Annotated in this window: 113 protein-coding genes and 1 tRNA gene (2 of these 114 running past the window's edge); 75 read left to right on the plus strand and 39 right to left on the minus strand. The window is 42.5% G+C overall.

What is annotated here, in order from left to right; translation table 11 throughout:
• Together ACTUJY_RS09310 and mfd are read right to left on the minus strand one after the other, a co-directional pair.
• On the minus strand, positions 1-882 hold the 5' portion of the coding sequence (locus ACTUJY_RS09310; protein WP_463615808.1) for a CsiV family protein. It extends 144 nt beyond the left edge of the window; the window shows 882 of its 1,026 coding nt (coding positions 1-882); the start codon lies at positions 880-882; its stop codon lies off the left edge, out of view.
• A gap of 38 nt (positions 883-920) precedes the next feature.
• Positions 921-4,358: a transcription-repair coupling factor gene (mfd, locus tag ACTUJY_RS09315; RefSeq protein WP_463615809.1), complete on the minus strand. Its 3,438-nt coding sequence runs from the start codon at positions 4,356-4,358 to the stop codon at positions 921-923.
• Positions 4,359-4,647: 289 nt separating this feature from the next.
• Here mfd and ACTUJY_RS09320 point away from each other — a divergent pair, with 289 nt between their 5' ends.
• From ACTUJY_RS09320 to ACTUJY_RS09335, 4 genes are all read left to right on the plus strand, one after another.
• On the plus strand, positions 4,648-5,967 hold the full coding sequence (locus ACTUJY_RS09320) for a hypothetical protein (RefSeq protein ID WP_463615810.1): 1,320 nt from the start codon (positions 4,648-4,650) through the stop codon (positions 5,965-5,967).
• 216 nt (positions 5,968-6,183) lie between these two features.
• Positions 6,184-6,471 carry a DUF1315 family protein gene (locus tag ACTUJY_RS09325; RefSeq protein WP_463615811.1) on the plus strand — a complete coding sequence of 96 codons (288 nt, stop codon included), beginning with the start codon at positions 6,184-6,186 and terminating at the stop codon, positions 6,469-6,471.
• Positions 6,472-6,553: 82 nt separating this feature from the next.
• A complete protein-coding gene (locus tag ACTUJY_RS09330; protein ID WP_463615812.1) occupies positions 6,554-7,807 on the plus strand; it encodes a Rossmann-fold NAD(P)-binding domain-containing protein in 1,254 nt (417 codons plus the stop codon).
• A gap of 278 nt (positions 7,808-8,085) precedes the next feature.
• On the plus strand, positions 8,086-8,442 hold the full coding sequence (locus ACTUJY_RS09335) for a hypothetical protein (protein WP_463615813.1): 357 nt from the start codon (positions 8,086-8,088) through the stop codon (positions 8,440-8,442).
• A 2-nt stretch (positions 8,443-8,444) separates the two neighbouring features.
• Here the strand turns inward: ACTUJY_RS09335 and ACTUJY_RS09340 are convergent, their stop codons facing one another.
• Positions 8,445-9,152 (minus strand): SDR family NAD(P)-dependent oxidoreductase, encoded by a 708-nt coding sequence (locus ACTUJY_RS09340; RefSeq protein WP_463615814.1) that lies wholly within the window; start codon positions 9,150-9,152, stop codon positions 8,445-8,447.
• 153 nt (positions 9,153-9,305) lie between these two features.
• Between ACTUJY_RS09340 and ACTUJY_RS09345 the strand changes: the two genes are divergently transcribed.
• The 3 genes from ACTUJY_RS09345 (at position 9,306) to ACTUJY_RS09355 (ending at position 11,772) form a co-directional block, all read left to right on the plus strand.
• Positions 9,306-9,566, plus strand: coding sequence for a DUF5062 family protein (locus tag ACTUJY_RS09345; protein ID WP_463615815.1), 261 nt, complete (start codon positions 9,306-9,308; stop codon positions 9,564-9,566).
• Positions 9,567-9,600: 34 nt separating this feature from the next.
• Positions 9,601-9,987 carry a DUF488 domain-containing protein gene (locus tag ACTUJY_RS09350; protein ID WP_463615816.1) on the plus strand — a complete coding sequence of 129 codons (387 nt, stop codon included), beginning with the start codon at positions 9,601-9,603 and terminating at the stop codon, positions 9,985-9,987.
• Between the two features lie 375 nt (positions 9,988-10,362).
• Complete coding sequence (locus ACTUJY_RS09355; RefSeq protein WP_463615817.1) at positions 10,363-11,772, plus strand: PKD domain-containing protein; 1,410 nt, start codon at positions 10,363-10,365, stop codon at positions 11,770-11,772.
• Between the two features lie 67 nt (positions 11,773-11,839).
• Here ACTUJY_RS09355 and ACTUJY_RS09360 read toward each other — a convergent pair whose 3' ends face one another.
• Together ACTUJY_RS09360 and ACTUJY_RS09365 are read right to left on the minus strand one after the other, a co-directional pair.
• On the minus strand, positions 11,840-13,330 hold the full coding sequence (locus ACTUJY_RS09360; RefSeq protein ID WP_463615818.1) for a carbohydrate-binding protein: 1,491 nt from the start codon (positions 13,328-13,330) through the stop codon (positions 11,840-11,842).
• 275 nt (positions 13,331-13,605) lie between these two features.
• On the minus strand, positions 13,606-14,280 hold the full coding sequence (locus ACTUJY_RS09365; RefSeq protein WP_463615819.1) for a CatA-like O-acetyltransferase: 675 nt from the start codon (positions 14,278-14,280) through the stop codon (positions 13,606-13,608).
• Positions 14,281-14,654: 374 nt separating this feature from the next.
• Here ACTUJY_RS09365 and ACTUJY_RS09370 point away from each other — a divergent pair, with 374 nt between their 5' ends.
• Positions 14,655-14,921 (plus strand): YdeI/OmpD-associated family protein, encoded by a 267-nt coding sequence (locus ACTUJY_RS09370; protein ID WP_463615820.1) that lies wholly within the window; start codon positions 14,655-14,657, stop codon positions 14,919-14,921.
• A 230-nt stretch (positions 14,922-15,151) separates the two neighbouring features.
• The gene (locus ACTUJY_RS09375; RefSeq protein ID WP_463615821.1) at positions 15,152-16,540 is read left to right on the plus strand and encodes a hypothetical protein; all 1,389 of its coding nucleotides are present in this window, start codon (positions 15,152-15,154) and stop codon (positions 16,538-16,540) included.
• A gap of 136 nt (positions 16,541-16,676) precedes the next feature.
• On the opposite strand, the gene ACTUJY_RS09380 is transcribed toward ACTUJY_RS09375, so the two are convergent.
• The 4 genes from ACTUJY_RS09380 to ACTUJY_RS09395 form a co-directional block, all read right to left on the minus strand.
• Positions 16,677-17,345 carry a DNA polymerase beta superfamily protein gene (locus ACTUJY_RS09380; protein ID WP_463615822.1) on the minus strand — a complete coding sequence of 223 codons (669 nt, stop codon included), beginning with the start codon at positions 17,343-17,345 and terminating at the stop codon, positions 16,677-16,679.
• 114 nt (positions 17,346-17,459) lie between these two features.
• Entirely contained in the window at positions 17,460-18,362 is a 903-nt protein-coding gene (locus tag ACTUJY_RS09385; protein WP_463615823.1) for a nucleotidyltransferase domain-containing protein, read from the minus strand.
• Positions 18,363-18,402: 40 nt separating this feature from the next.
• Positions 18,403-18,567 (minus strand): hypothetical protein, encoded by a 165-nt coding sequence (locus ACTUJY_RS09390; RefSeq protein ID WP_463615824.1) that lies wholly within the window; start codon positions 18,565-18,567, stop codon positions 18,403-18,405.
• Positions 18,568-18,758: 191 nt separating this feature from the next.
• The gene (locus ACTUJY_RS09395) at positions 18,759-18,977 is read right to left on the minus strand and encodes a hypothetical protein (protein ID WP_463615825.1); all 219 of its coding nucleotides are present in this window, start codon (positions 18,975-18,977) and stop codon (positions 18,759-18,761) included.
• 189 nt (positions 18,978-19,166) lie between these two features.
• Between ACTUJY_RS09395 and ACTUJY_RS09400 the strand changes: the two genes are divergently transcribed.
• The 4 genes from ACTUJY_RS09400 (at position 19,167) to ACTUJY_RS09415 (ending at position 24,824) form a co-directional block, all read left to right on the plus strand.
• The gene (locus tag ACTUJY_RS09400) at positions 19,167-19,823 is read left to right on the plus strand and encodes a GntR family transcriptional regulator (RefSeq protein ID WP_463615826.1); all 657 of its coding nucleotides are present in this window, start codon (positions 19,167-19,169) and stop codon (positions 19,821-19,823) included.
• Positions 19,824-19,935: 112 nt separating this feature from the next.
• Positions 19,936-22,548, plus strand: a complete 2,613-nt coding sequence (acnD, locus tag ACTUJY_RS09405; protein ID WP_463615944.1) for a Fe/S-dependent 2-methylisocitrate dehydratase AcnD — start codon at positions 19,936-19,938, stop codon at positions 22,546-22,548.
• A 109-nt stretch (positions 22,549-22,657) separates the two neighbouring features.
• A complete protein-coding gene (gene prpF / locus ACTUJY_RS09410) occupies positions 22,658-23,836 on the plus strand; it encodes a 2-methylaconitate cis-trans isomerase PrpF (RefSeq protein WP_463615827.1) in 1,179 nt (392 codons plus the stop codon).
• A gap of 88 nt (positions 23,837-23,924) precedes the next feature.
• Positions 23,925-24,824, plus strand: coding sequence for a bile acid:sodium symporter family protein (locus ACTUJY_RS09415; protein ID WP_463615828.1), 900 nt, complete (start codon positions 23,925-23,927; stop codon positions 24,822-24,824).
• 18 nt (positions 24,825-24,842) lie between these two features.
• Here the strand turns inward: ACTUJY_RS09415 and ACTUJY_RS09420 are convergent, their stop codons facing one another.
• Complete coding sequence (locus ACTUJY_RS09420; protein WP_463615829.1) at positions 24,843-25,439, minus strand: Maf family protein; 597 nt, start codon at positions 25,437-25,439, stop codon at positions 24,843-24,845.
• A 159-nt stretch (positions 25,440-25,598) separates the two neighbouring features.
• Here ACTUJY_RS09420 and ACTUJY_RS09425 point away from each other — a divergent pair, with 159 nt between their 5' ends.
• The 20 genes from ACTUJY_RS09425 (at position 25,599) to ACTUJY_RS09520 (ending at position 44,023) form a co-directional block, all read left to right on the plus strand.
• Entirely contained in the window at positions 25,599-26,126 is a 528-nt protein-coding gene (locus tag ACTUJY_RS09425; protein WP_463615830.1) for a YceD family protein, read from the plus strand.
• A 20-nt stretch (positions 26,127-26,146) separates the two neighbouring features.
• The gene (gene rpmF, locus ACTUJY_RS09430) at positions 26,147-26,311 is read left to right on the plus strand and encodes a 50S ribosomal protein L32 (protein WP_463615831.1); all 165 of its coding nucleotides are present in this window, start codon (positions 26,147-26,149) and stop codon (positions 26,309-26,311) included.
• A 39-nt stretch (positions 26,312-26,350) separates the two neighbouring features.
• On the plus strand, positions 26,351-27,385 hold the full coding sequence (plsX, locus tag ACTUJY_RS09435) for a phosphate acyltransferase PlsX (protein WP_463615832.1): 1,035 nt from the start codon (positions 26,351-26,353) through the stop codon (positions 27,383-27,385).
• Positions 27,378-28,337 (plus strand): beta-ketoacyl-ACP synthase III, encoded by a 960-nt coding sequence (locus ACTUJY_RS09440; RefSeq protein ID WP_463615833.1) that lies wholly within the window; start codon positions 27,378-27,380, stop codon positions 28,335-28,337. Before plsX ends, ACTUJY_RS09440 begins: the two co-directional genes overlap by 8 nt.
• Before the next feature lie 19 nt (positions 28,338-28,356).
• Positions 28,357-29,283, plus strand: a complete 927-nt coding sequence (gene fabD, locus ACTUJY_RS09445) for an ACP S-malonyltransferase (RefSeq protein ID WP_463615834.1) — start codon at positions 28,357-28,359, stop codon at positions 29,281-29,283.
• Positions 29,284-29,316: 33 nt separating this feature from the next.
• The gene (fabG, locus tag ACTUJY_RS09450) at positions 29,317-30,063 is read left to right on the plus strand and encodes a 3-oxoacyl-ACP reductase FabG (RefSeq protein ID WP_463615835.1); all 747 of its coding nucleotides are present in this window, start codon (positions 29,317-29,319) and stop codon (positions 30,061-30,063) included.
• A 204-nt stretch (positions 30,064-30,267) separates the two neighbouring features.
• Positions 30,268-30,510 (plus strand): acyl carrier protein, encoded by a 243-nt coding sequence (gene acpP, locus ACTUJY_RS09455; RefSeq protein WP_463615836.1) that lies wholly within the window; start codon positions 30,268-30,270, stop codon positions 30,508-30,510.
• A 182-nt stretch (positions 30,511-30,692) separates the two neighbouring features.
• Positions 30,693-31,931 carry a beta-ketoacyl-ACP synthase II gene (gene fabF / locus ACTUJY_RS09460; RefSeq protein ID WP_463615837.1) on the plus strand — a complete coding sequence of 413 codons (1,239 nt, stop codon included), beginning with the start codon at positions 30,693-30,695 and terminating at the stop codon, positions 31,929-31,931.
• On the plus strand, positions 31,931-32,734 hold the full coding sequence (gene pabC, locus ACTUJY_RS09465; protein WP_463615838.1) for an aminodeoxychorismate lyase: 804 nt from the start codon (positions 31,931-31,933) through the stop codon (positions 32,732-32,734). Before fabF ends, pabC begins: the two co-directional genes overlap by 1 nt.
• Complete coding sequence (gene mltG / locus ACTUJY_RS09470; protein ID WP_463615839.1) at positions 32,731-33,729, plus strand: endolytic transglycosylase MltG; 999 nt, start codon at positions 32,731-32,733, stop codon at positions 33,727-33,729. Before pabC ends, mltG begins: the two co-directional genes overlap by 4 nt.
• 6 nt (positions 33,730-33,735) lie before the next feature.
• The gene (gene tmk / locus ACTUJY_RS09475) at positions 33,736-34,371 is read left to right on the plus strand and encodes a dTMP kinase (protein ID WP_463615840.1); all 636 of its coding nucleotides are present in this window, start codon (positions 33,736-33,738) and stop codon (positions 34,369-34,371) included.
• Positions 34,364-35,344, plus strand: coding sequence for a hypothetical protein (locus ACTUJY_RS09480; RefSeq protein WP_463615841.1), 981 nt, complete (start codon positions 34,364-34,366; stop codon positions 35,342-35,344). The genes tmk and ACTUJY_RS09480 overlap by 8 nt, the downstream gene beginning before the upstream one ends.
• A 62-nt stretch (positions 35,345-35,406) precedes the next feature.
• Positions 35,407-35,766, plus strand: coding sequence for a PilZ domain-containing protein (locus tag ACTUJY_RS09485; protein WP_463615842.1), 360 nt, complete (start codon positions 35,407-35,409; stop codon positions 35,764-35,766).
• A gap of 32 nt (positions 35,767-35,798) precedes the next feature.
• Positions 35,799-36,578 (plus strand): TatD family hydrolase, encoded by a 780-nt coding sequence (locus ACTUJY_RS09490; RefSeq protein ID WP_463615843.1) that lies wholly within the window; start codon positions 35,799-35,801, stop codon positions 36,576-36,578.
• Positions 36,575-38,116 (plus strand): sigma 54-interacting transcriptional regulator, encoded by a 1,542-nt coding sequence (locus ACTUJY_RS09495; RefSeq protein ID WP_463615844.1) that lies wholly within the window; start codon positions 36,575-36,577, stop codon positions 38,114-38,116. Before ACTUJY_RS09490 ends, ACTUJY_RS09495 begins: the two co-directional genes overlap by 4 nt.
• Before the next feature lie 358 nt (positions 38,117-38,474).
• Entirely contained in the window at positions 38,475-39,554 is a 1,080-nt protein-coding gene (gene hppD / locus ACTUJY_RS09500) for a 4-hydroxyphenylpyruvate dioxygenase (protein WP_463615845.1), read from the plus strand.
• A 25-nt stretch (positions 39,555-39,579) separates the two neighbouring features.
• Complete coding sequence (locus tag ACTUJY_RS09505; protein WP_463615846.1) at positions 39,580-40,710, plus strand: homogentisate 1,2-dioxygenase; 1,131 nt, start codon at positions 39,580-39,582, stop codon at positions 40,708-40,710.
• Positions 40,711-40,737: 27 nt separating this feature from the next.
• Positions 40,738-41,724 (plus strand): fumarylacetoacetate hydrolase family protein, encoded by a 987-nt coding sequence (locus ACTUJY_RS09510; protein ID WP_463615847.1) that lies wholly within the window; start codon positions 40,738-40,740, stop codon positions 41,722-41,724.
• A 65-nt stretch (positions 41,725-41,789) separates the two neighbouring features.
• Positions 41,790-42,434, plus strand: coding sequence for a maleylacetoacetate isomerase (gene maiA, locus ACTUJY_RS09515; protein WP_463615848.1), 645 nt, complete (start codon positions 41,790-41,792; stop codon positions 42,432-42,434).
• Between the two features lie 101 nt (positions 42,435-42,535).
• Positions 42,536-44,023 carry a DUF3466 family protein gene (locus tag ACTUJY_RS09520; RefSeq protein ID WP_463615849.1) on the plus strand — a complete coding sequence of 496 codons (1,488 nt, stop codon included), beginning with the start codon at positions 42,536-42,538 and terminating at the stop codon, positions 44,021-44,023.
• An 85-nt stretch (positions 44,024-44,108) separates the two neighbouring features.
• Here ACTUJY_RS09520 and ACTUJY_RS09525 read toward each other — a convergent pair whose 3' ends face one another.
• From ACTUJY_RS09525 to ACTUJY_RS09535, 3 genes are all read right to left on the minus strand, one after another.
• Positions 44,109-44,288: a hypothetical protein gene (locus tag ACTUJY_RS09525; RefSeq protein WP_463615850.1), complete on the minus strand. Its 180-nt coding sequence runs from the start codon at positions 44,286-44,288 to the stop codon at positions 44,109-44,111.
• A 71-nt stretch (positions 44,289-44,359) separates the two neighbouring features.
• Entirely contained in the window at positions 44,360-44,599 is a 240-nt protein-coding gene (locus tag ACTUJY_RS09530) for a hypothetical protein (protein WP_463615851.1), read from the minus strand.
• A gap of 226 nt (positions 44,600-44,825) precedes the next feature.
• The gene (locus tag ACTUJY_RS09535) at positions 44,826-46,484 is read right to left on the minus strand and encodes an electron transfer flavoprotein-ubiquinone oxidoreductase (RefSeq protein ID WP_463615852.1); all 1,659 of its coding nucleotides are present in this window, start codon (positions 46,482-46,484) and stop codon (positions 44,826-44,828) included.
• 210 nt (positions 46,485-46,694) lie between these two features.
• Between ACTUJY_RS09535 and ACTUJY_RS09540 the strand changes: the two genes are divergently transcribed.
• The 3 genes from ACTUJY_RS09540 to ACTUJY_RS09550 all read left to right on the plus strand — a co-directional run bounded on the left by ACTUJY_RS09540 (position 46,695) and on the right by ACTUJY_RS09550 (position 49,763).
• Entirely contained in the window at positions 46,695-47,444 is a 750-nt protein-coding gene (locus ACTUJY_RS09540) for an electron transfer flavoprotein subunit beta/FixA family protein (protein ID WP_463615853.1), read from the plus strand.
• Entirely contained in the window at positions 47,444-48,376 is a 933-nt protein-coding gene (locus tag ACTUJY_RS09545; RefSeq protein ID WP_463615854.1) for an electron transfer flavoprotein subunit alpha/FixB family protein, read from the plus strand. Before ACTUJY_RS09540 ends, ACTUJY_RS09545 begins: the two co-directional genes overlap by 1 nt.
• A gap of 340 nt (positions 48,377-48,716) precedes the next feature.
• Positions 48,717-49,763, plus strand: a complete 1,047-nt coding sequence (locus ACTUJY_RS09550) for a hypothetical protein (protein WP_463615855.1) — start codon at positions 48,717-48,719, stop codon at positions 49,761-49,763.
• Between the two features lie 53 nt (positions 49,764-49,816).
• Here the strand turns inward: ACTUJY_RS09550 and ACTUJY_RS09555 are convergent, their stop codons facing one another.
• Positions 49,817-50,281 (minus strand): DUF2141 domain-containing protein, encoded by a 465-nt coding sequence (locus ACTUJY_RS09555; protein ID WP_463615856.1) that lies wholly within the window; start codon positions 50,279-50,281, stop codon positions 49,817-49,819.
• A gap of 58 nt (positions 50,282-50,339) precedes the next feature.
• Here ACTUJY_RS09555 and ACTUJY_RS09560 point away from each other — a divergent pair, with 58 nt between their 5' ends.
• The 4 genes from ACTUJY_RS09560 to darH are packed head-to-tail and all read left to right on the plus strand — an operon-like array spanning position 50,340 to position 53,837.
• Positions 50,340-51,260 carry a dialkylrecorsinol condensing enzyme gene (locus tag ACTUJY_RS09560; protein WP_463615857.1) on the plus strand — a complete coding sequence of 307 codons (921 nt, stop codon included), beginning with the start codon at positions 50,340-50,342 and terminating at the stop codon, positions 51,258-51,260.
• A gap of 16 nt (positions 51,261-51,276) precedes the next feature.
• The gene (locus ACTUJY_RS09565; RefSeq protein WP_463615858.1) at positions 51,277-52,425 is read left to right on the plus strand and encodes a beta-ketoacyl-ACP synthase III; all 1,149 of its coding nucleotides are present in this window, start codon (positions 51,277-51,279) and stop codon (positions 52,423-52,425) included.
• Between the two features lies 1 nt (position 52,426).
• The gene (locus ACTUJY_RS09570; protein ID WP_463615859.1) at positions 52,427-52,840 is read left to right on the plus strand and encodes a DarG family dialkylresorcinol biosynthesis protein; all 414 of its coding nucleotides are present in this window, start codon (positions 52,427-52,429) and stop codon (positions 52,838-52,840) included.
• Positions 52,830-53,837: a BtrH-related acyltransferase DarH gene (gene darH, locus ACTUJY_RS09575; protein WP_463615860.1), complete on the plus strand. Its 1,008-nt coding sequence runs from the start codon at positions 52,830-52,832 to the stop codon at positions 53,835-53,837. Before ACTUJY_RS09570 ends, darH begins: the two co-directional genes overlap by 11 nt.
• Here darH and ACTUJY_RS09580 read toward each other — a convergent pair.
• From ACTUJY_RS09580 to ACTUJY_RS09615, 8 genes are read right to left on the minus strand one after another with little or no spacing between them, the layout of a single operon-like run.
• Positions 53,803-54,384, minus strand: a complete 582-nt coding sequence (locus ACTUJY_RS09580) for a hypothetical protein (RefSeq protein WP_463615861.1) — start codon at positions 54,382-54,384, stop codon at positions 53,803-53,805. The genes darH and ACTUJY_RS09580 overlap by 35 nt on opposite strands.
• Before the next feature lies 1 nt (position 54,385).
• Positions 54,386-55,498, minus strand: a complete 1,113-nt coding sequence (locus ACTUJY_RS09585) for a beta-ketoacyl synthase N-terminal-like domain-containing protein (RefSeq protein WP_463615862.1) — start codon at positions 55,496-55,498, stop codon at positions 54,386-54,388.
• A complete protein-coding gene (locus ACTUJY_RS09590; protein ID WP_463615863.1) occupies positions 55,498-55,764 on the minus strand; it encodes an acyl carrier protein in 267 nt (88 codons plus the stop codon). The genes ACTUJY_RS09585 and ACTUJY_RS09590 overlap by 1 nt, the downstream gene beginning before the upstream one ends.
• Positions 55,755-56,945, minus strand: a complete 1,191-nt coding sequence (locus ACTUJY_RS09595; protein WP_463615864.1) for an ABC transporter permease — start codon at positions 56,943-56,945, stop codon at positions 55,755-55,757. Before ACTUJY_RS09595 ends, ACTUJY_RS09590 begins: the two co-directional genes overlap by 10 nt.
• Positions 56,945-57,865 (minus strand): ABC transporter ATP-binding protein, encoded by a 921-nt coding sequence (locus tag ACTUJY_RS09600; protein ID WP_463615865.1) that lies wholly within the window; start codon positions 57,863-57,865, stop codon positions 56,945-56,947. Before ACTUJY_RS09600 ends, ACTUJY_RS09595 begins: the two co-directional genes overlap by 1 nt.
• 8 nt (positions 57,866-57,873) lie before the next feature.
• Positions 57,874-58,695, minus strand: a complete 822-nt coding sequence (locus ACTUJY_RS09605) for an SDR family oxidoreductase (RefSeq protein ID WP_463615866.1) — start codon at positions 58,693-58,695, stop codon at positions 57,874-57,876.
• A gap of 14 nt (positions 58,696-58,709) precedes the next feature.
• On the minus strand, positions 58,710-58,919 hold the full coding sequence (locus tag ACTUJY_RS09610) for a SlyX family protein (RefSeq protein ID WP_463615867.1): 210 nt from the start codon (positions 58,917-58,919) through the stop codon (positions 58,710-58,712).
• 11 nt (positions 58,920-58,930) lie between these two features.
• Positions 58,931-59,413 (minus strand): glutathione peroxidase, encoded by a 483-nt coding sequence (locus ACTUJY_RS09615; protein ID WP_463615868.1) that lies wholly within the window; start codon positions 59,411-59,413, stop codon positions 58,931-58,933.
• 89 nt (positions 59,414-59,502) lie between these two features.
• Between ACTUJY_RS09615 and ACTUJY_RS09620 the strand changes: the two genes are divergently transcribed.
• Positions 59,503-60,891, plus strand: a complete 1,389-nt coding sequence (locus ACTUJY_RS09620; RefSeq protein ID WP_463615869.1) for a M20/M25/M40 family metallo-hydrolase — start codon at positions 59,503-59,505, stop codon at positions 60,889-60,891.
• An 8-nt stretch (positions 60,892-60,899) separates the two neighbouring features.
• Positions 60,900-61,649 carry an enoyl-CoA hydratase gene (locus tag ACTUJY_RS09625; protein ID WP_463615870.1) on the plus strand — a complete coding sequence of 250 codons (750 nt, stop codon included), beginning with the start codon at positions 60,900-60,902 and terminating at the stop codon, positions 61,647-61,649.
• Positions 61,650-62,073: 424 nt separating this feature from the next.
• On the opposite strand, the gene ACTUJY_RS09630 is transcribed toward ACTUJY_RS09625, so the two are convergent.
• Positions 62,074-63,507, minus strand: coding sequence for an SLC13 family permease (locus ACTUJY_RS09630; protein ID WP_463615871.1), 1,434 nt, complete (start codon positions 63,505-63,507; stop codon positions 62,074-62,076).
• A gap of 243 nt (positions 63,508-63,750) precedes the next feature.
• Between ACTUJY_RS09630 and ACTUJY_RS09635 the strand changes: the two genes are divergently transcribed.
• The 3 genes from ACTUJY_RS09635 (at position 63,751) to ACTUJY_RS09645 (ending at position 65,390) form a co-directional block, all read left to right on the plus strand.
• Positions 63,751-64,461 carry an AAA family ATPase gene (locus ACTUJY_RS09635; RefSeq protein ID WP_463615872.1) on the plus strand — a complete coding sequence of 237 codons (711 nt, stop codon included), beginning with the start codon at positions 63,751-63,753 and terminating at the stop codon, positions 64,459-64,461.
• Between the two features lie 124 nt (positions 64,462-64,585).
• On the plus strand, positions 64,586-64,774 hold the full coding sequence (locus ACTUJY_RS09640; protein WP_463615873.1) for a hypothetical protein: 189 nt from the start codon (positions 64,586-64,588) through the stop codon (positions 64,772-64,774).
• 289 nt (positions 64,775-65,063) lie between these two features.
• Complete coding sequence (locus ACTUJY_RS09645; protein WP_463615874.1) at positions 65,064-65,390, plus strand: YqcC family protein; 327 nt, start codon at positions 65,064-65,066, stop codon at positions 65,388-65,390.
• Here ACTUJY_RS09645 and ACTUJY_RS09650 read toward each other — a convergent pair.
• Positions 65,387-66,088 (minus strand): Dph6-related ATP pyrophosphatase, encoded by a 702-nt coding sequence (locus ACTUJY_RS09650; protein WP_463615875.1) that lies wholly within the window; start codon positions 66,086-66,088, stop codon positions 65,387-65,389. The two genes, ACTUJY_RS09645 and ACTUJY_RS09650, sit on opposite strands and share 4 nt — an antisense overlap.
• Positions 66,085-66,996, minus strand: coding sequence for an ATP-grasp domain-containing protein (locus ACTUJY_RS09655; RefSeq protein ID WP_463615876.1), 912 nt, complete (start codon positions 66,994-66,996; stop codon positions 66,085-66,087). Before ACTUJY_RS09655 ends, ACTUJY_RS09650 begins: the two co-directional genes overlap by 4 nt.
• 125 nt (positions 66,997-67,121) lie before the next feature.
• On the opposite strand from ACTUJY_RS09655, the gene ACTUJY_RS09660 reads away from it, so the two are divergent.
• On the plus strand, positions 67,122-67,316 hold the full coding sequence (locus tag ACTUJY_RS09660) for a hypothetical protein (protein ID WP_463615877.1): 195 nt from the start codon (positions 67,122-67,124) through the stop codon (positions 67,314-67,316).
• A gap of 18 nt (positions 67,317-67,334) precedes the next feature.
• Here the strand turns inward: ACTUJY_RS09660 and nudC are convergent, their stop codons facing one another.
• Complete coding sequence (gene nudC, locus ACTUJY_RS09665) at positions 67,335-68,237, minus strand: NAD(+) diphosphatase (protein ID WP_463615878.1); 903 nt, start codon at positions 68,235-68,237, stop codon at positions 67,335-67,337.
• Between the two features lie 315 nt (positions 68,238-68,552).
• On the opposite strand from nudC, the gene ACTUJY_RS09670 reads away from it, so the two are divergent.
• The 4 genes from ACTUJY_RS09670 to ACTUJY_RS09685 all read left to right on the plus strand — a co-directional run bounded on the left by ACTUJY_RS09670 (position 68,553) and on the right by ACTUJY_RS09685 (position 70,905).
• Entirely contained in the window at positions 68,553-68,930 is a 378-nt protein-coding gene (locus ACTUJY_RS09670; RefSeq protein WP_463615879.1) for a GntR family transcriptional regulator, read from the plus strand.
• The gene (locus ACTUJY_RS09675; protein ID WP_463615880.1) at positions 68,927-69,784 is read left to right on the plus strand and encodes an ABC transporter ATP-binding protein; all 858 of its coding nucleotides are present in this window, start codon (positions 68,927-68,929) and stop codon (positions 69,782-69,784) included. The genes ACTUJY_RS09670 and ACTUJY_RS09675 overlap by 4 nt, the downstream gene beginning before the upstream one ends.
• On the plus strand, positions 69,781-70,662 hold the full coding sequence (locus ACTUJY_RS09680) for a hypothetical protein (RefSeq protein WP_463615881.1): 882 nt from the start codon (positions 69,781-69,783) through the stop codon (positions 70,660-70,662). The genes ACTUJY_RS09675 and ACTUJY_RS09680 overlap by 4 nt, the downstream gene beginning before the upstream one ends.
• A gap of 81 nt (positions 70,663-70,743) precedes the next feature.
• Positions 70,744-70,905 carry a hypothetical protein gene (locus ACTUJY_RS09685; RefSeq protein WP_463615882.1) on the plus strand — a complete coding sequence of 54 codons (162 nt, stop codon included), beginning with the start codon at positions 70,744-70,746 and terminating at the stop codon, positions 70,903-70,905.
• Here the strand turns inward: ACTUJY_RS09685 and ACTUJY_RS09690 are convergent.
• Together ACTUJY_RS09690 and ACTUJY_RS09695 are read right to left on the minus strand one after the other, a co-directional pair.
• Entirely contained in the window at positions 70,902-71,519 is a 618-nt protein-coding gene (locus ACTUJY_RS09690) for an arylesterase (protein ID WP_463615883.1), read from the minus strand. The genes ACTUJY_RS09685 and ACTUJY_RS09690 overlap by 4 nt on opposite strands.
• A complete protein-coding gene (locus ACTUJY_RS09695; protein WP_463615884.1) occupies positions 71,520-71,858 on the minus strand; it encodes a DUF2288 family protein in 339 nt (112 codons plus the stop codon). It lies immediately after the preceding gene.
• A 478-nt stretch (positions 71,859-72,336) separates the two neighbouring features.
• Here ACTUJY_RS09695 and ACTUJY_RS09700 point away from each other — a divergent pair, with 478 nt between their 5' ends.
• The 9 genes from ACTUJY_RS09700 to ACTUJY_RS09740 all read left to right on the plus strand — a co-directional run bounded on the left by ACTUJY_RS09700 (position 72,337) and on the right by ACTUJY_RS09740 (position 81,225).
• Positions 72,337-72,864, plus strand: coding sequence for a DUF3016 domain-containing protein (locus ACTUJY_RS09700; RefSeq protein ID WP_463615885.1), 528 nt, complete (start codon positions 72,337-72,339; stop codon positions 72,862-72,864).
• Between the two features lie 129 nt (positions 72,865-72,993).
• Entirely contained in the window at positions 72,994-73,263 is a 270-nt protein-coding gene (locus ACTUJY_RS09705; RefSeq protein WP_463615886.1) for a DUF4404 family protein, read from the plus strand.
• A 243-nt stretch (positions 73,264-73,506) separates the two neighbouring features.
• Entirely contained in the window at positions 73,507-74,613 is a 1,107-nt protein-coding gene (gene proB, locus ACTUJY_RS09710; protein ID WP_463615887.1) for a glutamate 5-kinase, read from the plus strand.
• Entirely contained in the window at positions 74,606-75,856 is a 1,251-nt protein-coding gene (locus ACTUJY_RS09715) for a glutamate-5-semialdehyde dehydrogenase (RefSeq protein ID WP_463615888.1), read from the plus strand. Before proB ends, ACTUJY_RS09715 begins: the two co-directional genes overlap by 8 nt.
• Positions 75,857-76,190: 334 nt before the next feature.
• Complete coding sequence (locus ACTUJY_RS09720; protein ID WP_463615889.1) at positions 76,191-77,573, plus strand: sodium-dependent transporter; 1,383 nt, start codon at positions 76,191-76,193, stop codon at positions 77,571-77,573.
• Positions 77,574-77,647: 74 nt separating this feature from the next.
• Positions 77,648-79,117: a Na+/H+ antiporter NhaC gene (gene nhaC / locus ACTUJY_RS09725; RefSeq protein WP_463615890.1), complete on the plus strand. Its 1,470-nt coding sequence runs from the start codon at positions 77,648-77,650 to the stop codon at positions 79,115-79,117.
• A gap of 10 nt (positions 79,118-79,127) precedes the next feature.
• A complete protein-coding gene (locus ACTUJY_RS09730) occupies positions 79,128-79,988 on the plus strand; it encodes an MBL fold metallo-hydrolase (RefSeq protein ID WP_463615891.1) in 861 nt (286 codons plus the stop codon).
• 86 nt (positions 79,989-80,074) lie between these two features.
• Positions 80,075-80,371 (plus strand): late competence development ComFB family protein, encoded by a 297-nt coding sequence (locus tag ACTUJY_RS09735; RefSeq protein ID WP_463615892.1) that lies wholly within the window; start codon positions 80,075-80,077, stop codon positions 80,369-80,371.
• A gap of 11 nt (positions 80,372-80,382) precedes the next feature.
• Entirely contained in the window at positions 80,383-81,225 is an 843-nt protein-coding gene (locus ACTUJY_RS09740; protein WP_463615893.1) for an alpha/beta fold hydrolase, read from the plus strand.
• Positions 81,226-81,251: 26 nt separating this feature from the next.
• On the opposite strand, the gene ACTUJY_RS09745 is transcribed toward ACTUJY_RS09740, so the two are convergent.
• Complete coding sequence (locus tag ACTUJY_RS09745; RefSeq protein ID WP_463615894.1) at positions 81,252-82,049, minus strand: response regulator; 798 nt, start codon at positions 82,047-82,049, stop codon at positions 81,252-81,254.
• 216 nt (positions 82,050-82,265) lie between these two features.
• On the opposite strand from ACTUJY_RS09745, the gene fadD reads away from it, so the two are divergent.
• The 11 genes from fadD to ACTUJY_RS09800 all read left to right on the plus strand — a co-directional run bounded on the left by fadD (position 82,266) and on the right by ACTUJY_RS09800 (position 95,654).
• Positions 82,266-83,957 (plus strand): long-chain-fatty-acid--CoA ligase FadD, encoded by a 1,692-nt coding sequence (gene fadD, locus ACTUJY_RS09750; protein WP_463615895.1) that lies wholly within the window; start codon positions 82,266-82,268, stop codon positions 83,955-83,957.
• A complete protein-coding gene (locus tag ACTUJY_RS09755; RefSeq protein WP_463615896.1) occupies positions 83,954-85,093 on the plus strand; it encodes a ribonuclease D in 1,140 nt (379 codons plus the stop codon). Before fadD ends, ACTUJY_RS09755 begins: the two co-directional genes overlap by 4 nt.
• 12 nt (positions 85,094-85,105) lie before the next feature.
• Complete coding sequence (locus tag ACTUJY_RS09760; RefSeq protein ID WP_463615897.1) at positions 85,106-85,372, plus strand: YcgL domain-containing protein; 267 nt, start codon at positions 85,106-85,108, stop codon at positions 85,370-85,372.
• The gene (locus ACTUJY_RS09765; protein ID WP_463615898.1) at positions 85,369-86,037 is read left to right on the plus strand and encodes a fumarylacetoacetate hydrolase family protein; all 669 of its coding nucleotides are present in this window, start codon (positions 85,369-85,371) and stop codon (positions 86,035-86,037) included. The genes ACTUJY_RS09760 and ACTUJY_RS09765 overlap by 4 nt, the downstream gene beginning before the upstream one ends.
• A complete protein-coding gene (locus tag ACTUJY_RS09770) occupies positions 86,030-86,509 on the plus strand; it encodes a YcgN family cysteine cluster protein (RefSeq protein ID WP_463615899.1) in 480 nt (159 codons plus the stop codon). Before ACTUJY_RS09765 ends, ACTUJY_RS09770 begins: the two co-directional genes overlap by 8 nt.
• A 143-nt stretch (positions 86,510-86,652) precedes the next feature.
• A complete protein-coding gene (locus tag ACTUJY_RS09775) occupies positions 86,653-88,539 on the plus strand; it encodes a VWA domain-containing protein (RefSeq protein ID WP_463615900.1) in 1,887 nt (628 codons plus the stop codon).
• Positions 88,539-89,396 carry a hypothetical protein gene (locus ACTUJY_RS09780; RefSeq protein ID WP_463615901.1) on the plus strand — a complete coding sequence of 286 codons (858 nt, stop codon included), beginning with the start codon at positions 88,539-88,541 and terminating at the stop codon, positions 89,394-89,396. Before ACTUJY_RS09775 ends, ACTUJY_RS09780 begins: the two co-directional genes overlap by 1 nt.
• A 407-nt stretch (positions 89,397-89,803) precedes the next feature.
• Positions 89,804-89,880, plus strand: a tRNA-Asp gene (locus ACTUJY_RS09785).
• Positions 89,881-90,052: 172 nt separating this feature from the next.
• Positions 90,053-90,874 carry a serine aminopeptidase domain-containing protein gene (locus ACTUJY_RS09790; protein WP_463615902.1) on the plus strand — a complete coding sequence of 274 codons (822 nt, stop codon included), beginning with the start codon at positions 90,053-90,055 and terminating at the stop codon, positions 90,872-90,874.
• Positions 90,875-91,091: 217 nt separating this feature from the next.
• Entirely contained in the window at positions 91,092-94,997 is a 3,906-nt protein-coding gene (gene hrpA, locus ACTUJY_RS09795) for an ATP-dependent RNA helicase HrpA (RefSeq protein WP_463615903.1), read from the plus strand.
• 198 nt (positions 94,998-95,195) lie between these two features.
• Positions 95,196-95,654, plus strand: a complete 459-nt coding sequence (locus ACTUJY_RS09800) for a hypothetical protein (RefSeq protein WP_463615904.1) — start codon at positions 95,196-95,198, stop codon at positions 95,652-95,654.
• Here the strand turns inward: ACTUJY_RS09800 and ACTUJY_RS09805 are convergent.
• Positions 95,651-97,645, minus strand: a complete 1,995-nt coding sequence (locus tag ACTUJY_RS09805; protein ID WP_463615905.1) for a TonB-dependent receptor plug domain-containing protein — start codon at positions 97,643-97,645, stop codon at positions 95,651-95,653. The genes ACTUJY_RS09800 and ACTUJY_RS09805 overlap by 4 nt on opposite strands.
• A 298-nt stretch (positions 97,646-97,943) precedes the next feature.
• On the opposite strand from ACTUJY_RS09805, the gene ACTUJY_RS09810 reads away from it, so the two are divergent.
• Positions 97,944-98,447 (plus strand): GNAT family N-acetyltransferase, encoded by a 504-nt coding sequence (locus ACTUJY_RS09810; RefSeq protein ID WP_463615906.1) that lies wholly within the window; start codon positions 97,944-97,946, stop codon positions 98,445-98,447.
• On the opposite strand, the gene ACTUJY_RS09815 is transcribed toward ACTUJY_RS09810, so the two are convergent.
• Entirely contained in the window at positions 98,444-99,529 is a 1,086-nt protein-coding gene (locus ACTUJY_RS09815; RefSeq protein ID WP_463615907.1) for a M24 family metallopeptidase, read from the minus strand. The two genes, ACTUJY_RS09810 and ACTUJY_RS09815, sit on opposite strands and share 4 nt — an antisense overlap.
• 78 nt (positions 99,530-99,607) lie before the next feature.
• Positions 99,608-100,354 carry a sulfate transporter CysZ gene (gene cysZ, locus ACTUJY_RS09820; RefSeq protein ID WP_463615908.1) on the minus strand — a complete coding sequence of 249 codons (747 nt, stop codon included), beginning with the start codon at positions 100,352-100,354 and terminating at the stop codon, positions 99,608-99,610.
• Between the two features lie 217 nt (positions 100,355-100,571).
• Here cysZ and smc point away from each other — a divergent pair, with 217 nt between their 5' ends.
• From smc to ACTUJY_RS09840, 4 genes are all read left to right on the plus strand, one after another.
• Complete coding sequence (gene smc, locus ACTUJY_RS09825) at positions 100,572-104,066, plus strand: chromosome segregation protein SMC (RefSeq protein WP_463615909.1); 3,495 nt, start codon at positions 100,572-100,574, stop codon at positions 104,064-104,066.
• 15 nt (positions 104,067-104,081) lie between these two features.
• Positions 104,082-104,852, plus strand: coding sequence for a cell division protein ZipA (gene zipA / locus ACTUJY_RS09830; RefSeq protein WP_463615910.1), 771 nt, complete (start codon positions 104,082-104,084; stop codon positions 104,850-104,852).
• Positions 104,853-104,858: 6 nt separating this feature from the next.
• A complete protein-coding gene (gene ligA, locus ACTUJY_RS09835; protein ID WP_463615911.1) occupies positions 104,859-106,865 on the plus strand; it encodes an NAD-dependent DNA ligase LigA in 2,007 nt (668 codons plus the stop codon).
• 173 nt (positions 106,866-107,038) lie between these two features.
• Positions 107,039-107,518, plus strand: coding sequence for a MarR family winged helix-turn-helix transcriptional regulator (locus ACTUJY_RS09840; RefSeq protein WP_463615912.1), 480 nt, complete (start codon positions 107,039-107,041; stop codon positions 107,516-107,518).
• A 57-nt stretch (positions 107,519-107,575) separates the two neighbouring features.
• Here ACTUJY_RS09840 and ACTUJY_RS09845 read toward each other — a convergent pair whose 3' ends face one another.
• The 7 genes from ACTUJY_RS09845 to ACTUJY_RS09875 all read right to left on the minus strand — a co-directional run.
• Positions 107,576-108,823, minus strand: a complete 1,248-nt coding sequence (locus tag ACTUJY_RS09845; protein ID WP_463615913.1) for an allantoate amidohydrolase — start codon at positions 108,821-108,823, stop codon at positions 107,576-107,578.
• Between the two features lie 55 nt (positions 108,824-108,878).
• Complete coding sequence (locus tag ACTUJY_RS09850; RefSeq protein ID WP_463615914.1) at positions 108,879-109,115, minus strand: cold-shock protein; 237 nt, start codon at positions 109,113-109,115, stop codon at positions 108,879-108,881.
• A gap of 9 nt (positions 109,116-109,124) precedes the next feature.
• The gene (locus ACTUJY_RS09855) at positions 109,125-109,595 is read right to left on the minus strand and encodes a chemotaxis protein CheW (RefSeq protein ID WP_463615945.1); all 471 of its coding nucleotides are present in this window, start codon (positions 109,593-109,595) and stop codon (positions 109,125-109,127) included.
• A gap of 37 nt (positions 109,596-109,632) precedes the next feature.
• Positions 109,633-109,878, minus strand: coding sequence for a hypothetical protein (locus ACTUJY_RS09860; RefSeq protein ID WP_463615915.1), 246 nt, complete (start codon positions 109,876-109,878; stop codon positions 109,633-109,635).
• 339 nt (positions 109,879-110,217) lie between these two features.
• On the minus strand, positions 110,218-112,227 hold the full coding sequence (gene asnB, locus ACTUJY_RS09865; protein ID WP_463615916.1) for an asparagine synthase (glutamine-hydrolyzing): 2,010 nt from the start codon (positions 112,225-112,227) through the stop codon (positions 110,218-110,220).
• 47 nt (positions 112,228-112,274) lie between these two features.
• Positions 112,275-113,342: an aspartate/ornithine carbamoyltransferase family protein gene (locus tag ACTUJY_RS09870; RefSeq protein ID WP_463615917.1), complete on the minus strand. Its 1,068-nt coding sequence runs from the start codon at positions 113,340-113,342 to the stop codon at positions 112,275-112,277.
• 129 nt (positions 113,343-113,471) lie between these two features.
• Positions 113,472-114,723, minus strand: the 3' portion of a protein-coding gene (locus ACTUJY_RS09875) for a sodium:solute symporter family protein (protein WP_463615918.1). Its footprint extends 170 nt past the window's final position; the window shows 1,252 of its 1,422 coding nt (coding positions 171-1,422); its start codon lies beyond the right edge, outside the window; it ends in the stop codon at positions 113,472-113,474.

Here is a 114,723-nt window from a genome sequence, read left to right on the forward strand (position 1 = left end):
CGTTGTCGTTTGTTTTTGTTGCGCAAATACATCGTCGGTTTGATAGCTCCAGCTAAAGCTGGACTCATAGTCGGTCTTCATTTTTTCATTCTCAGTGAGTCCGAGTAATGAAGAAGATAAGTTGGAACTGATGGCTGAAATATCCAGTTCTTCTTGCCCAGGAATTCGAAGTATCAACTGAGTATTAATGTGCAGATACCGGCTCAGGTAAACCTGAATGGAACCATCCACTTCAGGAACCGGCAGATAAGGCGAAGGTAACTGTTCTGAAGGGTAGGAGGACGTTTCGGCTCCTGAATGAATCGTTTCGGTACTTTCTAATTGGGGTGGTGCGCTTTCCATCGCTCTAGTGTTAATACCCATTTGCTGTAGCATTGCATCTTCTGCGCGAGATTTTCCGCTCACTTCAAATTGCTCTGAGTAGTCTTTGCCACCAACAATACGTACCCAATGCGCATGATTTTTGTCTTTTACAGGTTGTCGCCAACCAATGTGAGTCAATGGTTGATATTGTGAGCTCTTGGCCAAAGATTGAAACACTTGGGTCAGTTGAAGCTGCTCGTTGTTTAATAATTGAAAAGATAAGGATTCACTTTTGGTCAGTAAATCGTCAGTTTTTGGGTGTGGCTGATTTTCATCGACTTTCAGTGGATCGATTGGTGCTGGATATAGCTTTTCAGTCACGAAGTCGTGCAGAGCTTCGGGAAAGGTAAGCTCTACTTTGGTGGGCCAAAGTTCTTCATCGAGCCTGGCGTATTTGTTTTTGAAGACGATGACTTCAATATCAAACCAGCGGTCACCGTTTTGTGTAGCTCCCAAAGAGGGATAGAAACAACCGGTAATCAATACAACGATCAAAAATTTGAATAATTTATATGCCATAATGTTGCACTGCTTAAAACAATTGCCTAAGCCTACCGTTAGCTGCTGATGGTTTCAATCAAAGTTTCGATTTCATGCCATCGTTTTGCTGCATCTTCAAGAGGTCGGTTAACTTTTAAGCGGGTCCCTTTTTCGAGCCGGTAACGAGAAGGGTTGCGCTGGATCATCTGAATAATCACGCTGGGGTTCACAATGGTGTCTGGGTTAAACTCCAGAGTCAGTCCATTGTCATTTGCGGTGAGCTTATGGATTCCGAGTGGGGTAATTCTCAGTTTTAATTCGGTAAGCTTAATTAGATTTTTCAGGGCATCGGGCAATAGTCCAAATCGATCGATCATTTCTACCTGAATATCACGTAATGCTTGTTGGTTTTTACAGCTGGCAATGCGTTTGTACAGTGTTAAACGGGTGTGTACGTCCGGAATGTAGTCATCCGGTATCAAGGCTGCCAGCCCAATTTCAATTTCGGCTTGTTGTGAAAGACTTTCATTTAAGCTTGGTTCTTTGCCTTCTTTTAATGCGGTAACGGCATTTTCCAACATATCCATATACAAACTGAAACCAATAGATTCCATTTGACCACTTTGATCGTCACCAAGAATTTCGCCCGCACCACGAATTTCCATATCGTGTGTGGCAAGTGAAAACCCGGCTCCAAGATCTTCCAGCGATGAAATGGCATCCAATCGTTTTTTTGCATCGCGGGTTATGGTTTTTATGGAAGGCACCAACAGGTACGCATAAGCCTGATGATGTGAACGACCAACACGGCCTCGTAGTTGATGCAACTGAGCCAACCCGAGTTTATCGGCACGATCCATAATGATGGTATTGGCATTGGGTACATCGATACCGGTTTCGATGATGGTTGTGCATAACAAAACGTGAAAGCGATGATGGTAAAACTGCTGCATTACTTGTTCCAACTCTCGTTCACGCATTTGCCCATGCGCTACGCCGATATTTAAATCCGGCATCATTTCACGCAATTCTTCTGCACGACGCTCAATCGAGTCAACACTGTTGTGTAGAAAGTAGACCTGGCCGCCACGCAAAGTTTCCCGCTGAATCGCTTCTTTAATTAAGGGTTTATTGTTTTCGCGCACAAAGGTTTTGATGGCCAGCCGCCGTGCTGGTGGTGTTGCGATAATGGAAAGGTCGCGCATGCCGGAAAGTGACATGTTAAGAGTACGCGGGATTGGTGTCGCTGTTAAGGTCAGTACATCCACTTCCGAGCGTAAGGCCTTTAACTGTTCTTTTTGCCTAACACCGAATCGATGCTCCTCGTCGATGACAACCAAGCCTAAATCTTTAAACTTTATGTTGCCTTGAATGAGTTTGTGAGTTCCGATCACAATGTCGACTTTACCTTCTTCCAGTTGTTGTATGACCCCTTCCGTTTCCTTACCGGTACGAAAACGCGATAAAACCTCCACTTTAATTGGCCAATCGGCAAAGCGATCTTTAAAGTTTTCAAAATGTTGTTGCGCTAACAAGGTTGTGGGAACCAATACTGCAACCTGGCGATTATTTTGAACGGCCACAAAGGCTGCGCGCATGGCGACTTCGGTCTTTCCGAAACCAACGTCGCCGCACACCAATCGGTCCATAGGCGTTTCGGCGGACATGTCTTTTAAAATAGCCTCGACGGTATCTTCCTGATCGGTCGTAAGCTCAAATGGAAAGGCGTCGGCAAACTGCCAATAATCTTGGTTTTGGGTTTGGTATTTAAATCCGGGACGCGACGCACGCTTCGCATACAGGTCGAGCAGTTCTGCAGCGACATCGCGTACTTTTTCGGCCGCTTTTTTCCGTTCTTTCGCCCACTGTTCTGTTCCCAATTTATGCAACGGAGCGGACGTATCCGATGCTCCAGAGTAGCGGTGGATCAAATGCAGAGACTGTACAGGAACGTAAAGCTTATCGTTACCCGAATATTCGAGCATCAAATATTCAGCAGGTTGTCGGTTGGCTTCAATGCATTGCAGTCCCAAATAACGACCGACACCGTGTTCAACATGAACCACAGGATCGCCAGGGTTCAGCTCCGCCAAAGAGTGAATTAGCGCATCGGGACTGACGCCTCGATGGGTATCGCGACGGCGGCGCTGCAAAACGTGTTGACCAAAAAGTTCTGCTTCAGCAATAAGAATCACTTCAGTATGAACGAAGCTCTTATCGATGGGAGCAATACAGATTGAAAGAGCTGGTCGTTCCACAAAGACATCTTGCCAAGACTCGAGAGTGACCGCTGATAAATGATAGCGTTGCAGTAATTCAATCAAAGCTTCGCGTCGACCGGCACTTTCGGCACAAAGTACTACCGGCTGCTGGTGTTCATTACAAAAAGCTCGCAGTTCAGCAAGGGGATCTTTGGCTTTATGGTTAACGGTTAACGAGCTAACACTGTTAAATGCAAATCGATTCGCGTCTTTGGCTTTTTCATTATTCAACTCAATACGTGAAAACTTTTTCAACGCGGAATTAAACGCTTCTTCTGGCAGGGCAATTTGCTCGGGTGCTAATATTGGGCGTGTACGATCCCAGCGACGCTCTTCAAACCTTTCGGTCAGATCCTGCCACCAATGTTGTTTACTCTCGTTTATTCCAACCTGGCTTACGATCAGAGCTTTTTCTGGCAGATAATCGAACAAGGAGGCGGTTGTGCTATTAAACAGCGGTAAGTAATACTCGATACCCGCAGGTAATAAGCCGTTAGAAACATCTTGATAGAGGTGACAGTCTTTTAATTCAACATCGAACAAGCGACGAAAACTTTGTCGAAATTGGGTGATGCCTTGTTCGCCGGTGGGAAATTCGTGCGCTGGCAGCAGTTCGAATCGATCGATTTGTTCGCTGGAAAGCTGCGTTTCCGGATCGAATTGGCGAATGCTTTCTATTTCGTCATCGAAAAAGTCGAGCCGGATGGGTTGATTGCTACCCATTGGATATAAATCCAGTATCGAGCCACGCACCGCAAACTCACCATGTTCCATAACTTTATCGACGCAGCGATATCCGGCCGCTTCAAACTTGCTGCGCATGGCCGTGATGTCCATACGTTCACCAGTCCGGAAAGCAAACACATTACCACTGATAAACTCAGGTGGTGACAAACGAATGGCTGCGGAAGTGAGCGCCGATATTACCACACCACGCTGTAGTGAAGGTAAACGGTATAGGGCATTTAGGCGCTCAGATACGATGTTTTCGTGGGCCGAAAAATAGTCGTAGGGTAGGGTTTCCCAGTCTGGGAAGGTCATGATAGGTAAGTCGGGATCAGGGCTTAAAAGGCGAATTTCCCGCTCTAACTGAGTAATTTCGCTGGATTGATTGCACAAAATTAAAAGTGGTGCTTCATGCTCACAAGCCAGTTGGGCCAAAACCAGTGAGCGACTGGCGCCCGGTAGGTTACCCCAGTAGTTGATATACCCCGGTGAAAGCTCCAGTTTCGGCAAGTTGAGATTGAAAGCCATGACCACTCTGAATACGCGTAAAACGGCTCATTATAAGCAATTCATCACATGATTGCGCGAAGTTTTTGTGTCTTTTCATTGGCTTACGGGTATTTCGCAATGTCTTGCAATGAAGTGGTAATTATTGCAAGCAGAACGAATCCCGATTATGGTTAATTGGTAAGCTCATTGCGTGGTTTGCGATGAGAACAGCGAACGAATACAGTCTTCGACCAAACAAAATCAACGACTTAGTCTAAGATTAGATAGGTTTAACTGAGCAGCAAACTAGAACTGAGGAAACTCAACTATGCACATGACCTTCTTCAATGCCGGTAATTTCCAAGTGCCACGTGCCTTGTTTATTGCTGCCTGGAAAGTCTGGTTTAAACGCTTCAGCGACAATCACTATGCTTGGCGAGAGGGCAAAATGCCTTTGCGTAACCTAGAACTACCAATGCATCAGTTATTGGCTCAGGAGTTTCGTTTTTCAGTGGAGGTATTGTCTCGATTGATGGTGCCTTGGTCCTATCGAGACTGCAGGCAAGTGACGGAAGACTTAATTCGACTTAACCCTGCGGTGCTGCGTCCAGTTGAATGTGTTTGTGAACAAACGGGCGACGCCATCGAAGGTGTGCGCTTAACCGATCAGGCTCTGGATTATTGGGACTCGCTGACTTATAGCGAGCAAGATCTTTACCTTAATTTTGCTGAAGCACGTATTCAGGCCGATATTGAAACGCCGTCTGATGAACCTTGTATTCTCGACGATGCCGGTGTTGAAATCATTGGGGAAGATATTTATCCGCCCTTCGTGCCCGATAAAAATGCTGCCGATGATGAGTTTATCCGCGCGATGGTGGCCTGGATTGATGAGGATCCATTTCAACCCATGTATCAGCGCAAACCGGTCGGTGATGCAGTCAGTGGCTGGCACGATCGATTATTGGCGTTTTTTTGGCCTAAGCCTCGTACGGGCTATTTGGAGTACAGCTTTAGTGCAAGCCCATTGGTGTATCGAGCGGGTCTGCTTGCCGAATTAGTGGAGTCTAAAGTCGACTGGAGCTATGACGACAAACAGTTGGCTATTAAAACCGCCAATGAAATTTTTATGCTAGCCGGCGTGCCGCAAAGAGACGTTACCTGGCAAAACGTGAAAGCGGTGATTGAAACGGCACTGGATGGAGATGAAAATTCGAACGCAAAAATGAACAGTGGCTGGACGTATCTCGCGAGTCTCGCAACGGCTAATTTTGAACATAAAGAAGGGCATTTACCCTTGGTTAGCTGGAACAGTCGGTGTTCCAGTTCAGTCATTTCTCGGTTGGACTTTTTAATGGTCGAGGCTGGGGTAGAGTCGCTGGGTGATCGATTTCGTAATATTGGGACCATTCCAGGCTGGGGTGGAACCAGACCACGCGAATATACATTAAACTGGCCATCCGCTTATCGCAGTTGGCCTTCCATCTTTGCAGCAGGGCGGCTCGTTCGAAAAATGGTTCATTATTTGAATACGGAAACTCATACAGATGGTCGACTTAAATACCGTCAAATGCCGATAGCGGGGGGCAAAACAGGACCTTGGACATCGCGCGGTGTGCAATTGGTGTTGTTTTTTGATGGGTATTAATCTGACATGGTCAGATTCGTTTCGAGAGACGAGTAGCGAGTTTCGAGTAAAAAACTCCAAGATTCATTTGACTAAAAGAGTCGGGGTTTCAGAATGACCCTCGTAACTCGTAACTCGTAACTCGTAACTCGTAACTCGTAACTCAAAGGTCAGCGTTGCGACTTATAACCGACTTTCATATAATCCGCCCACCCTTTGTCCTAAGCAGAAACTCCTATGGATCTTGAACAGCTGGTTGGTGCCATGACACCGGAAATCTACCAGAATATGAAAACCGCGGTAGAAATTGGCAAGTGGCCAGACGGCACAGTGTTAACCAATGAGCAGAAAGAAGCCGCCATACGAGCGGTAATGCTATACGATGCACAGAAACACGGTGAGCATGATGAACCTTTTCGGGTGAAATCTGACGGCAGTGTACAGCTCGGTAAGGAGCAGGCAACACGTGCCATGGTTGGTGCAGCGAGTGTGATTTTGCAAACACGATTGGACGAAGAAGAATAATCCATTCTTGAATTCATTTTTCCGAATTCAGGATAGTTAATCGATATCTAACTTTTACGACTACCCAATACAGGAACAGGCAATGCTTAAAACCATCGTCAGGAAGGAACATAAAAACCAGTGGGAAAGACGCACACCACTGACGCCTGCAGCCATCGAAGAACTCAAACAAAACGGTTGCACCATTGATGTTGAACATTCCGATATTCGTATTTTCAGCGATTCCGATTACCAGTCAGCCGGCGCTACTCTAGTCAATTCTCCGGAAGACTATGAATTGGTGGTCGGCATCAAAGAGCCACCGGTGAGCGCCATCAAACCAGGGCAGGTGCATATTGCGTTTTCGCACACCATTAAAGGTCAGGAATACAATATGCCATTGCTACAAAAGTTTATTGATAGTCGTGCTACCTTGTTTGATTACGAAACCATTGTGAATGAGCGCGGCGCTCGTACAATTGCCTTTGGGCGGTTTGCCGGAATTGCCGGCGCGATTGATACCTTTGCCATTGCCGGCGAAAAACTGGCGTTGATCAATAAACAAAGCGACTTGGCGTTAGTTAAGCAAACGGTAAAATATCAGGGCATTGAAGACATTAAACAAAGTTTTGCTCAACTTGATTTACAAAAGGGCGAAGCATTACGCATTCTTATTGTGGGTACCGGAAATGTCGGCAAAGGTGCTGAAGAAGTGTGCCGCTGGTTAAAACTACCCAAAGTGGACATTCATTCGATTGAAATGGGGCATTTGCCAGAAGGCAGTTGGTATACCGTGGCCAGCAGTCGTCATATTAATGCAAGAAAAGACGGCAAAGATTTTGAGTTTGATGATTTTGTTGCTAAAGGAAACGATGAATACATAAGCACTTTCGACAAGTTGTTGGGTAAGTTCAACATTTTAATCCAAACACCTTACTGGACAGAAAAGTACCCCAAGCATTTGGATCGTGCGCGCATGCAGGAGCACAAAGCCAAATTACCTTGGGTGATTGGCGATATCAGTTGCGACATTAATGGCTCATTAGAGTGCACAAAAATAGCCAGCACGATTGATGAGCCTGCATTTACCTATAATCCAGAAAACGATGATTATAAAAACGGAATTTCTTGGGATGGCCCAACGGTAATGTCCATTGATAACTTGCCGTGCGAACTGTCACTGGATGCTTCAGAACACTTCAGTTCTATTTTGAAAAATTACATGCCGCACTTGATGAACCTGGACTTGTCTCTCGATTTCGATGATTTGGAGTTGCACCCGGAACTCTATCGCTCTCTTATTGTTTACAAAGGCAAACTGACGCCAAACTATAAGTATCTAAAGCAATATTTATAAGTCGATTAATGGATGATTTTGAAGGCCGGAGTGAATGCTCCGGCCTTTTTGTTTAAATTCATTAACTCGAATTTGGAAAAGGTAAAACCGCGGTATAAAGCAGAAAGCAGCTTTTTTGACTATCTGGGCTTTATCCTTTTTTGGGGTTAGATTAATAGAATCGCTGAGGTGGCGAGTCGACAATGTCTCAAGCTAATTGCAGTTCTGTGGTCATTAAGTTGCCTTATACACTATGGTATAAATAGCACCCTCAAAAACTTCTGACACAGGTGACAAACATGGATGTTAAACGAACGCTTAATGCGGGTGACAAAGGTACACGAAAATACCTGGATAAGTTTGGCCAAAACTTACTCAATGTTCGCTACCGCGAAGACAAAGAACAAAAAGTGCGTTACACCACTGTTGAGATCATTGTCGACGCCAAACCGATTGAGTCCGATAATCCTCAAATTTACGCCAACACTCGACTGATGCAAGAAAATGTTTTTCTGCAGCTTGATCATCGCGACAATGAGTTACGCGAAAAAATTAAAACATTCGGTGGCAAGTGGAACAGCGATAAAAACCTTTGGCAGTTACCCTTACATTACGTTATGCGTTTGGGGTTGGCAAAGCAGATTGTTCGTTGTTAAGGTTAAAACGGCACTATTTTTCGATTCCGAATCAATTTTCCATTAATGTCAGGCTCTTGGTTAATAATCCACTTTATGCTGTCAATGCCTTCATGTGGACTGAGTGGTGCGTTGGGTCCCCCGAGATCCGTTCGCACCCATCCAGGGCAAACGCTGTTCACGTGAATACTCGTATTTTTATACCAAGCTGCAAGATAAACTGTCATCGCATTAACCGCTGCTTTTGAAATTCGGTAAGCGGGCGCTCCGGGTTCCATTTCATTGAATGCACCCATCCCAGAAGTCAGATTAATAATGTCTGCACGAAGTGTTTGGTCTAACAAAGGCGATAGATAGTGAATCACACTATAAATGCCTGCGACGTTTAAATTCATTGTTTTTTTAAACGTATCCACGTCCGAGTAAAAAGGGTTGATTTCATTGTCTTTATGCCATCGATCGTATACCGCTCCAGCGTTGTTGATCACAACGTTGAGCTTCAACTGCTTTATTTTAAGTTCTTGCGCGACGTTTTCGACACTTTGCTCATCAGTAACATCGAGTTGATAAACATCAATGTCGTCACCAAGCTTTTGTGCTGCGATAATACCTTTCTGATAATCTCGAGCGGTTAATATTATTCGATGACCATCACTGGCCAGTTCTTTTGCGGCTTGAAAACCCAATCCCCGATTGGCTCCTGTGATCAGAATGGTTTTGCGTTGGTACATAATTAAGAACTGAACAGTATCGTAGCTTTAGTGTAGACCAGAGTGATGACTTTCATAAAAGAGATGTGAAATGGGGTATAAAGTTTTCGGTTGAGACTTCTAGTATAAACAGGTAGCTTAATGGCTATTGGATAGTCACTCAGAGGAAAGCCAATGAAAAAACTGAAAAATGAAAAGGAATTATTGAAAAAAGCACTGGAAGTTGGCGAGCGCTATGCAAAAAATCGGGGCTATAAAGGGTTTTCACCAACCATGTCGGCCAATCAAAAAGTGGAGAGCCTTTACCGACTGTTGGTTCTCGATAATCTCATACAACCCATGGCTGAGGAGCAAGAAAATACATTATCCATGAAGCACCGCTTGGCAGTCTGGATTTCTCATCAATTGCCAAAGGATCATCCATTGGTAAATTAATAAAATTCGTTTTTATGGTTAACGAGAATAGTATATGTGTATTCGAATCGTACAGTTGGGAACTCCAAGAATCATGGAAGAGGGTATTCGCATTGGTACCGTGCGACGCCCTCCCAGAGGTGTGCCTAAAGCAGAATACGCGAGTCGGAATTTCTACGATGTTTGGCAACCTTTGTTATCGCCATCACCCGAACTTATGGCAATAGGAAAAAGTGCAAAAACAGAAGCGGACTGGTCAGGTTTTTATAGAAAGTTTCGGAAGGAAATGCAGTCGCCCGACGCGAGTCGTTTACTTGATTTACTCGCTGCGCTTTCTCATACTACGGATTTTTCTGTCGGCTGCTATTGTGAAAGTGAAAGTCACTGCCACCGCATTGTGCTGCGTGAATTGTTGAATGAGCGTGGCGCGGATGTTGTTTGAGTTTTTCTCTTATTGCTATTTTTCCTGCTGACTACAATGGATTTTACTGTTCGTCAACTTTCTAGAAGCCATCTCAAAAATCTCTTTCGCTGCTTATACCGCGTTGCGGAGGTTTGTCTGGCACTAATCTATTGGATGTAAATTCTGATTTTCCGAACGTCTGCGCCTTGTTTAAACGACAAAACTCAATTTTTGAGATGGCTTCTAGTGTTGTTAAGAGTGCAACAGTAAGAGTATCGAATTTATATCTATGCTAGTTCACTTCTCATAATTTGAACTGCTTATCACCGTTAAAACCCTCGCCCACTTTCTTCTTTGAGTAAGCACAGCCGAATGCAGATTGTCAATGTGTCTTTAGGTGTATAGGAATATGAGATGTCGCTGCTTTATTATTCCGGCATCACCGGTGAACATAAATTAAAAGTTCAGTTTAAACATGAGGAAAGACGAATGTCTGTTTTAAAAATAAAAAGTAAGGTATGTCTTTTATTAGGCTTTATGACTTCTGGTGCTGCGATTAATGAAGTTTCAGCCGCTCCGGAGCAAGTGTTAGTAGAAAAAGTGAGATACTGTCGGCACGCCATTACCTGTAATGGGAAAACACCTTTCGAGTTTAGACACTGGGAGCAAAATAAAGTAGCGAAAGATAAGCAGAAAAACACCTACCTAGCGCGTTACGTGGAGCCAGCTAAAGATCAAGTGGAGCATTTGGTTTTTATTTCGGGTGGGCAGCGTTTTGGAAATGGGCTATCAAATTTGCTAACCGGTCAGGTGGAAGATTTTGCAAAGGAATACAGCAAAACACAAGCTTCACATGTATTTAATATGAACCAAGATTCTTTAGCCTTTCGAATTTTTGATGAGTTTATCCGCTTAGAAGATAACACGTTCGCTGGATTGGCTTGGGATGCGCGATTTAATTGGGGATTCACAACGGATAATAAAACTGAAATTGTCAATGCCTATTATGATTGGTTAAAAACAAAGTTTCACTCTGAAAATCTTCGCTCGGTATATTTAGTTGGCCATAGTCGAGGAGGTGCGCTAGTCACACATTTGGCCCAACGATTTAAGCGAGATTATCCGAATGTTCCATTAATAGTGCAAATGTTTGATCCAGTCGCGAATGTAAACCAAAGTGAATTAGCCGTGACCGAAAACACCGTGCTTAATCCTAATGCAAATGATGCGGATTTTTTCGGATACCAAACTGATTTTAATAGAGTGTTTACGAGCAGAAACAATTTAGAAGTATTCAATATGGTTTCTGGAGCTCAATTTTTAGATGAGTGGATTGATAACTCGGCCAATCAAGTTCGGTCTTATGTAAGTGATGCAAATCAGTCCGACACAGTTTTTGATAATGGCTGGTACAGACAACGTTGGATTTTTATGGGGCACACGCAAATTGCACAAGAACCGATAACGATTCAACTTGCGATGAATCATTTAGTAAATGAAGGGCAACCAATGATTGATGGATATGTTTCACCTGCTGACGTTATTCGCGCGGTTTGCAATGTGTCGCGTACTTATGGTGAAGCGCCTCTTACCGTTAGTTTTAATGCAAGTGGCTCGCAACCCTCTGAAGGCGCTAACATGAGTTCTTATCGATGGTTAATTGATAGAAACTTAATGAACACTCGTGATGGCTATGGACCTCATACGGTAACTTTTAATAATGAAGGCACCCATACGATTTCATTGTCTGTCACTGATTCCAGTGGTCAGTATCACTCTGACACTTGTGAAGTTCGTGTAGGAAATACTGGCGATCCGCTGTAGTCGGGGCGCTTAAATTATACGTCTTACGCTTTCATTAGCGTAAGACGTTTGCACTCGAATATAAAATTTATTCGTAAAAACGAACGTAGTCGACATACATACGTTGCGGAAACATGCTGGATGAGTCTGGGCTTCCTGGCCAATTACCTCCTACTGCGAAATTTAATAATAGAAAAAATGGATTGTGAAACTCGCTGGTTCCATTGACACCATTAGAAATACTCGCAACATGATAAAGTTCATCATTGAAGTACCAGCGAATTTCATTCGCATCTCGTTCAATTGCATAAATTTGATATTTAGAAGTATCTGCACTTGTCGATCCACCGTAACTGGCGTATTGATTTCTATGGTCTTGCCAATGAATGGTTCCGTGAATTTGAGACGCGTTATTAACGTGTTCCATTACATCTATTTCACCGCAGGCGGGCCAACCGACATTGCCAAAGTTACTGCCTAGCATCCAGAATGCAGGCCAACCACCTTGCGTTTGAGTGAGTTTAATGCGTGCTTCAATTCGGCCGTATCCAAACTCTCTTTTATCGCGAGTGATCATTCGAGTCGATGTATATTGACATGGCCCGTACCAACATTGGTGTCCACCTTCCCGTCGTGCTTCAATCACCAATACATTGCTTCCTGCGTCGTTATCAAACTGAATAAAAGCATTGTCACCATTGGTGTAATATTGCAGTTCATTGTTGCCCCAACCTTGACCTCCGGTTTCAAAAGTCCAATTCGATAAATTAATCGAATCAAACTCATCACTCCAAGTAACCTCATGGTTAGTACGACGTACAATGATCGATGATATATTGTCATTAAAGCCGTCGTTAACTAAACAAGTATCCGAAGCGTTTTTAACGATTGATGTGCCTTGGAAATTGTCTTGTTGAAAAAGTACCGCTTCGTAACCTGAAGAAACTTGGATAGAAGATGCATCGTTATTGACAAAACCAAGAGCTGTTAACGTACTAAGGTTATAATCACCTTCATTGAGATGCACAGACCAACCTTCATAATTGCAATGCTGATAAATGATCGTAGCGGTTTCTCCGGAAGGGCTTGGAATAACCTCTACCCAATTGAGGTTCCATCCGCCTGTTGAAGCGTAAACCCCTAAATCGTAGTTACCGGCAGAAACCTGAGCTTGAAATTCAACGGTTTGCCACGATTGCCAACTTCCTGTGTTTGGGATATTAACCGAGCCCAAAACAATGCTGCCGCCGTTTAAATCAATCGAAGCGGATGTGCCGTTGTAGGGGCTGGCCACTCGAAGTTTTATAATGTAATTACCCGATGTTGGAAAGTGAACATTGTTAAATGCCAACCATTCGCTTTTTTCAATCCAACCGACATTAAAACCTCCGTCGACATCACTTGTTGCTTCAATATCGACATCGGTTGAGCGATAGACTCCGCCGTAATTTCCAGGCGTTGTGTCAAAGGCATTATTAAAATCTTCGGCTTGTAATACGGTGGCAAAAGAGTTTGAACAAGCGAGTTGAAGAATGATTAATAATAGAATAAATGGTGATAAGGCGCGCGAGCTGTTCATATTGTTCCCCTTATTGTATTAACCCGGACTTAGTGGTTTCCGTAAAGGGACAACGTTTATTAAAACTCAAAAACGGATATGCACTGCCAGGCAGTTTTGTTTGTATCGCTTTATTCGATAATTTAACGCGTGGATTTATCAAAGTTTTTTGAAAGCGCTTACATGGTTATTTCTAACGTGTTGGTTGGTTTAAGTCAAGTTGTTGTCAAACTATTTTTATGAAGTTAGAAGTGATTCTCTTTATCACTAAAAGCAATATTTTGAGGTTGGCGGATTTATTTGTTGATTGAAAATTGAGCCTGGAAATCCTGAATAAGCAAATCAATAATGTAAGGATCGACACAAGAATGATGAAACTTAATACACAAGCTGATGAACAGTTTTTGATCTTGCCAATAGCGCTTTCCAAAATAGAAAAATGGTTGAGCGCTTTGGCTGTTATTAACGTGAAGGGTTAAACCGGTAAATTGAAGGTTGGGTAAATTTCCAATAAACAGAGAATAGGCAAATAAATCGTTCCCCGTTTTCATAGAGTCGTTTTTACTTTTTTCGATTTCTGTTTGATAGGCTTTGGCAAATTCTGACCAGCTCATTTTGAACGTATTGGGAATAAATGCTTCATAGAAACGATTGCGCTTATTACCACGCGCAATAGGAAAAAGCAAAGGTGGGTTTCTTACTTCAATCCACTGATTATCGATATATCGATAGCAAAATTCTGAGTGGTTTTTTAAAGCTTGAATCAGATGAAAATACAAAAATGAAGTAAAGGTTCCTTCTTCTTGAGCTTCATAGCCCGCTCTTGCGTTGGTGATATCCAACTGTAATGTAATGTCCAGATACGGATTTTGAATGAATTTTGGGTTGGTAAAAAAATCTTGCGCCCACAGCTCATAATTACACAGGGTACTGCGGTCAATTGGGCGTATGTCTAGAGTATTATTTATCATGGCGTTATTTCATTCAATTCGTAAAAAAAAGTACACTTTTTATTGCTGGAGCTATTTTTGTTGAGCATTGGCACTTAATTATTTCAATTCTTTAAACTTTAATTTGTTGGCTCATAATTTTAGCAAAGAAAGTATTTTAAAGAAATGTGTTCGTGTATTAACCAATATTCGTAATTTTCTTTGCAATGACGAAAAATTGAAAGTGTTTGTCGAAAAATTTAAAGGCATTCAGTTTTTTTTTAATATATTTCACATCGAGTTTTAATTGTTTGTTTTTAATTAAACCGATAGGAGCCAGGATAGGTATCAAACTGGCCATTTATGGAAGTTTATGTAAACTAATTCGATAGACCAGAAAGGAGTGTAGGTTTCGTATGGCCAACATTGAAATTTCATCAGGTGTAGTGCATGAGCCTTCAGACGATTTGTGCAACATTCTTATGGCCGATCAGCAAGCTCTTGAAGCCTGGGAAAGTATTACACCTCTTGCTCGTAATGAATGGATCTGCTGGGTTGAAGATGCTAAAAAAATAGAAACACGGAATCGACGATTAGATCGTTTAAGAAATGATCTTAAAAATGGCAAGCGCCGACCTTGTTGTTGGCCAGGATGCCCTCATCGTGAAAATTCGCATAAATAAAATAAGTTTTTGAGTGGGTTGGTTGAGGCTGCTTGACACAAAAACAGTCAAGCTTAAATCTTGCTTTAAGTCATTACCCTTCGGCTTGAAGTTTTGCATATTCTTATAGACAGGAATCTCTATAATCAATATTATTGCTCGTTTTTCAGGCGAACTCTGAAATACTTAGGTCACTTTGTAATATCGAGTTTCCTTTCATGGAAATACCTTTTAGCGAGCGTAGGTCGTTTATGAATAAATTATTTGGTCGAATAATAATCATCTTTTGTGCTGGAATTTCTCTTCAATCCATCGCGACGAGTACTGAAATTGTCACCTCTTTAGACGCTTTCACACCCGTTGTGCCTTTGAACGACAAGTATCTTTTTTCGGCTCGTTCGGCTCAATACGGTGAGGAAATCTGGGTTTCAGATGGCACAACAGCAGGAACGTCACTTTTAGTCGATTCCAATACGGGGCAAGCATCATCGGGGCTATGGAATACTTACTTTGATCGGCCAATTTTCGAACAATTGGGTGATAAATTAATTTTCACATCCGTAGAATGGCCAATGAAAGAGTCGGTATGGATAACCGATGGTACGTCGCAAGGAACCGAAAAGTTGGCTGAAATCGTTTATTGCGAGAATGAGGCTGACGCTTTCTGTGGCGACGGCAGTATGTATTACTACGACTCTCGCATCTCTCAAATGGTTGCGGTTGGACAATACCTTTATTTCTCAGTTGAACTTTCGGATGGGTTCCACATATACAAAACTGATGGAACGCAAGCGGGAACCTATAGAATATCAAACTCGTCGGTGGGGCCAGTTTTAGATATGGTGAGTCATAATGGCGACCTGATCATTCTTTCATATTCTAACTACGGTACTTTGTTTACCGCTCAGCAGGATGTTGTTTACGAAATAATGCGTACGCCAGGAGCTCGAAACATAGCGAGCTTTGGTGGAAACCTTTATTACGTTGACGGAAATAACGATTTAGCGATTACTAAAGTAGCAAGCGACTATTCAGGACTGGAAGTACTTCGAGAGACTAAGCCTGGCACTATCGGCTTTTCAGGTTTTAATTGGGTTACGGTGAATAATTCGCTATTAATAGAACAAGACGAGACGCTTTGGGTTACCGACGGGACTGCAGAGGGCACACATACGCTTGTTGAGCGATCGTCTTACTTTGGGTTTATAAAACGATTTACAAAAGTTGGAAATAAAGTCTATTTCAATAAATCTGGTCAATTGTGGGTAACCGATGGAACGCATTCAGGAACACAGTTACTTACAGAGCATACTGAAACAATTATCCTTCCTCACAGTTTTCATGGAAGCAATTTTTATTTTCTAAAATATTCCAGTGAATCTTCGATTGAACTATGGCATGCCTCTAATAATCAAGAGTTGAGTAAAGTTTCTCAATACCCAATTACAGAAGGTTTCCGGTATTTTAGCGTAACAAACCAAGCTGCGTTTGCTTCATTTGATAATAGCAGTGACACAGGATCGTTATTTACAACACAGCTTACCTCCGACGGTACAGCGGCGACAGGAAGTTCTTCAAGTGGTGGAGCTATCGGTTATTTCGCATTAATATTACTCCTTCGTAGATTTAAGCGATCTTAATTGCTGCATAGAAAAACAAGGTATTGTTGTCTCTGGTAAAGTTAAGCCACTACGAATAAAGAGTAGTGGCTTAATGATTAAGGTTGAGTAGTGATTTATATAGGCGTTTATCGGTTCTGTCTTTCACTCGATAAAGTCAGTTTGTTTTAAGTAATTGCCGAAAAAGTCGGTTGAAATCTTCTTTTGGAGGGCGGGAAACCTTATCCGGCCGATGCAACTTTAACTGGCTGAGCGTTGTATTGGCGAAATGAATCAATTCTTCGTCAACATAAATACTTTGTTGTTCATTTTGGTTTTCTTTGATCGCGATTATTTGCATTAATCGATTAAAAATTTTAGGCTCATTTGTGAGTAAACAGTTCATTAATTCTTGAAACTCTAAGGGTGGGGCAGAGCGGTTTTCTTTTACCCAAACGGCGCAAAGTAAGGTTCGATAAGCGTAAAGTAACCTTTTGGCTGTGAAGGCTTCCTCTTTCGCAACATTGAACTTTTTTAGTGACATTGCGCAATAATGATGGAATGCCTTTACAGGGTTAAATGCCTTTCTTGCAAATTCACTAAGTTGACAAGTTTGTAATTTATTTTGCTGATATATTATGGGAGAGTTTAGCCACTCATGAATAACTGCATTGCCGGAGTACATCAAAGCTAGCGCTTTGGAAAGATCCCATCCGGCAATATCCAACTCGTCAGTAATAGGCTCTTCCAGAGTGTCTTTGCGATCAAACACGGATAAATAGTCGTTGATTGCGTGTGCGTAAATAATTCGTACATCATAGTCACTGTCTTTCGAAGGGAAACCCAAGCTCGGCTACCACTTTCAACGGCAGTGATAATTTTAATGTTTCGTACTTGCTCTAGTTGATTGAGGGAGTCATTAATTTTTTGATGTATGGAGGATTCAATCATGTTGTTTAACTTAATCATCTTCGAGTGATTTTATGATTGCAGATATCTGCTTGAGTGCATTGACTGCTTTATCTTCTTGAATAATAACTGAGTCGATATTACCGTAGTGCTGCTCTAGGCAACTCAACAATAAGGTCTTTATTACCGTTTTATTGGGTTGACTTGGAAGTTTACTCTTTTGATAAATGCTTTCAAGGTGAGCTTCTTTTTTCGCAAAATATTGTTCCAATTGAGCCAAGGTCCATTCTCCACGGCGAATGGATTTTAGCTGTTCCTTATTTCGTTGTAGATCCATTGATTGGTGTTCCAAGAGCTGTTCCACTTCGTCGAGCAATCGAACCACGTGGTAGGCAAACTTCACATCATACCCAAACTCTTCGACAATCGCTTTTCGCTTTCCTTCAGGCTGTTTCGTTCTTATTTTGTGCAACTGCAAATAGGCGTATCCTTTAAACTTCTGCCAACAGCCTTTGTGTAAAAATACAGTTCGTTGTCCTCGTACCATTGTTCCAATGGTTGTGCTGTGAAGTATGCAGTTTTTAGGCACGAATAGGCTGTCGATGATATTGGGGTTATTATCCATTAACAGTCGGAAATATTTAGTGATCGAGTACAGGGTTAAGTCGTACTCACGACCTTTTCCACCTAAAGCCGTTTTATCCCGTATATGATGTTGCTGGAACTGTTCAAACATTTCGTCTTTGTCGTCAAACCCTGGAATTTCTCCTCGTAGATGCGGGAAGAGGACTTCTTTTGGTGGAATTACAAATCCGTAGGTATCCATATCGGAAGTGTTATTGGATACACCGTATGCAACAGAACCCATAATAACCAGGTATTGAGTAGAGTCGGCCAGGAACGAAGGCGGATTAATTAATAGTCTTTTGCTATTGAGCTCTTTGATTAAGTTCATTGTGAGTTATCACGTTGAAAATTTGAAGTTAACTTTCCGTTTAAAGCATCAATGAAACTTCAAATAAAAGCTGTTGAATACTTTGTCGGCTGTCCATTACGGCCAATAAAACAACCTGTTTTTCATTTTCATCTATGGAATAGAAAACGAGGTTGTGTTCATCAACTCGGAACGGACGATACTCACTGATGCCAATAGATAACAACCGATCGCTAACAGGGGATATATAGGGATTTTCACCCAGTGCCTGAGTTACTTTTTCTTTTATAATGCGTTTAGTATCTGATGCCAGTATTTGTGAGTTAAAAAATAAATTAAGCGCTGAAGGGTAATCTTGAATACTGGCGTTGCAGTAATAGTGTACATTGAATCGAATTCCTGACGATTAGTGGCGATTTACTTAAAAGCATCGTCAAGCGAAAGTCGTTCTTTTGCGCCGGAATGTTCAGAGAGTTTCATTAATTTCAATAGGGCCAGAGTTTCCTGCTGGTACTGATAGTTTTCGACACTTTGTACGACATAGCAAGCTTTCCCTTTTTTGGTTACCAGCAGTGGGCTGGAAAGCTCGAGTTTATTTGCATGTTCTTTAAGGTAAGTTACGGTTTCGGTACGCATAATCGCCTTACTTCAGACTAAATTCAGTCTGATTATAGTCTGTTGGTTGCTGATTGACTAGATGAAGAATGTTGTTGATAAGCACGGATAAGGCTTGGGTGTTTTGTCGACAATTCTGCTATCAAAGTTTGACTAATGATCAGTATATGCCTATATTGTCGACAATATTAGCTAAAACCATCCAAATTCATGGCTCAAGTTGCCGAAAAACCCATCACCAACGCCGATAAAACGTTTTTCCAGATGCGAAAAGACATCGTAGAAGGTTTGATTGAGGCGGGTTCCAAGCTCAGCGAAACCGAATTGTCGACAAAATATTCAGTGAGTCGTGCAGTGGTACGCGAGGCAATTAACCGTTTGGAGTCTTGCCACCTGGTTGAGCGTAAAGCCAACGTTGGGGCTCGAGTGGTGGCATTGACGCCAGAAGGGCTTGTGCAGTTATACCAGGTGCGTGAAGCGCTCGAAGGTATGGCGGCCCGATTGGCTGCTACTCATATGACTGATGAAGAAGTTGATGATCTCAATGCTTTGCTAAACTCTTATGCGGAATCGGTGCAAAAGGGTGAAAACTATTACCAAGAAGCAGGAGACGTGGATTTTCATTACTGCATTATTCTCGGCAGCAAGAACAGTCATTTAATCTCGATGTTGTTTGATGGGCTTTATCATTTGGTTCGAATGTACCGCGTTCAGTTGGCTATGGTTGGCCCTAGAGTGACCACTGCCTACGATGAACATAAAAATATTGTCAAAGCAATTTCGAATCGTGATGCGGAGCTCGCTGAAATATTAATGCGCCGACATATTTCGTATACGAAAAACAGTTTAGAAAAGAAATTACTGTAATGCGACTGCATATATCGCGCTAGAGCGAAAAAAATAGTGAAAATTAATTGCTTTAGACGCACTAGAAAAAAGAATTGAAATTAAAACTTAAAACAAGGCTTTTGAAAATATGATGAATACAACTTATCGAAAAAATTTAGAAGGAACATCGTTGGATTTCTTCGATACACGCGAAGCGGTGGAAGCCATTCAATCTGGTGCATATGAAAAACTGCCTTATACGTCGCGTGTTTTGGCGGAAAATTTGGTACGACGATGTGAGCCAAATAAATTAACCGACTCGTTAAAGCAAATTATTGAGCGCAAACGAGAGCTGGACTTTCCATGGTTTCCTGCTCGAGTAGTTTGTCACGATATTTTAGGTCAAACTGCGTTGGTTGACTTAGCCGGATTGCGTGATGCGATCGCGAAAAAGGGCGGCGATCCATCTAAAGTAAACCCGGTGGTACCTACGCAATTAATTGTGGATCACTCGCTAGCGGTAGAGCACGCGGGTTTTGAAAAAGATGCCTTTGAGAAAAATCGTGCGATTGAAGATCGACGCAACGAAGATCGTTTCCACTTTATTAACTGGACCAAAAAAGCGTTTAAAAACGTCGATGTGATCCAGCCTGGTAACGGTATTATGCATCAAATCAATTTAGAAAAAATGTCGCCTGTGATTCACGCGCGCGATGGCGTAGCCTTTCCGGATACGTTAGTGGGAACCGATAGCCATACGCCGCATGTGGATGCATTGGGTGTGATTGCTGTGGGGGTTGGTGGTTTAGAAGCTGAAAGTGTGATGTTGGGGCGGGCGTCTTATATGCGCTTACCGGACATTGTGGGTGTTGAATTGGTGGGTAAGCGACAACCCGGAATTACGGCAACGGACATAGTATTAGCCATTACCGAGTTTTTACGTAAAGAACGTGTGGTGGGTGCTTATCTGGAATTCTATGGAGAAGGTGCGAGTGACTTAACATTGGGTGATCGCGCGACCATTTCCAATATGACACCGGAGTTTGGCGCTACGGCTGCCATGTTTTATATCGATGAAAAAACCATCGACTATTTAAAGTTGACGGGCCGAGATGATGAGCAAGTCAAGCTTGTTGAATACTATGCGAAAACTGCAGGGCTTTGGGCGGATAGTTTGGAAAAGGCTGAGTACGAGCGCGTGTTAAGGTTTGATCTTTCTTCGGTCGGTCGTAATATTGCAGGGCCTTCCAATCCACACCGTCGCGTATCGACATCTGACTTGGCCAAACATGGCATTACTGGAAAAGTAGAGTTGCCAAATGATCAAAACTGGAAGGGTAATATGCCCGATGGCGCTTGTATTATTGCCGCAATTACCAGTTGTACCAATACCAGTAATCCGCGCAATGTTATTGCGGCGGGCTTGTTAGCTCGCAATGCGAATGCGAAAGGGTTATCACGTCGGCCCTGGGTAAAAACTTCGTTAGCGCCAGGATCTAAAGCGGTTCAACTTTACTTGGAAGAGTCTAACCTGTTACCTGAATTAGAGCAGTTGGGTTTCGGTATCGTAGGTTTCGCTTGTACGACTTGTAACGGAATGAGTGGCGCATTGGATCCGGATATTCAAAAAGAAGTGATCGATCGCGATCTCTACGCGACCGCTGTGTTATCTGGAAATCGAAATTTCGATGGTCGTATTCACCCCTACGCAAAACAAGCGTTTTTAGCTTCACCACCGTTGGTGGTTGCTTATGCCATTGCAGGAACGACTCGATTTGATATTGAAAAAGATGTGTTGGGTCACGATCAGAAAGGCAATCCAGTTACCTTAAAAGATTTATGGCCAACCGATGAAGAAATTGATGCAGTGATTCGTGAACATGTAAAGCCAGAACAATTTCGAAAAGTGTACGATCCCATGTTTAATCTGTCTGTTGAGTATGGTGAAGAAACCAGTCCGTTGTATGAGTGGCGCCCTAAAAGCACTTACATTCGTCGTCCTCCTTATTGGGAAGGCGCATTAGCGAGTGAACGAACCATGAAAGGCATGCGACCTTTGGCGGTACTTGGCGATAACATCACTACCGATCACTTATCGCCATCGAATGCGATTTTATCAAGCAGCGCCGCCGGAGAATATTTGGCTAAAATGGGCTTACCCGAAGAAGACTTTAACTCTTACGCAACGCATCGCGGTGATCACTTAACGGCGCAACGAGCCACTTTTGCCAACCCCAAACTGTTTAATGAAATGGTGCGTGATGAAAATGGCGAGATTAAGCAAGGCTCTTTAGCGCGTATTGAGCCGGAAGGTAAAGTCACTCGTATGTGGGAAGCGATTGAAACCTATATGGATCGCAAACAACCCTTAATCATTATTGCCGGTGCGGATTACGGTCAGGGTTCTTCGCGTGACTGGGCTGCAAAAGGTGTGAGACTAGCAGGGGTTGAAGTGATTGTGGCCGAAGGTTTCGAACGCATTCATCGCACCAACTTAATTGGTATGGGTGTGCTTCCTGTTGAATTTACTAACGGTGATACTCGCAATACATACACCATTGATGGAACGGAAACCTTTGATATCGATGGTGATATCGCGCCTGGTGCTGAACTGACTTTAATCATTCACCGTAGTAATGGTGAAACGGTTGAAGTTCCCGTTAAGTGTCGATTAGACACTGCAGAAGAGGTTTCCATTTATTCTGCAGGTGGTGTTTTGCAACGATTTGCACAGGACTTTTTAGAGTCCTCTGCCGTTAACTAAGCCGTAAAATAGGTTTGTTGAGCTTCGCTGAGCAAAGCTCAACAGATCACTTAGTTCAAAACGACCACCTTTCACAGCATTCTACTTAACTTACAATAGGATTTGATTGATGAAGCACAAGCCACAAATAAAAATACCAGCCGTTTATATGCGAGGCGGTACAAGCAAAGGTGTGTTTTTTAATCTGAATGACTTACCCAAAAAAGCGCAAGTTCCAGGAAAAATTCGAGACCATTTATTGCTTCGGGTGATTGGTAGTCCCGATCCTTATGGTAAACACACCGATGGCATGGGCGGAGCGACCTCCAGTACCAGCAAAACCGTGATTCTTTCCAAAAGCAGTAAACCGGAACACGATGTGGATTATTTATTTGGTCAAGTTTCGATTGATAAACCCTTTATTGATTGGAGTGGAAACTGTGGTAATTTGACCGCAGCGGTGGGTTCCTTTGCTATCAGTTGCGGATTGGTAGAAGCCGAGCGCATCCCAGAAAATGGAATTTGTGTTGTACGAATTTGGCAAGCGAACATCGAAAAAACAATTGTAGCCCACGTTCCTATCACCAATGGACAAGTTCAGGAAACCGGCGATTTTAAACTGGATGGTGTTACGTTTCCGGCTGCCGAAGTGCAAGTGGAATTTATGGATCCTGCCGATGGCGAAGGGGTGATGTTCCCCACAGGTAACCTTGTCGATGATTTGGAAATACCCGGTGTTGGAACTTTTAAAGCCACTTTAATTAATGCTGGAATTCCTACCCTCTTTTTAAATGCTGAAGACATTGGTTACAACGGAACCGAATTGCAAGAAGCCATTAACAATGATGTGGATGCACTCAGTCGATTTGAAACCATTCGAGCGCACGGTGCGATAAAAATGGGATTGATAAAGAATGTCGAAGAAGCGGCATCACGTCAGCATACACCGAAAATTGCTTTTGTTGCGAAACCCGCCGACTATGTTTCCTCAAGTGGTAAAAAAGTATCTGCTTCTGACATTGATTTAAATGTGCGTGCGTTGTCTATGGGCAAGTTGCATCACGCCATGATGGGCACTGCTGCTGTGGCAATAGCAACAGCGGCCACCATTCCGGGTACTTTGGTCAATTCAGCAGCTGGTGGTGGTAAGCGTAATTCGGTCACCTTTGGTCATCCTTCTGGCACTTTACGCGTTGGTGCTGAAACCATCGAAGACAATGATGAGTGGATTGCGAAAAAAGTGGTAATGAGCCGAAGTGCACGGGTATTAATGGAAGGTTGGGTGCGTGTGCCTGGTGATGTGATTTAGTTGAGCGTGTAACACCCATCTTTAAAAAATAATGAGAAGCTATTTCAAAAAGGTAGATATGGTATAGCTTTAAAATAAGCGAGGTATTATGGAAGCAACTTTTCTCACCCAGGTTATTTTGCCAGCCTCGCTTTTTATCATTATGTGGGGAATGGGGCTTTCATTAGCATTAGAAGATTTTGGTCGCGTCTTTTTACAACCCAAAGCTGCTATTATTGGCATTTTTTGTCAAATGGTTATGCTTCCACTGGTGGGTTTGCTTATCGTTTATTTGTTTGATCTTTCTGCGGAGCTTGCTGTTGGCTTGATGATTTTAAGCTTTTGTCCTGGCGGTGTAACGTCAAATATGTACAGCTACTTGTCGCGAGGAGATACGGCATTATCGATTAGTCTTACTGCAATAGTCAGTATCGTCACTCCTTTTACCATACCGTTATTAACCGCTGCGACAATGAATGTGTTAATGACAGAGTCTCAAGAGTTTTCCATTCCCATTGTTAAAACAATCGTACAGTTGCTGCTCATAACCATTGTACCCGTCGCAATCGGAATGTTGATGCATCATAAGTTTCCTTTATTTTCAGCTAAGGCAGAAAAGCCTGTGAAAGTGTTATCCATCGTATTTTTATTTATGATCATTGCCGGGATTGTTGTCAATGATTGGGACAACATGGCAGGATATTTTGTTAAAGCGGGTTTTGCGACATTCGCGTTAAATGTCGTGACGTTAACGTTAGGCTATATTGTTGGAAATGTTGCGGGATTAACAAAACCTCAAGCGATCAGTATTGGTATCGAGGTAGGTATTCAAAATGGTACTTTGGCGCTGTTAGTGGCAGGCACTCTGCTTGGAAGCACATTGATGACGATTCCGGCAGTGACCTACAGTTTAATCATGTTTGCAACGGGGGGCGTTTTTGGCTGGTTGGTCAATAGCCGGTGGCTAGGCGTTGTTAGGTCTCCATCCGATGACTTGAAAGGTTCTTAAAGGCCATAAGGTTTTTGCTTAAGTGTTATCCAATGTATTGATCCCAAACTTAAGTAAACCCAGATTCAAAGCAATGAGCGGCAAGCCTATTAATGCAGTGGGATCTTGCGACTCAATTGACTTGAACAAACTGATCCCCAAGCCTTCACACATAAAACTACCAGCACAATTTAACGGTTGCTCTCGTTGAATGTAATTGACGATTTCATTGCGAGTCAATTCCCGAAAAGTAACTGCGGTCATATCCTGGTGTTGAAAGCAGTCTCCAGACTCGGTGGAATAGAGGTAAAGCGCGGTATAAAAATTGACGATGTTGCCTGACATCAGTGTCAATTGCTTAATCGCTTTTTCTTCAGTAATGGGTTTTCCTAAAATCTGTTTGTTGAAACACGCAACTTGATCGGAACCAATGACCAGTGCAGGTTTGTTAACTGTCCCCAACTTTTGAGCGACAGCTTCAGCTTTCATTTTTGCTAACCGTACGGATAATTGCTCAGCTGACTCTTCACTTTGAGAGGATTCATCAATATTTGGAGAGATTAACTGAGCTTTAATTTGCAACTGACTCAGTAATTTCGCACGGTATTGGCTGGACGAAGCCAGAATAATATTCATAATGCACTTTAAATATAGTTATTAACCATTTGATTTTAATGTATAAAAGGCACTTTATAAATGATTTTAAATCGCTGCCACTGCTACTACTCAATTGACACCGTGAATTTGGTAAATTTTTTTGACCTTTCAAGTGTTTATCTATAGAATTGCGCGCCTATGCAAAAAGCCGAAGCTGTGTGGTCCATTAATCCTTTTAAGTTAGCTGAAAACTCTGCGATGACTGAACGTACATTAGCAGTTGCTCAGCTTCCTCGATTATTGGATAGTCTTGCCGAGAAACAGGGTGAAATTCATGCTGTTGTAACCGGTTTGATAGACGAAGATAAGCGTAAGCTATTAAAGTGCACATTAAAAGGCACTGTTACGATGGCCTGCCAAACCAGCTTTGAGTCGTTACCGGTCACAATTGAACGAGAAGTCGTGTTTTATCCGGTACTCTCAGAAGAGGCAATAGCTGCAGCGCCAGACGAATATGAGGCTTTTCTGTTTGACAGTGAAGAGCTTGATTTGGTGAATTTAATTGAAGATGAGCTAATCTTGTCTTTACCAATAGCGGTAAATTCACCAGGAAGCCCACAGCATATGCGCTTTGGGCCGGAAATCGAAGAACAGAAGAGTGATAAGCCAAATCCATTCGCAAAGTTGGCTGAATTGAAATTGGCTAAACAGAATACTGAAGATTAAGCAATTTAGGAGATACGGTAATGGCTGTACAACAAAATCGCAAAACTCGCTCTAAGCGAGGCATGCGTCGCTCACATGACGCTTTGACTGGACCAACGTTATCAGAAGATAACACAACAGGTGAAATTCACCGTCGTCATCACATTACAGAAGACGGTTATTACAAAGGTCGTAAAGTTTTATAAATGATTGAAGCTACCTTTTTGAGGTAGTTTTTATAAAACGTGAATACGATTACATTAGCAGTAGATTGTATGGGGGGGGACTTTGGTCCCCCCGTTTCTGTTGCGGCCTCAATCATTGCATTAAAAAAGCACTCTCATTTGCGCTTGAAGTTATATGGCGACTCCACCGCCATTAACAAAGAAATCAAGTCGCTTTCCGATCCTCTCAAGCAACGTATCGATGTTATTCCGACCACTGAAGTCGTAATGATGGACGACAAGCCTTCAGTTGCTCTTCGAAATAAAAAAGATTCATCCATGCGTAAAGCATTAGAAGCGGTACGTGATGGCGATGCGCAGGCTTGTATTAGTGCGGGTAATACCGGTGCGCTGATGGCCTTGGCACGTTTTGTGGTTAAAATGATACCGGGTATTGACCGTCCAGCAATCATTACTGCCATCCCGACAGAAACCGGGCATACCTTAATGCTCGATTTAGGAGCCAATGTGGACTGCGATTCGGAAACATTATTCCAATTCGGAATTATGGGTTCGGTACTGTCTGCAGCTATAGACAACATCGAGTCGCCTCGGGTAGGGTTGTTGAATGTCGGTGAGGAAGAGATCAAAGGGAACGATCAAGTAAAACAAGCCTCTCAGTTAATGCAGCAATGTGACCATATTAACTATGTTGGCTTTGTCGAAGGCAACGATATTTTTGCTGGTACATGTGATGTGGTAGTAACCGATGGCTTTACTGGTAATAATGTGTTGAAAGCGAGTGAAGGCATTGTCCGTTTACTCGCATTAAAACTACGCTCGGTATTTGAGCGCAACTGGCTGAATAAGTTGGTTGGCGTGTTGATTCGACCGATTTTGAAATCATTCAAAGAAGAAATCGACCCTGACAAATACAATGGTGCGACTTTGGTAGGCTTAAAAGGTATCGTGATTAAAAGTCACGGTGGAGCGTCGGTTAAAGCGACTGTATACGCCATTGAAGAGGCGATTACCGAGGTCGAAAAAGATGTACCACAGCAAATTGCTCACGAAGTAGAACAGCTGGTCAATTACAGGACTATTGAAAATGTATAGCAGAATCACGGGTACAGGCAGTTACCTACCTGAACAAATCCGCACCAATCACGACTTGGAAAAAATGGTCGAAACAAGTGACCAGTGGATTGTGGAGCGTACCGGCATCAGTCAACGCCATATAGCATCCGAGTCGGATACCGCTTCTTCCATTGCTGCAAAAGCCGGATTGAAAGCAATTGAGGCTGCGGGCCTTGATAAGCACGATATTGATATGGTGATTTGCGCAACCGCAACGCCGGATCGTTTATTCCCAAGCACTGCGTGTTTCGTGACTCGTCATTTAGGTTTGGAAGGTGTGGCTGCATTTGATGTTACTGCCGCTTGTGCAGGTTTCGTATACGGTATGAGTATTGCCGATCAGTACATCAAGACGGGCCATAAAAAAAATGTATTGGTTATCGGTACAGAAGTATTGTCTCGAATTGTCGATTGGAGTGATCGTACCACCTGTGTACTGTTTGGTGATGGTGCGGGTGCAGTGGTACTTTCCGCCAGCGAAGAACAAGGTCTGTTATCGACCCATGTTCATGCCGATGGTCAGTATGTCGATCTGCTTTACTCACCCAATGTTATTCGTGGGCAAGAAGAAGGCTGTACACAGCCAAAAGTCTTTATGAGTGGTAATGAAGTTTTTAAGGTTGCTGTAAAAACGCTAAGCAGCATTGTCGATGAAACGCTTGAAGCCAACAGTATGGAAAAGTCCGATGTTGACTGGCTGGTTCCGCATCAAGCGAACATTCGGATCATCCAAGCCACTGCAAAAAAACTGCAAATGCCAATGGAGCAAGTGGTTGTTACCGTCAACAAGCACGGTAATACTTCGAGTGCATCGATTCCATTAGCATTTGATGAAGCGGTAAGAGACGGCCGAATTAGACGCGGGCAAACCGTACTCTTTGAAACTTTTGGTGGTGGATTTGCCTGGGCATCGGCATTACTGAAATATTAATCATTCAGGAGTTTTCTTAATGTCTTTAGCTTTTATCTTTCCCGGTCAGGGGTCGCAAAGTGTTGGTATGCTTTCGAGTTTTGCTGAAAACGAGATTGTCCAATCTACCTTTAAAACGGCATCTGAGGCTTTGGGTTATGATCTCTGGGCTTTATGCCAGCAAGGGCCTGCCGAAGAACTGAATAAAACAGAAAAAACACAACCCGCTTTATTAACCGCCAGCGTTGCATTATGGCGTGTTTGGCGAGATAAAAATGGACAACAACCAACAGTATTGGCTGGACACAGTTTGGGTGAATACAGTGCTTTGGTTTGTGCGGGCGTCTTATCTTTAACGGATGCTGTGAAGCTGGTAGAAGCACGTGGCCAATTTATGCAACAGGCGGTTCCTTCTGGAACGGGGAAAATGGCCGCGATTATAGGGTTGGATGACGAAGCCATAATCGAAGCTTGTAAGCAGGCTGAGCAGGGAGACGTTGTTTCTGCAGTAAACTTTAATTCGCCTGGCCAGGTGGTGATTGCCGGAAATATTGAAGCCGTAGAAAGAGCTATGGAGCTGTGCAAAGAGAAAGGAGCAAAACGAGCCTTGCCATTACCCGTGAGCGTACCTTCGCACTGTGCCTTAATGAAGCCAGCGGCTGATCAATTAGCAACCTTATTAACTCAAACTACTTTTCATTCGCCGGAAATTCCTGTTATCAATAATGTTGATGTCAGTAAAGAATCCAAAACAGATGCCATGAAAGATGCGCTGGTTCGTCAACTGTACAAGCCAGTTCGATGGACAGAAACCATACAATCAATAAAAGAGCAGGGCGTTTCAACTTTTGTAGAATGTGGCGCTGGAAATGTATTATCTGGATTGAACAAGCGTATCTCGCGAGAGCTGACCAGTCACGCGATCCATGAAGCCGATAAACTGATAGAATTAGCCGCAAATTTATAAACGCTAAAAACAACAAACTCAGGAATCCGAAATATGTCTGATAACAGCAAGTTAGCTTTGGTGACGGGCGCAAGCCGAGGTATCGGTAAAGCCATTGCCGAAGCTTTGGGCAAGCAAGGCTTAACGGTCGTAGGCACCGCGACATCAGAAGCTGGTGCAGAAAAAATCACGAAAGCGCTAAAAGATGCAGGCATCGCCGGTAAAGGAATGGTTGTTAATGTTTCTGATGCCAATTCAATTGAGTTGTTATTAAATAACATCAAAGAAGAGTTCGGAACCACTCCAGACATTTTGGTGAATAATGCCGGCATCACGCGCGATAACCTTCTGATGCGAATGAAAGATGAGGAATGGGAAGACATTCTGCAAACCAATCTGACTTCCATTTATCGACTGTCTAAAGCTTGCCTACGTCATATGACGAAGTCACGCTGGGGGCGAATAATCAGTGTCGGTTCTGTCGTTGGTACTACTGGAAATCCCGGACAAACCAATTATTCTGCGGCAAAAGCTGCGGTTATTGGGTTTTCAAAATCCTTAGCCAAAGAAGTGGGTACACGTGGGATCACGGTCAACGTGGTTGCTCCTGGATTTATCGATACTGACATGACACAAGCGCTTTCTGAAGAGCAGCGCAGTGGCCTGCAAAAGCAAATAGCCTTGGGTCGATTAGGCTCTCCGGAAGACATTGCAAATGCGGTTGCGTTCCTAGCTTCTGACGCTGCAGGTTACATTACCGGTGAAACTTTACACGTAAACGGTGGAATGAATATGGCTTAATCTCAAAATGAGAGATTGAGCCATAATTTATTACAAACAGAGGTCAGTAAATAACTGCTTGATTTTATAAAGGTATTAAACCGATAATACCTATCCTGTGTGGTCTGACCAAGAATATTTTGCCACTTGTAGCTTGCAAGTTGCTTACGAATCAATAAACTAGCAGCGCATTATTGCCTGTGAATTTGGAGGAAAAACTTAGTCATGAGTACTATTGAAGAGCGCGTTAAGAAAATTGTTGTAGAACAATTGGGCGTAAAAGAAGAAGAAGTAACTGCAGAATCGTCATTCGTTGATGACTTGGGCGCAGATTCTTTAGACACTGTTGAATTAGTAATGGCTCTCGAAGAAGAATTTGACACTGAAATTCCAGACGAAGAAGCTGAGAAAATCAGTACCGTTCAAGCTGCAATCGACTACATCAAGGCAAATGTAGAAGGCGCATAAGTTTGAACTGAGCGGTTTAACCGCGCATGTTATAAAAAACCGCATTGAAAGTTGTCTTTCGTTGCGGTTTTTTTATGAGTTTATGATTTGCCAGTTGTCACTTTTTAACTGCTCCTTTGCGATAATTGCTAATTTAGATTTAAAACAGTCATTGATATAAATAATGACAGGAGATGCTTAACGTGAATGGTCGACGTGTTGTTGTTACCGGTTTAGGAATGTTGTCACCACTGGGTTTGAATGTAGAAGACACTTGGAAAAGTTTATTGGCTTCGCAAAGTGGTGTTGCGCCCATCGAGTCTTTTGATGCCAATCAGTTTAATACACGCTTCAGTGCATCTGTTAAAGGGTTCGATGCTACCGAGTATATGTCCGCTAAAGACGCACGCAAATTCGATCCTTTCATTCAATTCGGTATAGCCGCGAGTGTGCAAGCGCTAAAGGACTCTGGTCTGGAAATTAACGATACCAATGCTGATCGTGTGGGTGTTTGTGTGGGCTCAGGTATAGGTGGGTTAAGCGCAACCGAAGACAATATATTAAAGCTCCATAAGTCTGGCCCTCGCAAAGTATCTCCTTTCTATGTTCCCGGCTCAATCATTAATATGATTTCGGGACAATTATCCATCATGTATGGGTTAAAAGGTCCCAATATTTCCATCGTTACCGCATGCACAACCGGCGTTCACTCCATAGGCCACGCAGCACGAATGATTGCTTACGGAGACGCCGAAGTTATGGTAGCCGGTGGAGCAGAAATGGCTACTTGTCCAATTGGTGTTGCTGGGTTTTCAGCGGCTAAAGCGCTTTCAACTCGTAACGACGATCCACAAAAAGCAAGTCGTCCTTGGGATAAGGATCGCGATGGATTTGTTTTAGGTGATGGTGCTGGCGTTGTCGTACTTGAAGAGTTTGAACAAGCTAAAGCACGTGGTGCAAAAATTTATGCCGAGTTGACCGGTTTTGGTATGAGTGGCGATGCTTATCATATGACCGCTCCACCTGAAGACGGTGCGGGAGCTGCTTCGGCAATGCGTAACGCACTCAATGATGCGAAACTTACTGCAGATAAAATTGACTACATTAATGCTCACGGTACGTCGACTAAAGTGGGTGATTTAGCAGAGTGTCGTGCGATTAAATCCATTATGGGTGACCATGCTAACAACGTTATGGTGAGCTCAACGAAGTCAGCAATTGGTCATTTGTTAGGTGCAGCAGGAAGTGTAGAAGCCGTATTTTCGATATTAGCGCTTCGTGATCAAGTGGTGCCACCGACTTTAAATCTCGATTCGCCAGACGAAGGTTGTGATTTGGACTTTGTCCCTCACCATTCACGCCAGGCAACGGTTAATCATGTACTTTGTAACAGTTTTGGTTTTGGTGGTACTAACGGCTCATTGCTTTTTAGTAAAGTTTAGTGCAAATCTTTATCGATGAACAAAAGCCGGTGATAAGCCCACATGATCGTGGGCTTCTTTATGGTGATGGCTTTTTTACCACCGCTCGTATTGCGCACCATCGTATAGTCTTTTGGTCATCACATCGACAGCGCTTAATTGATAGCGCAAATCGCTTACTTTTTTCTGATTTTGATATCGAAACTCTCGAACAATCACTGAGTAACTTACCGGAAAGTGGCATTGTTCGTATCTGTGTTACTCGAGGAACGGGTTCGCGTGGGTATGCGATCAATGAACCACAACATTGTGTTTGCATTGTCCAGATATTTGAACTTTCTGAAGACATGAATAAAAAAACTTTGCCGCGTAGTTCGGTGATGCTGTGTCAGTCGCCTATATCAGAGAACTCGATGTTAGCAGGAATTAAACACATCAATAAGCTGGATCATGTTTTAGCAAAAACAGAAGCCATGCGAGCCGGCTTTCAAGAAGGATTGATGACATTGGGTAAAAATCTGATTTGCGCCACGCAAGCAAATGTCTTTTTAAAAATTGACGATACAGTGCTTACTCCTGAGATTAATCGAGCAGGAGTTGAAGGTGTAATGAAAAAGCAGATTAGCTTTTGGGTTAATGAACTCGACTATCGTTTCGAGCAAACCGATGTCACCGTGGATAAGCTAGCAGAGGCGGATGAAATATTTTTGTCCAATTGTGCGTTTGGTGTGATCGGTATCGATAAACTTGGTTGTAAAGTCATGCATAATTTTAAACTTGCTGAGTTATTATTTTCCCGTTTTCAAAAGGCGTTAGAGCTATGAGATTTCGCTCGCTTATTGGCTTGCTGGTGCTGCTGCTGTTAATGACGGCAAGTTGGTTTTATTTTTCCTATCAACAGTTTTTACTCGAGCCTGTACATTTGACCGAGTCGCAGGAATTCGATATAGCACGTGGCAGTGGCGCGTTTGCGTTAGCCAATCGACTCGAAAAAGAAAATATTATTCGTTCGAGTCGATTGTTGAAAGCATACCTTTTTTTAAACAAACATCAGCAAGCCATTAAAAGCGGTCGTTATCGTATTGAACCAGGAATGAATGTTGAGCAGCTGATGTCTCTATTCGTTTCGGGAAAACAGGTTGAGTATCAAATCTCCCTAATTGAAGGTTTAACGTTCCGTCAAATGCGAAAACTCATTGAAGAGCATCCTCATTTGAAAGTTTCCACTTCAGGTTGGTCTCAGGAAAAAATTTTGAGTGCGATAAACGCAGAATACTCTCATCCAGAAGGATTGCTTTTTGCTGAAACTTACTCTTTTCCCTACGGTTATACCGATCTTGAGTTATACAAACGAGCCTATCAAGAGATGAAGTCGGTATTGAATGAAGAGTGGGAAAATCGAGCGCAAGATTTACCCTACAATTCGCCATATGAAGCTTTAATCATGGCGTCAATTATCGAAAAAGAAACGGCATTGCCAGAAGAGCGTCCGGAAATAGCCGGCGTCTTTGTGCGGCGTCTTAAAAAGAATATGCGATTACAAACGGATCCGACGGTCATCTATGGTATCGGTGAAAGTTTTGATGGCAATATCACACGTAAACACTTAAGAACGGATACACCTTACAATACCTATACACGAAAAGGATTACCGCCAACACCTATTGCTTTGGTCGGACGCGATGCTATACATGCAGCACTGAATCCAGCCGAAGGGTCTTCATTATATTTTGTTGCCAAGGGTGATGGCAGTCATCATTTTAGTGATACACTGAAAGAACATCTCGCAGCAGTCCGAAAATATCAGTTAAATAAATAATCGATTATGAAAGCACAGTTTATCTCTCTGGAAGGTGGAGAAGGTGTTGGTAAAACAACCAATCTGCAGTTGATAGAGACCGTATTAAAAGAGCATGATGTTCCATTTATTGTCACTCGTGAGCCAGGCGGTACCCCTCTGGCAGAAGAGCTTCGTAATTTATTGCTACAAAAACGCGAAGAAGTGGTGGACCCGGCTGCGGAACTCATGATGATGTTTGCGGCTCGTGCTCAGCATGTCAATTCCCTGATTAAGCCAGCGTTGGCAAAAGGTTCTTGGGTGATCTGTGATCGATTTACCGATGCCAGCTTTGCGTATCAAGGAGCGGGGCGTCAATTAGACTGGAATAAAATCGAACAGCTTGAGCAATTGGCCATTGATGGATTCACTCCCGACTTGACCATTTTGCTTGATCTCGATCCTGCCATCGGATTAATGCGTGCAGCGCAGCGCAGTGAATATGACCGTTTTGAAAGTGAGCAATTGGCATTTTTCAATCGAGTTCGAGAGGGGTATTTACGGCGTATGAAAAATGATCCGCAACGCTTTTTGCTTATTGATGCTTCGATGTCTTTGAAGCAGGTGCAGCAAAATTTGAGTTCTCAACTTACTGCTTTTATCAATCGAGTACGTAATGACTGAGATATACCCTTGGCAGCAAGAAAATTTCGACCGATTGAACGAAGCAAGACAGCAGCAACGGTTGCCGCATGGTATCTTATTGACCGCTCGGCCTGGCAGTGGGCTTGCCGATTTTGCCCGTGCATGGTCTCAAGCGTTGTTGTGCAGCCAGCAGCTGGCGTTTGCTTGTGGTACGTGTAAAAGTTGTTTGTTGTTTCAATCCCACTCGCATCCAGATATGCACTGGATTGAAACCGAAGACGATAAAAAGCAGGTTTCGATTAATCAAGTTCGCGAGTTGACCGCTCAACTGCAGGAAACGTCATCGATGGGAGGTTGGCGTGTTGCTGTGATTTACCTCGCTGAGAAGATGACCATTAATGGATATAACGCGCTCCTGAAAACGCTGGAAGAACCTGGCAAACAAACGCAGCTTATTTTGGCTGCTTCTGAGCGCAGTGCCATTCCTGCTACCATTATTAGCCGCTGTCAGCATTTCGATATTGATGCAAAGAGCCATCAACAAATTAAAAGCTGGTTGTCACAAATGATAGCCGACCCAGAGCCATGTGACTTGGAGCTGGCCTTGAACTTGAGTCACTTTGCACCATTGACAGCAAAGTTTTTAATAGAGGAAGGGCGGCTGTCTCAGTTTGTTGAGTTTTCTGATCGATTGCTCGATATTCTGGAAGGTAAAGCAACGCCTCTTTCTCTGGCCGACGAAAAAGGCATTGAGCCTGAATTGGCTCTGCTATGGTGGGAGTTTCTGCTAGTTACAATGATTAAAAGTGCGTCAGGAACCTCACATTTTTCTCATACTTTGCTTGATCGTTGCAGATTGCTTGCGGAAAAAGCCGATGTAAGGCTATTATTTACCCTTAGAGACAATATTTTGTTTCAACTCAAAGAGTTGCGGGAAGGCGTCAGTTTAAACATTGCCATGCAGTTAGATAGCTTGGCCTTTCAATGGCGCCAATGTTTGCCTAACGCCTAAATGGTCACTGATTCTGCACTCAAGTCGTTGAAACTATTAGCGTAAACCTGGAATAGAACTGCATGTCGACACAGCCGAAAGCCGCTCCCCGTCACGGAATTTTGTCACTCACCATTAAAGACAAAGCGGTGTTGTATGCGGCCTATATGCCTTTTGTTAAAAATGGAGGCTTATTTATTCCTACCCATAAGCAATATAAATTGGGTGATGAAGTGTTTATGTTGCTTTCTTTAATGGATGAAAAAGAAAAAATTCCTGTAGCAGGAAAAATAATATGGATCACACCAAAAGGGGCTCAAGGTAATAAAGCGGCCGGAATTGGTGTTCAGTTCTCAAATCAGGATAATGGTCAGGCTCGCACCAAAATAGAAACCTACCTCGCTGGTGCATTGAACTCCGATCGTTCCACACATACGATGTAACCCGATACATTCCAAGTAAGGAGCTTGATGTCATGCTGGTTGACTCTCATTGTCACCTGGATCGTATTGATCTGTCATCTCATGATCAAAAGTTGAAAAATGCTTTAAATTACGCCAAATCCTGTGGCGTTGAGCGATTTCTTTGTATCGCGACTGATCAAGCAAACTTCGCAGAAATACGTACAATTGCAGAAACGTTTGATGAAGTTCATTGCACAGTGGGTGTTCACCCTTTGGCCAAAGACCTTTCGGTTGAAAATACGTACCGGTTTTTAATCGACAATGCTCAGCATCCAAAAGTAGTGGGTGTTGGTGAAACCGGGTTAGATGGCTTCTACGCAAAAGATAAAATTGCCGCTCAGTTAGAGTCTTTTGTTGTGCATGTTGAAGCAGCGCGTGAGCTTAATCTACCTTTGGTGATTCACACACGAGAAGCGAAACAGCAGACTCTTGATTTGATTGGGGCCGAAACCAGAGAAAATCCAGGAGTGCTGCATTGTTTTACTGAAGATTGGGATATGGCAAAACAAGCCATTGATATTGGGTTTTACATTTCGATTTCGGGCATTGTTACTTTTCGACAAGCTGACAATGTTCGAGAAGTCGCGAAGAAAATACCACTCGATCGTTTACTGGTCGAAACCGATGCGCCTTATCTGGCACCTGTACCGCATCGTGGCAAGCCTTGCCAACCGGCCTATACGCGTAACACTGCGGAATTTTTGGCAGAGCTGCGTGGTGAACCTTTTGAGCAACTTGCTGAACAAACCACGGCTAACTATTTTAATCTGTTCCAAAAAGCCCGCTTATGATTCGTTTGGTGTTGGAGTGTGATGATCGCCTGGGGGTTACTCAGGAAGTGTTAACGTCACTGTTGCAGCATCAAGTGGATCTTCGAGGTATTGAGTTAGGACAGGAACAGTTGTTTATTAAGCTTGGCCCGGAAGCGGAGTCTACACTAAGTGAGCTTATTCCAAACCTGACGCAAATTCCCGGGATCCGTCAAGTAAAACAGCTCGACTTTTTGCCCGGAGAACGCGAGCACCAGGAACTGATCACTTTATTGTCGTGCTTTCCTGAAGCTGTCGTTTCGATAGATGGCGAGGGCCAAGTGTTGGCAGCAAGCCATGCTTTTTACCGATACTTCGATTTAGATCCGGGAACCGTCATTTCAATTGAGCACTTGCTCCCGAATTTGAATCTCGATGACGTGTTTTTGGGGTTGGATCAACAAGGCTTTTCGCAACACAGTTTGGTGATCGGCGACAAGTCGTTGTTGCTTGAAGTGTATCCTTTGTTACCAGAAGAGGAAATTGCGCGATTTCTTGGGGCTGTTTTGGTATTTAAGGAGCCTGCACAAGTAGCTGCTCAGTTAGAAAGGTGGCAGCGTGCAAAAGATTTAAAATTCGAACAAGTCATTGCGGAAAGCGAGGGGATGAAAGAAGTATTGCAGCAAGCAAAACAAATCGCCCATCTCGATGCCCCATTATTAATTGAAGGTGAAACCGGTACCGGAAAAGAGTTGATAGCCCGAGCCACACATATGCAGCGCGGCGGTGATAAACCCTTTCTCGCTTTAAACTGCGCATCTTTACCGGATAATGCGGCCGAGCATGAGTTGTTCGGTTATGGCAAAGGCGCTTTCGTTGGTGCTGCCGAAAACGGTAAGCCGGGTTTGCTGGAACTGGCCGATGGCGGAACATTGTATTTCGACGAAATAGGCGAAATGTCGCCCTATTTGCAGGTTAAATTGTTGCGTTTTTTAGAAGAAGGCGCTTTTCGCCGAGTGGGGACGGATCAGGAGGTTCGCGTTCAAGTAAAAGTCATTGCATCAACCCAACAAAACTTAAATGAACTGTGCCAACAAAAACGATTTCGTGAAGATCTCTATTACCGCTTACATGTTTTGCATTTAAAGTTGCCTTCTCTAAGACATCGTCGTATTGATATTAATCCTTTAAGTGATTTTTTTATCGCAACCGCGTGCCAACGAATCGGTCGACCCAAATGTCAATTATCACAACGTGCTCGACTGGCACTCAATCGTTATAACTGGCCGGGTAATGTCAGAGAGCTTGAAAATATTATCTTTCGTGCTGTCTCTATGGCGACATCGGAGCAAATTTCTACCCGGCTTTTAAATATGCCCATGCTAAAAGCGATTTCAACGGATCTTGACTTAGACCACTCGACACTCGAGTACAAAGAAGTCATGCAAGCATTCGAAAAGCAATTGCTCGAGTACTTATACCCATCTTACCCAAGCAGCCGCAAATTAGCGGCCCGTTTAGGACTCTCCCACACCGCTGTCGCAAAAAAGTTACGCCAATTTGGACTGACCAGTCAATAAACAAGTCTGAGTGTAAACATATGTTTACGCTGTTAAGTGGCCTCTCAGGCTTTGATTAATCAGCAATATTTCTTTGTCAGTTGAGGGTGTAAATAAAAGTTTACGTAAAATTAGTGGGCTGATTCTTAGTGTCTTCTAAGGTGTTGAAAAATAGCTTGTTTAATCCTTACGGTTTGTAGCTATAATAGTGTGCTATTAACTGAAAAACAGACGACTGCAAGTGACCCTTTGCAGGACAAATGACTTTACTATTCTCTGGTTTCGACAAAACATCAACAGCTGTTGAGTAAGCAAAAAATGCAGTTTTGGCGCATCCGGGTTTATTGATTTCAAGACAGACAAAATTGAGGTTGTTGAAATGGAAACGAATACTACGATCAATCCGTTGGGTACCGATGGTTTCGAGTTTGTAGAGTTTTCTGCGCCAAACAAAAATGGCATTGAAAAACTGAATGGCTTATTTAAATTACTGGGCTTTACTCCAATTGCCAAACATAAATCGAAAGACGTAACTTTGTATCGTCAGGGCGATGTCAATTTTTTGGTCAATGCCGGTGAGGGCACTTATTTTCATGAATTTTCCAAAGCGCACGGTCCTTGTGCTTGTGCTATGGCGTTTCGTGTAAAAGATGCCAAAAAGGCCTTTGAACATGCCGTAGCTCAAGGAGCAAAACCTTTCGATAAAGCTGAATTGAATGAAGGTGAGTTGACGATTCCTGCGGTTTATGGGATTGGCGATTCGGTTTTATATTTTGTTGATCAGTATGGTGAGAATACCGTGTACGATCACGACTTTGAGTATTTCGAAGGCGTTGATAATCATCCTGCTGGTGTTGGTTTGTATGAGCTGGATCACCTTACTCATAACGTCATGCGCGGCAATATGGACAAGTGGGCCGGTTTTTATGAAAACATTGGTAATTTCCGTGAGATTCGTTACTTCGATATCGAAGGCAAGCTAACTGGCTTGGTCAGTCGCGCGATGACGGCACCCTGTGGAAAGATTCGCATTCCGATTAATGAATCCTCCGATGATAAATCACAAATTGAAGAATATTTGCGTGAATATAAAGGCGAAGGGATCCAGCATATTGCACTTACTACCGATAATATTTACCAAACGGTTCGTGATTTGCGTAAAATCGGAATGGAATTTATGCCGACGCCTGATACTTATTACGAAAAAATCAATGAGCGTGTGAAAGGCCATGAAGAAAACGTCGATGAGTTAGCCGAGCTGCGTATTTTGATCGATGGTGCACCGGTAGAGGGTGATGGTATTCTGCTCCAGATCTTTACTCAAACTGTGATAGGGCCTATCTTCTTCGAAATCATTCAACGTAAAGGCAACCAGGGCTTTGGTGAGGGTAACTTCCAAGCGCTGTTTGAGTCGATTGAAGAAGACCAGATCCGTCGCGGTGTTATTCAGGCTGACTAATTCAATCAATTTACCGGAGTCATCTATGAGAAAGTGGATATCTTTCCCACATAAAGAAGGCACCATCTCACGCCAAGCGCATGCCGACTTCCCGGAAGAAGGGATTTATGAAAGAGAGGCGGGGCGTAGTGGCTTTTTTGGCCCAGCCTCGCACTTTCACCATCAACGGCCGCCTACTAGTTGGGATTCTTGGGAAGGTCCTTTGCGACCTCGAGCCTTCAACTTAAACGAAATGGAGATCAATACTCATTCTCCATTCGATTCACCCATTGTGTTACACAATCGATTTTGTAAATACCGGTATTGGCACTGCGAAAGTAAGATGGACTTTCTTGCACGTAACGCCGATGGTGACGATTTGTTGTTTGTTCACGAAGGCGCTGCGGAGTTATTTTGTGATTATGGTCATTTAACGATTCGCGATGGCGATTACATTGTTATTCCGCGAGGTACCATGTGGCGATTGGAACCCAGTGAGCCCGTCACACTGCTCATTATTGAAGCGACTAATGACTCCTATCAACTCCCTGAAAAAGGGCTGGTGGGACCTCATGCTATTTTTGATCCGGCGGTTTTGGATGTGCCTTCGATTGATGATGCCTTTAAGGCGCAGCAAACCGAAGGTAAATGGATTGTTGAGATTAAGCGCAATGATGAGATCTCAAAAGTGCATTTTTCTTATAGCCCATTGGATGCGATCGGCTGGCATGGAGACTTGTCTGTGGTTCGAGTGAATTGGCGCGATATTCGTCCTTTAATGTCGCATCGTTATCACTTACCTCCGTCGGCGCATACTACGTTTGTCGCTAGTCGATTTGTTGTGTGTACTTTTGTTCCACGTCCTATTGAGTCGGATCCCGGCGCGCTAAAAGTTCCGTTTTACCACAATAACGATGATTTTGATGAAGTCATTTTTTACCATGCGGGTAACTTTTTCAGTCGCGATAATATTGATGCGGGTATGGTGACATTTCATCCATGTGGATTTACTCATGGTCCGCACCCTAAAGCTTTCGAGGCCGGGCGCAACTACGCCAAAAAAGAAACCGATGAAGTGGCTGTTATGCTAGATACTCGCGATCCATTGGAAATTGGTGCATCGGCCTTTTCGGTGGAAGAAGAATCTTACGCAGAAAGCTGGAAAGTGAAAGGCTAAAGCAAAAATTTTAGAGGTTTATAATAAATGAAATTTGCAACTCTTAAAAACAATACCCGAGACGGCCAACTAGTATTGGTAAGCCGTGATTTAAGTCAGTGTGTTGCTATTCCTGAAATTGCACCAACCTTACAAGCGTTATTAGATAACTGGAGTGCATTAGCTCCGAAAGCCGAAGCGGTTTATGCTGATTTAAATGAAGGGAAAGTCGAAGGTGCACAAACATTTGATCAGACGCAATGTGAGTCGCCGTTGCCGCGAGCTTATCAGTGGGCTGATGGTAGTGCTTATGTCAATCATGTTGAGTTGGTGCGTAAAGCACGTGGAGCCGAAATGCCAGAAACGTTTTGGACGGATCCGTTGATGTATCAGGGGGGAAGCGACACGTTTCTTGGACCGCGTGACGATATTGAAATGGCATCGGAAGAATACGGTATCGATATGGAGTCGGAAATTGCGGTGATTGTAGACGACTTACCCATGGCTGCAACAAAGGAAGAAGCGCGTAATGCGATCCGATTATTTATGCTGGTTAATGATGTTTCTTTACGTAACTTAATTCCTGGAGAGCTGGCTAAGGGTTTTGGCTTTTTCCAATCGAAACCATCAAGCGCTTTTTCACCCGTTGCAGTAACTCCTGATGAGCTTGGCGACGCTTGGGATGGTGATAAAGTGCATCTGCCTTTGGTTACGCATTTGAATGATGAGCTTTTTGGCCGACCTGACTGTGGCGTCGATATGACGTTTGACTTTCCGACCATCGTTGCGCATGCCGCAAAAACTCGACCTTTAGGCGCCGGTGCGATCATTGGTTCAGGAACGATTTCTAACTATGATCGTAGTGCTGGTTCCAGTTGCCTTGCGGAAAAGCGCATGCTGGAAATCATTGCAGACGGAAAACCAAGCACCCCTTTTATGAAGTTTGGTGATAAAGTTCGTATTGAAATGTTCGATAAAAATAATGCCAATATATTTGGTACCATTGAGCAAACCGTAAAAGAGTATAAAAAGTAAAGTGAATGCGTTTCGCCCGATTTTTCGGGCGATGTTTGTTTGCATGAGTTAACCGGAGGACTCATATGCTTAAACTTTTTGGTTACTGGCGTTCTACTGCGGCTTATCGCGTCAGAATTGCGTTGAATCTGAAAGAAGTGTCCTACGAAAGCATTTCAGTACATTTGGTGAAGGATGGCGGTGAGCAGCATAAACCTGACTATCGTAAACTCAACCCTCAAGGGCTTGTACCACTGTTAGTCGATGGTCACATCAAACTTTCTCAATCCATGGCTATTATCGAATATTTGGAAGAAAAGTATTCTAACCCGTCCTTGTTACCTACCGATATTTCGGCAAGAGCCGAAATCAGGGCGCTTTGTCAATCGATTGCTTGTGATGTTCACCCTCTGAACAATCTGCGTGTATTACAATATTTAAACAAAGAGTTGGCCGTTTCTGAGCAACAAAAAAACGATTGGTATCACCATTGGGTCCAAGTTGGCTTTCAAGCGGTTGAGCAGGTATTGAGTGTATCAGGTGGCAAGTTTTGTTTTGGAGATCAGGTGTCTATGGCTGATCTGTTTCTTATCCCTCAAGTTTATAATGCTAATCGTTTTAACGTCGATTTATCCCCTTATCCACGTATTTGCTCGATAAATGAGCACTGCCTCAGCTTAGCTGCATTTCAAGACGCAGCTCCGGAAAATCAACCCGACGCTCAAGCGTGAATTTGACCGAACTAATGTAAAAGTCACTTGTCCTAATTGCGGACTGGTATATACTAGTTCGCCGCTGTTTATCTGTAATTACCAGAAGATACATAATTAATATGACTAAAACACACTCTTTTAAAAATAAGCCTGTCTGTTGGCGATTGGCTCTTATTGCATTCGGAATTTCTGGGGCGATTTCTGCTGCCAATTTACCGAAATCCTATCAAGTCGTTGATTTGGGTGTGTTGGAGAATGACGCGTCATTTAATGATTACAATGTGCGTAGCTCTTATGGTTTCGCGATGAATGATGCGAGAGTGGCTGTTGGAGCATCGAATCGACACGAGTGGTTCACAGACTCGAATGGCATAACACAATCTAGCTTTAGCATTTTTCAAGCGGTGCAGTTTTTCGAAGATGGGACCGAACCGCAATCTTTAGTACCCAACGATGTGGAGTTTGGTATTACTTCGAATTCGAACAATAGTTTTATGTTTGCTCTGGATATTGATGAAGCAGGAACTATCGTGGGCTACGGTGCTGTGGTTGATGAGATAATCGTTCGCGAAGATACCGATACCGAAGAGTGTGTTGAAAGTACTGCTAGTCGGAATCGAATTCGCGGCTTTTACCAAAATGGAAATTTTAATCAAGTAATGTCGTTTGTAAGAAACAACGAACCCTTAGATGAAAATATTCAAGAGTTTGAAAATACTCGCATAAATGCTGTGTCGGGGAACTGGTTAGCGGGTGAAGTTGATCTCGTAACTGGAAAGGATGATTGCAATAATATTGAGTCCTTGCAAAAACGAGCCATGATTTACGATACCGTGACGGATGAAATGACTTTGTTAGAGCCAATAGTTGAGTCATTCAATCGATTTTCATTAAGTGATATTACTAGTAGCGGACAATTTATAGGTAATATTTCGACTTTTGATAGCAGTCGAAATGCCTATACAGCGGCAAGCGCTTTTCTGGGCGATGTGAATTCCACGGAGTTGCTTGAGTTTACGGGTATTGAAGACTCAATCTTTAACTTCTTGTGGGATTTAAATGATAATGGCAACATAGCCGTTGGGTCTTCAAATTTAAGAGCGGTTTATTATGACCGAGAGACTGATACGACTACCGAACTCGGTCAATTGCGTGAAAACTTTTTTACTTCGGATGCATTTGCAATTAACAACGACAATTTAATCGTTGGAACAGCACGAGTAAGCTCTAATCCAACGGCCTATCACGCATTTATATACGATATGGATGCTAGCGATGCTTCACCAATCGACCTAAATAATTTAATTGACTGTGAATTTCGTCAAGATGGAGAAGCGACCAAAGAGGGCGAACAAAAGTGGATTTTATCTGAAGCGAGAGACATTAATAATGAAGGTTATATTATTGGAACGGGATCGGTCACTGTAAAGCGAGGTAGAGGTGATCTTGCCAATGAATATATTGGAGAAGCCCGAGCATTTTTATTGATTCCTAACTATAACGACGAGCCAAAAGACAACTGTAACACGAACGTCTCTAAAAAGGGTGGATCGGTTTATTGGTTATTGGGCTTATTAACTATCATTGGACTCAGACGTCAACATTAAAAACTGTCAACGTACTTTAGGACGGGACAAACCAAACAAAAAAGGCGACTATTAGTCGCCTTTTTTGTTGTCAAACTCTTAAAGTTTAAACCAGCATATCAGAAATAAAATTCATGCCTAACTTTTGATAAAATTGCTTTTCACTCATCAATAAAGCACTCAGTTCTTTTAAATCTTTAGAAGAAATATCATTGAGATTTTGCTTATTGTTTAATGTTAAGAAATTTAATGTATGTTTACTGGAAGCGGTTCGAATTTTTTTCATAAGAAATCTCCAATTATTATTCTTCTAATTTCTCGAAGTGATAGTCTTTTGCGCGATGATGTTCGGCGAGTTTATTCGCTCATTTGCTCTTCAAAAATAAGTCGCGCAGCTGCGGAGACTTTCTCTGTGATAAAAGCATCGTAGGCCCAATCTTCAGGATAGGAGCCAATTGCTGAGACGTGATCTTCAGTGAAAGGTTGTTCGATCGTCATTCCGGGCTTGAGATCGGTTTCGATATTAAATGGTTTTATGGCAACCATTGTATCCATGCCTAGGCATAGACGGCCATCGTTATTGGTATACCAACGCATTGTATTTTACCCTGTCAATCTTTCTTTGTTGCAAAATCAGACTTTAGTGGGTTGTTCTTTTTATTGGCCACAAGCCTATTGTAATTGTTTATTTTTTAGAATCTGTGAAAAATATCACAATTAATTTGTGAATTATTAGCACGAATTAGAATAAAAAATAGGCAGGAGAGATAAAATGGGGGAGCAAGCCCCCATTTAAAGACAGGATAAGGATTGTTATAAGTAATTACATATTTGGATAATTTGGGCCTCCGGCACCTTCCGGGCATACCCAGTTAATGTTTTGCTTGGGGTCTTTAATGTCACAGGTTTTACAATGCACACAATTTTGTGCGTTGATTTGCAGTCGTGGATTATTCCCGTCATCGTCTCGAATAATTTCGTAAACACCGGCAGGACAATACCGTTGGGCTGGCTCATCATATAACGCTAAGTTATGCTCAACAGGAATTGATGCATCTTTCAACTGCAAGTGAACGGGCTGGTCTTCTTCATGGTTGGTATTGGAAATAAATACGGAAGACAGTTTATCGAAAGAAATTTTTCCGTCAGGTTTCGGATAGTTAATTTTAGGGCATTGAGCGGCTGGTTTTAGTTGCTCGTGATCGGGCTTTGGATCGCTTAACGTCCAGGGCAGCTTTCCATTAAACAGATTGATATCAATGAATGAGTAAGCTGACCCCAATAGATTCCCCCACTTGTGCTGTGATGGCCCAAAGTTGCGCTGTGCGTACAACTCTTGATAAACCCAGGAAGCCTCGTAAGCTTCAGCGTATTGCGCTAGATCGGTTTGAGGCTGTTCTTGCTTTAATGCTTCTGCAATCACTTCCGCTGCAATCATTCCGGACTTCATTGCCGTATGAGAGCCTTTGATTTTTGCAAAGTTAAGCGTACCCGCATCGTCGCCAATCAATAAGCCACCTGGAAAATGCATTTTAGGTTGAGATTGCAAACCACCCTTAACAATTGCTCGTGCACCGTAAGATACTCTTTCACCGCCCTCGAGGTATTGCTTAATAGTTGGATGGTGCTTGTAACGTTGAAATTCATCAAACGGACTAACGTGAGGGTTGCTGTAGGAGAGGTCGGTGATAAGGCCAACAACCACTTGATTATCTTCGAGATGGTATAAAAAGCCACCACCAGCGCTTTTGCTCTCCGATAGGGGCCAGCCTGCACTATGAACAACCAAACCTTGTTGGTGCTTGTCAGCTGGAACAGTCCACAGCTCTTTAATGCCTATACCATAATGTTGGGGCTCTTTATCTTTATCGAGCTCAAACTTAGTAATGAGTTGTTTACCCAAGTGACCGCGGCAACCTTCTGCAAATAAGGTATACTTACCATGCAGCTCCATACCTTGCATATACCCGTCTTTATGGGAACCATCGGCAGCGATCCCCATGTCGCCAGTTGCAATACCTTTAACCCTGCCGTCATCGTGATATAACACTTCGGCAGCGGCAAAGCCTGGAAAAATTTCAACACCTAGCGCCTCGGCTTGCTCCGCTAGCCAGCGGCATAAATTACCTAAGCTGATTACATAGTTCCCCTGATTATGCATTGTTTTGGGAGCTAACATCGAAGGTATTTTTTGAGCTTTACTTTCAGAAGTCATATAGTAAATATCATCACCAGAAACTTCGGTCAGAAGGGGTGCGCCTTTGTCTTTCCAGTCAGGAATTAGCTCGTTCAAAGCCGTAGGTTCAAATACCGCACCGGATAAAATATGCGCACCTACTTCGGAACCTTTCTCAACGACAACAACAGAGATTGGGTTTTCTGCTTCCTGACTCATTTGGGCCAGTCGAATGGCTGCTGATAAACCTGCCGGACCTGCTCCGACAATGACAACATCAAACTCCATAGACTCACGTTCGCTCATTGATTCCTGACCTCCCCAAGTTGTGTTATTTTCTGGCTTTTTGCGACTGTTTGGCGGCAAAACGGTTGATCTTTGTTTTAGATCCCGTCAGAATCTTGCCTTATTTTTGCATTGCACCGCAATAATGAATTGCAAATTGTTGAGAAAACAGGAGTTTTCCCACAGATTTGCGAGGACCGTTATTATAAACAACTCAGTACAGGACAATCCATGAAAATTCTGGTCGCCATAAAACGTGTAATTGATTACAACGTTAAAGTACGCGTAAAAGCGGATAACACTGGTGTTGAAACCGCCAACGTTAAAATGTCGATGAATCCCTTTTGTGAAATCGCGGTTGAAGAAGCTGTGCGATTGAAAGAGAAAGGCGTGGCTTCAGAAATTGTTGTTGTTTCAATTGGGCCGCAACAGTGCCAAGAAACTCTCCGAACCGCTCTGGCTCTGGGTGCAGATCGCGCAATTTTGGTTCAAACCGATGATGAAGTTCAACCACTTGCGGTTGCCAAAATATTAAAAGAAGTAGTGGCTAAAGAATCACCCGAAATGGTTATTTTAGGTAAACAATCTATCGATGGTGATAATAACCAAACGGGTCAAATGTTGGCCGCATTGCTAGATTGGCCACAAGGTACTTTTGCTTCCGAAGTGAATGTTGAAGAAGGTGTTGTTAAAGTTACACGAGAAATCGACGGTGGTTTAGAAACCGTTGCTTTGAATCTTCCTGCTATTGTAACAACCGACCTGCGATTAAACGAACCTCGTTTTGCTTCGCTCCCAAATATTATGAAGGCAAAGAAAAAGCCTTTGGATCAAATGACACCCGCAGACTTGGGAGTTGACACTACGCCTCGTGTTAAAACTCTGAAAGTAGAACCACCACCTGTTCGTGAAGCAGGAATAAAAGTCGAAACTGTGGCAGAACTGGTTGATAAATTGAAAAACGAAGCGAAGGTGATCTAATGACAACTTTAGTAATTGCAGAACATAACAATTCACATTTACAGGCGTCAACATTGAACACCATCGCTGGAGCTAAAGCTCTTGGCAGTGACATTCATGTACTGGTGGCAGGGAGTGACGTTTCAGCTGTTGCAGAGCAAGCGGCTAGTGCTGAAGGTGTAGCGAAAGTGATTTGCGTAAATGATGCGCAACTTGAACATAGCTTAGCAGAAACGTTGGGCAATTTGGTTGTTAAGTTGGCTGGTGATTACAGTCATATCTTAGCGCCAGCTACCACGTTCGGTAAAAACTTTTTACCGCGTGTTGCTGCTAAACTAGATGTTCAAATGATTTCCGATATTACTGGCATTGAGTCTGCCGATACTTTTAAACGACCTGTTTATGCAGGAAATGCAATAGCGACTGTTCAAAGTGACGACAGTATTAAAGTTATCACTGTGCGCGCTACCGCTTTTGACGCCGTTGCTGCAGAAGGTGGCAGTGGAACAGTCGAATCTATGGACTTAGGCGATACGGTTTTTGCTAATGCTTCTTTCGTTGGTCAAGAACTTACCAAATCTGAGCGACCGGAACTCACTTCTGCTCGCGTTATTATTTCTGGTGGTCGTGGAATGCAAAGTGGCGATAACTTCCATATGTTGGAAGAAATTGCCGATAAACTCGGTGCTGCGGTGGGAGCATCTCGTGCAGCGGTAGACGCCGGCTTCGTTCCTAACGATTATCAAGTAGGTCAAACTGGGAAGATTGTTGCGCCTGAACTTTATATCGCAGTGGGTATTTCTGGAGCGATTCAACACCTTGCTGGAATGAAAGACAGTAAAGTGATAGTTGCGATTAACAAGGATGAAGAAGCGCCTATTTTTCAGGTGGCAGACTATGGATTAGTTGCTGATTTGTTTAAAGTATTACCTGAACTTAAGGATGCTTTGTAAGTCGGTTTACTTGTTGTATTTGTCTCAAGGCCACTGTAGTGGCCTTGAGTGCATTTAAGTGGGATTATTTTAGTGAGAGTTCTATTTTATCTTTATTTCTACGTTTTTAGTAGGATGTGTTTCTTTTAGCCCTTCAATACCAGAGGATTACGCAGGTGAAACTGCCTTCGTTACTGATTCGTTTGTTCGAGAGTCTGGATCAACTGGAAAATTTTTTATTGTAAGTAAAATTAATGGAAAAAGAATTCGTGACAGCGTTCACCGCACACAAGTCAATAATCAAGGAAACGGGTTTAAGTTAAATTCCACTATCGTTGATAGAAAAGTAAAAGCTTCGCCAATGAGCGTAACTCTTGTTGGAGTAAGAGACTTTGCAACTGATATTCAAGGAATGTTCGGCGACTCAATGCGAGTTGAAGGAGTAGTTGATTTTAATCCTAAGCCAAATGAAAAATACGCTGTAAAAGGATATTTATCCGAACATTACAGCTCAGTTTGGATTGAAGATGAAAATGAAAATAAAGTGACGGCAGTGGTTGAACGGTTCGGCGAGGATTTTGAGTTAGCAACTTTGGCAAAAAAGAATATGCTTAATGCTAAGAATGTCAAACTGGAGCGATTAAAAAAACCAAATGACCCAAAGAATAATGAGCCTCTTTTGATTAGTTTGAAAAAGCCAAATAATTCTAAAGGTAATTTTGAGGAACCAAATTTTGATATCCATTTATTAGATGGGATTAATTATGAAAAAATTAGAGAGCTTTCAAATCAAATATTGCTTTACGGGCAAGTAGAAGAGGCGATTTATCTAAAACTCGAAGCGCGAATTCGAGAAAATTACAATAACAACGGCATGGATAGTTTACAGCTAGATGCTACAGCATGGATGATTAAAGCACTATCTACTACGAGCAATACTAAATACATAGACCTTTTTCAAGAAGTGTTGAACAACTCGTATAGTAGGAAGTTGAGAGGATATAGTAAGTTAGCGCTGAATAGAATGAATGCTAAATTAAAGTTTAAAGAGGTATTTACGCAACCGCTTAATCAAGAGTTTAATAAACCAATTTATGAAGAATATTACCGAATTTTTAATTCTAATGATTCTCATGTATTTCGGTGGGGAGCAAGAGATTTATTAACAATGCGAGTCGATGATGAAGGAGTATTAGATATACTTTCCGAGGCCGTTTGGAAAAACCGAATAGTAGGTAATAGTGGAATTTCTGCAGATGCTGAAGCTTGGGGTATCAAAGCTTTAGTTAAGTTGTCAAAAAATAAACAGTTTAGATATAAATATAAAGAAATGTTAGAGAAACTTATAAGTGAAACTAACCATTCGAAAGTGGCGAAGTTTGCTGAAGACTTTTCAGAGCACCTATGAGTTAATTGCTTTTTTGATTGCTATATTTATTTAGTGTTGCTTAAAAAGTCGAGTTAATCTCGACTTTTTTTCTTTTTCCGATACTTCATTCGAATCTCAGTGGCATTCCCCGATAAAAACTTACTGTCTTTAACACCTGGCATTCCAGAGAAAAGGGAAGGGTTAGTACTAAACCCAACTGGTTCAACTGGAATATCGGACTCTCCAAAATCCAGCTGTCCATTGCCATTTAAGTCCTGAAACACTCTAATTGCGTATTCTCGCTCTGGCTTTAAGTTGAGCGTGAATTGAGTAGCAGAACCTACCTTTGATGAGTCAATTTTAAAAAACTGGTCAACAATCGACCAGTCTTTTGATTGACTAAGATCCACAAGCTGAACAAAAACAAATCCTTTACTTTCATGGATGCCTTTAATCGTAACTTCAGAATTGACTGTTGTAGGCTCAGCGTACAATCCAGCACATAAAGAAATAGCAAGCAGATTGGCGGAAATTGAACTTTTCTGTGGTAAAATCATGAGTTAAATTTGGGGATTTATGTTCGTAACCGGTGTTAGGCATTATAGCTGAAAATCAATGAAAAAAGTGCTTGTTATTCATTACTCGCAGTCTGGCCAGCTTAATGAGGTAGTAAAACAGTTTACTCAGCCTCTAGTCAGTGATCCTGCTATCAACGTCGTGTTCGAATGCCTAAAGCCCAAAAATGCTTACCCGTTTCCTTGGCCTATTTTTAGGTTTTTCACCATTTTCCCTGAAGCTGTGCATATGGTTCCTCCGGAAATGGAGCCCGTAAGTGCAGAAGCCGACGTCGATGACTTTGACTTAGTCATTTTGGCTTATCAAGTCTGGTTTTTGTCTCCGTCTTTGCCGATGACGGGCTTTTTAAAGTCGGATCAAGCGACCAAAATCCTTAAGGATAAGCCAGTTATCACATTGATTGGATGTCGAAATATGTGGTTAATGGCACAAGAAAAGGTGAAGCGAGAGCTTGAGAGGTTACACGCTCGGCTCGTGGATAATGTTGTCTTAACCGACCGATGCGGCACGGCTGCAAGCTTCTTATCAACACCGCTTTGGATGTTTACAGGACGAAAAAAGGCTTGGCGCTGGGTTCCAGAAGCGGGCATTAGTGAAAGCGATATCAACAGTACAAGCCGCTTTGGTTTCGCCATTCAACAGCACCTTACTCAAAGTGATTTGCCAATTAATAAACCTTTGCTGAAAGGACTTGGGGCAGTAAAGGTCGAAGATAAATATATTGCAAGTGAAAAAATTGGTAATCGAAGTTTTTATATTTGGGGAAAGCTATTAAGAGCGCTAGGAGAGCAGGATTCATACGCTAGAAAGCTCGGCCTTTGTGTTTATATAGTCTTTTTGATAGCCATGATATTAACCGTTGTCCCCATTAACGCATTATTAAAAGCAATACTAAAACCGCTGTTTAAAAAAAGAATGCAGCAACAAGTCGAATATTTTTCGGCTCCTTCTGGAGAGTAGCAGGAATTTACCTTAAATGAGTCAAGACGTTTATATCAACAATGTTGCAGTTATGCTGCCTCACAATCCGGTTTCCAATGACGAAATGGAAGAAAGGCTAGGAATGGTTGGCGGCAAACCGTCAAAGGCCCGAAGAATAGTATTACGTAGTAATGGCATTAAACAACGTTATTATGCGATCGATCCAGAAACCGGAGAGTCAAGCTATACCAACGCAGAGTTGACTGCAGAAGCCATACGCAATTTGCAAACAGATGATATTGATATTCGAGAAATTGAATGTTTGGTGAGTGGAACAACAGGTGCCGATCAGATCATGCCAAATCACGCGGTGATGGTTCACGGAGAACTTAATGTGTCCGAGTGTGAAGTTATTGCAACTTCCGGAATTTGTTTGTCTGGTCTCACAGCAATGAAATACGCTTACTTAAGTGTCGCAGCGGGAGAGTCGCGTAATGCAGTTGCGACTGGCTCTGAGTTATCCTCAAGTATCATGCATGCTCGAAATTTTACCGCAGAACATGAAAAAAAAGTAAAGCAGCTCGAGTCTCGACCTGAACTGGCTTTTGAGAAAGACTTTTTACGCTGGATGCTTTCCGACGGTGCTGGAGCGGTTTGGATGTCGAACGAACCAAATGCAGAAAGGCCGTCATTAAAAGTCGAATGGATAGATACCTTGTCTTTTGCACATGAAATGGAAGCTTGTATGTATGGTGGTGCAGAGAAGTTACCAAATGGTAAATTAAAAGGTTGGACTCAATTTGATTCTACAGAGAGAAATCAAAACAGCGTGCTTGCACTTAAGCAAGATGTGAAGTTACTTGATGCGAACATTGTTAAACTAACCGTTGAACGAGCGTTAGAAAAAATTCTTCAAAAGCGAAAGTTGACACCACAAGACATCGACTATTTTTTACCTCATTATTCTTCAGAATACTTTCGCGATAAGCTCTATCAAGGGTTGGTTAATGTCAACTTTGAAATTCCTTTTGAAAAATGGTTTACCAATTTGGTTACAAAGGGAAACACCGGCTCAGCGTCTATATACATTATGCTCGAAGAATTGTTTAATTCTGGCCGATTGCAAAAAAATGAAAAAATCCTTTGTTATGTACCAGAAAGTGGTCGATTCTCATCAGGGTTCATGTTACTGACGGTGATTTAATATGAAAGAGTCTGACGTACCGCAAGATTCAATATCATACTATGAAGGCCACTCTAAATTAGTTTATGCGCAAAAGGACTCCGGAGAATATCAAGGTGTTGAGTCTTCAGGCTGGGCGGCTGAAGAATTTGTAACGCGTATGGCAGTCAAAGAACTAGAACGATTGGCAGAAGATGCATTGCATAAAGCTCTCAAAGGAGAGCTTTCCCCGCTGCCTTATCATATGTACAACAGTCGTCATGATTTGTTGTCGTTGTCACAAACAACTGGACTGTGGCAATGGCGAATTAAGCGACATTTTCGTCCCGATATATTTCGCAAGCTCAATAAAAAAATACTAAACCGATACGCGGATGTAATGGGGATAAGCGTTGAACAATTACAATCACTCCCAGAGAAAGTTAATGGACAATAATTTTCAATATCATAAACACGCCGCGCATTGTGAAAGTGGAGTGATGTCTACGTTAATGCGTCATGCCGGCATTGATATTTCTGAACCTATGGCTTTTGGATTGAGTTCGGCTTTAAATTTTGCCTTTTTACCTTTTATAAAGGTTAATGGTCAACCGTTAATCGCTTATAGAATGCCGCCAAAGTTTATTATAAAAAAGTTAAGTAAACGATTGAAATGTCGCTTAAAAGTCGAAACATTTTCAAGTGCTCAAAAAGGTCAATTCGCGTTAGATCAAAAATTACAAGAAAATAAATTAGTCGGATTGCAAACATCTGTCTTTTGGTTACCGTATTTCCCTCAAGAAATGCGTTTTCATTTTAATGCTCATAATTTGTTGGTTTACGGGAAGCGAGAAAACGAATATTTAATTAGTGATCCTGTTATTGAACATACGGTTTCTTGTGATGAAGACAGTTTGTCCAAAGCCCGGTTTGCAAAAGGGACTTTAGCGCCAAAAGGTACAATGTATTACCTTGAATCCATTCCCGAAAAAATTGATTTTCCAAAAGCAATTCACAGTGCAATTAAAGAGACCACTCGCATTGTTGATGGCTTGCCGATTCCTATCGCTGGTATTCGGGGTATACGGTATATGGCGAAACGCATCAGCAAATTAAATGAGAGTGAGCAGGAGCATCGAAGCAACAGTTTGTTTCTGGGTCATATTATTCGAATGCAGGAAGAAATTGGTACCGGAGGTGCTGGTTTTCGTTTTATGTACGCTTCATTCCTTCAGGAAAGCGCGCATATTACGCAAAGTGAGCAGTTGGATACATTAGCGACTGAAATGACAGAAGCAGGTGATTTATGGCGGTTGTTCGCAATGAACACAGTAAAGTATTGCAAAGGGCGTGGTAAAGTTACTCTACAGACGCTTGTAGATAATTTAGAAGATTGTGCTGTGGCTGAGCAAAAGGTTATTAATGGTTTAAAATCTTATGTTCGTAACCCTTAATGAAGTTATGTAGCCTTTGGTCAACCTCACAATAACTTAAAGCCTCTAATGGCTGAGGATTATCTTCGAACCTTAGAGTGCTATCGCCTTTTTTTAACAACCAGATAACAGCTAGTTCACTTTCAAATACAACGCCAATAAACTCATTTTGTTTTTCGATGGAGTTAAAATTGCAAAGGATTAAATGATCGATTAAGTTTTTTGATAACCCATAAAACATACTCGAGCCGGACAACTTTAAGAATTGAGTCACATAAAAGCATGGTGCATTACCCACACTATTTACAAAGTTCATAGGCATGGGTTGTTGATTATCTTTGTAAATATCCGTAATTAATTGATCCATTGTATAAAGCGAAAGCTTTTCACTAAACAGCGTTAAATTTGTTTTGGAATCATACAATAATTCTTTAAAAACAGTGGTGCTAGCTAAAGCAAGCTGAGTAACGATGTCAACTCGCCGAGGTGTCGGTTGAATACGTTGCTTAAATAAACGTTTTAGCTCTGAATGATCTTTAAATTTTTCAGAGTAATAAAAAAAAGCCATATTACAGTGCCTTTAACAATAAGCAATTATTGTTGCCACCAAAAGCAAAATGATTGCTCAGTATAATCATTCCTGGCTTTATCGGATTCAAAGTGACGTTTGAGTGTGTCTTTTTAATTGAGCTGAAGCCAGGTAAGCCGCATGATTCTAATTTTAGATGCGACATTAATGCTAACTCTGACAATGAAGATGCTGCCAAACAATGGCCAATCAACGGTTTAAGGCAGACAAGTGGAATCTCTCGGCCCCGACAAAGTTTTTCAATCGCATTCACTTCGGCATTGTCGCTACTGAGTGTGCCGACCCCGTGAATTTTGATTAAGTCTATTTGATCTGAAGTAAACTGTGCATTGTTTAGCGCATGATCCATAGTGTTGTAGAATGAAGTACCAAACTCATCGGATGTTGTTATATTGCCAATGTCTACCGTTGAGCTGCCACCTAAAATTTCAAAGTCGGCGGTTTTATTATCGGAAGTTATGAGTGTTGAACAAAGGCTTTCACCCAAAATCATTCCTTGACTGTTCACAAAAGGGGTTAATTTATTGTTGCTTAGCAGCCCTAAACTGTGAAAGCCTGAAACACTGATTTTATTTAAAATTTCTACGCCAACGACAAGTGCATGATCAATTTTAAATTCGGTTATCAGTTTAGTGGCTTGTAATAGGGCATTGGCTGATGATGAGCAGGCCGTGCTAATAGTAAAGCAAGGACCATTCAATTTAAGCTCTTGTTTAAAGCGTTCAGCAAGTGAGGTTAATGAGTTGAGAGAAGACGTACAAAATTCAGATTTGTTAAACATGGATTCCATCAAAGGCAAATCGAAACAGGTTGTTGCTACGAATAAAGCGGTTTTCTGATTTGCTTTGACAGTTGGAAGTAATTGTTTTTTGAGCTGCTTAAGAAATCGATCCAATAGTTTTTTAGCGCGGTCAGCGTCTACTAGTGAGCATTTGGGAATGGAGTAGACTGGAAAAGTCTCGAGGTCACCTGCTGTTTTCCAGTTGAAAGTTTCTCGATGCGTATATCCAGTTCGATAATTGTCTATAATTTCTGCGGGTTGAGAGCCGAGAGCGCAATTCAATAGAGAGTGGTTAAGGTAAACAGGACGCATCAGTTCGAGTGTTTTAAAATAAACGTCGCCAGTGAGTTTAGGTTTTCAAAAGCTGCTCGAGATTCGGCATTCCGTTCGATACGTACCTGATATTTATTTTTAATTGCGACGGACAGTTGTAGTATATCCAATGAATCTAGGGCAATGCGGCTTTGGTCACCAACAATTATCTCGTCATTATTGAAGTCTTCGATGGTGAACTCATCTTTATCGCACTCTTCTATAATCATTTGTTTAAGGTCGTGCAAAATTTGGTCTAATTCCATCCGAGAGCCTTATATTGCCGAGTAAAAAGTAAGTAGCTGAGCGCAATGGTTAGAACACCGAATACTGCCAAGCCAGTTAAAGGCATTATTATATCCGAAAATTGAGATGGAAATAGCAAGAGTTGTTGAAAACCACTTAATGCCCAATTCATAGGAGAGATTACGGCGATGCTTTGTATTTCTATGGACATTATATTCGTAGGTATCATAATGCCACCGATTGCCGCAAGAATCAGGTTGAGCCCACCACCAAAAACAATGGCTTGCTCAGGCGTGCGGCACATAATGGCAATTAAAAGGCCCAGTCCGAGCGCAGCTAAACTGACTGTCATTGATAATAAAAAGTAAAGAATCAATGAGTTTCCCAGGTGGATGGATTGCCCACCTAAAAGCGGGACTAGGTAAAGAGCTGTTAATAATAAAAACACAAATTGCAGTTGATTAATGATGGCGTATGGAATGAGTTTATGTAGCAATACATAACTGGCTTTTAACTCAAATGATTTCATTCGAGCCAGGGTATTGGATTTGCGCTCTTTGATGAGCGTATTGGATAAAGGAAGCACCACAAAAAACATACCAAATATTAACCATGCGGGCATACTTTGCTCCACAGCATTGGGTAATCGGATGCTTTTGTCATTTAAAGACTCAATCGCTGGCAGTGTAGAGACTTTTTTAATTTCATCTATTTGATCGTCAACGGTCATTGATGCATCTAATAAGTCGAGATCGATTAAGATATTTTTTAGCTTGGTTTGGGAAGCAGCAATTGCAATCTGATTTTTCAGCAACATTTGCAGTCGAGTATCTAGCTTGGGTGACACCTGCAATTGAAACTCTACGTCAATAGGTTTTCGACTTTTTGAGTATTCCAGAAAGCTCGGTCGGATGACCAGCAATGCTTCATTAACCGTTAACTGAGCATTTTTTTTATCGACAAGTGTGATTTTCTCGATGATACCGGACTCGCTTAGCAAGTTTTGAAATAGCTCGGAATGATGATCGTGTAATTGATCAATGACAAAAATTTCAAACTTGTGTTGAGCAACATCAGATTCATCCGGTATAGCTAATGACATTATTAGCAAAAATAAAGCTGGCATTAAGAAAAGCACAGCCAGCCCATGCAAGTCGCTGAATAACAACCGAAATTCTTTTTTAATTAATGCGATTATCATCAAGCTCTCTCGGTGAGCCCTAGGTACAAACTTTCCAACGCTTGTTTTCCGTAGTGGAAAGAGTGTACGGGCTGTATTTGAGACTCGAATTCGTCAATCAAATGCGACACTTCCTGTTTTTTAACATTATTAACAATGTATTGGTTGTCACCAATTTTTTTAAAATTAAATTTGTTGATTTTGAAGTCGGATAACGATTTATTTGGCGTTGCTCGGGAAATATGAATCATCAGTTGATTGTCTTTTACAAAGTCATCAATAGCAATGGGCTCGAGTATTAATTGGCCTTTATCAAGAATGGTGATGTGGCTGCAGACACTTTCTATTTCATCGAGTTGATGAGAGGTATAAATGATCGTTTTGTTAAGCTTTCTTAATCGATTAACCGTATCAAGAATACGTTTGCGGGTAGCCGGATCAATGCCTGCTGTAGGTTCATCTAAAAACAATACTGGCGTATCTTTTAAAAGGCCTATTGCAAGGTTTAATCGACGTTTTTGACCACCGGATAATTTATGTGCTGTTACATCGAGAAATTCGTGTAAATCGCAATACTCTATGGACTGCGTCAGTAATTCGTTTTGTTTTTCTCGGGAAAACTTTGTAAAGCTTGAAAAAATTTCCAGGTTTTGTCGGGTTGTAAGATCGTCGTAAAATGCAAATTCTTGGGGGACCAAAGACGTGGCTTCAAGCAATGCATGAGTCATTTCAGCATGTTCGGGATGATTATTTTTGAGCGAAACGTTACCCATATTGAAAGGTAGCAATCCGCTCAAAATGCTCATTAATGTTGTCTTTCCCGCACCGTTATGTCCGAGCAAGCCTAACGTTGTATTTTCAGTGACGCGAAAGTTTAGCTCGTTTAAGGTGTTGGAGTCATTGCCCGGATATTTAAAGCTTAAGTGCGTTACATCAATCATACTAGAGCTTAATCCAGAAACAAATCCGGATAGGGTTTTATATCTTTATCAACCAGATAATGTGAGAAGTCTTCGACACCTTGATTGCGTAGGAAATCTTCATCAAGCAAACACTGGCCTGTTATTTCATTATTCTCACTGTTCAAAAGAGCATAGGCCGCATCTGCCATGATTGCCGGTTTTCGGCAGTGCTTGAGCATTTCTTGATTGCCAACTGCAAACTCGATGGCGGCTGTAGCGATCATCGTTTTTGGCCATAAAGAGTTAACGGCGATTTTATCTTTTTCCAGTTCTTGTGCTAAGCCTATGGTTAAAATTGACATGCCGTATTTGGAAATCGTATAGGGCGCGTAGTCTTTCATCCATTTGGGGTTTAAATTAATTGGCGGCGACAAATTTAAAATATGTGGGTTGTCTGACTTTCTCAAATAGGGAATGGCGTAATGCGACATGGTATATACCGCTCGGTGATTAACCGATTGCATCAAGTCATATCGTTTTGGACTGGTGTTTTCGACATTGGTTAAGCTTATTGCGCCAGCATTATTAATGATGACGTCGATACCGCCAAAGGTCTCCTGAGTAACTTCCATCAGTTTTTTTACTTCGAGCTCTTTACGAACGTCGAGCTGATAGGCTAAAGCTTTTCCACCAGCCTGATTCACTTCTTCTGCAACAGAGTGAATGGTTCCGCTCAGTTTAGGATGTGGCTCAACGGACTTTGCAGCGATGACAATATTGGCGCCATCTTTTGCACACCGTATTGCTATTTCTCGCCCGATACCTCGGCTGGCTCCGGTAATGATGATTGTTCTATTTTTTAGAGTCATTTTGCTATTCCTGATCAATAGTGGGGAGGTGGTGGCTCTTGATCTTGAGGGACCAAAGGTTGTTCTTGCAAACTGACAATTTGCACATGCAATTTTTCTATTTTGACCACTAATTGCTCTATTTGTTTTTGTTGCTTTATGACGGTGTTATTCAGTACGTCGATGGTATCTTCCTGAAACGCAAGTTTGCATTCCAAATCAGTTATTTTATTTTCTAAATTCATGTTCTGGCTCGTTACAACAAAGACTCAATATGTTTAGCAATGGATTCCGGTTTATCTTTTGGTGCAAAACGTTTGGTAACCTTGCCACTTTTATCGACCAGAAACTTGGTGAAATTCCATTTGATGGATTGACTTCCTAAAACACCGCGCGCTTCTTGTTTCAAAAACTTATAAAGTGGATGGGTGTTGTCGCCATTGACATCGATTTTGCTAAACAGAGGGAATGATGTAGAAAACCGAGTCGTACAGAAGTTGGCAATTTCACTGTTGTCGCCTGGTTCCTGCTTACCAAATTGATTGCATGGAAAGGCTAATACCGTAAAACCGCGTTCTTTATAGGTTTTGTAGAGGTCTTCCAAACCATCGTATTGAGGGGTAAAGCCGCATTCGCTAGCGGTATTCACAATGAGTAATACTTTATCTTTAAATTCACTCAGTGAGATTTCTTGCCCATCAATGTTGGTTGCCGTGTATTGGTAAATGGAATCGTTCATAAGTGTTTCACTCCATGCTGTCTGTAAAACATCTTACAACACCTCCGCAGATTTGGTAATCTCTTACCGGCAATTTCCCGGAGAATAAAATGAAAAAGACTGTTTTGGTATTTCTTGCTTTTTACACAATGCTTATTCATACAGCGGATCGGTTAAGTGATGAACAAGTAAAATATATTGCTGAGTTGCGTGATGAAGCGCTAAACAGCGAACTGGCTTATCAGCTGCTGGAATCCTTAACAACTGAAGTTGGCCCTCGTATGGCAGGCACTCCTGGAGATGCTCGCGCGGTCGCTTGGGCAGAAGCAAAGTTTAAAGCGCTGGGATTCGATAAAGTATGGAAGGAACCGGTCACTTTTCCGACTTGGCAGCGAGGTGAAGAGTTCGCAGAAGTCATCAGCCCGTTCCCGCAAAAACTCATGATCACGGCGTTAGGCAATAGCATTGGTACGGGTACTGAAGGCCTGCGTGCTGAAATTGTTCATTTTCCAACCTTTGAAGATTTAAAAAATGCTGAAAAAGGTGAGGTAGAAGGCAAAATTGTTTTTATCAGCCATAAAATGAAGAAAAGTCGTGACGGTTCAAGTTATGGAAAAGCGGTTGCAGCCAGAAGTAAAGGTGCTTCGGTTGCGGGCAGTAAAGGCGCAAAAGCCATTTTAATTCGCTCAATAGGAACCGATCACGACCGACTGCCACATACCGGAAATATGAATTACGCAAAAGAAATTACAAAAATTCCAGCGGCGGCGTTATCCAACCCCGATGCCGATATGTTATTGAATCAACTGAAACGCGGGCGTGTGGAAGTTGGTGTGACATTGACGTCGAAACCGGGTGATGATTACACGTCATACAATGTTATTGGCGAAATTACCGGCAGTGAACCACCCGATGAAGTAATTGTTATTGGCGGTCACCTCGATTCTTGGGACTTAGGTACCGGTGCTGTCGATGATGGAGCAGGGGTCGCCATTACCATGGCCGCTGCGAAATTGATCGCCGATGGAAAAAAACGTCCAAGACGAACCATTCGCGTTATTTTATGGGCGAACGAAGAGCAAGGCTTGTATGGCGCTAAAGCTTATGCGAAAGCACATGCGGATGAGATGGATAAACACATCACCGGCTCTGAATCGGATTTTGGTGCAGGTCTTATTTGGTCATTTGATTGGCGATCGAGTAACGAAAATGAACCTGTGATTGAACAAATGGCTCAAATTCTAAAACCGCTGGGTGTAAAAAAAGGAAAACCTAGCGCCAGTGGAGGTCCGGACTTATGGCCTTTAAGGCAACTTGGCATGAGTACCTTCGCATTGCGACAAGACGGTACGGACTATTTCGACTTACATCACACGGCCAATGACACTCTGGATAAAGTTAATCCAAAACATCTGGCACAAAATGTTGCCGTGTATGTTGTTTTTGCGTATGCAACCGCACAGGTAACGGGCAACTTTGGTTTTAATCTTAAATATTAGGAAGTGAAATGAGTGAATCAGCAATTAATAGTTATCAGGAGCAGGGTGTTTTAACTTTGCAGTTTAATCGGCCGGATAAGAAAAATGCGATTACCGCCGATATGTATCAAACGTTGGCTGACGGATTAATTTTAGCGAATAAGCAAGATGATATTCGCGTTGTGAAAATCATTGGTTCCGATACTGCATTTTGTGCCGGTAACGATTTAAAAGACTTTTTGGAAAATCCTCCACATAATGATGACAATCCGGTATGGCAATTTTTGTTTGCCTTAGCCGATTGCGATAAACCGATTGTTGCCGGTATTAATGGTCCGGCGGTAGGTGTAGGCACCACTTTATTATTGCATTGTGATCTGGTGGTTGCATCGCAAAGCGCGGTGTTTGCATTGCCTTTTACCGGGTTAGGGTTGTGTCCGGAAGCGGCTTCGAGTTTTCTAATGCCGAAACAATGTGGGATGAAAAAAGCAACCGAATGGTTATTGTTAGGTGATCGATTCAATGCACAGCAAGCGGAACAAGCTGGGCTCATTAATTGCGCAGTTGAGTCTGCAGAACAGGTAACCGAACAGCTCGACAATTGGTGTGCAAAACTGCAAAAATTACCTCATGAGTCGATTATGGTCACTCGTCGTTTATTACGTGGAAGCCAGCGGCAATCGGTAAAAGAGCGTATGAAAGCTGAAGGTGATGAGTTTAAACGATTGTTAAACAGCGAAGCAGCCAAAAGAGCGTTTGAAGCGTTTTTGAAACGATAATATTGATAACTGCAATAAACTGTACCCCAAAGATGCATTCCGGCTTTGGGGTATTTTTTGTTAAAACATCGATAGAAAACCAACAAGAAAAAATGGCGAATAGCAGCTTCGTTAAATCAAAGTTTTCATTTCGATAACACGCGTTGCATCTCGAAAAGCAATCGATAGCTTTTCAGAAACTATTAAATTAAGAGCGATCGCTAGAGTTACTTTTCAGAAACTTTGCTGCGGCTGATTCGACCTTCTTGTTCAGTAGGGCGTTCAGAAGGGCCGCGTCGATTCCTGCGAAATAAAAACTCCCCGCTCAAACAATGAGCAGTTCGGCCAATGGATCGGTGTTTAATCATTTTCGTATTCATAATCGTAAGTATAGTCCATTTGAATGATTTATTTATGACACCTGTTCAAATTTTTAGTTCGTACCTTAGGTAAACATCATTAAACAAACACCACTAATAATAACAACTCCAATTAAATTAAGAACAAGACCCTTGGCAGCCATTTGTCGAATACGGATTTTCTCGCTTCCGAAAACCACCGCATTTGGTGCCGTGGCCACTGGCAACATAAAGGCACAGCTGGCACTCATAGCCGCGGGTACCATTAAAAGAGCCGGATCGATACCAGCACTTATTCCAGCTGCAGCGAGAATGGGCATCAGTAATGTTGTGGTTGCCGTATTACTGGTAACTTCTGTTACGAAGGTTACAAACAAGCACAAAAGAGGTACCAGAATCCAAGGCGAGAGTTGCGTCATTACAGCAAGTTTATCACCAGCCAATTGACTTAAGCCCGATTGTTCAAATGCTTTGGCAATACAAATACCACCACCAAATAGAATGAGAACGCCCCAGGGTATTTTATTGGCAGTTTCCCAGTTGAGTAACCGGCCTCCTTTACCGTCCGAAATTACAAACATAGCAACCGCCGCCAACAAAGCAATGCTGGCATCATTAGCGTATTTTAATTCCAACCATCCACTCCAACCCCCAAATGGTTCTTTTCGCGTAACCCAAAGGGTTGCTGTCATTAAAAATACAATTAATACTCGCACTTCTTCCGAACGCCATTTGCCCGGATGCGGCACATGAAGTTGGTTATCAGTCGACAAACCGCGTTTTAACCAAAGCCAGGCTATGGGTATGAACAAGATGACCACAGGAATGGCCCAACCCATCCATTCACTAAAAGTGACCGTTTCTCCGGTTGTTTCCTGATAAACACCGCGAAATAACATATTGGGAGGTGTCCCAATGGGGGTCCCAATGCCACCAATACTGGCTGCGTAAGCAATACCTAATAACAAAGCGGGTACTAATGCTTTGTCTTGATTTTTCTCCAATACGGCTAAAGCGACAGGCAACAGCATAAGTGTCGTTGCAGTGTTAGAAATCCACATACTGAGTAAGGCAGAAGCCACCATAAACCCAGCTAACACTCTTGAGCTGGAATGACCACCAAACCAATGGATCATTTGTAAAGCAACCCGACGGTGGGTACCGGACTTTTCCATCGCTTTGGACAAAATAAATCCACCCATTAACAGCAATATTAAGTGATGTCCGTAAGCTTGTGCGACCTGAGAAGGTTTTAAAATTCCCAACAATGGAAATAATGCGAGTGGCAAAAGGCTTGTCGCAGCTATGGGAACGGGCTCACTGATCCACCAAATCGCGCACCATAATGTAATCCCCAAGGTGATTGCAGCGGAGACGGGTAAGCCTGAAGAGTGAGACATTAAGCCGGTTATCACAGCACTTAAAGGACCTAATATCAGGGCCAACCGCTGAATGTTTTGTTTTTGCCTTGTGCTCTCAGGTTGTGAATGTTGAGTCATTTTTCTTAAATTATATTTCAACTAAAGCGCCTAAGTTGCTGAAATTTCTAGCTAAAGTCAAGGCAATATTAACAGTGTCTTTCACACTTTACGTTTTGTTTTAACAAGATGATTGGTGACTTTTTTAAGGTCTATACGGTTCGGTAGCTGTTCGCCATTTGACCGATCAATAAAAAAAGGCCAAAATAATCAACATATTGCAAATACTATCTATAATTAAGTTTAACAATAATTCATGCTAATTCAGGAAAGTTTGCAACCGCTATGACCGCAAAAGTGATCGCAATTGCTCAGGCAAAGGGAGGCGTAGGTAAAAGTACGCTCTGTGCTAATCTTGCCTCTACATTTTCAGATGTCGAGAAGACATTATTGGTTGATTGTGATCCTCCACAAAACTCGGTATTCGCTTGGCATCAGGTTCGCGAAGAGATTTACGAAGATACCGGTTTATCGATTGAAACGGCCGGGCGGCCTGCTGAGTTGCTTTCACTGCTGGAAAAAGAGCAGGATAATTACGATATTATTTTATTGGATGGACCTCCTCATATCAGTCCGATGACTCGAACAATGATTGCGGTTGCTTCTTTGGTCCTAGTTCCACTTGCACCTTCGCCGGTAGAAATTTGGTCATTCAAGGAAATGGATAGATTAATGGGAGAAGCTAAAAAATTGAACCCCAATTGCCATGCTCGAATATGTTGGACACGTGTTCGTACCAGAGTTAAGTCCGCAGAAGATTTAATAGACGATGTAAAAAAATCGAGTCACATTAAGCCATTTTCCAGTCAGTTAACCCAACGAGTTGCGTACGTAGACTCTTTCGCTGAAGGATTATCCGTTTATGAATGGCCAGATGCCGTTGCGCGGGCAGAACTTTGGGCGTTATTTTCTGCGACTCAGCGATTGTTAAAAAAGTGTCCAGAATTTTCACTGAAAGATCGAGCCAAAGTATTGGCTTTTAGTAAGAGTGGTTAAAAGCAATCTCTGAAATACCTCTTGTAAAAAAATAACTCAAACATTAAAACCTTTTTGCATCTTGTTACGTCTATATAGGCAACTCAGTGTCTTTGATCGATTGGACTGATAACAGGAGCAAGTCATGCGATCACATCTTAGCAAAAGTTGGATATACAGCGTTATTTTAGTCATTTCTTTATTATTGACAGGCTACACGGTGAAGTCGGGTTCAACGATGATCCAATTTTCGGCATTATTGCCTTTTAGTAGTCAGCCTCTGTTTGTGGTTGAGTCGTCAAATAACGTTGTCTCACAAGGCTGTAAAAGTTAGCCGTTTCGTCGCTAAACTGAGCGGTTGATTCAATTCGCTCTTTTCCTTTGTTCCATTCAAAATGAAAAGGTAAAAAATAACCCGCCAAATGGCGGGCAACAATGGGGTTTTTGAGGAGCATAGCTAAGGAGCAGAGTTGAATCGCCCTTAGCTTGCCGATTGAGTGTACTGGATTAGATTTTTAAGGTGTGTGTCTGAGTGTAAAGGATTGTTTCGGCAAGGGATCACTTCATTATGGGGAATTTGTTAAAATATAATCGGCTATTGATGCGTTGTTTAGGAAAAAAGCATGAGACCTTATATTGAGTTGCAAGAATTGTTGGTGGATTTAAAACAGGAAATGCAGCGAATCGATTTTTGGTCGAGTCAAAAGCCAGAGCCTGCGGCACTTGCCAGTTCAACACCATTTTGCGTTGACACACTCACGTTCGAACAATGGCTTCAGTTCGTAATGGTTCCAAAACTTGAGTTGATGATCATGCATCAACAACGACTGCCTGCTGCATCCAATATATTACCAATGGCTGAAGAGGCCTACAAAAATGACCGAGCTAAAACCAAAGCATTGTTGCTGCTGATTGCTCGCTTTGATCGGTTATCCGAAATGCTGGTTTAAGAGTTACCGATTGATTTGTCGCGTAAAGATTTCAATCGATACGGCTTCATTCGATACTTTTGAATATGAAACCGCTGACCTCGCACTGTATCGAGTAGCTCAAGTTCAATAGGGCAAGAAAATTGAGGAGTGTGAGTCACCAATGTATGAAACTCGCCATTTTCTCCACAAGGGTCTACTTGAGCGGGCAAGCTTTCAATCAATGACTGAGTATAGTCTTTTCCCACAAAGGCGCCGTCCAACTGAGTTGTATCGACTGTAATCACTTTCGCCTGAATATGACGGGTGATAATTTCTTGAGAGAGCTTTTGCGGTGACTCACCCAAAATAGGAAATAGGCATTCAATACCGGCGGGTTCTAAAAAGTTTCTGCGATATTGTTCGATGCCATTGCAAAACATATCGCCAAATGCAATGGCATCAAATTCAATACTGGATAATTTAAGAGCGTTAATTACGATGGACTGATAAACACCATTGTCCGGAAATACATCTGGGAGCTCTGCTTTGATCAATGGTAAATTCAATCGTTCCGCTTGTGCTTCAACAACTTCAATAGGCGTTTCTTGAAACGGCACGGAGTTTTTTAAATAAGTGGTAAACAGTGCGACCACTTTTATACCCGGTTGTTCAAATAAACGTAACAACGTGAGCGTTGAGTCTTTACCGGAAGACCAACTGACAATCACTCGCTTCATGTTAACGATTCCAGATAATCTTTAATACCCACGGCCAATTGCGAAGCCGCGGGTCGGCAAAAACGGAAGAACAATTCGGGTTCAATTAACTCAAGCTCCATTATTGCTAACTGCTTATCATTGTCACGGATCATATCGACGCGACCATACAAAGGTTTAGGATCGCATACAGCAATAGCATTTTCTGCAAATTCAATTTCTTCTTGAGTAGGAATATAAGGATGAACGGTTCCTCCGTGATCGTCCTGTACACGAAAATCACCTTTGGCTGCCACTTTTTGTACGGCATGCGTGTATTTGCCGTTCATGACCATCAAACTTAATTCACCCTGAGTGGTTATGCTATTTTGAAAGGGTTGCAGCATAAAGTCTTCTAGTTCAATGAGGTTGTTTACTTTTTCTTGAAGTTCAGTGGCATTGGATTGTCCAATGAGGTAAGTGTGTCTTGCTGCACCAGAAACAACTGGTTTTATAATGGCTTTGTTAAAGCTGTATTTGTCCATTAGCAAGGTTAAATCGACAGGTTCGCCTTTTGGCAGTATGAACGTATCTACTGCGTTAACACCTTTTTGATTGAGTTCGATTAAGTAACGCTTATCCAAATTCCAAAGTAATGTTGAAACGTCATTAATGCAATGGGTTTGGGATTTAACCTTTTCTAACCAGTGAGAAAACTCGTTAAATCGATCAAAGTAATCCCAAGTGGTGCGAAATAACACGCTTTTGCAGAGCGACCAGTCAAAGTCGGGATCGGACCAGGACTTTTTAATCACACGAAGCTTTTGTTGTTTCAGAGCATCGATGACAAACTCGTCTTCCAGCAAAACTTGCAATGTGTACCAATCCCGCTTGTTGGTATCTATGTATTTGTCTTCGGTCAGAACCACCACATCGTATAACTTACTCATAGTATTACTCTTGGTAAAATTTTCTTAGCTTTCTTGCTAACGTCAAAAACTTGTCATTTTACTTTCGCGAATTTGTCACGAAAATTTTCTATAAATAACGTCAATACTTTTTGAGGTTATTTATCATGAATATTGTTGCACAACCCGAAACTCAAAAACATTATCAGGAACTGGCAGAGCTTATGGGTATTAACCTTGAGCAATTAAAGTCATCCAGCAAAGAGCCTAAGTGGCGCAAACTTGAGATTATGCGTGAACTCAAAGTACTGGAATCGCACATGCTGGATTTACAATCATATACTCAATTTTCTAAACGCTAAGACTGCGCATTAAAATGACTACTCAACGTATTTCGATAAATTAACACCGTGTTGATGCGCCCAATGTTCAATCAGATAATATGAAATGGAGCTACTGCTCGACATTCTTAATTGATCCGACTCTAGCATTTCAATGATATTGTCCGGGCTAACCCAAATGCCTTCATCCAGCTCTTTATCGAGTGGGTTAAACGATTTTTTATCCGCCTCTGCGGTAAAACCAATCATAATGGAACAAGGAAATGGCCAAGGTTGTGAACCTAGGTATTGAATATTGTCCACGTTTAGTTGGCTTTCTTCCCAGACTTCGCGCTCAACGGCCTGTTCGAATGATTCTCCAGGCTCTACAAAACCGGCCAATACAGAATAAAGTTTTTCTGGCCAAGCAGCCTGGCGAGCTAATAATAATTCTGACTGATGAGTGACCGACACAATAATCGCCGGATCGGTTCTAGGAAAAACGGAGGTTTCACAGGCGGAACACAATCGTTCATGGCCACTTTTTTTAACTTGTGTTGGCTCGCCGCACTTTCCACAATAACTGTGATACCGATGCCAATAGAGCAGGGCTTTACCGTAAGCCAAAGTTGATGCGTAAGGTTCGGCTATCATAGGTAGTGCGGCTCGTAAATCCAGCCATTGCTGATGGAAGCTGGATTCAAAATCGGAAGCGTTTATTTTGGCACAAAACCAAGGCGTATTATTGGCATGGCCGAGGTAAATCCAGCTTTTTGAATTGGGCCGATCCTGGTGATGGATGGCGTTAACCGGATGAACGCCATCGTGTTGAAGCAAAGGTTGGTAACGTTCATTGAATATTATTAACTGAGCGTCCTGCTGCTCTTTCCATTGAGTAATTTGCTGGTACTGGTCTCGCAAATGCGCTTTTCTATTCAATGGTGAATAGGCAAATTTCCACACGATTATTCATCCTCAACTGCGTTAAATCTGCATCTTATTTGGCTCTTGAAGCAGAAGTATTGCTTAATTTTGGGCGCATCCTAACACACATATCACAGTGAAAATAGTCAATTTACAACCTTTTGTTACAAATGAACATTGATAAAAAAGTCAATAAAAACAATTAGGTATGGCTTTAATTTTAACTTTTAAATGCATGAAAAAATACGGTTGTTGTGTTTTGCTGTGATGGTGTTATAGTTACATACAACACCGGTTCGGTGGCACAGGCTCCCAATCACAGAGGAGTTGAATTTAACCAAAGGTGAATACGGTATGCAGACAAGTTGGAATGACAATCAACCGATATACCGCCAGCTACGAGACAAAGTGATCGCATCCATACTCGATAAAGAGTTGTTGGAAGGTGATGCACTCCCTTCGGTCAGACAGGTTTCTGCGGATTTTCAGTTAAATCCGATTACTGTCTCCAAGGCGTATCAAGAGTTGGTTGATGATGAAGTGGTCGAAAAAAGAAGAGGGGTCGGAATGTTTATTCAACAAGGCGCGAGAGAAAAATTACTCAGTAAAGAAAGGACTCAGTTTTTGACCGAAGAGTGGCCGGTCATTATTGAAAAAATTAATCGATTGGGGTTGAAAGCTTCGGATTTATTTTCTGAACAAGCCAAGCCGGTTCAAGGAGAAAAATCATGAGTTGTATTGTCACTGCTAAGGGATTGAAAAAATCTTATGGCAGCTTCGATGCTTTAAGAGAAGTGGATTTTACCATCGATAGAGGCCGTATTGTTGGTTTAATCGGTCCTAACGGAGCCGGAAAAACAACCGCACTAAAAGCTATATTAGGGTTAACAACCTTCGAAGGTCATTTGGATGTATTTGGCCTGGATCCAAAAAAAGAGCGACACAAGTTAATGCAAAGAGTTTGCTTTATTGCCGACGTTGCTGTGCTACCAAAATGGTTAAAAGTAGAGCAGGCTTTGGAATTTGTAGCGGGTGTGCATCCAAAGTTTGATCGTCAAAAAGCAGAAGGATTTTTACAAAAAACTAAGATCAAAATGCAAAGTAAAGTTGGTCATTTATCTAAAGGCATGGTCACTCAACTGCATTTAGCTTTGGTATTGGCAATTGACGTTGAGCTTTTGGTGTTAGATGAGCCGACATTGGGGCTCGATATTCTTTACCGAAAAGAATTTTACAACGAACTGTTATCGGAATTTTTCGATGAACAAAGAAGTATCATTGTTACCACTCACCAAGTTGAAGAAGTGGAAAATTTATTGACGGATTTGATGTTCATCAAAGACGGAAAAATCATTCTGGATTCGACGATGGACGAAGTCAGCGAACGCTTTATTGAAGTGATGGTAGCCAGCGAAAATGCAGAAAAAGCAAAGCAACTTAAACCTATAGCAGAGCGAGAAGTTTTCGGACGGAAAGTATTTTTGTTCGATGGCGTGACTCACGATATCGCATCTACGTTAGGCGATACTCACAGACCCAGCGTATCTGATTTGTTTGTTGCCAAAATGAAGGAGGCGACGTTATGAATTTAACAACCTTTAAAACGCTCGTGTTACGAGAATACTGGGAAAACAAAAGTCTGTCATTGGCACCGGCAATAGTGGGTACCATTGTGCTGTTGTCTTTATTAATTTTACTGATCACTGGACAGAGCTTTATTAGTACTCATGGTTTTCAAAGCGATATTAATATTAATATTTCTAAGCTTAATGAATTAGAACTTACTGATTTACCTAAAGCCATTATTGCATTTCAGTTTGGACTGTTTGCTCCCCTTTGCGTTGGCTTAATGTTTGTACTTTTCTTTTATAGCTTAGGGAGTCTGTATAACGAACGACGTGATCGTAGCATACTGTTTTGGAAATCAATGCCAGTATCGGATACACAAACCGTGCTTTCTAAGGTGTTCTCGGCGTTCGTAACCGCCCCTGTATTATCGGCCATTATAGCTGTCATTGTGCAAATTATTGGGCTTATTCTGGTAACTCTGTTTGTTTGGTTTAATGGTGAGTCGGCCTGGGCGTTGGTTTGGTCTCAATCGTCGCTGTTTAAAGTTATTTTTAATGATTTCGCTATTTTACTGATGTTGGGTTTGTGGATGGCACCGATACTGGGATGGTTATGGATGGTGTCAGCATTTGCAAAACGAGCTGCGTTTCTGATTGCTGTGTTTGTTCCGCTCGGCATTATTATGGTTGAAGGTATGATTTTCCACTCTTCAAAGTTTGGTGAAATGATTGGCAATCATTTTTCGAAAGTCGAACTGATTGTTGATGGTACTGTTCATCATGGGCACCCATTTGTCATTATGCAAAATCCAGGATTCTGGGTTGGAACATTGATCTGTGCCGTGTTTGTTGGAGCAGCGATATACATTCGCCGCTATCGAGACGACAGTTATTAATTTGAATTGAAATAAGTTGAAAGCTATTTAACGAAAATAAGGGCGTGATTTTCACGCCCGATATTCAGCAGGAGAAGTGTTATGAAACAAGTAAGAAAATGGACTGACCGCGTAAGTTTGGCGATTTTTGTTATAAGCTCTGTTTATGTCTTGAGTAATATTAAACAATATCCTGAACTGGCTCACGTGGAATCAACCGGCGATTTAATCAGCAGCATGGTTTGCCTGATATTGGGGCTTTAAATCAGCCCCAACTCCAGTAAGAACGCATGCATTCGTTGTGCAAATATCGCATAACCCGCTGCGTTTAAATGGATGGCATCGGATTTGTAGTCTTGATCCGATAGTAATTCACTCAGTTCATCTTCAAATAAAGGAATATTGAGTTGTTCCGCAACTTGCTGATAAATATTTGAGTCACCCAAAAAGATACTCGGTTCCGGGACGGCGACTAAAACAACAATAATGTTCCTTTCCTGCATTGTTTTAATTAAAGATTTTAAATTTTCTGTAATGTCAGTCTTACGTTTTTTCCGTAAAAAATCATTACCACCCAGACAAAGAATAACCATAGCAGGTTGATGTTCATTTAACGTAGAGTTGAGTCGGTTTAGTCCGTCTTCCGTAGTATTTCCTGGAACGCCAGCATTAATCACCTCTCGATGAATGAGCGTTTGTAAAATTGCTGGATAGCTTTGCTCAGGTTTTGCACCGGTTCCGAACGTTAAACTATCACCAAAAGCGAGTATTTTTGCATCGTAACTCAGTGGGGTGTATTTGTACGTTTGTTCACAACCCAACGCGAAAAATAAAAGGAAAATTACGGGTATGAGTTGCTTTGCGTGTTTATGTTTCATTTATTGATCGGCTTTTAACTGTGCAATCACAAAAGGAGCGACCACAACAGTCCACAATAGAGTCTCGGACTGACAATTCATTTTGACCCATTCGATATCCGGCTTAATGAGCTCACCTGATTGAAGCAAGCTTTCAATTTCTTTTGATTGATCGAGTGAGAATTGGCAAGCGATCTCAATTAAGTCTTGATTGGTATTAGCAATTATCAACTGTCCCCGCGCAAAAAAGACCTCCAGCTCTTTCCAGCTGGCGATCGCTGTTTCGGCGTTCAGCTTTGCCTTCAGGAGGTCTAAATCTTGTTTCGAAGCTTGGTGCTCTGAACGGTGCTGTTGACTCATCGGTTTTCCTGTCTTTGTCTAAATTAAGCAAATAATAAGCATGAAAATTGCCATTTGAGATTGTTGAGTGGCCTTAACTTTGTAAATGCACATCATAGAGTAGGGTGTTGGATGCTATGAAAGACTCACGTTTGGCTGCTCAGACGGTGCTTTTCATGGAACTATTTGTTAATTTTAACATTTTTCTTTTTGGTGTTCATGAATTATGGGTTTTCTACCAAGTGATTGAGGCTTGAGAAAACTTCGGAAAATGAAAGCCAATGGCTTGATCGGATTTAGTGCATATTAATGTCGCAACAGTTAGCGATATTGATAATAATGATGACGAAAAGTGATAGGCAAACAGCATTGAAACGATGCTGCGTTCGAACGGTTGACGTTTTAATAACGTGTTAATAATAAAGGGATTTATTAATTGTTGTTACCTGAAAGTTGGTGTAATCTTCTAGATAATGGAAACCACATAATGAGGTGAACCATGAACACTGTTATTCGCTCCTCCATGCGCCAACTGCGTAACTCGCTGGTCGTAGTTCTGCTTTTCAGCTGCACAACGGCTTTTTCTGAAATAACATCACAAATTGAAGTGACGTATATTGAACCGCATAAGTTTATCGACATTGAAGAGTCTGATATGTCGCGTAAACGCTCGGCAGAAAAGTTTACTCAATCAATGGATAAGTTTTTTAACACCGAAGCCAGTGCCTTATTGAAGCCTGGCTATCGATTAAAACTTGAGATTCTGGATGTCGATAGGGCTGGGGAAATTCGTTACAACATGGCGCCGGCGCATCGTGATGTGCGCGTTTTGCGAGATATTGAACGAGTACGCATTAAGTTTAATTTCCGTCTCATTGACGAGAACCAAAAAGTCGTTAAAGAGGGAGAGCTAAATTTAAGTGAGTTTTATCAGATCGGTGGTATCGAATCCCGAAAATCCGACAAAGAACACCTTTATTTTGAGAAGAAGTTGTTAAAAGATTGGCTTTCTTCTTTGCAGAAGTGATTTTCGGTTATCAGAGTAGGGCTTTTGGCTCTACTCCGATAAAAAAGTTTCCCAAACACTGATCCTGAGCTAATTTTAAACTAAGGCGTATTGTTGTCGCTAACTTTGACGTAAAGGGGAAGGGGAGTTATGGCATCTAACGACATCATTTTTCTGCTGCAAGACTTTGAGCAAAAGCTGGCAAATCTGGAGTCGGATGACCCACAAGTTGCTAAAGATTTGCGAGCTGCCAGACACCAAATTCGAGACTTGCTTTCAAACCCGGATAGCGTGCCTGAACCCGATGAGTTTTTGATGGATCAATTGGCTGGAGTTGCCGAGCACTTTGAAACTGAACATCCGGTACTTTCGGAATGGGTCAGTAAATTGAGTGACTTATTCAGCCGAATTGGAATATAGCTAAAGGTTATTTGTAGAGTTTAAGAAAGTTGAAGATAATTCTAGGCCATAATCAGCCGTTCAACGTATCGAATGACTTACATGCATACACAAACAGTTAACATTCATAAAGTTAGTGTGGTACCCGCACCCGCCTAGTGCGGGTATTTGTGTTGCTAAAGCAAAAGCCCGCAGACCCTAAATCTGCGGGCTTTTTTTATGCCGAGATGCCAAGGGTCTTAAAAAGAAACTGAGAGAGACCCAATGGAAACGAGCAAAGTATTGGTGGTCAAAATTGGCAGTGAACTCATGACGTCCATCGATTCAGTTGCCAATATTGCTAATCAAATCAACGAACTTATTCACTCTGGTTATCGTGTTGTCTTGATCAGCTCCGGCGCTGTTGCATTAGGTCGGGAGCGACTGAAAAAACAATACATAAGAGAAAAGCGAGCAAACCTTGAGTCGGAAAAACTAAATCCACTCATGGCGACCATTGGGCAGGACGAAGTGATTGCTCGGTGGAAAAAGTATTTAACTTTGCCGATTGGTCAGGTACTGATTGATCGCGAGCATTTGAGTCATCGACAGGCCTTTCTTAAAACGCACCAACTGATTTTGAACTTATTTCAACACGGCGTTATTCCTGTCATTAATGAAAACGATGCAATGAATGATGGTTTGCGAAAGTTAGGCAACAATGACTTTCTCGCGGCTTATATTGCCAATATGTTAGGCGCTCAATGGTTAATTTTGTTGACGCAAGTGGGCGCCATTTATCGTGATTTTCCGGTAAATAAACGTGCTATTCAACAGTGTTCTGTTTACGATGATTTTCTTGATTCAGTAACGCAAAATAGCGTTTCACATACCGGAACCGGTGGTATGAAAACGAAAATCGCCGCTGCGAGAATTGCCGCACAAAAAGGGATTCATACATTAATTTCCAATTCAGCGGGAGCATTATTGCAACAAATGACGGAAAACGCGTTGGGTGGAACACGTATTTACTCACAACAAAGTGGTTCCAAAAACATTCGTGTTTGGTTGCAGGAAACTTCACAAGCACGGGGGCAGCTATACATTGACGCCGGTGCAATTCATGCCATTACCGCGAAAGGCGCATCACTTTTATTACCGGGAATTCAATGTTTTGAAGGCGTTTTTAAGCATCGTGATGTGGTGGAAATATTAGACCGAGCGTCACATCGAGTGCTGGGTAAAGGGTTTATCCGTTGCAGCTCCAATGAGTTAAAAGAAATGCTCAATCAAGCTGTGCCTATCAAACGCACCGGATCCAACAAAGCAACGATCATCGTTCATCGAAATGAATTAGCACTTTCATCAGCGAGGGAAAACCATTATGAATGATCAACCATTATTCGCTCTAAAATCGGCAAGTGTTCAATTGAGGCAGACATCCACTCACGTAAAAAACTCTGTTTTACGTGAAGTGGCTTCCGCTTTGCTTCGAGATGAATCCGCGATACTTCAAGCCAATGAACAGGACATATTACAAGCGAGAGAGCGTCAGCTTTCTGAGAGCCAGATCGATCGATTGCTGCTTAATCACAACCGTTTACAAGCGATGGCTGAGGCTGTCTTGCAGGTTGCTGAATTAACGGATCCAGTCGGCGCAATCGTTGATAGCCACTCCAATAAAGGGTTAATGATCAAACGCGAGCGAACACCACTTGGTGTAATATTGATGATTTATGAATCAAGACCCAATGTCACCATCGATGCGGCTAGTTTGGCCTTCAAATCCGGTAATGCCATTTTATTACGTGGTGGTAGCGAGTCGCTAAATACCAACCGTGCGTTGATGGCGGTATGGAAAAACGTGTTGATTCAATATCAAGACCTAGCGCATGCCGTTACTATGGTATCGTCTCAGGCGCACCATGTCGTTGATCATTTGCTTAAGCAATCGGACTGGATTGATCTGGTTATCCCTAGAGGTGGGCCTAGGTTAATTGAGAGTGTGGTCGATAAAAGCCGCATACCTGTGTTGAAACATTATCAGGGTATTTGCCATTGCTTTATTGATGAATCTGCGGACTTGAAAAAAGCGATCAATATCATTTTCGACGGCAAATTATCGCGCCCAGGTGTATGCAATGCATTGGAGACCCTACTGGTGCATTCTGGAATCTCCGACCATTTTTGGTCGCAGTTGTTGGAAATGGCACAAGTACATCAACTTGAGTTAAGAACGTGTGGGTTGTCCTTAAACCGATTACCAGGATCGAAACTTGCGCAACAGGAAGATTTTGGACGAGAGTATTTATCCAAAATATTGGCCGTTAAACAAGTTGAGTCGATTGACTCTGCGATTCAGCACATCGCTCAGTTCGGCTCTCAACATACGGAAGTCATTGTTTCTGAAAACCAGCAAAACATTGATCAGTTTAAAAAAGCGGTAGACGCGTCTGTGATCATGGTGAATTGTTCTTCTCGCTTTTCTGATGGCGGGGAACTAGGACTTGGCGCAGAAATTGGTATTTCAACCACGAAACTGCACGCTTATGGTCCAATGGGGTTAGAGGCGTTAACAGTCCCTCGATTTATTGTTGTAGGGCAGGGAGAAGTGCGCCATCAACCGTATCTTTAGATATTGTGTAAGAATCATAAGCAGGCCCAGTAAACGATTCGAAATACTTTAAACTATCGTTAATGGTTGCTGAGCTTGCTAACGATCAATTAAGAGATACGTCACTTCTCTGTATATTCCACCACCGCTTTGCCGAAATCTTGCGCAAAAGCTTATAAAATCAACCGTTTCACCTCGGATCAGCGGCATTAGTCACTTGCGTAATCCTACATGTTTATGATGTCATTGGGGTTTGACAGATTCGTGTGATGCTGCATTGCAGCGTAATTTAGGGACTTTCCCGAATAATTCTCGGGATTAACGATAAAAACAGACAAGAAAGAGACAAAACATTATGGCCGCTCGAGGTTCATTTAATTCACGCTTAGGTTTTATTTTAGCTGCTGCTGGATCGGCAGTGGGTTTGGGCAATATCTGGAAGTTCCCCTTTGAAGTCGGCAATGGCGGTGGTGCGGCTTTCGTTGTTATCTATTTGGCTTTTTGTTTTATTCTTTGTTATCCCGTATTGGTTACCGAAATTGCCATTGGCCGAAAAACTCAGCGTAACCCGGTAGGTGCCTTTAAAGCACTTGGCTTTAAAAAGTGGGCCATCATCGGTTATATGGGCATTGCCAGTGGCGTTTTAATCCTTTCATTTTACAATGTGGTTGCCGCCTGGTCTTTTGGTTATGTGATTGAAATGCTTCAATCCAACTTTGGCATCGGTGCGCAATTTGGTGAGTTTATTACCGACTGGGTTAAAGTGGCGTTATACGCCGTTATTTTTATGAGTACCACGGCATTCATCGTTTCTAACGGCGTATCGGGCGGTATCGAGCGAGCCGCCAAACTGTTAATGCCTACGCTGATTATTATCATAATCGGATTGTTACTTTACGCATTAACGCTACCCAACGCTATGGAAGGTGTGAAGTTTTACCTGGTTCCTGATTTTTCTAAGTTAACAGGAGATGTTGTTTATTCTGCCTTAGGTCAAGCGTTTTTCTCTTTATCTCTGGGTATGGGGGCATTAATTACTTACGGAAGTTATGTGCCGAAAGATCAAAATATTGTAAGTGCAGGGGCGATGATCACGTTAGCCGATGTTGGCATTGCATTCATTGCCGGCTTTATGATGTTTCCTTTTGTATTCAGCCAAGGTATTGAGCCCAATGGTGGAGCGGGGCTTATCTTCGTAACATTGCCTGGTGTTTTTGAGTCGTTGGGCGCAACGGTTGGCGTCATTGTCGGTGTACTCTTTTTCTTGTTATTGACGTTTGCAGCTCTGACTTCGACGGTGTCGTTATTAGAGGTGCCTACGTCTTATATGGTTGATGAGCATGGTTTTGAACGCAAAAAAGTCGTTTGGGTTATCGCAACTGTTATATTTATCGTGGGAGTGCCCTCGATGTTATCCACAGGAACGGTTGACTGGCTGACTTCTTTTGTCACCATGCCCGGACATGACAGTGCAATTTCATTTATGGACTTTGTTGAGGATTTGGCAGCCGATTCATTTTTACCCGTAGGTGGCTTTTTAATTAGTGTGTTTGCGGCGTGGGTTTGGCGAAAAGAAAATCTCAACGAAGAGTTAGCCGCAGGTGATGAGGCGATTCGTGGTACAATATTGCAAAAATACATTGATTTTGCGATCAGTTATATTTGTCCACTCATGCTTGGTCTGATTGCGGTGGTTACAATTCTTGAGCGATTCTTTGGAATTGCATTAATCGGATAAAAACTACAATGAAAAAGGAAAAGAGCACATCACGTGCTCTTTTTCTATGGTTTGAATAAAAGCAGCAGGTGAATATGTCGCATACCAAGTCCCCATCGTTATTGGACGCTTTGATTCCGGTTTTCTTTTTAGTCGGACTTTTGGCTTTTTCTGTGTATCTGTATGGCTCCGACTCATCATATGGCGCGAATCAAATTGCTTTGATTTTAGCTGCGGGGTTGGCAGCGCTTATCGGTATTAAAAATGGCTATACCTGGAAAAATATAGAAGAAGGGATTGTTCAGGGTATTTCCAGCGCGCTAGGTGCAATTTTAATTTTGTTAGCGGTTGGGTCTTTAATTGGCACTTGGCTTTTGTCTGGCACTGTACCAACCATGATATATTTCGGATTGCAACTTATGCATCCTTCTGTATTTTATGTGGCAGCATGTATTATTTGTGCGCTGGTTTCAGTCAGTATTGGCAGTTCCTGGACAACCGCTGGAACCGTCGGTGTCGCGCTCATTGGTGTAGCGAATGGAATGGGTTTATCGGTAGAAATTACCGCTGGTGCAATCATATCTGGCGCCTATTTTGGCGATAAAATGTCACCTTTATCGGATACAACTAATTTGGCACCTGCAGTAGCGGGCACCGATTTGTTTACACACATTCGTCACATGACTTGGACCACCACGCCCAGTATCATAATCGCGGCGGTGGTTTTCCTGGTGATTGGAATTGTGCAATCTGGCAATGAGTCTGCTGTTGATCTGGAAAGTACGCTCAACGTTATTAACCAAAATTTTAATGTTACGGTGTGGACGTTAATTCCTTTGGTCGTTGTGTTTGCAATGGCGATTAAAAAATACCCTGCATTTCCAACGATAATGACCGGTGCGTTAGTGGGTGGTTTGTTTGCTTTCTTTTTACAACCGGAAGCCATAGAGCGGTTTATTGGAGAAACCGATCATCATGCATTCGTCGCAAAAGTCGATGCGGTATGGCGCGCCTTGTTCAGCGGTTTTCAGATAGATACCGGCAATGCAGCAGTCAACGATTTGTTAAATCGTGGTGGTATGTCGAGCATGTTAAACACCGTATGGCTCATTCTCTGCGCTCTTACTTTTGGTGCAGTTTTAGAGCGCACACAGTTACTGCAACGAATTGTACTTGCGGCATTACAGTTGGTTCATAATACTGGTTCGTTAATCGCGACCGTTGTATTAACCTGTATCGGCTGCAATATCATCGCCGCCGATCAATACATTGCCATAGTGTTGCCCGGACGTATGTATAAAGCAGAATTTAAACGCCGTGGGCTAGATTACAAAAACCTGTCTCGAACGTTGGAAGATTCCGCAACCATCACCTCACCATTAATCCCATGGAACACATGCGGAGCTTACATGGCTGGCACCTTAGGTGTAGCAACGTTGGCTTACTTGCCATTCTGTTTCTTCAATCTGCTTAATCCAATTATTTCCATTTTATATGGTTTGTACGAATTTAAAATTGAGCCGGTAAAAATTGAGAAAAATCAAGCGGCCGAAGTAAATGCTTAAGGGAAAAGTAATGAGCAAAAAGCTTTTTTCAGTCATGGGTAATTCGCAAAAGTTAGACGGCGGAGCCATGTTCGGCAATGTACCGAAAGCAATGTGGCAGCAATGGGTTACAGTAGATGAGCAAAATCGCATTGACCTTTGTTGCCGAGCACTTTTGGTTCAAGAAGAGGGGCGTAATTTATTGTTCGAAACGGGCATTGGTGCTTTTTTTGAGCCCAAGCTTAAAGATCGCTTTGGTGTCATAGAGTCTAACCATGTGCTACTCGATTCTTTATCGAAGTTGGGGTTATCCGATAAAGATATTGATGTCGTTGTACTTTCGCATTTGCATTTTGATCATGCTGGTGGCTTGTTAAGCAGCTGGCAGGAAGGTCAATCACCAGAGCTTCTGTTTCCGAACGCAACTTATGTGGCCGGTAAAACACATTGGCAGCGAGCACTAAAACCTCATTATCGCGATCGCGCTTCCTTTTTACCGGAGCTCAATCAGTTGCTTCAAGATTCCGGACGACTGCATTTGGTTGACGGCAAAACGTGTGACCTGCTTGGTGAAGACTATCGATTTCATTACAGCGATGGTCATACGCCAGGTTTAATGATGACTGAAATAGAGACATCTCATGGCCCGGTTGTTTTTGTGGCGGACTTAATTCCAGGTACTCCCTGGGTGCATTTACCAATAACCATGGGTTACGATCGGTATCCGGAACATCTGATTGATGAAAAAAATTCGCTGCTTCAGCAGTTAAAAGATCGCAATGGCTGGCTTTATTTTACGCATGATCATAAGACAGCTTGCGCTCGCGTTTCTCAAAATGAAAAAGGCCGCTTCCAAACGGCTGAAGAGCAGCCTGAGCTGGTCGCCTGGTAACGGCAATTTTGATTGCCTATTGGCAAACTTGCGCATTTACTGTGCTGGTGTACATTTAAAGAAATGAACTAATCTGAGGAGTGTTCATGTATAAAGAAATGTATTACCACGACGATCTGGAAAATCTGGCAGAAGAAATTGTTTTTGAACAAATTCACCTGCTGATTGAAGAAGGGGCGCATGAGTTCAGTCATTCCGACGTTACGATTCAGGATGTTGCTGCCATTGCCTTAAACAACATGCCTGCGAAATACGTTTGCAGCTTTTTAGAAAAACGAAATCCTGGCCCCAGTCTTTTGGAAGAGGTACGCGATTTACGGCAATATGCGAAACGTCAGGTTTTAAAGGCAATCGATAAAGTGAATGCTCATCCTCACGACTAAACAATAGAACAGTGATTCGACATCAAATTAAACTGTGTGGTATTTGTTGTGCAGTGGAAGAAAGCGGCGCAATTGAAGGATACCCGCTTATTATGCTTCATGGCTGGCTGGATAATTTAGCCAGCTTTGATTCGCTCCGTGAATATCTATCTCAATATAGAGTGATTGTCGTTGATTTCCCAGGGCACGGACATTCTGATCATCTGCCAGAAGGCATGGCGTATCACTTTTTAGATTTAGTATACGTGATTCAGGATCTGGTCTCGCACTTTAAGTTAAACGAGTTTTATTTGCTGGGGCATTCAATGGGTGGTGCTGCTGCGACGTTATTTGCTTCTGTTTCGGAGTCAGTAAAAAAACTCATCTTATTGGAAGCTCTTGGGCCGCTTACGGTTTCAGCCGAAGGGACTTTTGAATTAATGCAAAAGTCAATTAAAGATCGAAAAGCACTGGTAAGCAAAAGGCGCAGTCTGTTTAAAAACGAGCAACAAGCCATCGCTATTCGCGCCAAGCATTCGCGTATGGATCCAGAGGTGATCGCTCCGGTTGTTAAACGAGGGCTTGAGGTTATCTCAGAAGGTTTTCGTTGGCGCAGTGATCCTCGTTTGACAGTGTCCAGTATTAATCGCTTAACAGAACAACAGTTGCAGCCTTTGATTGAGCAAATTAAGTGCCCGGTATTATTAGTGGAGGCGAAACAAGGGTTGTTTTCCGACAATGAGTTGGTTCAAGCAAGAAAAGAGCACTTTAAACAGTTACAAACGGAAGTGTTACCCGGTGGGCATCATGTCCACATGGAGCAACCCAAACAGACGGCCGAGTTAATTTTACGGTTTTTAGAAGCGGAACAATAACGGGCTGGAAAACACGCTCAAGCGCCTTAACTCATGATATTACTTAACAATTGTTTGACGTGTTGAGGCTCAAATGGCTTGTCACAAATTGCAGATACGCCGACTTGCTCTATATTATTCAGTACGGCTTTATTCTGTTCACTGGTCACCATAAGCACCGGAATGTGAGCGAGTAACTCATTATTTCGAATGTAGGCAACAAGTTCTTTTCCGTCGACTTCTGGCATATTGTAATCTGATATTATCAGGTCAAACGCGTTATTCTTCTCTAAAATATCGATGGCCGTTTTTCCGTCATCGGCTTCCACAAACTGTGTGACTCCAAGGCCGGCAAGTGTTTTGATGATGAATTTTCGAGCTAACGCACTGTCGTCAACGACCAGAACTCGTAAAGTGGTGGGATCGTAGTTTTCAAGGTCCAGTTCATCCAGTTCGAGAAACTGTAATGTATTTTTGAGGGCCGTTTCTAAAGCTTTAAAGTCAAAGGGTTTGGGTAGAATGGCAACCACGCCCGCTTGCTTGATAGGATCAATTCGACCAAATTGAATTTCGCTGGAAATCAACATGAAAGGCAACCCGCTATTCGCCAGTTTCTGCCGAATAAACTTAAGCAGCTCCAAAGCGGTCATGTCCTCGTAATACATACTGCTAATTACCAAATCTGGCTCGGTTTTACGCAAATAACTGACCGCTTCTTTACCATTTGCGGCTGTATCCACCTTTACCACACCCGCATCCGCAAGGTTGCTGAGAATGATTTTTTGTTGGGTCGAAGAGGGTTCAACCAGAAGCAGTGTTAAATCACTGATTTTAAGTCGAGACACTAGCCTTAACCGATTGTCATTGTGTAAATACAAGTTTAGGCTATGTCCTGTTTTGTGCCACAAATTGCTGATTTGATTATTGTTTATTCACTTAGTTTAGGTTTCACTAAAATTGGTCGGACAAGTGCTTTTCTAATGAATCTGCACCTGATAGCATTGCTGCACTATAAGAATTAACGTATCGGACCAGCAGAAGCCTGGTAACAGGAGTTGAGGATGGAAAAAGTCTGGCTTAAAAATTACCCCGAAGGGGTGTCTCCAGAAATCGATTTAACGCAGTATCAGTCGATTGTTGATATTTTTAATGAGAGTGTTGCGAAGTACTCTGACAGACCGGCATTTACTAACCTGGGTGTCACGTTATCGTTCGCCGATCTCGATCGTTTAAGTGCGCAGTTTGCCAGCTATTTGCAGCACACATTGAAGCTACCTAAAGGCTCTCGCGTAGCGATTATGATGCCCAACTTACTGCAATATCCCATTGCTATGTTTGGGGCACTTCGTGCAGGAATGACGGTGGTAAACGTCAATCCGCTTTACACACCGAGAGAATTGAAACACCAACTGAACGACTCGCAGTCTACAACCATTGTGATTGTCGAAAACTTTGCTCATACGCTGGAGCAAATCATTGGCGAAACCTCTGTTAAACACGTTGTTCTTACTGCGATTGGTGATTGTTGCCGTCCGATAAAGCGCTTTTTGGTAAACGCTGTGGTTCGTCATTTGAAGAAAATGGTGCCGGCTTATCAGCTCAATCAATTTACCTGGTTCAACGATGCATTGGAAAGTGGCGCGAAACAACCCTTTAATAAAGTCTCTGTCGTAGCCGATGATATTGCGTTTTTGCAATACACAGGAGGGACCACCGGTGTTGCCAAAGGGGCCATTCTGCTGCACAAGAATATGGTCGCCAATATTCAACAAGCTTCTGCTTGGTTAAATCCGTTGGTTAATGAAGGCGAAGAGATCATTATCACCGCTTTGCCGCTTTATCACATATTCTCGCTCACCGCGAACTGCATGACCTTTATGCGCTACGGTGGACTGAATGTGTTGATTACGAATCCTCGCGATATGAAAGGCTTTATAAAAGAACTGAAGAGTTTTAAGTTCACCGCGTTAACCGGTGTCAATACTTTATTTAATGGTTTATTGAATACCGAAGGTTTCGACAAGCTTGATTTTTCCCACTTAAAAATGACGTTAGGTGGTGGTATGGCGGTACAGGAAGCGGTAGCGAAAAAGTGGCAAGCGGTAACGGGTACGCCGCTGCTCGAAGCCTACGGCTTGACTGAAACTGCACCGGCGGTGACGATTAATCCAATGGACCTGAAGTCGTATAACGGCACCATTGGTTTACCGGTTCCATCAACTGAGGTTTCCATTCGAGATGAGCAAGGCAAAGAGCTTGGATTTAACGAACCGGGAGAGCTCTGGGTGCGCGGGCCACAAGTCATGGCGGGATACTTGGGCAGACCGGAAGAAACTGCAAAGGTATTATCCGATGATGGTTGGCTTTCGACAGGCGATATTGCCTGTGTGAATGAAGATGGCTTTTTGAAAATTGTTGATCGTAAAAAAGATATGATTTTGGTATCGGGTTTTAATGTTTACCCGAATGAAATCGAAGACGTTGTCGCGTCGCACCCAGGCGTCCTTGAAGTAGCGGCAGTCGGCGTACCTTCCGAGTCAAGCGGTGAAAAAGTGAAAATTTTCGTGGTTAAGAAAGACACCACCCTGACCGAAGATCAATTAATGTCATTCTGCAAAGAGAATTTAACCGGTTACAAGGTGCCGAAACTGGTTGAGTTTCGTGATGAGTTACCAAAGACCAATGTCGGTAAAATATTGCGCCGCGAACTTCGCGATGAACAACAAGATAAACAACAAAAGGTTGCCTCTTGACGCAAGAACATCCTTTTAATTGGGTTGAAACTTCAGACGAGTTGGAAGCATTAAGTAAAGGCTGGGTACAATGCCCGGCCTTATTTATGGACACTGAGTTTCACCGCGAAAAAACGTTTTATCCTCAATTAGCGTTAATTCAAATCAATGATGGTCACAAAATCTACTTGATTGAGCCCGAGCCTGCCCAATCAAGTACCGCTTTTAAGCAGTTGCTTGAAAACGACGGTGTACGCAAGGTTTTCCACTCCGCGTCGGAGGATTGTGAAGTACTTTATCGCCACCTTGGAGTGGAGCTTGTTAATCTTTGGGACACCCAAATAGCTGCATCGTACGCGGGGTTGGGCGCACACATAGGATATGCGGCTCTGGTTGAAAAGATGACTAAGGTGGCGTTGCCGAAAGGGTTGGCACGAACCGACTGGTTGCAACGTCCGTTATCAAATGATCAAATCAAATACGCGATTGACGATGTCGTTTATTTACAGCGGATTTATCAGGATGTGGGCCTGCATGACAATGCGTTAACCAACTGGATTCGACAAGATTGCCAGCAACTGGCCAAGCGGGTACATTTCTTAGATGAGGTCGATCTAGCTTATCAGGATGTTAAAAATGGATGGCAATTGAATGACGTACAATTGCAGCGTTTATATGAGTTAGCACGATGGCGAGATATTCGGGCGCGCGAATTGGACATTCCCAAAACGTTCATTGCGCGCAACGATGTGTTATTTACTCTTGCAAAAAAAGGCCTGATGAAAGGGCATCAATTGCCTAAAATTGAAAGTTGGCACCCGGCGGCAAAACGTCGTTACGGGGCAGAAATCATCAACCTATTGAGTTCGTTCGACAGCAATAAAACCCCGCCCATTTGCCCCTTATTAAGCCCTTCCTTTTGGCACAACTATACTCAGAAGATGCAATTGGCAAAAGCCGAGGTTGAAAAGGTTGCCGATAAGTTAGGAATAAAAAGCGATGTGTTATGCAGTAAAAAACTGATGCGCGGTTATGTGAAACACCTTTTAGGTCAATCAAGCCACCCGCCACGAAGTTGGACTGAATTGAGAGAATTGCATCTTGGTGATCCATTAAAGCGCATTTTCTGCGACAATAGCGATCTTTCAAGTTCTTAAATCCAAATCTCTATGTTGTGTTTTGTTTATCGCAGTCCAAAAAAGGACGAAATGTACCTTTATCTTCCGAAGCGAGATGACTTTAGCCAAGTTCCAGAAACCTTGTTAAAAGTGTTCGGTAAACCGGAGTTTGCATTGCAGGTTAATCTGGCCAAGCGTGATAAATTGGCACGCGAAGACATCAACCAGGTGAAGCAGCATTTGAGTGAGCAAGGTTTTTACCTTCAGATGCCACCACCAGCCGATTATCACCTTTCACCTGGAACCGCACCCCAATGATAAATTTTCAACACAAAGGTAAGGTGGCAAGCGGCATCAATACCGGAAAAGTGGTTTGTGTTGGCCGAAATTATGTGGCACATGCCAAGGAGCTCGGCAACGACATACCCAGTGAGCCGATACTTTTTCTTAAGCCCAGTACGGCTCTTACTCACTGGAATCATACTATTGGAATTCCGGTTGAGCGGGGTGAATGTCACCATGAGTTGGAGCTTGCGGTACTGGTCGGAAAAACGCTTAAGAACGCGAGTAAAGCGGATGTAGAGTCAGCGATTGCCGGAGTATCATTGGCTATCGACTTGACATTGCGTGATGTCCAATCAGTGGCAAAGTCAAAAGGTTATCCATGGGAAATGGCAAAGTCTTTTGATGACTCTTGTCCGATTGCAGAGTGGTATCCGTTACCCTCTGTCGACTGGTTAAAACGAGCCGAGCTTACATTTAAAGTGAATCATCAAGTACGACAGAAGGCGAGCACTGATCTCATGATTTGGCCAGTGTTGGATTTATTGGTTTATATTTCTCGGTATTTTACTTTGCAGCCCGGAGATGTGGTGTTAACGGGTACTCCAGCAGGTGTTGGACCTTTAAATGTAGGTGATCACGTCAGTGCACAACTGGATAACTTTCTTTCTTTGGATTCTCGAGTGATGGCTAATGACTGAAGCTTTTTGGAAAACAACCGCACTGGATGACATGACAGAAGAGCAGTGGGAAAGTCTGTGCGATGGTTGCGGTAAATGTTGCGTTTATAAAATTGAAGACGACGATGAGGTGTTGTACCAAACCGATGTGGCTTGTCGTTACTTTGATCAATCCAGTTGCCGGTGTACCCAGTATCAGCGTCGGTTTGAGTTGGTTCCTGATTGTATTCAGGTAACGCCTGAAGGCGCCCGAAAATACGAGTGGCTGCCGAACACCTGTGCTTATAAACTGCTAGCGCAGGGCCGTGATTTACCGGAATGGCACCCATTGGTTTCGGGTGACCCGGAATCCGTGCATCGAGCTAACCGTTCGGCACGTGGTAAAGTGATACTTGAGAACCAAGCGGGTGAGCTTGAAGATCATGTGATCGCTATATTAATCCCAGAGGATCCAGATTCGGACCCTTTATCAGAGATCGAACCTGAGGAGTAATTTTCACTTAGGTTGAATTATTTCCTGAGTAAAACAACCTCGATATTTTGTGACATACATCCTCGATCTATTAAAGCAATTTCTTGATTTATAAGCTAAACTTCTGAAATCAACCTGTTTTATCGATGGATTTAGGTGAGTTCATGTTGCGGGAAAGAGCCATAAAAAAACTAAAGCTCAAAATCCTGGTTGCTCTACTGGGATTATGTACCCTGATACTTCATTCGGCACAATCGTACTCAGCGGAAGCGCAAAAGCGCTCCGATGTACGTGTATTGATCGACATATCCGGCAGTATGAAGAAAAATGACCCTGCCAATTTACGCATTCCTGCACTCAGAATCATCACTAATTTGATGCCCAAGGGTTCAGACTCCGGGGTTTGGGCATTTGGGCGATATGTGAATATGTTGGTGCCATTAAAAACGGTGGATGAAGCTTGGCAAGCCAACGCCAACGCAGCAGCCGGTAAAATAAATTCAGCAGGGCTCTTTACCAATATTGGCGATGCTATGGCTAAGTCCTCGTGGGATTGGAACCGGCCGGATGATTCCGAGTCCCGCAGTATGATTCTGCTCACCGATGGTATGGTGGATATATCCAAAGATCCTCAAAAAAATGCAGCCGAGCGTGAGCGCATTTTAAACGATATTTTACCTCGCCTAAAATCGGCAGGTGTTACGATTCATACCATTGCGTTATCCAATGAAGCTGACAAAGAATTATTAAGTACTTTAGCGAATCAGACTGATGGTTGGTTTCAGGCGGTAACGAACGCGGAAGATCTGCAAAAGGTATTTCTCAAGATATTTGAACAAGCAACTCCACGTGACAGCTTACCGCTGGAAAATAACCGGTTTAAAGTAGATGCCAGTGTTGAAGAAATGACTTTACTGGTATTTAGAGAAACAGGCAGTGGCAGTGCCAAACTCATTAGCCCGACTCGGCAGTTGTTAGAAAGTACCACCAAACAGCCCAATTTACGTTGGTTTTCGAGTAAAGCCTACGATCTCATTACCATTACTCAACCAGAGCCCGGTGATTGGCAAATTGAAGCGGCCATCGATCCGGACAATCGAGTCATGGTAGTCAGTAAATTGGGATTGGCTGTGGAAAATATTCCTAATAATGTATTAGCGAATGAACAAATTAAGTACGCGGTGCAACTGTTGGAAGAAGGAAAGGTGATTACTAAACCCGACTTTTTAAACCTGGTGGATGCGCGTTTGGAGACTAAATACAAAGGTAAAGGCAATGTAACACCTCTGTTAAAAGACACCAACTCAGGAACTTTTCAGCAAGTATTTTATGCTGGGAACGAAGACGGCGTGTTAGAAATAAAGCTGGTTGTTAAGAGCCCGACGTTTGAGCGCAGCCGAACGCACGCTGTCAATATATATGGCAATCCTGTTCAGTCTGATTTGCAAATGTCGTTTTCGGAAAACGAGCCGCATGTTATTCATTTAAGAGTCGCGGAAGAGGTGGTTGATCTTTCCAGTCTGAAAGTGACCGGTGAAATACAATACCCTGACGACACCAGTCAATTTGTTGTATTGGAAAACTGGAGTGAGTCTGCGTCCATTGAAGTTCGTCAATTTCCAGAAGGTGGTCCGTTTAAAGTCATACTAAAGGCTGAAGGAAAATCACCTACCGGTCGTGCGTTTACCAGCGAACTTGCTCCAATTGAGTTTGAAACCGATCCGTTGCCTGGGTTTGGTAAACTGGAAGAACCCGTCCAAGAAGAGCCTGAGCCCGTACAAGAAGAACCCGAACCAGTTGTGCAAGCGCCGGAAAAACAACCCGAACCAAAACCAACTGAACCAGTTGTAACGACAGAGCCAACGCCAAAGAAAGCCATTAATTGGACACTTTGGCTGTCTGTTGGGTTTGGCGCAAATCTGCTGCTCATTGTGTTAGGTTGGTTTATTTGGCGAACAATTCGAAAGCGTTCGTTGGCCAATTCGGAGTCTTTGGCGCAGGAACTGTTCGAAAATGATATTGAAAATGATTCAGCAGGAGAAAAAGAGTAATGAATGAATCATTGATCACTTGGCTTTTTATTCTGGAAATATTATTTCCATTTATTTTGCTTTCGATCATTTTGATTGTCGTGTTGATGCGTAACAAGTCTCGTTATAAAGAGGCAATGCGGGAATTAATCATTAATGTTAAAGATAACGAAGCCGTACAACTCGAAGCTGTACAGCGCTATTTGCACGAAAAACTCGGATTTGATGAAAGTGAAACCGAAAAGTTAGCGGCGGACATCATTAAAGAGCGTAAGTTTTTCTTTCGTACGTTTGTCAGCAGTGTTTTGAATAAGGATGTAGAGAACCTGGCTACACTCGATGAAGAGCTGTCGAGAATTACTGAAAAATATCATGAGTTAAAGCCTGTCGCATCTGCGGAGGCTGCCGAAGCTGTTGAGTCGGTCGATTCGAGCGGTTTGCAAAGTGAAATTGAAGCGAAAGAGGCTAAAATTGAAGAGCTCAAACAAGAAAATAAAAGCCTGAAACAGGAAGTACACATCACTCTGACAACTTTAAACAATATTTTTGCAGAATATTCATCCATGTTTGGTGAAGAGGTTGCGAAAAAGGATATGTCAGTAGAACAGATACTGACTGCAATGGAGTCTTTTTCCAGTCCGAAAGAAGAGTTACCCGACAAAGAGCCGTTGGATATTTCTCAACCACAACAAGATGATGAGACCGCTGCCGATCTTGAGCTCGAAGATGATGATGAGTCAGAAGAAGGCTCTCCACTTGATGATATGCCTCTCGAAGATGTGTCGGCTCATGATGGTGAAGAGGGTGGAGAGGAGCCCAGTTGGGAAGATGCTTTTGCTGAATCGGGCGATGAAATAGAAAAAGACGATAAACAATAACTCAGTGCTGCAGTTAAAATTAAACTCGACTCTGTACGGCAGCGGCTTTATTTTGCCTGCCATTTAAGTGCTTACTGTAAAACAGTGACTAAAAGTCGTGAGTGGAAAGAGTATTGAAGGGCGAGTAGGGACTTTACGCTTTTCTTGAAAAAGGCGAACAACCCTAGAGGCTTAAGTTGAAATCATTTTCGGCTTTTTGGTGAACAAGAGGTAAAATCAGTGCTGAACTTTCAGCCATGGAGTTATTATCTTGAATTCAGTTTTTTTATTCGCAAGCGATTGAAGTTTAAGCAAATTGAATGCAATTTATCCGTTTGGTTTTAAATCCAAAATTTTTTAAAAAAGTTTGTTGACAGCCCAGGGGCGTATCCGTATTATAGCGCCCACCTCGCAAGGGGTACCCAAGCGGAGCGGTAGTTCAGCTGGTTAGAATACCGGCCTGTCACGCCGGGGGTCGCGGGTTCGAGTCCCGTCCGCTCCGCCATTTTCCTTTCATGATCAATCATTTGTCTTAATCGAATCACACGATAAATAACACGTTTACGTGCCTGTACTATTCTTAAATAATTAATTTATCAACTTGATATCTCGTTGATTTTGCGCGACTATTCATCTTAAAACAGCCCGAACAAAGCAATAACTAGAGCGAGAAGATTATGAAAAGACTTGCGGTTGCTATCATTCACGGAATGAGTACCGAAGATCAACACTATTCCGTAGAACTCAAGCACAGAATTATTGAAGAGTATGTCGCTGGCGGTGAAGGGCGCCTGGAAGATGATCTCATGTTTAAAGAGATTTATTGGGCGGATGCAATTAAAGACGAGCTGTCGGCATTTTATAGCAGCATCAACTATAAAAACGATTTAGCGTACGAGGGTACGCGTAAAATGTTTATTGATTACCTCGGTTCCGGACTCGCTTACCATAAAGGCTCAAGGCTGTACTCCAAGGTACAAAATCGAGTGGCCGATTCATTACGTGAATTTGCAGGACATCGCCGGGTAAATGAAGAGAAAACACCGCTAATTGTTTTGGCGCACTCCTTCGGTAGCATTATTATGCAGGATTACATTCGGAAGATGCGAAGTGAAGCTCAAAAGCTTTCTAATTTTGAAGCGATGCGGACGATGGTAGGCTTAGTAACTTTTGGTAGTCCGTTAGCGATTTATGTACGGCATCACGAAGAGTTGCATGAACCCGTTAAAGTTGCAGGCGATGCTTTACCCGAAGATTTTGCAGCACGCGCAAAGTGGCTGAACTTTTACGATAAAGACGACATTGTCGCTTATCCATTAAAAGGTATAAACGATGCGTATAAAAGTGCGGTATTTGGGGACTACGAAATTAATGTCGGTAGCGCTGCGACTTCTTGGAATCCTGCGTGCCATAATGGTTACTGGGAAGATAAAGATTTTATCAAGCCTGTATCTAAGTTTTTAGGTGAAGTACTGGCAAAACACGAAATTTGGGATTAATTGTTATTTAATCGGCTTGTTAGAAACAGGCCGTGAATAATATTTTGTCGCCTCTAAAGAATATTTCTACATCGCTTTACCAATAACGACTATTGGGTTCGGTAGAAGTCTACTTTAGAGGCGATTTTACTTTTCAGTGTTAAACTTTAAATTGAGTTTGTTTTTCCATCGTACTTAGCAAATAGAAAGAAAATATTATCAGTACCCAAAAAAAATCATGACTTCTGTTCCCCATCTTGAAATTCAAACCTGTTTAACGAAAGATGCCGGCCGATTACTTTCTTTGCGTCGTAAAATTCATCAGTTGCAACGCCAAAAGAAAAATGCGGATTCGCTGTTTGTCAAATACACTCAATTACTCGAACAATCACAACAGCAAATCGAAGAAAGACAATCTCTTTGCCCAAAAGTCGAGTATCCACCGCAACTACCCGTCAGTGAAGCCGTCGATGATATTATTGAGTTGATTAAAAATAATCAGGTTGTCGTATTAGCGGGTGAAACCGGAAGCGGAAAAACCACACAATTACCTAAAATTTGTTTACAAGCCGGTCTAGGAATTCGAGGCCAAATTGGTCATACGCAACCAAGGCGCGTTGCTGCGACGTCTGTCGCTGCACGTATTGCAGAAGAGATGAACTGTCAATTAGGTGAACAGGTGGGTGTGTCTGTTCGTTTTCACGAGAGAACTTCCGACGCTGGATATGTCAAAGTTATGACCGATGGAATGCTGCTTTCTGAAATGCAAAAGGATCCATTTTTAAGTCACTATGAGGCCATAATTGTTGACGAAGCGCATGAGCGCAGTATCAATATTGATTTTTTATTAGGCTTATTAAAGCGACTGATTGAAAAGCGGAAAGACTTAAAACTGATCATTACGTCGGCTACCATTGACCTTGAACGGTTTTCCAAATTTTTTAACGATGCTCCTGTAATCACCGTAGAAGGCCGAACTTATCCAGTCGAAATTCGTTATTGCCCTCCAGAGGTGGAGCACATTCCGCACGGTGAAAATCCTGAGCTATGGCAGATAAATCAAGCTGTCCTGGATGCGAGTAAAGAAGGGATGGGTGATATTCTAATTTTCTTGCCTGGCGAAGGTGAAATTCGGCAAACCGCAAAGCAGTTGCGAAAGTTAAACTTGCCCAGTACATATATATTACCGCTCTATGCGCGTTTAAGTATCGCTGAACAACAAAAAGTTTTTAAACCTTTAGCCGGTCGAAAAATTGTTTTGGCGACTAATGTTGCAGAAACATCGCTTACGGTTCCGGGTATTCGTTTTGTGATTGATCCCGGTACAGCCAGAATCAGTCGTTTCAGCATGCGCAGCAAAATTCAGCGTTTACAGGTTGAAAAAATATCCAAGGCCAGTGCTAATCAGCGAGCGGGTCGTTGTGGGCGAGTTTCTTCTGGCATTTGCTATCGGCTTTATTCAGAAGAAGACTTTCTGGCAAGAGCTGAATTTACACTTCCAGAAATTAAACGAACCAATTTGGCTTCGGTTATTTTGCAGATGAAGCTGATAGGCGTTGAACAGCCTGAAAAATTCCCGTTTATAGAGTCTGCTGAAGAAAAGCATTGGCGCGATGGTCTTAATCTTTTATTTGAGTTAGGAGCCATTGACAAAGATTATCGATTAACGGACCTTGGCAAAAATATCGCTCGTGTGCCTGTCGATCCTAAACTTGCGACGCTGCTGTTTTCAGCAAGTGAAAGCGCACTGCAAGAAATGTTAGTGATTGCCAGTCTTTATAGTGTTCGTGATCCACGAGAAAGGCCTCACGATAAAGCACAAAAAGCGGATCAGGCTCACGCACAATGGAACGATAAGAAATCCGATTTTATCACGTTTTTAAATTTGTGGAATGAATTACACAAAACACAGGAAGCACTTTCAAATAAAGCGTTTAAAGATTATTGTTTTGAGCATTTTATTAATTTTGTTGCTTGGCTCGAGTGGCGAAATACCTATCGACAATTGAAACAAGTCATGCAACAAGCAGGATATAAAGTGAATAAAGCGCCGGCTGACTATGAGCAAATTCATCGAGCCCTGATCCCAGCAATGTTAGGGAATTTATTAACTCGTACCACCGATACCCATTTTCAAGGTGCACGAAATGCTAAAGTGTATATTCATCCTTCTTCGGTTAACTTTAAGAATAAAGCGCAATGGATGATTGCTGCGGAATTAATAGAAACTGGAAAGTTGTACGCAAGAGCAACCGCACCGATTGAAGCAGAATGGATTGAACCCGTTGCGGAGCATTTGGCAAAAGTGACTTATCTTGATGCTCATTGGCGGAAAAAGAAAGGTGAAGCCTGCGCGTATTTGCAAAAATCTATATACGGGTTGGTTTATGTACACAATCGATTGGTCGGATACAGCCAGCAGGAGCCAGAGTTAAGTCGACAATGGCTCATAGAAAAAGGACTCATTGATGGTGAGTTGGTGACTCGAGCGCCTTTTCATCAAGCGAATCAAAAGCTATTGAATGAATATCGGGATGAGGAAACTCGTCAAAGACGAGCTGATATTTTAAAGAGTGAAGAAGAGCTGGTTGAATTTTTTCAGAAGCGACTACCCGAATACATTGTCAATCAAAAGCAGATGGAACGGTGGCTTAAGTCAAAATGGAAAGAGCGTAACCAAATTCTAACCTTTACCGAAGCGGACGTATTGAATCCGGAAACAACGCTGGATGAGAAAGCCTTTCCAAAAGCGCTTTGGGTTAGAGATTGTGAGTTGCAGTTAGAGTACCGGTTTGAGCCAGGCCATAGGGATGATGGTGTTTCGGTATGTCTACCATTACCCATGCTGAAACAATTTAAAACTGCTGATTTTGAGTGGCTGGTGCCAGGCTTATTACAGGAAAAGATTCTTTGTTCGATAAAAGCGTTACCCAAAAGCGTACGTAAAAATTTTATTCCAGCTCCTGAGTATGCCAGTGCTTGTTATCAGCGATTGTCCGATCGATGGGGGCAGGGTGATTTTTATCGAGAACTCGCCACCGTGCTTTATCAGATTTCCGGTAAAGAAGTGGATATTTCGTATTGGCGTGAACTTGAGTTACCCGCGCACCTCACTCCAAATTTTAAAGTGTTTAATGATGGAAAACAGCCCATCAAAAAAGGACGAGATCTATCGGTGTTGCAAGCAGAGCTCGCAGGCAAGATAAAAAGAGCATTGGAGCAAAGAGTTGCTCCAATTGTGGAAACGAAAAGTCAAAGCGATCGTAAGAAAAATGATTCTCCATATCGGTTAACGGAGTGGCCAGAAGGGCTGAACTTTAGACTCGAATTAACTGCGCAAAATAAACAACAAAAAACAAGGTTGCTGCAAGCACTGGAGGATAAAAAACAATGGGTAGAAGCAAAAGGTTGTGAATCGAAATATCAGGCAGAGTTGATTCATCAAAAAGGTGTGTGTCGATTGCTCGTGTTGTCGGTCGATAAAAAAGTAAAGTACTTTACTCGATCCTGGCAACAACGCAAGGAACTCCAAAAACTATCAACATTTCTCGATGGTTATCCGGCTTTGGTTGAAGAAGTAGCCATGTCTTTGGCGCTGAGCTTTTTACCAAAAGAACCGGTAGAAAAAGAACAGGCGTTTAAAGCCATTGCGCTTCAATTTGATCAAGTGTTTAATTCTAAAATGAACGAGTGGTTGACCTTAATTTTACAACTGCTAAAACAAACTCAGTCCATCAGTAAACAGGTTTATGAGAAGGTAGAGCCCAAGTTTCTACATTCTTATTTAGATATTCGTGAACAACTCGACTTTCTTTGGCAAAAAGAAGCGCTTTACCGTAACGGTATCGCACGGCTTAACGATTATAGCCGCTACTTAACAGCGTTGGATAAACGTTTAGAGCGAATGGCGATTAATTTTCCGCGAGAAGAGCAAAGCCTAAAGCGCTACAAAGCGATTGAAAATCGAGTAAGAAAGCTGCCTGTGTCAGAGCATAATCGGAGTTACAGCGAAGCTCTAGCCGAACTTCACTGGATGTTGCAAGAGTTGAGGATTTCATTGTTCGCTCAAGGCATCAAGACCGCTTATCCTATTTCAGAGAAAAGAATTGAAAAACAAATAGATAGCTTAAAGTATTTAGAGTGAACTTTAATTTTAGCTCCTAACCAGTATGAAATAATTGGTCAAACCACCACCAATTTGTGTTAACTGTATGGCAAATTGAATATCTCTTGGTTGGATTATCAGCTAGACTTGATAGTATAAATCTCGAAGTTAGAGTTGTGGTTTGATTCTATGAGTGCATTAAGTAGTCAATACAACGCATTCATATCACGGAAGTTAATGAGTGCAGTGATTCTGGTCATCGTATTAGCGACGGCCAATTCGCGTGCTGAAGACGCCGAAAATGCGTTTTCCGAAATGTTTACTGAAAATAGCGCCTCGACCAATGCCTTTGTAAACTCTATTTTATTCACTCCTCAGGAACTTAATCATCGGATTACTCACTCAGCGGCTATTTCGTTACCTCTTAATGGTCGTTACGGAGTTGAGTACGCAATTACCAAGCATGAAAATTACAGTGATATGATTGCCTTTTCACTTTTAAGTCACTACGACATCAGTGAGCAAAGTGCTAATCGATATTCGTTCGCTAAACCTTTAATATTTCGAATCACAATCAAAGGTTACAGTCTATTTAGTTCAGAGCAAGGGCGAGCCGAGTTCTTTTCTTTCGATAAAGTCATTGAAAAAGAACTGCGAAAACCTCGTTTTTTAATGTCGCTTGCTAAGCACTTTTAAAATTGTACAGCCAAACTGATAAAGACACTGCGCGGGGAGCGAGCAGGTAGGGTATTAATTTGTCGACCTGCAAATTCGGGGTGATGAACGTTTTCATCGAGCAGGTTATAAACGTAAAAATTTAATCGGAAATCGTCGTTATCGCCGATTCGAAAGAAAGGTGTCATTCGCCATTTAATATTCAAAGTCATTAAATGGTAAGCATCAGCCTCCTGATTGACATTTTGCACGGAAGAGTTTCGGATTACTGTAGGCGGAGCGTCAAAAACGTAATTATTGAATAATCCGAAAATCCAACGGTCTTCGTTAGCCTTGAAAATAATACCCACCTTAATCATTTCATTGGGCACCAGCGTGTAATCTTCAATGTTTTGGTTATTATGATTTTTTTGTTTGGAATAGCTGGCCAAAACAGACCACTGACTATTTAAATATCCCTTATAATCCATTTCAAAACCCTTGGAGCTTAGTGTTCCCTGATTGACAAAGTCCAACACATTATCGGGTGCTCGTTCTCGGCCAATGAGTTCTTTCATTTCGCTTTTAAAATAAGCCCATTCAAAAAAGTGTTGAACTGATTGATATCGAATGCTCAATTCCTGTGTCGAAACGGACTCAGGATTTAGGTTTGGGTTACCACGCAGTCCACCTCGAATGCTTCCGTCAGGGTTGTAAAGAATTAAGTCAAAATTAGTTTCGACACCAAATGCAGCACGAAAAGCTTTACCGTATGAATACTTCGCTAACCAAACATCACTTAATTGATAATTCAGATTAAGCCGAGGTGTCATATGATTGTTACTTTCCTGTCGATAGAATTGAATACCTATGGTCGTTTGTAATTTATTGGATATGTCAGCGGAAATTTGACTGAAGTATTCGTACCACATTCCGCTAAAACTTTTAACCGGCGCAGAGGCTAAGCCTGCTTTTGAGTTGACATCCTGATGCCAAGCTGTGATTCCATTGACCCAAAGTAATGATGGATAAAGCTGGAGATAACTGGTTACTTCTGCAAAGGTGTCAACGGCGAGGGTTTGGTAGTTGTAATGATCGAAAGTCATGGTTGCATAGCTAATATTAAAGTCGAACTCATGTTGTTCAGAGAGTTTTGTTCGAGTACCCAGGTTGCTGAAGAAACGATCCGAGTGCATTTCGCGTTGATCAAGAGGGGTTGTACCGCTCCAATTCGTCGATGCACCCATAAAGTCGTATTCACTTTCTAAATACAATGATTGCCATCGCCAGTCACGCCAGTGATAGTCTAACCAGAGTCCTGTATTTTCTTTTCCTGCTCTAAAGCTGTTGAGTTCACCACTGGAATCCGTTGCGGCAAAACGCCAACCGCGCTCTTCCTGATACAATAACCCGGCGGTTAATTGGTGCTCTTCAAACCATTGATGACCAACGGCTCTAAACTGGCGATGTTGATGACTTCCTCCTTGTATGAACAGGTAACTTAAAGCTTCTTCTGATTGATGGGTAATAATATTAATGACTGCAGAAAATGCATTGGTTCCGTAAAGTACCGAGCCCGGCCCGCGAATTATTTCAAGACGATCAATCACATCGATGGGAAAAGCATTGTATATCGGAAAGTTGACACCGCCAGAATAGCTTTCCCGTACAGGGCGACCATTGATTAGTATTAAGACATGGTTATCGGCATGACTTTGCAAATCGCCTCTGACCACCGCAACATTTTGTTGAAAGAAAAATGAACCGGTCATATAAAAGCTGCTCACGCGCTCTAGCACTTCAAAGAGATTGTTGGCGCCAAACTGTTTTATTTCTCGAGCCGTGATCACTGAAACCAGAGAAGAGGCTTGGCCTAAAGGTTGTGGAACTTTAGCGGCCGTTGAAACCTTTATTTTCAAAAGCTCTTCGAAGCTCATATCAAATAAAGATCGGCCTTGGTCATCTTCCGCTGACAAAAGGTTTGCAAAGAGTAATGCAATGACAAATTTGCCGCACCTAATGAGAGAGGACATCAAGATTCTACCCAATGGTTTTGTGCACGCATTCGGTTTCCATCGCATTTACGCTGCCAAAGCTAATTATAGAACGTAAGCATCGTTCCACCATGATTGCTAAGTTAAAGGTGCCGACTGACGTGTTTGATTTGTAACCTCGGCCGTAACCATCGGCTCGAATCAGTCGAAGGTGCGAATATTTCTCGGTAATATTAACTTTTATTTCAAGGATCTTCTTGGCATAGAATAAGCCGACCTTCAGCATGAATCGTGGCTGATTTGAGTTCACCCTAAGGCAAAAAGACGCTTGCATCCTATGCAAAACCGAATTTTCACAAAACGCTGTCAATTAATACCTTTTACGACCATGGATACCCCAAAGTTGCATCAACTTTGGAATTTACCGGAAATTCGTGGTTACCTGTCGGATAACGAAGAAATCACTTTTACCCGTACGCAGGAGTTGATCGGTCACAGTATTCTGCAATTACAGCGTCGTAAATACGGTTTGTGGGGAATTTACATCAATCAATGCCAGGATTTAGCGGGCTTTGCGGGGTTCTGGCCTTTTCAAGATCAGGAGCAAACCGAGCTGGTGATCGGGTTTGCTCAACGATTTCGTGGTTTGGGGTATGGCTTTGAGGTAGCGACACGTATGATGGAGTACGGACGTACTCGATTTGGGTTAACACGTATACGTGCCAGTGCCCACAGCTTCAATCATGACTCTATTAAGTTAATGAAACGATTGGGGATGGCCGAAATTCACAGTGATGCTAGCCTTTGTCTGTTTGAAGAGCCTTCATTAATTCCCTGTTAAGGTAATTCGAAACGATAGGGAGATTGGGTCAAAACCTCGTAGCTATTTGAGGTCACCAACAAGTCGTCCTCGATTCGGATCCCACCCCAGCCAGGAATGTAAATTCCAGGCTCAACCGTAACCACATTTCCTTTCCTTAATTGATATTGTTTTCCCATACCTATCAGTGGTTGTTCATGCAAATAAAGCCCGACACCATGACCCAATCCTTCTCCAGCGTATTCTCCAAATCCGCTTTGTTGCAAATACGCTTGGGCCGTAGCATTCAGTGTTTCACTCGACTGGCCATCAGTGATTAATTCGATTGCGGCTGTTTGTGCTTGCTTTACGGCTGAGTAAACTTGCTGCTGTTGCACGCTTGCTTTACCAAGTACAAACGTTCTTGTCATATCGGAGCGATAGCCATTAACCACCGCGCCAAAGTCAATTAAAATAAGTTCTCCGGAGGCCAGTTTTCGTTCGCTGGGTTGACCATGGGGTAACGAGCTGCGCTCACCAAATAGCAGAATGGTTGGAAAAGCGAGGCTATCGGCACCACTGCGTAATATCTGAAACTCCAGTTCCAATGCCAGCTCTTTTTCGCTGATACCTTCTTTTATTTTTGGTAGCAAAGTACTTAATGCTTGATCAGCAATAGCAGCTGCCTGACGAATGCAGCCTACTTCATATTCATCTTTAACTTGGCGAAGTTCAGCAATTACGTCTGATAACGGCAAAAGTGCGATGGGCAAATCGGAGTCGAGTTTCAGCCATAGCTGATGGCTTAAGTGTTGAGATTCGAAGCCACACCGTTTAATGGTATGGGCCGTCATCAACCGATATAAAACGTCCGAAACCGATTCTCGTTTTCGATCACGACAAATAATTTCAACACCTTCGCACTCTCGTTGTGCTTGCTCGATAAATCGGTAATCGGTTATGAGGTAGCAGGCTTCTTGGCTGATTAATGCGCATGCTGCTTCGCCAGAATAGTTACAGATGTATCTCAAATTTTCCGGTCCCGTTACAAGCAAAGCTGGCAATTGATGTCGATTCAGTAAAGAGAGCAGAGCTTTTTGGCGATCGATTATTGGCGGTTTCATTGAGCGTACCATTTGTATAATGTATACAAATGGTACGTGATTTCAGAAGCGTATTGCAATAAAGAAACTGTTTTAAGGTTAACTGCGATAATGATCAAACCAAAGTGCCGTGGCCCCCGCTACTGCAACGGGCATCACCAGAATATTCACGAGGGGTATCATTGTCACCAGCATCACCATACCGCCAAACCCCATCGGCCCACCACGGCTGGCCCTAAGCTCAACCAGCATTTCGTGAAACGGTACTTTATGGTTATCCATCGGATAATCGATGTACTGAACCGCCATCATCCAGGCGCTAAACACCAACCATACGACAGGCGCAATAATATTCACTCCTGGTATTAAAAAAAGTAGCAAGCAGCCTAAAGCTTTCGGCAACCAGTAGGTAAATTTTCGCCATTCGCGGCCAAATACTCGGGGTAAGTCCTTGAGCACCCGAACAAATCCGCTAGGTGTTTCTTGAAAACTCTCGCCTGCGAGGTGCCGCTCAACGGCTTCCGATAACAGACCATTGAAAGGAGCGGCAATCCAGTTGGCGATTATGGCAAAAAAGTAAAACACCGCAAGAAATACGCAGACAAAAACAATCGGCCAAATAAGCCAGCCGAGATTGTCTAAAATCCATTGCACCCAACTCCAGCTCCAGTCGTAAAACCGCTGTTTCCAGCCTAATAGTTGGTTAAACAGCCAAATGGCCGCGGCGCCCAACAGTATCAGGTTGATTAGTAAAGGGAAAATGACAAAGTGGCGAATGCCCTTGTGGCGAACCAGCTCAAAGCCTCTGGTGAAATATTGTGCGCCACTGAATCCAGTTTTAATCATAGCTTAAAAATCTTCTGGTTATTTTGAATTGAGTAGTGTGTTTCAAGAGTGAAATAATTTACACTACTCGGCTTAATTGCGGAAAAACAAAACTTAACAGAATGTAACCCGATGCTACGAATGTGATTAAAAAACAATCTGATTTCACAGTAGAGAAACGGGGTTAAACAAGCCAGCCGAAGGCTTAAACACAGACAATAATACAGATTTCAGGGTTATGCGTTTAAAACAGATCAAACTGGCGGGATTTAAGTCTTTTGTCGATCCTACCGTTGTACCTTTTCCTCAAAACCTCACAGCCATCGTTGGCCCTAACGGCTGTGGTAAATCAAACCTAATTGATGCCGTTCGATGGGTAATGGGGGAGTCTTCTGCCAAGCATTTGCGTGGCGATTCCATGACTGACGTTATTTTCAATGGTTCTTCTGCTCGTAAACCGGTCGGGCAGGCCAGTATCGAACTGGTATTCGATAACAGCGAAGGTAAGTTGATTGGCGAATACGCACAATACGCTGAAATTTCCGTACGCCGAACCGTTACTCGCGATGGTCAATCCGCTTACTACCTTAATGGCACCAAATGTCGTCGTAAAGACATTACCGATCTTTTTCTTGGTACCGGTCTAGGCCCTCGATCTTATGCCATCATCGAGCAAGGCATGATCTCTCGATTGATCGAATCAAAACCTGCGGAACTGCGTATCTTTATCGAAGAAGCTGCAGGCATTTCGAAATATAAAGAGCGACGTCGTGAAACGGAAAATCGAATTCGTCACACGCGGGAAAACCTAGAACGCCTGGAAGACATTCGCGAAGAGTTGGGCAAACAACTGGCGCATTTACAGCGGCAGGCCACGGCCGCCATGAAATACAAAGAGTTTAAAAGCGAAGAACGCGAACTCAAAGCACAACTTTCAGTATTACGTTGGCAACGTTTTCACAAACAAATGCAAGAGTTTGAAACGCTCATTGGTCAGCTCGAAACCGAACTAGAATCGCGTGTAGCGGAGCAGCGTCGAGCAGATGCAGAAATTGAACACACACGCGATCTGCATATTGAATTAAGCGATAAATTCAACGAAGTGCAAGGGCGATATTATGGTATCGGTGCGGATATCGCACGTTTGGAACAGGCTATTAAACATCAGTCGGAACGGAAAACGCAATTACAGGAAGACATTCAAAACGCGCAAGCGTCACTTAAACATTTGATGGAACAAAAATCTACCGACGAAAATCGGTTGGAGGATTTACAGCAAGAGCTGATGGAAGCGGAACCTGAGCTCGAGTTGTACAATGAGTCGGTTGAGTCTTCACAAGAGCAATTGCACGACTTGGAAAATGCCATGCACAACTGGCAACAGGAATGGGATAATTTTAATCAGAGTGCATCGGGCAATACCCAAAAGTTGGAGGTTGAAAAAACTCGAATTCAACACCTGGAGTCGCATTTAAGTCGTTTATCGAGTCGCCTCGATGCCATGGATCGTGAATTGGACTCTTTACAGGCAGAGCCAATGGAAGCTTCCATGGTCGAAGCTGCTGCCGAACTGTCTAAGGTAGAATTAGAAGCGGCCACGCTTTCTGAAACCGTTGATGAGTTTGTTGAAAAAATTTCGGACCTTCGAGAGCAGCGTCGAGATAAAAATAAGTCGATGGATGAAATGCGTCGGCAAGTGCAGCAAATGCAAGGTCGAAAAGTTTCGCTAGAAGCATTACAAAGTGCGGCGCTTGGAAACGAAAACAAGCAAACAAAACAATGGCTGCAACAAAACGGATTATCTGAATTACCTCGATTGGTTGAAAAATTAGAAGTAGCGCCTGGTTGGGAAAAGGCGGTTGAAACCGTATTAGGTGAAACGCTGCAAGCGATATTGGTTGATGACTTTGCTATTGCTCAAAAGTTTAACGAGTTAAGCGAAGGCCAATTACAGTTTATGCGTAAAATCGGCAGCAGTTCTCCAAATGCAGAATCCTTAGCTGCAAAAATTTCCGGTCCAGCGGACCTTTCCGGTTTATTGGCTAAAGTTAAAGGGGTTGATGATTTATCCACTGCGCTTTCAATGCAGCCGAATTTAGCAAGCGATGAGAGTTTAGTCACTCGAGACGGTATTTGGTTGGGGAAAGATTGGATTCGCGTGGCACGTGCTTCACAAAATGAAGCCGGTTTGGTCGAGCGAGAGGCTGAGCTGAAAGAGTTGATCTTACAGCTCGAAGAAAAAGAATTATTGCTTGCCGAACAGGAAGAAGCTTCTGAGTCTTTGGCCGAACAAATTCGAGATTTAGAAAACAGCTGGGAGCAAAAACAACGAGAACTTCGCGACGCTAACAAACGCTACAGTGAACTTCGAGCAAAAGTAGGCAGCCAGCAAGCTAAACTGGAACAAACACGTCATCGAATTGAAAAGTTGAACCGTGAAAAAGCAGAAGCGATTCAGCAAATGAAAGATGACGAAAAAGCCATGACGTCCAGCCGCGCCTTGATCCAGAATTTGGTTGAAGATATGGCAAGCGATACCGATCAAAAAGAAGTTTTGATGGGCAAGCGAGAAGAGCTTCGCAGTCAGTTGGAACAATCACGTAATCGTGCGCGTGAAGCTAAAGACGTAGCGCACAAATTGGCGCTGCGAGTAGAGTCGTTACGTACTGAAATCAACTCGGCGCAAAACAATTTTGCACGAATGGATCAGCAAATTGCGCAGTTGCAACAACGAAAAGTAGCACTAGAAGATAATTTAGCCGGGCTCGAAGAACCTGGCGATGATCAAAATATTGAACTGGAAGAAGCGCTTGAGAAACGCTTGCTCGTAGAAGATGAGTTAAAAATTGCGCGAGAAAAAGTTACTGAGGCCGATAATAACCTGAGAGCGTTCGATAAAAAGCGCTCAGAAGCTGAGCAACAAGCGCAAGCCATTCGCAGTCGATTGGAGCGCGCTCGTATGGAGTGGCAGGAATGCAAAACTCGTCAAAACACTCAAGCTGAAAGTTTGGCGGAAGAAGAACTCTCTGTCGATACTATTGCTGAATCGTTACCGGAAGAAGCCAACGAACACGACTGGCAGGAAAGGCTTGAAGCATTAGCTGGAAAAATTCAACGGCTTGGCGCCATAAACCTCGCAGCGATTGAAGAGCACAAACAACAAGAAGAGCGTAAAGTTTATCTTGATGCTCAGCACGAGGACTTAACCGAAGCGTTGGAAACGCTTGAGTCAGCGATTCGAAAAATCGATAAAGAAACACGTACTCGATTTAAAGAAACCTTCGACAAAATTAATGCCGGATTAAAAGATCTTTTTCCAAAAGTTTTCGGAGGGGGCCATGCGTATCTTGAGCTCACCGGAGAAGATTTGCTCGACACCGGTGTTGCGGTAATGGCACGGCCGCCAGGTAAACGAAACTCAACCATTCATTTGCTTTCGGGCGGAGAAAAAGCGTTAACCGCGATTGCCTTGGTGTTTTCAATTTTCCAATTGAATCCGGCACCTTTCTGTATGCTCGACGAAGTGGATGCTCCACTCGATGACGCGAATGTGGGGCGATTCTGTAATCTGGTGAAAAGCATGTCGGAAAAAGTTCAGTTTATCTATATCTCGCACAACAAAGTTGCAATGGAAATGGCGCATCAGTTAGCCGGGGTGACCATGCAGGAACCGGGTGTTTCACGACTGGTCGCCGTAGATATTGACGAAGCGGCAGCCATGGCTTCCGCGTAATCAGGAGGGCATCACATGGAGTGGGAACTGAGAGTTATTTTAGGCGTAATTGGAGCGATGATCATCGCAATTGTAGCGTTCGATGGTTGGCGTCGTTCACGTCGTAATAAGTCAACTAAGCTGGACTTAAGCGGAATACCGGGTGATGACTTTCGTGATCGTGAAGGATTCGATCGGGATGGCGTTGGGGAAGCGCGCGTAATATCTGCTAACGACTCGAGTGAGGAAGTTGAGCATAAAGAGCAAGAAGATGACAATGAAACGCTTATTGCCAGCCGTGATGAAGACTCCTTTGTTGTGGATGAGTCAGAGCGTTTGATTGCACGAGACGAAACAGAGCAATTCGATGTTGAGGCTGAGCCCGAATTAATTTTTTCATTAACACTGCTTGCACCTGAAACGCCTTTTTCGGGCGCAGAACTTTTGCAGTGTCTGATTGAAAAAGGTTGTCGATTTGGCGACATGAATATATTCCATCGGTACAAAAGTGCTCAAAATACGCACCAGAAATATTTTTCTATCGCAAATGCTTTTAATCCCGGTACCTTCAACTTGGATAATATGGCAAATGAAAGTTTTAAAGGTATTTCCTTTTTTATGGGGGTTCCGGGTTCCTGGGATCCTGAAATAGCCTATCAGACAATGGTTCAAACCGCTCGTGATTTGAATAAACAATTGGGCGGTAAAATAATGGACAGCTCACGCAGTGTATTTACCGAACAAACCTGTCAGCATGAGCTGGAACAAATCAAAGAATATCGACGTCGTAAACTTACCAAAGTCTAATCTTATATGAATGTTACTGTAGAACAGCGTATCCTTGAATTAAGAGCGCAAATAGACGATCACAACTACGCTTATTATGTACTCGATAATCCAACCGTTCCGGATGCTGAATACGATCGCTTGTTACGTGAACTTCAACAACTGGAACAGCAGCATCCTCATTTGGTAACTCGCGACTCGCCAACGCAACGAGTAGGGGCTAAAGCTGACTCTGCGTTCGAACAGGTAGTGCATGAAAAACCCATGTTGTCCCTCGACAATGTGTTTAATGATGAAGAGTTAGCCGCGTTTGAAAAGCGTATTCTAGATCGTTTAAAAATCTCCGATAAAGTAAACTTTGTATGTGAACCTAAACTCGATGGATTAGCGGTCAGCATCTTATACGAAAACGGAGTGCTCGTACGTGCAGCAACACGTGGAGATGGAGCAGTAGGAGAAGACATAACACAAAATATAAGAACAATTAAAAGTGTGCCATTGCGATTGCGTGGCGACTTTCCGGACCGAGTTGAAGTACGCGGCGAAGTTTATATGTCAAAAAAAGTGTTCGACGCTTTAAATAACGAAGCGCGAAACACGGGTGATAAAGTATTCGCTAATCCAAGAAATGCGGCAGCTGGCAGCCTGCGACAACTTGATCCGTCTATTACCAGTAAACGCAGTTTATCGGTTTATTTTTACAGTGTTGGTTTTGCTGATGGTGCATTATTAGCCGATACACATTATCAGCGTTTACTTCAAATAAAGTCTTGGGGATTGCCAGTTTGTCCTGAAGTTCAAGTTAAGAAGGGTACCGAAAGTTGTCTTCAGTATTATCACAATATATTAAAACGTCGCGAGCAACTGCCCTATGAAATAGATGGGGTGGTTTACAAAGTCGACCGTATAGAACAGCAAGAATTGCTCGGATTTGTCGCGCGTGCGCCACGTTGGGCCATCGCTCACAAGTTTCCTGCACAAGAAGAGTTAACAGTATTGGAAAAAGTAGAGTTTCAAGTTGGACGTACCGGAGCTCTGACGCCTGTTGCACGACTGCAGCCCGTTTTTGTTGGTGGAGTGACGGTCAGTAATGCAACCTTACACAACATGGATGAGATTAGCCGACTCGATGTCCATCAAGGTGATACCGTAATCATTCGGCGAGCCGGTGATGTAATACCGCAAGTGGTTAGCGTAGTTAAGGAAAAACGACCAAACAATGCCGAGCCCGTGAAAATGCCGGAACAATGTCCTATTTGCCAGTCGCCCGTTGAGAGAGAAGCGGACCAAGCCATTTACCGTTGTACTGGTGGGTTAATTTGCAGCGCACAGCGTAAAGAAGCCATTAAACATTTTGCTTCGCGTCGAGCGATGGATATTGATGGTTTAGGCGATAAATTGGTTGAACAACTATCTGACGAAGGTTTAATTCATACCTTGGCAGACTTGTATCGGTTGACTGTCGGAGACGTTGCTGAGTTAGAGCGCATGGGTCAGAAGTCTGCACAAAACTTGATCGATGCCATTGAAAAAAGTAAATCCACGACACTCGCTAAATTCTTGTATGCGTTGGGAATTCGTGAGGTAGGTGAGGTTACCGCGCAAACATTGGCGAGCGAGCTCCATACTTTAGATACTGTGATGTCGGCGACTGAAAACCAATTGGTTGAGTTGCCCGATATTGGTCCAGTTGTGGCTCAACATTTGGTTGCTTTTTTTGCGAACCAAGAAAATCGAAAAGTGATTAATGACTTGATCGCGCTTGGCATTAATTGGCCGCAAGTCGAACAAAAAACGGCGGACCAACTGCCACTAAAAGGTCAAACGATAGTGCTTACTGGCAGTTTTGAATCAATGTCGCGAGATGTCGCGAAAGAAAAGCTCCTAGCAATGGGCGCAAAAGTCAGTGGCAGCGTGTCTTCGAAAACCAACCTGGTATTTGCCGGTCCTGGTGCAGGTTCCAAGTTAAAGAAAGCACAAGACTTGAATATCGAAGTAAGAGACGAAGCGGACCTTTTAGAATTGCTGCAATGATTTTCAGGAGTTTTGAATGGGTAGCATGTGGCAAGAGCGCAGCGTAACCCATCAATAAATTGAAACGCTTCGAGTATAAATAGATAACCTAACGACGATTACACGACTGACTTCTGATGAGTTACGCTGTGCTCCTACCTCATCCTACTTCAATTCGTGATTGAAAGAGAGCTATGGAAAAATACGAAGAATTACTGATTTCGCTACGTAAAATCATTCGCTCGATCGATCTTCATTCCAAAAAATTGAATAAAGATGCTGGTATGACAGGACCGCAACTTTTAGTGCTACAAGAAGTGAGTCAAACTCAAGGAATTACGGCTAAATCAATTGCTGAAAGAATTAATTTAAGCCAGGGAACGGTAACGACAATCCTAGATCGGTTAGAATCTCGAAACTTTATTCAAAGAGTTCGTGATCACAATGATCGACGACGTATTTCACTGTATCTTACTGATCAAGGGAAAAAACGTTTAAATACTGCACCTAAGCCACTTCAGGATTATTTCATTGAACGCTTTCAATCGCTTGAAGAGTGGGAGCAAAATTTATTGTTGTCGTCTTTTAGTCGGGTAGCGGCGATGATGGATGCAAGTGATTTGGATGCTGCACCTCTATTAGAAATTGGAACCATCGGTGGTGACGAAAAGTAAACGAGTATAATAATGTTTACTTAGTCTCATTGAAGACCCACTCGATGTCCGATTCGATTAACTTTTTTCGCAAAGATCCAAAACGGTTTTTAATAGTAAATTACAACCTTTTTCTACATCATCCCAATGCGACCACTCATCCGGTGCATGACTTATGCCTCCCACACTGGGAATAAAAATTAATGCGGTAGGGACAAGATCTGCAAAAAACTGACAATCGTGACCGGCGCCACTGGGCATTCGGCGATAATCAAGCTGCATTTGTTGTGCATTTTTCTCAATGAGATCTTGCAAGTCGTTGGAAAAATGTTTGGGATCGAGCCAACTCAATTGCTCGTATTCAAACATTAAATTATGTTTTCGAGCAATGGAAGATAAGACTTTTCGACAGGACATGGATACCTGTTTCATTATCTCAAGGTCCATATCTCGACCTACCAAGGTGAAATGAGCCTCACCCGGAATAGTGTGTGCAAATCCGGGCTTTAACTCAACACGTCCAATCGTTAGTCGTGTATATTCGCTGCCTTCTTCATCGATAATTCGGCTTAACTCGTGAGCAAAGTCTGCAACACCCATAAATGCATCACTTCGCATATTCATAGGAGCGGTGCCCGCATGATCGGCTTTTCCAACGAATTTAATCAACCACTTGAAAATACCGGAAATACCATCAACGACACCAATTGATTTTTGTTCCGTATCCAATACTGGGCCTTGTTCAATGTGCAACTCAAGAAATGCGCGAATGTCTTTAGGGTTTCGCCTTGCATGAAGTGCCTGATGAACATCAAAGCCACAACTGGCCAGTGCATCTTTTAATTTTTCACCGCTTGGGTCTTTGGCTGATTCCAACCATTCTAAAGTCAACTTGCCCGTTAAAGCTTGCGCTCCAAGCATGCCGCCAAATCGACCTTCCTCTTCGCTGGTTGCAATAACTTCAATAGGTGTATCCAGTTGAATATTGTTTTCTCGAATCACGCGAATACATTCGAGGCCGGCTATCACTCCCAAGGTGCCATCAAACATCCCTCCTGCTGGAACAGAATCCAGATGTGATCCAATTAAAATGGCAGGCTTTCCATTTTCTCCTAGTTTTCCGCATACGTTACCAACATGATCAAACTTCGCTGTTAACCCATTTTGTTCAAACTGTTGAATGAGCCATTGACGTGCTTCCATATCGATCTGGGTTAAACCTTGACGATAAATACCTTTATCTTCTGGGTTATAACCGAATTTGGATAATTGATAGAGATCATTTTCAACTCGGCTAATATTAATTTTGGGTGCTTTATTCGTCATGGCGCTATCCTTTAACTTCAATGTTGATAAGAAAACCTGCCTTGATAACTATAGACTATTGGTTAACGGCAACCTCTATTGCTTGTAATCCTTTGCTGTTTTTTGCAATTTGAAACGAAACCTTTTGATTTGGTTTAAGGTAGTGAAAGCGCTCAGATTTGATCTGACTGCTGTGCACAAATATAGTTTTGTCTTTTTTAAATTCGATAAAGCCAAATCCTTTTTTACGATTAAACCACTTTACTGTTCCAGTTAAATTGAATTTAAATACTCGAGCTAGAAATAAGTACATAGGTACTCCTCATTCTTCATTAATTAGTTGGGCAAAGTTCAACACGCTATAGAGTTGACCATTTAGATAAACCGTTCCTTGCTCTAAGGTGTGATAATCGTTGGTTTGCCCAAGATGTTGACGATTGATTTGCTCAGTACTGAAGTAAATAATTTCACCGACCTGGTCTACAACGACTCCAATTAACGAGTCTTCCAGAGCCAGAGTAATAATACGTGATTGATTGTCTGCCGATTTTTCTTCTTGGCCAAGTAAATAACGACCTGAGTAAATGGTCGCGATACTGCCACGAATATTGAGAATACCACTGACTTGTTGTGGAGCACCGGGTACGGGAGTTGGTGCTGCATAATTAAATATTTCATCGATAAAGTCAATGGTATGGCAATAACAGGTGTTACCAATGGTAAAACTGATCCATTGATGCTCTGTATGCGTATTATGTTGGTTTAATGCTTGCGCATTATCTTCAGAACCAATAACAAATCTCCTGTTTGTAAATTAATAGTAAAATCGATTAACGTCTGGAGTGACGTTTATCGTACATTGGCGTCACCCGGATAACGTTACCTTCCATCGGACTGCCGTTTATAATCTTAATGGCCGCTTTCGCGTCTTGATTATATCGCATTTTTAAAATGCCATACTTCTTGTTGGCTTGTTGCCTAATTTCCACAAAAGTCACTTCACCAAAGTCAGAAAATGCGTCTTTCAGGGAGTGAGAAGTCACACTTTCTGCTAGGTTTTCAACCTTTATTTTCATCGTACTGCCTCCATGAAGAATAACATCAATCAAAAAAGTTCTTTAAATTGTTTACTGTCTGTCTCAATGTAAAGTCTTTGGCAATCCCAATAGCATCAAAGAATGGAATGCGAGAGTGAATTGAGTTTGCGAAAAAATGAGTTTTTGCTGATATTTTACGTAAATTCTCTATTAACGACAGATTTTGTTGCTTAAATACTGTTCAGGCAAAATGATTAATCACCATAATCGAATGCTCTTTCAGGCCTATTATTTCAGCGCTAATCGGTTTCTGTAAGAGCACAGTTAAAATTTGCTGTAACGATTACTTAAATCATAATGAATAATCTCAATATAATATTAAACATGCCAGCCCAGTTCATCCGCTTTTTGGCGAGCCTGAGCGGGTAGGTCAGCCTTTATAAACTTTTCGTACATGATTTGAATGCCAACCACGTGATTGATCATTGCATCCATCTGTACGCGATCGTGATGTTGCCCTAGATCAGCTTGATTACTTATCATTGCTTTCACGGCGTCGGCATCGAGTAACCCGGTGGTTGCAATCTTATCGGGCGATGCATATTCATTAAACAATTTCATCAAGGCGCGCCATTTGCTTTCATCGCGATGAGCAGGCGGTGCCATAAAGGCAAATTTTTGACGTTTATAGAGCGTTTCTGGCAGTAATCCTTTCATCGCTTCTTTGAGTACGTATTTTTCAACAGGACCTTTAATACGTAGCTGTGGAGGCACTCGAGTTGCAAACTCCGCCAAGTGATGATCAAGAAAAGCAGGGCGTGCTTCCATAGAGTTCGCCATGTCGACGCGATCACCACCCCAGGTCAATATTTGCCCTTCAAGCATGGTTTTGATCCAAACGTATTGAGCTTTATCCAGCGGGTGACGACCTTGAAGCATCGATAAATCAAATGTATCGGCAATCGCAGCACCCGGATCGTATTCATTGAGTTTTTGTTTATATTCTGGGTGCAATAATCGTTGTGCAATGGAGTCGCAGTGCAGCCAAGGTTGTAAACAGGTTGGCGTAAAGCCGACAAAATTGGATATTGCCGCAGAGTTGTATTCCTCTTTCGGTAACATGGCACCTTTAAATAATTGATTATTTTGCTCCAGTGACGATTTCCAGATTTTTTTCTGGTTTAAATCCAGATCGGAAAGACCATACAAAAACATATCATTTCGAAAAGAGGGGTAGCCAGCAAAAAGTTCATCAGAACCTTCACCGGTTAACACCACTTTATAGTTAACTCGATTTACTTCTTGGCTCATTAATAATTTGGCGACACCCAATGTATTGTAAATTGTACGTTCGGTGTGCCAGATAGTACGTTCAAAATTTTGATATAGCTGTTCCGCTGACAAACTTAACACGTGTTGATCTGCCCCGACTTTATCGGCCATCTCTTTCGCAATAGGTGTTTCGTCGTAATCCTTATCATCAAAGCCAATCGTAAACGCCTTTACGGGATCTTGACTCAATGCTTGCGATAAACCCAAAATCGAACAGGAATCGATGCCGCCCGATAGATAAGCACCCACTGGCACATCGGCTTCTAAACGCAGCTGAACGGCTTCGAGCAGTTTTTCTCTTACTAACTCAATGTAATAATCTTCATCAGGATTAATATCGTGCTCTTCTGCATGAGGAAAATTGATGTCCCAGTATTTGTGCTCTTCAATTTTTAAACCGTTGCGATTGCGGGAAATTTTTACAACATGTCCAGGTTTTACTTGATGTATTCCTTTAAATGCCGTTGTTCCTGGCACCATCACTTGAATCAGTTGATGAAATAAACCTTCTTCATCGATTTCGCGCTTTACATGAGGGTGCGCAAACAACACTTTCAACTCTGAACCAAACACAACACCTTGTTCTGTTTGTGCCCAATAGAGTGGTTTGATACCAAAGCGATCACGGACCAGGTAAAGCGAGTCATCTTGTTTATCAAATAGTGCAAATGCGAATTCACCTCTTAGTTGTCCCAAGGTTTTTTCCAAGCCATATCGAGGAAACAGGTGTAATATTATTTCACTATCACTTTTGGTTTGAAATTGAGCGCCATCAGCTGTTAACTGTGCGCGTATCCGTTGATAATCGTAAAGTTCGCCATTCTTTGTCAGCATTAAGCGATCATCGTCAGTTCGAAAAGGTTGGCGACCTCGATTTTGATGTAAGTCAATAATTGAAAGGCGTGCATGACTAAATCCAACCCCTTTTTCTGGGATTACTTCATAACCATAACCATCCGGACCGCGGTGATATTGTATCGCCGCCATATTCACTAAAACTTGAGGGTCAACCGGATGACCGGGGTCGCGGTGAAACACACCCGCAATTCCACACATAGGAAACTCCTATTCATTAAATGCTTTTAATGGGACGTTGCAAAAATTTACACAACATCCATAACACGTTCTGTTCGTTCGCACATGCAGGTTAGCAGCGCCATACGTAAAAAGACCGCACCTCTTGCCTGCGAGAAATACCAGTTATGGCTGGTTTCATCCAGATCGGTTGAGAGCTCGTCGCCTCTCGCCAATGGGTGCAAAATAATAGCGTCTTTTTTCAAAGGTGAACTTTTACTTAACTCGAAGCGTTCGCCAAAAGACTTAAAGGAGTCGCCTACCCATGCAATGGCGTTAATGTAAACGATATCTAAGTCGGGCAAAGACGCATTTAATTCATTGCTTTCACGAATGTTTAAGCCGCTTTCAACGAGTTGTTCTTTTTGACCGGGATCAAATACCGTTTTACGTGACCCGTCGTGAATGATGACCACTTCTTCACAAATTTCCGGGAAAATGGCCAGTAACTTTAAAAGACTGCGAACGGTTCGCATTTGATTAGGAATACCGATAATTCCAATTTTGATTTTTTTTACATCAGTAAAGTTACTGGAAATAAAATCCGGTCGCCATTTAAAAATGGTGTATAAGTCAGCGAGCGCTTGTGTCGGATGTTCATCTATTCCATTTCCTGCATTAATAATCGGTATTCTTAAGCTCGACATCATTTCTTTTACTGAGTTTTCGTTAATGTCTCGCAGCACCACGCAGTCGCCGTAGTTATTAAACATTTCACCGACATCAGCGAGCGACTCACCTTTGGCAATTCCAGTGGTTGAGCGATCGGTAATTGACATAATATCACCGCCAAGTCGATGCCACGCACTTTCAAAGGAGAGACGAGTACGCGTACTGGGCTCGTAAAAAGCGCTGATTAATATTTTACCTTGTAAAGGTGTGCGGAATCGATCCGGGTTACTTTCGTATTTTGCAGAAAGCCGAAACAGTTGGAGAAGTTCATTGCGACCAAACTGATCAGACGAAATGATATGGCGGACTGACAGTTTCTTAAGGTGCTCTCCATCTTCTTGAATCGCTTTTAATAGAGCTTTAGGGTGAGCATCACCGTATACGTCTAATTTTTCGCGTGAAAACGAAATTTCTTCTTCGGTCATAGTGGCTACCATAATTGGTCCTTTCTCTTATCGATAACTGCCAAAATAATTAATACGATGGGCGAAAATACGGTAATCGCCATGGCCAGATAAATGATAAATTCAAATAAACTAAAACTTATGAGCATATTATTGATTCATCTTTTGCAGATGCTCCCATTGATAATCTTGATCTTTTACAGCGAGCCCAATCGCAGTGATCAATAGTGAAACGCCGCAGGAAGTCAGTGCTGCGACGTAAAAGCCAATTTCGAAATAAGCAATCAACCCGCAAAGCGTACCGAATAACATGGCACTGCCCGCAAATTCACCGGTAAGCCGTCGGCCATAAAGCCCAAAAACAATCGGCCAAATTGTGCTCGCAACAAATGCTCCGGTAAAGTTTAGCAAAGCGCCGAGTGTTGTGACTTTGGGTAAACAAAGAAGCCAGGTTACAATTCCAAGTGATAAAATAGACACTTTACTGATTGCCAGCAACTTATCATTATCGGCCGTTTGGTTAAATATTCCTTTATAGATGTCTTTAGTGATCAAATCGCTGGTTGCTGCTAATAACGAATCAAGGCTTGAAGCCAGGGCCGCAAACACAATAATAAAAATAAAAATGGCCCCGACACTTCCCAGTAATTTAGCGGCAACTAAAGGACCGATCATGTCAGGGCTAGGAGGAAAAATATTCAAGTGAATAGCGGATAACGCGACAAATCCAGTAACGATGGGTATTGGTAACCAGAGTAAACCGGAGAGTAAATAAGCACGTTTGCCTATATTGGCTTTAAAGGCGAAAGCGCGTGACCACCACACATTGGAATGGAAAATTTCACCAATTCCAAAAAAGATATTGTTGAATAAAAACATTATTGCAGCAGGAAATAATAAATTTAAAAGTTGTGGACTTTCTGCTGAAACAGAAGTGTAGATATTGTCGAGCCCGACATCACGTATGCAAATGTACCCTATGGTGAGCACACCGACTAAAATGATCAGTGTTTGTACATAATCGGTTGCTATTACCGCTCTGAGTCCTCCGAGTAATGTATAAAGCACACAAATGACAAGAATGGTTGTCATTCCGGTAAAGTAGCTGATATCACTCAGTGACGACAATAAAATGCCACCCGCCATGCCCAAGCTGACCAGCCAGCCCATGGCATAACACAAGGAAACAATGAGAAAAATGATCCAGGCAAAAGTTCCGTAACGCACCTTAATGAAGTCGCCACAGGTGTAGCCTTTGGGCATTAACGTTTTAATACGCTTGGCTAGCGGAGCAAATAAGATTAAACCCAATGCCGCCATTGAGTAACCGATCATGCCCCAAACGCCGAATTGATACGTTAATTGAGGAGCGACCAAAGTGGTGTTACTGGTGATCCAGGTA

Source organism: Pleionea sp. WD8-19, assembly GCF_055326765.1.

Excerpts from the sequence above, each read along its gene's own strand:
- mfd (WP_463615809.1), bottom strand. The coding sequence starts at position 4,358 with ATGGCTTTCAATCTCAACTTGCCGAAACTGGAGCTTTCACCGGGGTAT.
- ACTUJY_RS09320 (WP_463615810.1), top strand. The coding sequence starts at position 4,648 with ATGCACATGACCTTCTTCAATGCCGGTAATTTCCAAGTGCCACGTGCC.
- ACTUJY_RS09325 (WP_463615811.1), top strand. The coding sequence starts at position 6,184 with ATGGATCTTGAACAGCTGGTTGGTGCCATGACACCGGAAATCTACCAG.
- ACTUJY_RS09330 (WP_463615812.1), top strand. The coding sequence starts at position 6,554 with ATGCTTAAAACCATCGTCAGGAAGGAACATAAAAACCAGTGGGAAAGA.
- ACTUJY_RS09335 (WP_463615813.1), top strand. The coding sequence starts at position 8,086 with ATGGATGTTAAACGAACGCTTAATGCGGGTGACAAAGGTACACGAAAA.
- ACTUJY_RS09340 (WP_463615814.1), bottom strand. The coding sequence starts at position 9,152 with ATGTACCAACGCAAAACCATTCTGATCACAGGAGCCAATCGGGGATTG.
- ACTUJY_RS09345 (WP_463615815.1), top strand. The coding sequence starts at position 9,306 with ATGAAAAAACTGAAAAATGAAAAGGAATTATTGAAAAAAGCACTGGAA.
- ACTUJY_RS09350 (WP_463615816.1), top strand. The coding sequence starts at position 9,601 with ATGTGTATTCGAATCGTACAGTTGGGAACTCCAAGAATCATGGAAGAG.
- ACTUJY_RS09355 (WP_463615817.1), top strand. The coding sequence starts at position 10,363 with ATGTCGCTGCTTTATTATTCCGGCATCACCGGTGAACATAAATTAAAA.
- ACTUJY_RS09360 (WP_463615818.1), bottom strand. The coding sequence starts at position 13,330 with ATGAACAGCTCGCGCGCCTTATCACCATTTATTCTATTATTAATCATT.
- ACTUJY_RS09365 (WP_463615819.1), bottom strand. The coding sequence starts at position 14,280 with ATGATAAATAATACTCTAGACATACGCCCAATTGACCGCAGTACCCTG.
- ACTUJY_RS09370 (WP_463615820.1), top strand. The coding sequence starts at position 14,655 with ATGGCCAACATTGAAATTTCATCAGGTGTAGTGCATGAGCCTTCAGAC.
- ACTUJY_RS09375 (WP_463615821.1), top strand. The coding sequence starts at position 15,152 with ATGAATAAATTATTTGGTCGAATAATAATCATCTTTTGTGCTGGAATT.
- ACTUJY_RS09385 (WP_463615823.1), bottom strand. The coding sequence starts at position 18,362 with ATGAACTTAATCAAAGAGCTCAATAGCAAAAGACTATTAATTAATCCG.
- ACTUJY_RS09395 (WP_463615825.1), bottom strand. The coding sequence starts at position 18,977 with ATGCGTACCGAAACCGTAACTTACCTTAAAGAACATGCAAATAAACTC.
- ACTUJY_RS09400 (WP_463615826.1), top strand. The coding sequence starts at position 19,167 with ATGGCTCAAGTTGCCGAAAAACCCATCACCAACGCCGATAAAACGTTT.
- acnD (WP_463615944.1), top strand. The coding sequence starts at position 19,936 with ATGAATACAACTTATCGAAAAAATTTAGAAGGAACATCGTTGGATTTC.
- prpF (WP_463615827.1), top strand. The coding sequence starts at position 22,658 with ATGAAGCACAAGCCACAAATAAAAATACCAGCCGTTTATATGCGAGGC.
- ACTUJY_RS09415 (WP_463615828.1), top strand. The coding sequence starts at position 23,925 with ATGGAAGCAACTTTTCTCACCCAGGTTATTTTGCCAGCCTCGCTTTTT.
- ACTUJY_RS09420 (WP_463615829.1), bottom strand. The coding sequence starts at position 25,439 with ATGAATATTATTCTGGCTTCGTCCAGCCAATACCGTGCGAAATTACTG.
- ACTUJY_RS09425 (WP_463615830.1), top strand. The coding sequence starts at position 25,599 with ATGCAAAAAGCCGAAGCTGTGTGGTCCATTAATCCTTTTAAGTTAGCT.
- rpmF (WP_463615831.1), top strand. The coding sequence starts at position 26,147 with ATGGCTGTACAACAAAATCGCAAAACTCGCTCTAAGCGAGGCATGCGT.
- ACTUJY_RS09440 (WP_463615833.1), top strand. The coding sequence starts at position 27,378 with ATGTATAGCAGAATCACGGGTACAGGCAGTTACCTACCTGAACAAATC.
- fabD (WP_463615834.1), top strand. The coding sequence starts at position 28,357 with ATGTCTTTAGCTTTTATCTTTCCCGGTCAGGGGTCGCAAAGTGTTGGT.
- fabG (WP_463615835.1), top strand. The coding sequence starts at position 29,317 with ATGTCTGATAACAGCAAGTTAGCTTTGGTGACGGGCGCAAGCCGAGGT.
- acpP (WP_463615836.1), top strand. The coding sequence starts at position 30,268 with ATGAGTACTATTGAAGAGCGCGTTAAGAAAATTGTTGTAGAACAATTG.
- mltG (WP_463615839.1), top strand. The coding sequence starts at position 32,731 with ATGAGATTTCGCTCGCTTATTGGCTTGCTGGTGCTGCTGCTGTTAATG.
- tmk (WP_463615840.1), top strand. The coding sequence starts at position 33,736 with ATGAAAGCACAGTTTATCTCTCTGGAAGGTGGAGAAGGTGTTGGTAAA.
- ACTUJY_RS09480 (WP_463615841.1), top strand. The coding sequence starts at position 34,364 with ATGACTGAGATATACCCTTGGCAGCAAGAAAATTTCGACCGATTGAAC.
- ACTUJY_RS09485 (WP_463615842.1), top strand. The coding sequence starts at position 35,407 with ATGTCGACACAGCCGAAAGCCGCTCCCCGTCACGGAATTTTGTCACTC.
- ACTUJY_RS09490 (WP_463615843.1), top strand. The coding sequence starts at position 35,799 with ATGCTGGTTGACTCTCATTGTCACCTGGATCGTATTGATCTGTCATCT.
- ACTUJY_RS09495 (WP_463615844.1), top strand. The coding sequence starts at position 36,575 with ATGATTCGTTTGGTGTTGGAGTGTGATGATCGCCTGGGGGTTACTCAG.
- hppD (WP_463615845.1), top strand. The coding sequence starts at position 38,475 with ATGGAAACGAATACTACGATCAATCCGTTGGGTACCGATGGTTTCGAG.
- ACTUJY_RS09505 (WP_463615846.1), top strand. The coding sequence starts at position 39,580 with ATGAGAAAGTGGATATCTTTCCCACATAAAGAAGGCACCATCTCACGC.
- ACTUJY_RS09510 (WP_463615847.1), top strand. The coding sequence starts at position 40,738 with ATGAAATTTGCAACTCTTAAAAACAATACCCGAGACGGCCAACTAGTA.
- maiA (WP_463615848.1), top strand. The coding sequence starts at position 41,790 with ATGCTTAAACTTTTTGGTTACTGGCGTTCTACTGCGGCTTATCGCGTC.
- ACTUJY_RS09520 (WP_463615849.1), top strand. The coding sequence starts at position 42,536 with ATGACTAAAACACACTCTTTTAAAAATAAGCCTGTCTGTTGGCGATTG.
- ACTUJY_RS09525 (WP_463615850.1), bottom strand. The coding sequence starts at position 44,288 with ATGAAAAAAATTCGAACCGCTTCCAGTAAACATACATTAAATTTCTTA.
- ACTUJY_RS09530 (WP_463615851.1), bottom strand. The coding sequence starts at position 44,599 with ATGCGTTGGTATACCAATAACGATGGCCGTCTATGCCTAGGCATGGAT.
- ACTUJY_RS09535 (WP_463615852.1), bottom strand. The coding sequence starts at position 46,484 with ATGAGCGAACGTGAGTCTATGGAGTTTGATGTTGTCATTGTCGGAGCA.
- ACTUJY_RS09540 (WP_463615853.1), top strand. The coding sequence starts at position 46,695 with ATGAAAATTCTGGTCGCCATAAAACGTGTAATTGATTACAACGTTAAA.
- ACTUJY_RS09545 (WP_463615854.1), top strand. The coding sequence starts at position 47,444 with ATGACAACTTTAGTAATTGCAGAACATAACAATTCACATTTACAGGCG.
- ACTUJY_RS09550 (WP_463615855.1), top strand. The coding sequence starts at position 48,717 with ATGAGCGTAACTCTTGTTGGAGTAAGAGACTTTGCAACTGATATTCAA.
- ACTUJY_RS09555 (WP_463615856.1), bottom strand. The coding sequence starts at position 50,281 with ATGATTTTACCACAGAAAAGTTCAATTTCCGCCAATCTGCTTGCTATT.
- ACTUJY_RS09560 (WP_463615857.1), top strand. The coding sequence starts at position 50,340 with ATGAAAAAAGTGCTTGTTATTCATTACTCGCAGTCTGGCCAGCTTAAT.
- ACTUJY_RS09565 (WP_463615858.1), top strand. The coding sequence starts at position 51,277 with ATGAGTCAAGACGTTTATATCAACAATGTTGCAGTTATGCTGCCTCAC.
- ACTUJY_RS09570 (WP_463615859.1), top strand. The coding sequence starts at position 52,427 with ATGAAAGAGTCTGACGTACCGCAAGATTCAATATCATACTATGAAGGC.
- darH (WP_463615860.1), top strand. The coding sequence starts at position 52,830 with ATGGACAATAATTTTCAATATCATAAACACGCCGCGCATTGTGAAAGT.
- ACTUJY_RS09580 (WP_463615861.1), bottom strand. The coding sequence starts at position 54,384 with ATGGCTTTTTTTTATTACTCTGAAAAATTTAAAGATCATTCAGAGCTA.
- ACTUJY_RS09585 (WP_463615862.1), bottom strand. The coding sequence starts at position 55,498 with ATGCGTCCTGTTTACCTTAACCACTCTCTATTGAATTGCGCTCTCGGC.
- ACTUJY_RS09590 (WP_463615863.1), bottom strand. The coding sequence starts at position 55,764 with ATGGAATTAGACCAAATTTTGCACGACCTTAAACAAATGATTATAGAA.
- ACTUJY_RS09595 (WP_463615864.1), bottom strand. The coding sequence starts at position 56,945 with ATGATAATCGCATTAATTAAAAAAGAATTTCGGTTGTTATTCAGCGAC.
- ACTUJY_RS09600 (WP_463615865.1), bottom strand. The coding sequence starts at position 57,865 with ATGATTGATGTAACGCACTTAAGCTTTAAATATCCGGGCAATGACTCC.
- ACTUJY_RS09605 (WP_463615866.1), bottom strand. The coding sequence starts at position 58,695 with ATGACTCTAAAAAATAGAACAATCATCATTACCGGAGCCAGCCGAGGT.
- ACTUJY_RS09610 (WP_463615867.1), bottom strand. The coding sequence starts at position 58,919 with ATGAATTTAGAAAATAAAATAACTGATTTGGAATGCAAACTTGCGTTT.
- ACTUJY_RS09615 (WP_463615868.1), bottom strand. The coding sequence starts at position 59,413 with ATGAACGATTCCATTTACCAATACACGGCAACCAACATTGATGGGCAA.
- ACTUJY_RS09620 (WP_463615869.1), top strand. The coding sequence starts at position 59,503 with ATGAAAAAGACTGTTTTGGTATTTCTTGCTTTTTACACAATGCTTATT.
- ACTUJY_RS09625 (WP_463615870.1), top strand. The coding sequence starts at position 60,900 with ATGAGTGAATCAGCAATTAATAGTTATCAGGAGCAGGGTGTTTTAACT.
- ACTUJY_RS09635 (WP_463615872.1), top strand. The coding sequence starts at position 63,751 with ATGACCGCAAAAGTGATCGCAATTGCTCAGGCAAAGGGAGGCGTAGGT.
- ACTUJY_RS09640 (WP_463615873.1), top strand. The coding sequence starts at position 64,586 with ATGCGATCACATCTTAGCAAAAGTTGGATATACAGCGTTATTTTAGTC.
- ACTUJY_RS09645 (WP_463615874.1), top strand. The coding sequence starts at position 65,064 with ATGAGACCTTATATTGAGTTGCAAGAATTGTTGGTGGATTTAAAACAG.
- ACTUJY_RS09650 (WP_463615875.1), bottom strand. The coding sequence starts at position 66,088 with ATGAAGCGAGTGATTGTCAGTTGGTCTTCCGGTAAAGACTCAACGCTC.
- ACTUJY_RS09655 (WP_463615876.1), bottom strand. The coding sequence starts at position 66,996 with ATGAGTAAGTTATACGATGTGGTGGTTCTGACCGAAGACAAATACATA.
- ACTUJY_RS09660 (WP_463615877.1), top strand. The coding sequence starts at position 67,122 with ATGAATATTGTTGCACAACCCGAAACTCAAAAACATTATCAGGAACTG.
- ACTUJY_RS09670 (WP_463615879.1), top strand. The coding sequence starts at position 68,553 with ATGCAGACAAGTTGGAATGACAATCAACCGATATACCGCCAGCTACGA.
- ACTUJY_RS09675 (WP_463615880.1), top strand. The coding sequence starts at position 68,927 with ATGAGTTGTATTGTCACTGCTAAGGGATTGAAAAAATCTTATGGCAGC.
- ACTUJY_RS09680 (WP_463615881.1), top strand. The coding sequence starts at position 69,781 with ATGAATTTAACAACCTTTAAAACGCTCGTGTTACGAGAATACTGGGAA.
- ACTUJY_RS09685 (WP_463615882.1), top strand. The coding sequence starts at position 70,744 with ATGAAACAAGTAAGAAAATGGACTGACCGCGTAAGTTTGGCGATTTTT.
- ACTUJY_RS09690 (WP_463615883.1), bottom strand. The coding sequence starts at position 71,519 with ATGAAACATAAACACGCAAAGCAACTCATACCCGTAATTTTCCTTTTA.
- ACTUJY_RS09695 (WP_463615884.1), bottom strand. The coding sequence starts at position 71,858 with ATGAGTCAACAGCACCGTTCAGAGCACCAAGCTTCGAAACAAGATTTA.
- ACTUJY_RS09700 (WP_463615885.1), top strand. The coding sequence starts at position 72,337 with ATGAACACTGTTATTCGCTCCTCCATGCGCCAACTGCGTAACTCGCTG.
- ACTUJY_RS09705 (WP_463615886.1), top strand. The coding sequence starts at position 72,994 with ATGGCATCTAACGACATCATTTTTCTGCTGCAAGACTTTGAGCAAAAG.
- proB (WP_463615887.1), top strand. The coding sequence starts at position 73,507 with ATGGAAACGAGCAAAGTATTGGTGGTCAAAATTGGCAGTGAACTCATG.
- ACTUJY_RS09715 (WP_463615888.1), top strand. The coding sequence starts at position 74,606 with ATGAATGATCAACCATTATTCGCTCTAAAATCGGCAAGTGTTCAATTG.
- ACTUJY_RS09720 (WP_463615889.1), top strand. The coding sequence starts at position 76,191 with ATGGCCGCTCGAGGTTCATTTAATTCACGCTTAGGTTTTATTTTAGCT.
- nhaC (WP_463615890.1), top strand. The coding sequence starts at position 77,648 with ATGTCGCATACCAAGTCCCCATCGTTATTGGACGCTTTGATTCCGGTT.
- ACTUJY_RS09730 (WP_463615891.1), top strand. The coding sequence starts at position 79,128 with ATGAGCAAAAAGCTTTTTTCAGTCATGGGTAATTCGCAAAAGTTAGAC.
- ACTUJY_RS09735 (WP_463615892.1), top strand. The coding sequence starts at position 80,075 with ATGTATAAAGAAATGTATTACCACGACGATCTGGAAAATCTGGCAGAA.
- fadD (WP_463615895.1), top strand. The coding sequence starts at position 82,266 with ATGGAAAAAGTCTGGCTTAAAAATTACCCCGAAGGGGTGTCTCCAGAA.
- ACTUJY_RS09760 (WP_463615897.1), top strand. The coding sequence starts at position 85,106 with ATGTTGTGTTTTGTTTATCGCAGTCCAAAAAAGGACGAAATGTACCTT.
- ACTUJY_RS09765 (WP_463615898.1), top strand. The coding sequence starts at position 85,369 with ATGATAAATTTTCAACACAAAGGTAAGGTGGCAAGCGGCATCAATACC.
- ACTUJY_RS09770 (WP_463615899.1), top strand. The coding sequence starts at position 86,030 with ATGACTGAAGCTTTTTGGAAAACAACCGCACTGGATGACATGACAGAA.
- ACTUJY_RS09775 (WP_463615900.1), top strand. The coding sequence starts at position 86,653 with ATGTTGCGGGAAAGAGCCATAAAAAAACTAAAGCTCAAAATCCTGGTT.
- ACTUJY_RS09780 (WP_463615901.1), top strand. The coding sequence starts at position 88,539 with ATGAATGAATCATTGATCACTTGGCTTTTTATTCTGGAAATATTATTT.
- ACTUJY_RS09790 (WP_463615902.1), top strand. The coding sequence starts at position 90,053 with ATGAAAAGACTTGCGGTTGCTATCATTCACGGAATGAGTACCGAAGAT.
- hrpA (WP_463615903.1), top strand. The coding sequence starts at position 91,092 with ATGACTTCTGTTCCCCATCTTGAAATTCAAACCTGTTTAACGAAAGAT.
- ACTUJY_RS09800 (WP_463615904.1), top strand. The coding sequence starts at position 95,196 with ATGAGTGCAGTGATTCTGGTCATCGTATTAGCGACGGCCAATTCGCGT.
- ACTUJY_RS09805 (WP_463615905.1), bottom strand. The coding sequence starts at position 97,645 with ATGTCCTCTCTCATTAGGTGCGGCAAATTTGTCATTGCATTACTCTTT.
- ACTUJY_RS09810 (WP_463615906.1), top strand. The coding sequence starts at position 97,944 with ATGCAAAACCGAATTTTCACAAAACGCTGTCAATTAATACCTTTTACG.
- ACTUJY_RS09815 (WP_463615907.1), bottom strand. The coding sequence starts at position 99,529 with ATGAAACCGCCAATAATCGATCGCCAAAAAGCTCTGCTCTCTTTACTG.
- cysZ (WP_463615908.1), bottom strand. The coding sequence starts at position 100,354 with ATGATTAAAACTGGATTCAGTGGCGCACAATATTTCACCAGAGGCTTT.
- smc (WP_463615909.1), top strand. The coding sequence starts at position 100,572 with ATGCGTTTAAAACAGATCAAACTGGCGGGATTTAAGTCTTTTGTCGAT.
- zipA (WP_463615910.1), top strand. The coding sequence starts at position 104,082 with ATGGAGTGGGAACTGAGAGTTATTTTAGGCGTAATTGGAGCGATGATC.
- ligA (WP_463615911.1), top strand. The coding sequence starts at position 104,859 with ATGAATGTTACTGTAGAACAGCGTATCCTTGAATTAAGAGCGCAAATA.
- ACTUJY_RS09840 (WP_463615912.1), top strand. The coding sequence starts at position 107,039 with ATGGAAAAATACGAAGAATTACTGATTTCGCTACGTAAAATCATTCGC.
- ACTUJY_RS09845 (WP_463615913.1), bottom strand. The coding sequence starts at position 108,823 with ATGACGAATAAAGCACCCAAAATTAATATTAGCCGAGTTGAAAATGAT.
- ACTUJY_RS09850 (WP_463615914.1), bottom strand. The coding sequence starts at position 109,115 with ATGTACTTATTTCTAGCTCGAGTATTTAAATTCAATTTAACTGGAACA.
- ACTUJY_RS09860 (WP_463615915.1), bottom strand. The coding sequence starts at position 109,878 with ATGAAAATAAAGGTTGAAAACCTAGCAGAAAGTGTGACTTCTCACTCC.
- asnB (WP_463615916.1), bottom strand. The coding sequence starts at position 112,227 with ATGTGTGGAATTGCGGGTGTGTTTCACCGCGACCCCGGTCATCCGGTT.
- ACTUJY_RS09870 (WP_463615917.1), bottom strand. The coding sequence starts at position 113,342 with ATGACCGAAGAAGAAATTTCGTTTTCACGCGAAAAATTAGACGTATAC.